The sequence below is a fragment of the Rhizobium sp. PP-CC-3G-465 genome, from assembly GCF_004343445.1.
Classification (GTDB): domain Bacteria; phylum Pseudomonadota; class Alphaproteobacteria; order Rhizobiales; family Rhizobiaceae; genus Ferranicluibacter; species Ferranicluibacter rubi.
Genome location: NZ_SLYH01000003.1, coordinates 1 through 115343, shown reverse-complemented (window position 1 = coordinate 115343; position 115343 = coordinate 1). Strand labels below are relative to the sequence as shown.

Sequence of the window (115343 nt, the reverse complement as noted above, 5' to 3'; positions counted from 1 at the left end):
GGCGCCATCATGGTCGGCAAGCGCACCGGCTTCGGCAAGGACATGATGGCCCCGCATTCGATGACGCTGACGATGGTCGGTGCATCCATGCTCTGGGTCGGCTGGTTCGGCTTCAACGCCGGTTCCAACCTCGAAGCGTCCGGCGGCGCGATGCTCGCAACGGTCAACACCTTCGTCGCGACGGCAGCTGCCATCGTTTCCTGGTCGATCGTGGAAACCTTCACCCGCGGCAAGGCCTCCATGCTCGGCGGCGCTTCGGGCATGGTTGCCGGCCTCGTTGCCGTCACCCCGGCTGCCGGCATCGTCGGCCCCATGGGCGCGATCGTTCTCGGCCTCGTGGTCTCGCCGCTTTGCTACTTCTTCGTCTCGGTCGTGAAGAACAAGTTCGGTTACGACGACACGGCTGACGTCTTTGGCGTCCATTGCGTCGGCGGCATCTTCGGCGCCATCGCAACCGGCGTCTTCGCCAGCGCATCGCTGGGCGGCATCGGCTATGCCGAAGGCGTCACGATGGGTGCTCAGGTCTTCACGCAGATCAAGGCCGTCGGCATCACCATCATCTGGTGCGGCATCGGTTCGGCGATCCTCTACAAGCTTGTGGACGTCATCGTCGGCCTGCGCGTACCGGTGGAAGCCGAGCGCGAAGGTCTCGACCTCGCAAGCCACGGCGAAGCTGCCTACCACTCGTAAGCGCTTCGCAGGGGATCGGCCGAAAGCCGATCTCCCGTCCGCCTCAGGCGCATGTTCGTCAAGCCCGGCAGTCATCTGCTGGGCTTTTCTCGTTCTAGCGGTTCCTTGGCGAGTCCTCTGTTCTCCGGCAGGCTTTCGGCGTCCGTGATTTTCCCCACGGCATGCGCGTTGCCGATTGACTTCGCGGGGAAATATTTTCAACTTCCGGTTTTTCTAAAAGAGGGCATCATGGCCACTGCGATCCGCCTGCAACATCCCGCCACCGGCATTACGAAAATCGGATATTACGGCTTCAGCTGGACCAGTCTCTTCTTCGGCGGCATTCCGGCGCTGCTGCGAGGCGATGTGGGGCTCGGGCTCGGCATGATCGTGGTGGGCATGATCGCCGGCTTCATCGGCGTCGGTCTCGGCTGGTTCATCGTCGGCATCATCTGGGCGTTCATCTACAACAAGATCCACACGACGCGGCTCGTGGAGGCCGGCTACAAGCTGGCGGATGCGCCGGAGCGGGTGCGGGATGCGCAGCGGGCGCTCGGCATCGGCGATCAGGCGGTCCTGTAGCGTCAGGACGGGTCACACGTCGATTTTGGCCGGCCCGTGCCATTCAGGCGGGCATGGTTAATGGACCTTTAACCCTCTCAGCCTACCCTGCGGGCTGGGGCGCCTTTTCTTTCAGACGATCGGGGCGTTTCGGACGATCGAGACGCTTCGGCGATCAGGACAGGCAGATTTTTCCATGGCAAGAAGCAATCAGGCGGCATTCGACACCCGGTCCGGCAGGTTCGTGCTGTCGGCATTCGTGTGGCGCCAGTCGGTGGCGCTTGCCGGTTACGCACTGTTTGCGCTGCTGATGGCGGCGGTTGCCGCCCTTTCCACGTGGAATGTCGCGGACCCCAGCTTCTCCTATGCCACGGCCAACCCGCCGACCAACATTCTCGGCACGGGCGGCGCGGCCTTTGCCGACGGGATGATGCAATTCTTCGGGATCGGCAGCGTCGTGGCGCTGTTGCCCGTGTTGGCCTGGGCGCTGGTTCTCATCGGCAACAAGCCGTTCGACAAGATCATCAAGCGCGGCGCCTGCTGGTTCGTCGGCTCGGTTCTCGCCGCTGCGGCGCTGTCTTGCGTGCCGGCACCCGTCACCTGGCCTTTGCCGAACGGTCTCGGCGGCGTGTTCGGCGACATGATCCTGCGCCTGCCGGCGCTGATTACCGGGGAGTATCCGACCGGCACCTTCGCCACCGTGCTCGGCTCGATCATCGCCATTCCCGCAACCGTCTTCCTCGTTTATGCCGCCGGCCTTTTCGGCGTTGCCGATCCCGACGAGGAGGAAGTGCCGGTCGTCACGCCCAGCAAGGCGAAGACCGTGCGCGAGGAGATCGAGGACGACGAGACGGGCGGCGGGTTCGTCATGTTCCTCGCCGGCGCCTTTACGCATATGCGCTATACGACGCAGGCCCGTTTCCGCCGCCTCTTCGGTCTTGCCCGCCGCGCGCCGGCAGCAGAGCGGGATTTCGATGAGCCCTATGATTTCAACGACGACGAGTTCGGCACGCTGAACGAGCCGGTGCGGCGCAAGTCCGCCGTGCGGGTCGAGCCTTCGCTCGATGGTCCTGCCACGCCGCGCCGCGATCCCGGCTTCGATATGGATGATTCCGATGACGAGGACGACGCGGACGACGCGGACATGCTGCCGTCGGGTCTTCTCTCCGGCGATGACGACATGCATTCGGCTCCCGCGCCCCGGCGCGCGCCCGTTCCTAGCCGCGTCGTTGCCGCACAGCCGCGGCCGCGCACTCCGGAAACGGCGTTCGAGCGGCGTGGCAATGGCGACGGCACCTTCACCCTGCCGCCGCTTGAGTTCCTGAGCGAGCCGAAGAACGTCGTGCGCGATGCGACGCTCTCGGCGGATGCGCTGGAGCAGAACGCCCGCATGCTGGAAGGCGTGCTCGAAGACTTCGGCGTCAAGGGCGAGATCATCCATGTCCGTCCGGGACCCGTCGTCACGCTCTACGAACTGGAGCCGGCACCGGGCATCAAGTCCTCCCGCGTCATCGGCCTTGCCGACGATATCGCCCGCTCGATGAGTGCGATCGCCGCCCGCGTCGCCGTCGTGCCCGGTCGCAATGCCATCGGCATCGAGCTGCCGAACCAGCGCCGCGAGACGGTCTACCTGCGCGAACTGATCGGCAGCCGCGATTTCGAAGGCAGCAAGGCGAAGCTCGCCATGGCGCTCGGCAAGACCATCGGCGGCGAGCCTGTTATCACCGATATCGCCAAGATGCCGCATCTGCTCGTCGCCGGTACCACCGGCTCGGGCAAGTCGGTCGCCATCAACACGATGATCCTGTCGATCCTCTACCGCATGACGCCGGACCAGTGCCGGCTGATCATGATCGACCCGAAGATGCTCGAACTCTCCGTCTATGACGGCATCCCGCACCTGCTCTCGCCCGTGGTAACCGATCCGAAGAAGGCCGTCGTGGCGCTGAAATGGACGGTGCGCGAGATGGAAGAGCGCTACAAGAAGATGTCGAAGATCGGTGTGCGCAATATCGACGGCTTCAACTCCCGCGTCGAGCAGGCGCTGGAGAAGGGCGAGGCGATCAGCCGCACGGTGCAGACCGGCTTCGATCGCCAGACCGGCGAGGCGACCTACGAGACGGAAGAGTTCGATCTGCAGCCGATGCCCTATATCGTCGTGATCATCGACGAGATGGCCGACCTCATGATGGTCGCTGGCAAGGACATCGAAGGCGCCGTGCAGCGGCTCGCCCAGATGGCACGTGCCGCCGGCATCCATGTCATCATGGCAACGCAGCGTCCGTCCGTCGATGTCATCACCGGCACGATCAAGGCAAACTTCCCCACCCGCATCTCCTTCCAGGTGACCTCGAAGATCGACAGCCGCACCATCCTCGGCGAGCAGGGCGCCGAACAGCTGCTGGGGCAGGGCGACATGCTCTACATGGCCGGCGGCGGGCGCATCCAGCGTGTTCATGGGCCCTTCGTTTCGGACAACGAGGTCGAGCAGATCGTCTCCTACCTGAAGACGCAAGGATCGCCGGACTATCTCGATGCGATCACCGAGGACGACGGCGAGGACGACGAGGGCGGCAGTGGCGGCGGGCCGGCCGGCACCGGCAACCTCGCGGAGTCCGACGATCCTTACGATCAGGCCGTGGCGATCGTCCTGCGGGACGGCAAGGCCTCGACCTCCTATGTCCAGCGCCGTCTCGGCATCGGCTACAACCGGGCGGCCTCGCTGATCGAGCGCATGGAGAAGGAAGGCATCATCGGCGCGGCCAATCATGCCGGCAAGCGCGAGATCCTCGTGCCGACGGAAGACGAGATCACCGGACGCTGACCCGGCGCCCGGTCTCGGGCCCGGCTCGTGCCTGCCGACCCGGTCTCGTCCAGTAACGGTCTTGTCCCGCGAGGTCTTGAAGGTGCCGCAGTTGCGCGCCACATCACGCAGTGATTCAACAGGAGTTTCCCATGACAGAGACACGAACGACCGACAAAACTGGACAGGCGGATCGGTCGCTCCTGTCGCGGCGCACCTTCGTGGCAGGCGTGGCGGTTTTCGGCGTGCTGGCGACCATCGGGCTTCCGCTCGACCCGGCCGCGGCGCAGTCGACCGGTACGGCGCAGAAGATCGCCGATCACTTCGCATCGGTAAAGACGATGAGCGGCGAGTTCGTCCAGTTCGGCCCGCGCGGCGAGCAGACGGGCGGCAAGTTTTTCATCAGCCGTCCGGGGCGCATTCGCTTCAATTATGAAGCCCCGTCGCCGATGCGCGTCATTGCCGACGGCAAGTCGGTCGTCATCGGCAACCAGAAGCTCAAGACCTGGGATCTCTATCCCTTGTCGAAGACGCCGCTGAACCTGCTTCTGTCCAATTCCATCGACCTCTCGGGCAAGACCGTGCGCGACGTGAAGGAAGAGACGGACCTGATCACGATCGTGCTCGGCGACCGCTCGATCTTCGGCGACAGCACCATCACCATGATGTTCGATCCGAAGACCTACGACCTTCGCCAGTGGACGATCACCGATCCGCAGAAGAAGGATACGTCGGTGATGATCTTCAACGTGAAGACCGGCATGCCGATGGACGATGCCGTCTTCCGGATCCCTTACGACGAGATCCGCAAGTAGGCCTCTGCCGTCGCGCTTGTCGCGCGCGCTCAAAATGGATTAAAGGTCCCGGATGGGACTGGTTGAAGGTCCTGTTCCCGCGGGACCTTTTTCGCATTCCGGAAGGCACATTATGACTTTGTCGATCGCAACCTGGAACATCAATTCCGTTCGCCTGCGCATGCCGCTGGTGTCGGATTTCCTCGTGCGGTTTCAGCCAGACATTCTCTGCCTGCAGGAGACCAAGTGCCCGAACGATCTCTTCCCGGTGAAGGCTTTCGAGGCGCTGGGCTATGGACACATGGCGATGCACGGGCAGAAGGGCTATCACGGCGTCGCTACGCTCTCGCGGCTGCCGCTGACGGAACTCGTGGACCGGCGGGACTATTGCGGCGTCGGCGATGCGCGGCATCTCTCTGTGGTCTTCACGCATGGGCTCAAGCGCATCCGCCTGCACAATTTCTATGTGCCGGCCGGGGGTGACGAGCCGGACCGGACCATCAACAAGAAGTTCGGCCACAAGCTCGATTTCCTCGAGGAGATGAAGCTGCTGCATGCGGAGGCGGACGCCGGCGTGTCCTCGATCCTCGTCGGCGATCTCAATGTCGCGCCGCTCGAACACGATGTCTGGTCCCACAAGCAGCTCCTGAAGATCGTCAGCCATACGCCGATCGAGACAGAAGGGCTGACGGCCATCATGACGGGCGGCGCCTGGGTGGACCTGATGCGCCAGCACACGCACTCGCCGGAAAAGCTCTATACTTGGTGGAGCTACCGCGCCAAGGACTGGGAGGCTGCCGACCGCGGCCGTCGTCTCGACCATATCTGGTCGTCCGCCGATCTCTCCGCGCATCTGCGGCAGGTTGATATCATCAAGGAAGCCCGCGGATGGGAGCGTCCGTCCGACCACGTGCCGGTGATTGCGACCTTCGACCTCTGAGGGAAACGGCGGATCAGAGAAAGCGCGGAGCGAGCTTGCCGACGCGGCGGATCATGGCCTCGAGGTTGTCGCGGATGCGCTTGTCGACGAGCGCGGCGACGTCGGGATACTCCTCCAGCATGCGGTGGAAGAGCGGCCGGGTGATGCGGATGACCTCGGTCTCGACCTCGGCCGTCGCGGTGAACTTGCGCTCCACCAGCGAGATCATGGCGAGTTCGGAGAGGAGCGTGCCGCGGCCGACATTGGCGATGGTCTCGGTACCGCCGCTGGCCGTCGCCCGGGTCAGTGCCAGGCGTCCAGCTGCGACCGCATAGGCGCAATCCGCCGGCGCACCTTCGCGAAACAGCTGCTGGCCACGCACCAGCCGGCGGCGCTCGGCGCCGAATGCGACGAGGCGAAGCTTTTCGTCGTCGATATCCGCAAACAGCGGCACGATCGAGAGAAGGGCGATATCGTCGTTCAGCGCCAAGGGGCTCTCCGATCCGTTGCCGTCCGCACGCGGACGGCCGATCGTCAGCCGGCCTTATGGGACGATCTTGTAGCCGCCATTTTCTGTCACCAAAATCTCGGCATTGGAAGGGTCGCGCTCGATTTTCTGGCGGAGACGATAGACATGGGTCTCGAGCGTGTGCGTGGTGACGCCGGAATTGTAGCCCCAGACTTCCTCCAGCAGCACGTCGCGCGTCACGACCTTCTGGTCGGCGCGGTAGAGATAGCGGATGATGGCCGCTTCCTTTTCCGTCAGGCGGATCTTCTGCCCGTTTTCGAGCGTCAGCAGCTTCTGGCTGGGCTTGAACGTATAGGGGCCAACGGTGAAGGTGGCGTCCTCGCTCTGCTCGTGCTGGCGCAGCTGGGCGCGGATGCGGGCCAGCAGCACGGCGAAGCGGAACGGCTTGGTAACATAGTCGTTGGCGCCGGCTTCCAGTCCGAGGATCGTGTCGGAATCGGTGTCGTGGCCGGTGAGCATGATGATCGGCGCCTTGAAGCCGCCCTTGCGCAGGAGCTTCACGGCCTCGCGGCCATCCATGTCCGGCAGGCCGACATCCATGATCAGCAGCGAAACCGTTGCGGTTCGGGCCGCCTGTACGCCCTTGCTGGCCGTCGCCTCCTGCAGAATGACGAACTCTTCGTAGAGCGAGAGCTGCTCGACCAGCGTCTGGCGCAACACGTCATCATCGTCGACGAGCAGAATGGTACGGGATGACATGTTGGACTTTCCTCCTGGGCGTCTGACGTAAATTAGCTCTCGCATCGGACTTAGCAAGCACTCGGGCAAGCCAAGCCGGCATTCTGCAGGCCGAGGAGGCTCGCTTCACGCCGGAAATCGGTCATCCCGGCGTTCCCTTCGCGAAAGGGCTATCAGCGAAAACCATATTCCATGGCAAGCATGGCGTCCCTTCGCTGACGAAACCTTGCTAACATGGCATGATGGCACTGCACCATCACGACCCATGCACTTTCCTGTGAGCCTCATGCGCAAGATTCCCCCGAAACCGCGTCCATCCCCTGGCACGATCACGGTGAGAGCGGCACCGGGGAACCGCTGCCGGGCGCTGGTATCGTTTGCCGGACGGACGGAGCAGGCGGCGATCGGGCGTGGTGGCACGACCGCGCGCAAGCGCGAGGGTGATGGTGCGACACCGATTGCGGCCATGCCGCTGATCGACGGCTATGTGAGGGCCGACCGCACCGTGCCGCCGGCCACACGCCTTTCCCTGAAGCGAACGCAGGGCGACATGCTCTGGTGCGATGCGCCGGATCACGCGTGCTACAACCGGCCGGTCTCTGCCCCCTTTGCCGGTCGTCACGAGACGATGATGCGGAGCGACGGGCTCTACGATGTCTGTCTGGTGATGGACTGGAACATGCGCGTTCGCCGCCGCAACGGGGGATCGGCGATCTTTTTCCATCTCATCCGCCCCGGCTACCAGCCGACGGAAGGCTGCATCGCAGTCAGCCTGCCCGCCATGCGGCGCATCCTTGCCTTCGCGCGCAAGGGTACCGTCGTGAAGGTGCTCGGTTGATCAGAAGGTTGCGGGCGTGTTGATCCAGATCAGCACGGTCTCGGCCTCATGGAGGTTGCGCCAGGCGTGGAAGCGGGTGCTCTCGAAGTAGAAGCTGTCGCCGGCCGTCAGATCGAAGAACTGGTCGCCGTCGAGTACGATCTGCATTCTCCCCTGGAGGACATGGAGAAATTCCTCGCCGTCATGCCGGTAGGCGCCCTCGCTGGAGGCGCCGGGGGCGAGAACGAAGCGGTGACACTCCATCTGGTGCCGGCCTTCGGCCAACGGTTGGATGGTGACGCCTGAGGCGGTCGCAGGCCAGGCGGTCCATTGACCGGCGCGCACGAGCGATTGCCGGTGATCGCCGCCTTCCTGACCGGAGAGGGCCGCCAGCGTCGTCCCGAAGCAGGCCGCCAGCGCGTGGAGCGCCGGCAAGGATAGTCCCTGGGAGATCCGCTCGAAGGAGGAGAGGAGGGACAGGGCAATGCCGGTCGCGTCCGCGACGCTCTGCAGCGTCCGCCCGGCCTGGCGGCGGAGGTGGCGGATCTTCGGGCCGATGGCGAGCGCTGCGTCTCCTTCGGCCAGTGCGGTCTGTGTCTCCACCGGTGCGGCGGTCTCGCCTTCATCCTTCAGAACCTCGCGGATGGCGGCCGGGTTGAGGCCCTTCTCCGTGCGCAGCCAGCCGATGGTCTTCAGCCGGTCCATGAGCGTCTGGTCGAAGAGGCGCTGGCCTGTCGCGGATCGCAGGGGCTCGATCAGCCCCTGACTTTCCCAGAGACGCAGCGTCGAGGCGGACACGCCGGCCATGCGGGCGGCTTCCGTGATCTTGAAGCGAATGTCGTCCATATCCGTCGGCCTAAAGTGCGCGTGAGGCCTCTCATAGCCCGTAGAAACAGGATTGCAAACTCTACAGAAAAAATATAGGTAATTTCTATAGGTGCGCGGGCGCCTGTTGCCAGAGGGGATGATGCCATGTTGAATCTCGAAGTCGCCGAACGTCGCGGCGCTGCCATATCGCGCGGCGTGGGTGTGACCACGCAGGTCTATGCCGAGCGGGCGGAGAATGCGGAGATCTGGGATATCGAGGGGAGGCGCTACATCGATTTCGCGGCCGGTATCGCCGTCGTCAACACCGGTCACCGGCACCCGCGCGTGATCGCCGCGGTCAAGGACCAGCTCGACCGTTTCACCCACACCTGCCATCAGGTGGTGCCCTACGAGAATTATGTGCGTCTCGCCGAACGGCTGAATGCGCTCGTGCCCGGCAATTTCGAAAAGAAGACCGTGTTCGTGACCACAGGTGCGGAAGCTGTCGAGAATGCCGTGAAGATCGCCCGGGCGGCGACGAAGCGCTCCGCCGTCATTGCCTTTTCCGGCGGCTTCCACGGCCGGACCTTCATGGGTATGGCGCTGACCGGCAAGGTGGCGCCCTACAAGGCGGGCTTCGGCGCCATGATGCCGGACGTGTTCCACGTTCCCTTTCCCGCCGAGCTGCATGGTATGACGGTGGAGGCGTCGCTGGCCGTGCTCGACCGGCTGTTCAAGGCGGATGTGGACCCGGCGCGGGTCGCGGCCTTCATCATCGAGCCGGTGCAGGGTGAGGGCGGCTTCTACGAGGTGCCGAAGGCACTGATGATCGCACTGCGCGAGATTGCCGACCGGCATGGTATCCTACTGATCGCCGACGAGGTGCAGACCGGCTTTGCCCGCACCGGGCGCATGTTCGCCATGGAGCATTATCCGGTCGTTGCCGATATCACGACCATGGCCAAGGGGCTGGGCGGCGGGTTTCCGATCGCGGCCGTCACCGGGCGCGCCGACATCATGGACGCACCGGGTCCGGGTGGCCTCGGCGGCACTTATGGCGGCAACCCGATCGGCATCGCGGCGGGCCTTGCCGTGCTCGATGTCATCGATGATGAGGATCTTTGCGCCCGCGCCGAGCAGTTGGGTGCGCGGCTGAAGCAGCGGCTTCAGTCGTTCAAGGATTTCGTGCCTCAGATTGTCGATATCAGGGGACCGGGCTTCATGAATGCGGTGGAGTTCAACGTGCCGGGCACCACGACGCCGGATGCCGATTTTACGAACAGGGTCCGGCTGCGGGCGCTGGAGAAGGGGCTGATCCTGCTCACCTGCGGTGTTTATGGAAATGTCATCCGTTTTCTCTCGCCGATCACCATCCAGGATCATATCTTCACCGAAGCGCTCGATATCCTCGAGGATACGCTGCGTGACTGCCTCAAGGGAGACTGACAATGAGCCTATCACCGGACCTTCTGGCCAAGCTGAAAGACCCGAGCCTTGCGACCGACAAGGCGCTGATCGGCGCCGACTGGGTGGCAGCATCCGCCGACGGCAAGACGTTCGACGTGCGCGACCCGGCAACCGGCGCCCATGTCGCCACGCTTCCCGACATGGGGCGCACCGAGACGGCGCAGGCCATTGCCGCCGCTCACAAGGCGCAGAAGGCCTGGGCCCGGAAGACCGGCAAGGACCGCGCGCAGATCCTTCGCCGGCTATACGATCTTCTGGTCGCCAATGCCGACGACCTCGCCATCATCCTCACGACCGAAATGGGCAAGCCGCTGGCTGAGGCGAAGGGCGAGGTGCTCTATGGCGCGTCCTATGTCGAGTGGTTCGGCGAGGAGGCCAAGCGCGTTTATGGCGATACGATTCCCGGACATCAGCCGGACAAGCGAATTATCGTCGTCAAGCAGCCGATCGGTGTCGTCGCGGCCATCACGCCGTGGAATTTCCCGAACGCGATGCTTGCCCGCAAAGTCGCGCCGGCGCTGGCCGCCGGCTGCGCCATCGTGTCGAAGCCTGCCGCCGAGACGCCGCTGTCGGCCTTAGCGCTCGCGATCCTCGCCGAGCGGGCCGGCCTTCCCTCAGGGCTCTTCAGCGTCGTCCTGTCGACCGATTCGGCATCCGTCGGGCTGGAGATGTGTGAGAGCGACAAGGTGCGCAAGCTGACCTTCACCGGATCGACGAATGTCGGCAAGATCCTGTTCCGGCAGTCGGCGGGGCAGGTGATGAAGCTCGGGCTGGAGCTGGGAGGCAACGCGCCCTTCATCGTGTTCGAGGATGCCGATCTCGATGCGGCGGTCGAAGGCGCGATGGTGTCGAAATACCGGAACAACGGTCAGACCTGCGTCTGCGCCAACCGTCTCTATGTACAGTCGAGGGTCTACGACGCCTTTGCCGAAAAGCTTGCCGCCAAGGTGCGCGCCATCAAGGTTGGCGGCGGGTTCGAGCCGGATGTCAGTGCCGGCCCGCTGATCTCGGAAAAGGCGCTGGCCAAGGTCGAGGATCACATCGCCGACGCCATCTCCAAGGGGGCCTCCATCGCCGTCGGCGGTGCGCGGGACACGGACAAGGGCGCCCTGTTCTTCCAGCCGACGATCCTGACCGGCGTCACGCCGGACATGAAACTCGCCCGCGAGGAGACCTTCGGACCCGTCGCGCCGCTCTTCCGGTTCGAGACGGAAGAGGACGTGATCGCCATGGCCAACGACACGGAATTCGGGCTGGCCGCTTACTTCTATGCCCGCGATATCTCCCGGATCTTCCGTGTGGCGGAAGAGCTCGAATACGGCATGGTCGGCATCAACACCGGCCTGATCTCCACCGAAGTCGCCCCCTTCGGCGGCATCAAGCAGTCTGGGCAGGGCCGGGAAGGCTCGAAATACGGGATCGAGGACTATATCGAGGTGAAGTATCTCTGCCTGAGCGTCTGAGCGTATCGGACCTTGAATGCAAAAAGCGGGCGCCTGATGACGCCCGCTTTTTGCATTTGGAAAGGACACTTCCGGCCGAGACCGGTCGCACATTCCTTACATGTGGATCGGCTTGAAGAAGGTCGCCAGCGCTGCTTCCTTGACGGCTTCCGACATGGTGGGGTGGGCGTGGCAGGTGCGGCCGAGGTCTTCGGAAGAGCCGCCGAATTCCATGAGAACGGCGATCTCGTGGATCATCTCGCCGGCGCCGAAGCCGATGATGTGGCCGCCGAGAACGCGGTCGGTTTCCTTGTCGGCGAGGATTTTCACGAAGCCGTCGACGGCCTGCATCGCGCGCGCGCGGCCATTGGCCGTGAAGGGGAACTTGCCGACCTTGTAGGCAATGCCCGCGCTCTTCAGCTCTTCCTCGGTCTTGCCGACGGAGGCGACCTCCGGCTGGGTGTAGACGACGCCGGGGATGACGTCGTAGTTCACGTGTCCGGCTTGGCCGGCGAGGATTTCGGCCAGCGCCACGCCTTCGTCTTCCGCCTTGTGGGCGAGCATCGGGCCACGCACGACGTCGCCGATGGCGTAGATGCCCTCGACATTGGTCTTGAAGTGGCCGTCGATTTCGACGCGGCCGCGATTGTCGAGCGCGACGCCCGCTTCCTCGAGGCCGAGACCGGCCGTGTAGGGCTTGCGGCCGGTTGCCACGAGAACCACGTCGGCCGAAATCGTCTGCGCCTCGCCGCCCTTGACGGGTTCGAAGGTCACAGTCGCGCCGTCGCCTTCGCGCGCGACGCCGGTCACCTTGGCGCCGAGGTTGAAGGCGATGCCCTGCTTGGCGAGGATGCGGTGGAACTGCTTGGAGATTTCGCCATCCATGCCGCCGAGGATGGTGTCGAGATATTCGACCACCGTGACCTGTGCGCCGAGGCGTGCCCAGACCGAGCCGAGCTCGAGCCCGATGACGCCGCCGCCGACCACGACCATGGTGCCGGGCACTTTTTCGAGCGCGATGCCGCCGGTGGAGGAGACGATGACGGTTTCGTCGATCTCGACGGGAACGCCGGGAATACCGGCGACGTCGGAGCCGGTGGCGATGACGATGTTCTTGGTCTCGATCGTCTGCTCTTCGCCGGCGTCATTGGTGACGACGACCTTGCCAGCACCGGCGATGCGGCCGGTGCCCTGGATGGCGTCGATCTTGTTCTTCTTGAACAGGAAGGCGACGCCCTCGACGTTCGACTTTACGGTCGCGTCCTTGTGCTCCATCATCTTCGGCAGGTTGAGGCGCGGGGCTTCGACCTCGATGCCGAGGCTATCCAGGTGGCCGGCGGCATGGAACATCTCGGAAGCGTGCAACAGCGCCTTGGAGGGGATGCAGCCGATGTTGAGGCAGGTGCCGCCATAGGTGGCGCGCTTTTCGACGACGGCGACCTTCAGGCCGAGCTGGGCTGCCTTGACGGCGGCGACGTAGCCGCCGGGGCCGGTTCCGATGATAACGACGTCATAAGCCATGGATACTGTCCTTCCGTGCGCAGCCTGTCCCGGCTGCCGATGTTGACCGTGGCGGCCGCTCAGCGGCTACCGGATGTACGTGTGGAGAGGAGCCGATGGGTTCAGGCTGCCTTCTCGGTTGCGAGTTTCAGGCCGAGCGCGATGAAAACCATGCCGCTGGCGCGGTCGATCCAGTGGCTGATGCGGGCGAAGCGGGCGCGCATGGCGGGTGTCGTCATGAACAGGCTGACGGCCACGAACCACAGGATGAGGCAACTCGCCATGACGAGGCCGTAACCGAACTTGACCGCGACCGGCGTCTGCGTGCTGACCACCGTCGAGAAGATCGACAGGAAAAAGAAGACGGGCTTCGGGTTCAGCGCATTGGCAGCAAAGCCGAGACCGAAGGCCTTGAAGGCGGATTGCGGGCCGCGGGCGACAGGCTCCGGGGCTGCCACATCAAGCGTTTCCGCTGGCTTTGCTTTCAGAGCCTTGATGCCGATGTAGAGCAGGTAGGCGACGCCGCACCATTTGACGATGTTGAACAGGGTGATCGACTGCGAGATGACGAGGCCGAGACCGAGGATCGTATAGGTGACGTGGACCATCAGCGATGTGCCGACGCCGAAGGAGGTGAGGATCGCCGAGCGGCGTCCGTGCAGGATGGATTGCCGCATGACCATGGCGAGATCGGCGCCGGGCGAGACGATCGCGAAGGCGAAAATCGCCATCAACGAGGCGAGTTCGAAGAGATAGGGATGCACGGACAGTTCCATCATGCGTCTCCGGTCGGTGCCTGTAGCTCCGGGCAGGGAAAAAGGTTCGGGCAACCCAGGCCGCCCGGAACGATAGCGTCCTCAGAAGACCAGAACGAGGCCCATCAGGCCGAGGCCGGAAAGAGCGCCGAGCCAGACGAGGGACCTGATATAGGGGATGCCCGCGAGGTAGAGCGGGATGTAGACGATGCGGCAGGCAAACCAGATCCAGGCGCCGATGAGACCCCAGCCCGAGGGGTCGCCGGCGATGGCGAGACCGAGAGCTAGGCCGACGAAGGCCGGATAGGTTTCCCGAAGGTTCCTTGACGCGCGCGCTGCCCGGCCCGCAAGCACGCCTTTCGGCTGCTCGTTGTCGTCGCGCGGGCCTGCATTCCAGCCGGACCCGAGTTCACGGGTCACCAGCGTGCTATGCAGGCAGATCTGGAAGACGAGCAGCACCGCGCTCCAGGCGACGAGCGCTGGAAAGGGCGAGGTGGCAATCACGGTCGGTTCCATGCAGGCATCTTTCGGTCAGGCGAAAGGCCCGCCCTTGCGGGCAGGCCTCATGATCCGAGTCTTAGAGATCGAGAACGAGGCGTTCCGGATCTTCGAGGCTTTCCTTGACGCGGACGAGGAAGGTCACGGCTTCCTTGCCATCGACAATGCGGTGATCGTAGGAGAGCGCGAGATACATCATCGGGCGGATGACGATCTGGCCGCCGACGACGACCGGGCGATCCTGGATCTTGTGCATGCCGAGAATGCCGGACTGCGGGGCATTGAGGATCGGCGAGGACATCAGCGAGCCGTAGACGCCGCCATTGGTGATGGTGAAGGTGCCGCCCTGCATGTCGGCCATCGACAGCGAGCCATCACGGGCAGCCTTGGCGAGGCGGCCGAGTTCCTTCTCGATCTGGGCGATCGACATCTGGTCCGCATCGCGGATGACGGGGACGACGAGGCCCTTGTCCGTGCCGACGGCCATGCCGACGTGGCAGAAGTTCTTGTAGACCAGATCCGTGCCGTCGATCTCGGCGTTGACGGCCGGCAGTTCCTTCAGCGCGTGCGTCACGGCCTTGGTGAAGAAGCCCATGAAGCCCAGCTTCACGCCGTGCTTCTTCTCGAAGACGTCCTTGTACTTGGTGCGCAGGTCCATGACAGCCTTCATGTCCACCTCGTTATAGGTGGTCAGCATGGCAGCCGTGTTCTGGGCGTCCTTGAGGCGCTTGGCGATGGTCTGGCGCAGACGCGTCATCTTCACACGCTCTTCGCGTGGTGCGTCGGCCGCGTTCGAGGGGCCGCGTGCCGGGGCCTTCGCCTGTTCGGCAGGCGCAGCCGGTGCCTGGAGGCCGCGGTTGACGGCCGCGATCACGTCGCCCTTCAGGACCTGGCCACGCTTGCCGGAGCCATCGACGTCGGCAGCAGAAACGTTGTTCTCGGCCAGCATCTTGGCGGCAGCTGGCGCGGGCGGCATGGAGGAAGGCGCCGACGACGCAGCCGGCGCTTCGGCGGCAGGCTTTTCCGCAGCCGGTGCAGGAGCCGCGGCTTCGGCAGGCTTGGCAGCGGGGGCAGCAGCGGCGCTCGCGCCCGCACCTTCAGCGATCTGGCCGAGGAGCGCGCCGAGGCCGACGGTTTCGCCTTCCTTGGCAACGATTTCCGACAGCGTGCCGGAGGACGGTGCCGGGACTTCGATGGTGACCTTGTCGGTCTCGAGTTCCAGCAGCGGCTCGTCGGCGTTCACAGTATCGCCGACCTTCTTAAACCAGGTGCCGATCGTGGCTTCGCTGACGGATTCACCCAGGGTGGGCACGCGGATTTCGGTTGCCATTGTTAAAACGTCCTGATGTTGCGGGCGTTGCTGCCGGACCGGTCAGTCGCGCCTGAAAAGGGAAGAAAGGGGGAAGCAGACCGCGGCGGAACGGCGTTCCGCCCACGGGACCGGCCATGAGGCAGACCGGTATCGGGCTGACAGTCCAGCCACGCCGCCAGACGGGTGAGAACCGCTGCCGATGCAGCGGTCCTTCCGATCCAGACTGACGTGGTGAAGAGGATGCCCATATCGACGCGTCAGCCTCCGAGCGCGTCTTCGAGGAAAGCGGCAAGCTGGGCCAGATGCTTCGACATCAGGCCCGTTGCCGGCGAGGCTGCGGCCGGGCGGCCGGTGTAGCGCACCCGCTGGTACTTGGCATCGATGTGCGCCAGAACCCATTCGAGATAGGGATCGATGAACGACCACGACCCCATGTTCTTGGGCTCTTCCTGGCACCAGACCATCTCCGCATTGCGGAAGCGGCTGAGCTCGTTGATCAGCGCCTTGGCCGGGAACGGATAGAGCTGTTCCAGGCGCAGAAGGTAAATGTCGTCGATGCCGCGCTTTTCGCGCTCTTCCAGCAGGTCGTAATAGACCTTGCCCGAGCAGAGCACGACACGGCGGATCTTCGCATCCTTCTGGAGCTTGATCGGGCCGTCCTTGATGACCTCCGCATCGTCCCACAGCAGGCGGTGGAACGAGGTCTCCCCGGCCATTTCCGACAGGCTGGAAATGGCGCGCTTGTGACGCAGAAGCGACTTCGGCGTCATGATGATCAGCGGCTTGCGGAAGTCGCGCTTCATCTGGCGGCGCAGCACGTGGAAGTAGTTTGCCGGCGTCGTGACGTTGACGACCTGCATGTTGTCTTCCGCGCACATCTGCAGCCAGCGCTCGAGGCGGGCGGAGGAGTGCTCCGGACCCTGGCCCTCATAGCCGTGCGGCAGCAGGCAGACGAGGCCCGACATGCGCAGCCACTTGCGTTCGCCCGAGGAGATGAACTGGTCGAAGACGACCTGCGCACCGTTGGCGAAGTCGCCGAACTGGGCTTCCCACAGCGTCAGCGCATTCGGACGGGCGAGCGAATAGCCGTATTCGAAGCCGAGGACGGCTTCTTCCGACAGCATCGAGTTGATGACCTCGTAGCGCGCCTGGGTAGGCGCAAGATTGGCGAGCGGGATATAGCGCTCTTCGGTCTGCTGATCGTAGAGCACAGTGTGGCGCTGCGAGAACGTGCCGCGCTCGCAATCCTGGCCCGACAGGCGGATCTTCGTGCCTTCGACGACGAGCGATCCGAAGGCCAGCGCCTCCGCCATCGCCCAGTCGATGCCTTCGCCCGTCTGGATCATGTTGCCGCGGTTGTCCATGAAGCGCTGGATCGTCTTGTGGACGTTGAAGCCTTCCGGAACTTCCGAGAGCTTGCGGCCGATTTCCTTCAGCGACTTCATCGGCACCGAGGTCTTGCCGCGGCGCTGTTCGTCCTGATTGTCGGCGGTGCGCAGGCCCGACCATGCACCATCCAGCCAGTCGGCCTTGTTGGGCTTATAGGACTGGCCGGCCTCGAACTCCTGTTCGAGACGGGCGCGCCAGTCGGCCTTCATCTTCTCCAGTTCGCCTTCGGTGATCAGGCCTTCGGCGATCAGACGTTCGCCATAGAGCTGCACGACCGTCTTGTGGCCGCGGATGACCTTGTACATCTTCGGCTGCGTGAATGACGGTTCGTCGCCTTCGTTATGGCCGAAGCGGCGGTAGCAGAACATGTCGATCACGACCGGCTTGTGGAACTTCATCCGGAATTCGATGGCGATCTTGGCGGCATAGGTCACCGCTTCCGGATCGTCGCCGTTGACGTGGAAGATCGGCGCTTCGATCATCTTGGCGACGTCGGACGGATAGGGCGACGAGCGCGAGAAGGCCGGATTGGTGGTGAAGCCGATCTGGTTGTTGATGATGAAGTGCAGCGTGCCGCCGACGCGGTGGCCGCGCAGGCCGGAGAGACCGAGGATTTCGGCGGTGACGCCCTGACCTGCAAAGGCCGCATCGCCATGCAGCAGCAGCGGCAGGACCTTGGAGCGTTCCTTCAGCGGGATCACGTCGCCTTCGAAGGTGGTCGCCATCTGGTCCTGCTTGGCGCGAGCCTTGCCCATGACCACGGGATTGACGATTTCGAGGTGCGAGGGGTTGGCTGTCAGCGACAGGTGAACCTTGTTGCCGTCGAACTCACGGTCTGACGACGCGCCGAGGTGGTACTTCACGTCGCCGGAGCCTTCCACGTCGTCAGGCGCGGCCGAGCCGCCCTTGAACTCGTGGAACACGGCGCGGTGCGGCTTGCCCATGACGTTGGTCAGAACGTTGAGGCGGCCACGGTGGGCCATGCCGAGGATGATTTCCTTCATCCCGTCCTGGCCGCCGCGCTTGATGATCTGTTCGAGCGCCGGAATGAGCGATTCGCCGCCGTCGAGGCCGAAGCGCTTGGTGCCCTTGTACTTCACGTCGATGAACTGCTCGAAGCCTTCGGCCTCGATCAGCTTGGAAAGGATCGCCTTCTTGCCTTCCGGCGTGAACTCCACGCCCTTGGCCGGGCCTTCGATGCGCTCCTGGATCCAGCCTTTGATCTCGGGATCGGAAATGTGCATGAACTCGACGCCGAGCGTCGAGCAGTAGGTCCGCTCCAGAATGTCGACGATTTCGCGCATCGAGGCATATTCGAGCCCCAGCACGTTATCGAGGAAGATCTTGCGGTCCATGTCGGCGGCTTCGAAGCCGTAATTGGACGGGGACAGTTCGTGATAGTCCTCGACCGGTGCTGCGATCTGCAGTGGGTCGAGCTTGGCATGCAGGTGGCCGCGCATGCGATAGGCGCGGATGAGCATGATGGCGCGGATGCTGTCGCGGGTCGCCTGGTGAATGTCGGCGGGGGTGGCGGCAACGCCGGTCGCTTCCGCCTTGGCTTCGGCCTTCGCCTGCACCTTCTTCTCGATGACCTTCTCGACCGTGCCCCAGTCGCCGTCGAGCGCCGACGTCAGGTCGTCGCGCGGCGTCAGCGGCCAGTTCGGCTTCTTCCACGAGGCGCCCTTGGCGGCCTTCACGACGTCTTCGGGATTGTCGGCCAGCGCCTTGAAGAAGGACTGCCACTCGCCCGAGACGGACGACGGGTCCGCCTCATAGCGCGCGTGGAGCTGCTCGATGTAGCTCGCATTGGCGCCGTCCAGAAAGGACGTCAGTTGAAATTGCTCGTTGGCCTCTTGCCTTGCCATGGTTTTATCGCGGACCTGTCCGTCCGCCTCCTGACTTGTTGGATGCGGCCTTGGGGACATGCGATGCGCCATCCCGGGCCGACTTTGCGACGGCCATCCAATACGGCCGTATGCGTGTCATTTGTTTGGCAGGACCACAGCGCGAGGCTTTGACTGCCTTTCATCTTAGATGGGGCAAGGGACGGCCGGCGCCAATGGCCGGCCGTCCCTTAAACGTTGCATCAGCCCTTGAGGACGTCCACCAGCGTCTTGCCGAGGCGGGCCGGGGAGGGCGAAACGCGGATGCCGGCCTGTTCCATGGCGGCGATCTTGTCTTCTGCGCCACCCTTGCCGCCGGAGATCACGGCGCCTGCATGGCCCATGGTGCGGCCGGGAGGTGCCGTGCGGCCGGCGATGAAGCCGACCATCGGCTTCTTGCGGCCACGCTTGGCTTCGTCCATCAGGAACTGCGCGGCTTCTTCTTCGGCGGAGCCGCCGATTTCACCGATCATGATGATCGACTTGGTCTCGTCGTCGGCCAGGAACATTTCGAGCACGTCGATGAATTCGGTGCCCTTGACCGGGTCGCCGCCGATGCCGACGGCCGTGGTCTGGCCGAGGCCTTCGTTGGTCGTCTGGAACACGGCTTCATAGGTGAGCGTGCCCGAACGCGAGAGGACGCCGACGGAGCCCTTCTTGAAGATGTTGCCCGGCATGATGCCGATCTTGCACTCGTTCGGCGTCATGACGCCGGGGCAGTTCGGGCCGATCAGACGGGACTTCGACGCATCGAGACGCGCCTTGACCTTGACCATGTCGGCAACCGGAATGCCTTCGGTGATGCAGACGATCAGCGGAATTTCCGCTTCGATCGCCTCGATGATGGCGGCAGCAGCGCCGGCCGGGGGAACGTAGATGACGGATGCGTCGGCCCCGGTCTGTTCCTTGCCTTCGGCAACCGTTGCGAAGATTGGCAGCTTTTCGCCCTTGGAGCCTTCCCAGGTCTCGCCACCCTTCTTCGGGTTGATGCCGCCGACCATCTGCGTACCGTGATAGGCGAGCGCCTGTTCGGTGTGGAACGTGCCGGTCTTGCCCGTCAGACCCTGGACGAGAATCTTGGTATCTTTATTGATGAGAATGGACATGGATCAGTTTTCCTCTTCCTCGAATTCGAGGGAATCAAATTCTTCGAAGGCGTCGTTGGACCAGCGGTAACCCTTGCCGGCTATCGACTTCTCACCAAGATGGCTGTTGAGGTTCTTCGACCAGTGGGTGTGGAACCAGTCGAACTGCTTGTCGGCCGCCGAAATGCCCAGTTCGCCCTTCCAGACGTACAGCGTATCGTCCTTCGACTTCAGCTTGAAGAACTCGACGGCATCTTCGTCATGCGTGAAATGCGCCCAGCGATCGGCAGCCTCGTCGTCAAGGTCCGGCGTGGTGTCCCAACAGACGAAGTAGCACAGGTTGATGTCGGTTTCGTTCGGTCCGAAGGACTGGCGATTGATCGTCTTTTTTGCATCACTCATCTGTTCAGGCACCCTTCACGGCAGCAACGATCTTCTGGGCGGCGTCGTCGAGATCGTCGGCCGAGATGACGTTGAGGCCGCTCTCGTTGATGATCTTCTTGCCGAGGTCGACGTTCGTGCCTTCGAGGCGCACGACGAGCGGCACGGTAAGGCCGACATCCTTCACGGCTGCGATCACGCCTTCGGCAATGACGTCGCACTTCATGATGCCGCCGAAGATGTTGACCAGGATCCCCTTCACGGCCGGATCGGCGGTGATGATCTTGAAGGCCGCCGTGACCTTTTCCTTGGTGGCGCCGCCACCGACGTCGAGGAAGTTCGCGGGCTCGGCGCCGTAGAGCTTGATGATGTCCATGGTGGCCATGGCAAGGCCGGCACCGTTGACCATGCAGCCAATGTTGCCGTCGAGGGCGACATAAGCGAGGTCGTACTTGGACGCCTCGATTTCCTTGGCGTCTTCCTCGGTCTTGTCACGCAGCGCGACGACGTCTTCGTGGCGGAACAGTGCGTTGCCGTCGAAGGACATCTTGGCGTCGAGGACGCGCAGGCGGCCGTTGGTCATGACGATCAGCGGGTTGACCTCGAGCAGGCTCATGTCCTTCTCGACGAAGGCCTTGTAGAGGATCGGGAAGAGACGCTCGCCGTCGGCCTTGGCTTCGCCTTCGAGCTTCAGCGCGGAGGTGAGGGCGTCGAGGTTCTCAGCCGTCACGCCGGCGACCGGGTCGATCGCGACGTTGATGATCTTTTCCGGCGTGTCGTGCGCGACGGTTTCGATGTCCATGCCGCCTTCCGTGGAGACCACGAAGGAGACCTGGCCGACGGCGCGGTCGACGAGGATGGAGAGGTAGAGTTCGCGGTCGATATCGGCGCCGTCCTCGATGTAGAGGCGGTTCACCTGCTTGCCGGCGTCGCCGGTCTGCTTGGTGACGAGCGTGTTGCCGAGCATTTCCTTCGAATGGGAAACGGCTTCCTCGATGGTCTTGGCCAGGCGCACGCCGCCCTTGGCGTCAGCGCCGAGTTCCTTGAATTTGCCCTTGCCGCGGCCGCCAGCGTGGATCTGGCTCTTGACGACGTAAAGCGGGCCCGGAAGCGACTTCGCCGCAGCTTCAGCCTCGTCGGCCGAGAAGATCGCGACACCTTCGGCAACCGGTGCGCCAAAGCTCTTCAGGAGAGCCTTGGCCTGGTATTCATGAATGTTCATGGGACATATTCCTGTCTGATGTCGGAAAAGATTACTTCAGGCTCGGGGCGATGCCGACGCAAGCTTCGCAAAGACCGGCAACGGCCGCCACGGACTTGTCGAAGGCTTCCTGTTCGGCCTTGGTAAACTCGACTTCGATGATGCGCTCGATGCCACCGGCACCGATGATGGTGGGAACGCCGACATACATGTCGTTGACGCCGTACTGGCCGGAAAGATAGGCCGCGCAGGGCAGGACGCGCTTCTTGTCCTTGAGGAAGGATTCGGCCATCTCGATGGCGGAGGCGGCCGGTGCGTAATAGGCCGAGCCGGTCTTGAGCAGGCCGACGATCTCGGCGCCGCCGTCACGGGTGCGCTGGATGATCTCTTCGAGACGCTCCTTGGTGACCCAGCCCATCTTGACGAGGTCCGTCAGCGGAATGCCGCCGACCGTAGAGTAGCGCGCGAGCGGAACCATCGTGTCGCCATGGCCGCCGAGAACGAAGGCGGTGACGTCCTGGACGGAGACGTTGAATTCCTGGCTGAGGAACAGGCGGAAGCGGGAGCTGTCGAGTACGCCGGCCATGCCGACGACCATGTTCCTGGGCAGGCCCGAGAACTTCTGCAGCGCCCAGACCATCGCGTCGAGCGGGTTGGTGATGCAGATGACGAAGGCGTTGGGGGCGTATTTCTTGATGCCGGCGCCGACCTGTTCCATAACCTTGAGGTTGATGCCGAGCAGATCGTCGCGGCTCATGCCGGGCTTGCGGGCAACGCCGGCGGTAACGATGCAGACGTCTGCGCCTTCGATCGCTGCATAGTCGCTGGCGCCGGTCAGGTTGGCATTGAAGCCTTCCACGGGCGAGGACTGCGCGATGTCGAGGCCCTTGCCCTGGGGCACGCCGTCGGCGATGTCGAAGAGAACGATGTCGCCCAGTTCCTTGAGGCCGGCCAAATGTGCCAGCGTGCCGCCAATCATTCCGGAACCGATAAGTGCGATCTTGTTGCGCGCCATGAAAGTGCTTCCTTTGAGATCAAATCTGGCAAGGTCTGCAGCGACACGTCTCCGCTTTTCCGGGCGGCACCCAACCTCACGGGCGAAAGCACTAGTCGTCTCCTCCAAAAATATCAACCGATACTTTTGGAGTGAGGTTTTTCAATCGTTTAGATCAATATTTTCTTACGTAAACGTAAGATATTCGGTCACGAATTCTTCGCATTTGCAGCATGCGCGCCGGCATATTCGCTGCTTTGCAGTTCGATCAGGCGGGAAACCGTCCGGTCGAACTCGAAGCCTTCCGTGCCGCGCTTGACGGTCAGGAGGTTCTCCGGGCGCGCTGCGGCCGATGCGAACAGGCGCGCGCCCTGGTCATAGATCGTATCCACCAGCATGATGAAACGCTTGGTTTCGTTTCGCCGCTCGGGGTCGAGCAACGGGATGTCGTCGATGAAGATGACACGGTAATGCGACAGGATGGTGAGATAGTCGGTCGCACCGAGCGGACGGGCGCAAAGATCCGCAAAGGAGAAGCGTGCGCAGTCACCGGCCGCGGATGGAACGTGGATCGTGCGGCCCTTGAAGGTGAGATCGGCGGGGGCGGGCGTGAGGCCCGCCGTTGCCTTCGCCCAAGAGGTGTCGATTGCCTGACGGGCTGCATCGTCGAGCGGAGAGGACCAGACGGGCAGGCCGCTGGTCTTCTCCAGGCGATAATCCGTCTGCGTGTCGAGTGGCACGACGTCGGCGTGAGCACGCAGGAGATCAACGAAGGGCAGGAAGAGCGAGCGGTTGAGGCCGTCGCGATAGAGATCGCCCGGCTCGACATTGGAGGTGGCGACGAGGACGCAGCCGCGCTTGAACAGTTCCCCGAACAGGCGCGACAGGATCATCGCATCGGCGATGTCGGTCACCGAAAACTCGTCGAAGCAGAGAAGGCGGGCTTCCGCATAGATATCGGCGGCGACGGGCGGCATCGGGTCCGCGTCCTTCGTCTCGCCGTTCTTCAGCTTCTGGCGGTGCTTGAAGATGCGGTCCTGCACCTCGGCCATGAATTCATGGAAATGCGCCCGCCGCTTGCGCTCGATCGGTACGGTCTCGAAGAAAAGATCCATGAGCATTGTCTTGCCGCGCCCGACGCCGCCATAGAGGTAGAGACCCTTGATCGGCGGGCGCTGGTCTCGCTTCGAGGCGAAGAGCCAGCCGAGCGCATTCGACTTGCGGTTGGCGCGGCTGGCGGCCAGGTCTGTGGACAGGCGGTCGAGGCGGGTGGCAATGGCAAGCTGGGCCGGATCGCGGCGCATGTCGCCGCTGGCGATGCGGACCTCGAGGCGTCTGGAGATGGTGTTCTCGGCGTTTGGCACGCGCAGCCTTCCTGGCCATCAGAAGAAGAAGCCCGGCAAGGGCCGGGCGCTGTAGATCTCGGCTTCGATCGCTCGGGGATCAGCGGCTCAGGCTGACGGGCTGGCCGCCATTGGTCTGGCCGTCGTAGCGGGAATCGGCCGTCTTGTAGAGACGGGCGAGCGCGTTGCCGCTGCGGTCCTTGAGGACGACCTGCTTGCCGGCCACTTCCCAGGAGCCCATCTGCGTCAGCTCACCGGCGCAACCGCGGGTTCCTCCGCGCGAGCCGGAGCCGAGATTGGTCAGCGTCAGGAACATATCGCAGGAGCTGCCGCCATTGGCGACGCGCCAGTTGCCGACCATGGATTCCTTGGTGACGTCCAGCGAGGCTGCGGGTGCTGCCGAAGCCCCGGGGGGAACCTGCGCGCCGCCGAGGGCCGCCGTCTGGTTGACGGGCGCTGCCGGAAATTGGGAGGTGTCGCCGCTCGTCGGAGGCGGCAGGGCGCCGCCGGAAACGGAGGGAACGGGCTGCGCCTGCAGGGGGGCAGGCCCACCCATGTCACGCTGGTCGAAAGCGCCCACCGACGTGCGCTGGCATCCCGAAAGGGCCAGCACCGCCACCAGACCCGCCGCAACATGATATGCCCGCATTTCGAACTCCCGGTCGTCTCGCATGAAAAATGAACGTTCGAGACAGATATAGGCCGGATTAAGGTTAATCGACCTTTAAGACTGCTGAAAAACGTCCTTTCCTACAGCCCTGTGGCGTACAGGAAACGCCGATCCGCGTTTCCTCTCGTAAAATGGCCCTCTAGACGCGGCGTTCGACCATCATCTTCTTGATCTCGCCGATCGCCTTTGCCGGGTTGAGGCCCTTGGGACAGGTCTGCGCGCAATTCATGATGGTGTGGCAGCGATAGAGGCGGAAGGGATCTTCCAGATTGTCCAGACGCTCGCCCTTGGCTTCGTCGCGGCTGTCGATCAGCCAGCGATAGGCCTGAAGCAGGACGGCCGGGCCGAGATAGCGATCGCCGTTCCACCAGTAGCTCGGGCAGGATGCCGAGCAGCAGGCGCAGAGAATGCACTCGTAGAGACCATCGAGCTTGGCGCGATCGTCATGGCTCTGCTTCCACTCCTTGGCGGGAGCCGGCGAAACCGTCTTCAGCCAGGGCTCGATCGAGCGGTGCTGGGCGTAGAAGTTGGTGAGGTCCGGCACGAGGTCTTTGACCACGGGCATATGCGGAAGGGGATAGACCTTTACCGTGCCCTTCACGTCGTCCATGCCCTTGGTGCAGGCTAGCGTGTTGGTGCCGTCGATGTTCATGGCGCAGGATCCGCAGATCCCCTCGCGACAGGAGCGGCGCAGCGTCAGCGTCGGGTCGATCTTGTTCTTGATGTAGAGCAGGGCATCGAGAACCATCGGGCCGCAATCGTCGACATCGATGAAGAAGGTGTCGATCGACGGGTTCTTGCCGTCGTCGGGGCTCCAGCGATAGACGCGGAATTCGCGGGTGTTCGTCGCGCCGGCGGGCTTCGGCCACACCTTGCCCTCGGTCATCTGCGAGTTCTTGGGAAGTGCAAGTTCAACCATATCTGTTTTCCTTGACCGGGCTTCCGTCAGTAGACACGCGCTTTGGGCTCGATCTTGTAGGGATCGATGCCTTCCGCGAGCAATTCGGTGTGAACCGGGCGATAGTCGAGCTTGACGTCGCCGGCCTCATTGACCCAGGCCAGCGTGTGCTTGCGCCAGTTGACGTCGTCGCGGCCGGCGAACGGACCGGAGGTGTAGTCCTCGCGTGCGTGGCTGCCGCGGCTTTCCTTGCGGGCTTCCGCGCCGACGACCGTAGTGATGGCGTTGGCCATCAGGTTTTCGAGTTCCAGTGTTTCCACAAGGTCCGAGTTCCAGATCATCGAGCGGTCGGTGACCTTGATGTCGGACATTTCCGACCAGATGGCGCTCATGCGCTTGCAGCCGTTTTCGAGCGATTCCTGCGTGCGGAACACGGCGGCGTCTTCCTGCATCGTGCGCTGCATCTTTTCGCGCAGAACCGACGTCGGTGTTCCCCCGCTGGCATAGCGCAGCGTGTCGAGACGGCCGACGATCTTGTCGCAGGCGGCCGTGTTCAGCGCCGGGATCGGGCTCGCGCGGTCGATGACCTCGCCGGCGCGAATGGCGGCGGCGCGGCCGAAGACCACGAGGTCGATCAGCGAGTTGGAGCCGAGGCGGTTCGCGCCGTGCACCGAGGCGCAGCCGGCTTCACCGACGGCCATCAGGCCGGGGATGATGCGTTCCGGATTTTCGCCGTCGGCATTCAGCACTTCACCCCAGTAATTGGTGGGGATGCCGCCCATGTTGTAGTGGACGGTCGGCAGAACCGGGATCGGTTCGCGCGTTACATCGACACCGGCGAAGATCTTGGCGCTCTCGGAAATGCCCGGCAGGCGCTCGTTGAGAACGGCGGGGTCGAGATGGTCGAGATGCAGGAAGATATGGTCCTTCGCCTTGCCGACGCCGCGGCCTTCGCGGATTTCCAGCGTCATGCAGCGCGAGACGACGTCGCGCGAGGCAAGGTCCTTGGCAGACGGTGCATAGCGCTCCATGAAGCGCTCGCCTTCGGAGTTGACGAGGTAACCGCCTTCGCCGCGTGCACCCTCGGTGATGAGGCAGCCCGCCCCATAGATACCGGTCGGGTGGAACTGAACGAACTCCATGTCCTGCAGCGGCAGGCCGGCGCGCGCGATCATGCCGCCGCCATCGCCCGTGCAGGTATGGGCCGAAGTGGCGGAGAAATAGGCGCGGCCATAGCCGCCGGTCGCCAGCACGACCATCTTGGCCGAGAAGCGGTGGATCGTGCCATCATCCAGGCACCAGGCGACGACGCCGGTGCAGCGGCTGCCGTCGTCCGACATGATCAGGTCGAGCGCGAAATACTCGATGAAGAATTCGGCATTGTGCTTCAGCGACTGGCCGTAGAGCGTGTGCAGAATGGCGTGGCCGGTCCGGTCGGCGGCAGCGCAGGTACGCTGCACCGGCGGGCCTTCGCCGTAATTCTGCATGTGGCCGCCGAATGGGCGCTGGTAGATCTTGCCTTCGGCATTGCGCGAGAAGGGCACGCCGTAATGCTCGAGCTCATAGACCGCCTTTGGCGCTTCCATGGCGAGATACTGCATGGCATCGACGTCGCCGAGCCAGTCGGAGCCCTTGACGGTGTCATACAGGTGCCACTGCCAGCTGTCCGGCGTCATGTTCTGCAGCGAGGCGGCGATGCCGCCCTGGGCTGCGACCGTATGGGAACGCGTCGGGAAGACCTTGGTGATGCAGGCCGTCTTGAAACCCTGCTCGGCCATGCCGAGCGTGGCGCGCAATCCGGCGCCGCCGGCACCTACGACGATAACGTCGTAGGAATGGTCGACATACTGGTAGGCCTTACCGTTGATGGAAGTCGGGCCGTTGACGGACGGTGCTTCGGTCGATGCCATGGTTTTATCCTGCAAAGGCGAGCTTCAGGATGGCGAAAAGACAGAGCCCGCCAACCGCGATCGCGAAGAATGTATTGAGCATGAGAAGGACGATCTTGATGCCTTCGGCGTGAACGTAATCTTCGACGATCACCTGCATGCCGATCCGCATGTGGGTCAGGGCGGAGATGACGACAAGGGCCATGACCACCGCGACGAAGGGATTGGCGAGCGCTGCGACCACGTCTGCATGCGGCGCGCCGGCATAGGTCATGATGAAGACGACGAAGAAGATCAGAAGGGGCACGTTGGCGACGGCCGTCAGGCGCTGGCGCCAGAAGTGGTCCGTGCCTTCCTTGGCCGAACCGAGACCGCGGACCTTGCCGAGTGGTGTGCGCATATCCATGATCGGAGCCCTCAGCGAACGATAAAGCCGACGATCCAAAGAAGGAGCGTCACGGTGATGGAGCCGATGGCACTGGCGATGGCGAGCTTGGTCGAGAATTCCTTCTCGTAACCATAGCCCATATCCCACATGAAATGGCGCAGACCGCCGAACATGTGGTGGATCAATGCCCAGGTGTAGCCGAACAGGATGACCTGGCCGATGATGGTGCCGAAGAACCAGCTGGCCCAGTCGTAATAGGCCGGGCCGCTGGCCGCTGCGATCAACCACCAGGCGACGAGCACCGTGCCGAAGTAGAGCGCCGCGCCGGTGATGCGGTGCACAATCGACATGAGCATGGTCGGAATGAGTTTGTAGATTTGAAGATGCGGCGAAAGCGGCCGGCTTTTGGTGACATTCGTCATCTGAACCTCACGGAACGACCGGTCAATCGTCCAAAAACTAGACTTTTTATATCCGGTTTGCGCAGGGATTGCGCAGCATTCAGTTGTGGCGAGCTTTAATCTTCGGCAGGGGTCTTCACAAGCCTGTTTGCGGTGCGAAAGAAAATTAATCGATTAGAGACGGAGGTTTATCGGAACGACCGTTAAACGGCATTTTAACGATTAAGCATATCCGGCGAAATCCGATGCAACCGCCTGACTTTCACGACGACCTGCTCCAGATTGCTCTTAACGTTTTGTTAAGATCCGTCGGAGGTTCATCATGGTTCGGGACATTTCCCTGCGATCGGTCGCTGTCGCGTTTGCCCTTGTCTTGTCGGCGTTCGGACATGCCGAAGCGAGGGACGAGGGATATCGCGGACTGTATGATCCCGCGCAGCAGGACCAGCGCGAACAGAGATCCGGCGTACGCCTTCAGGGCGATCGGCAAGCGGTGCCGGATTATCGCGTCGTGCGCGGCACTTTCGATGGCGAGCGCCGATATCGTGTGCGGGAGGATGCGACGGGATATCGCCGCGGTTGGCGCGCCCCGGCCGCCGTCATCGTCGGGTCCGGGCGATATTCCGGCAATGCGAATGGCTGGTATCGCAGCGGCGCCGGCAGTTATTTCAGCATCACGAACTACGACGAGGATATCGGCTACGGCGCCGTCGAACGGGATGTCGCGCCGGAAACACGGAGCCGGGTCATCACGGTCGATCGCGGTGCGGCTCGCCGCAACGACACCGCCTGCAGCTTCGAGGCGGGTGTCTGCGTCATTCGCGGGCGCTGAGGCGGCAATGCCGAGCCGGTTCGTGGCGATCTAGCGGAACCGCCAGACGGTGGTCTTCTTAACCTCGCTGTCTTCGAGTGCCCGCGTTACCGGAACTTCATAGGTCGCAAGCGGCTCCATGCGGTCGCGGGGACAATAGGCGCGGCCGGGATCACCGACGATGACCTCGATGCCGCTTGCAACCAGATCCTCGAACCAGGGTATCAACCTGTCGGTAAAGGCCTTGTCGTAGAAGACGTCACCGGCAAGGAAGACGTCGCAGACGATGGGCTGGCCGATCCGATCCGCGTTCTCGTGCATGATGACAACATCGTTCAGCTGCGCATTGAGCGCGATCGCGGTTCCCGTCCAAGGATCGGTATCCAATGCCAGGACCGATGCCGCGCCGGCCTTTATGGCGGCGATCGCCACCAGCCCGGAGCCGGAGGCGAAATCGACGATTGTGCGGCCCTCGACGATCTCCGGGTGATCGAGCACATAGCGGGCAAGGCCCTGTCCCCCGGCCCAGGCAAAGGCCCAGAAGGGCGGCGGCAGGCCGATGGCGTCGAGTTCGTCTTCCGTCTTCAGCCAGAGGTCGTGCGCCTCGCTCGCCAGAAACAGCCGCACCTCGGGAACATGCGGTGGAGCAACAACGCTCGTGTTCTCGCGGATGAAGCGTTCGGGGTCCGTCTTCACGCGGGGGGCGATTCCGGCGGATTGTCGAGGCCGCCCATGCGGCAGACTTCGCGCCATTCTTCTTCCGTTACGGCCTGCACGGACAGGCGCATGGAGGTGACGAGCTGCATGTCCTTCAGCCGCTCGCTGGCCTTCACGTCCTTCAGCGTAACGGGCTTCGGCATGTCGCAGACTGCGCGGATGTCGACGCAGTCCCAGCGGGCGTCGCCCTCTGCCGTCGAGTCCGGATGCGAGAGGGCGCAGACCTCGGCGATACCGACGATCTCAAGGCCTTCGTTGGAGTGGTAGAAGAAGCCCTTGTCGCCGATCTTCATGGCCCGCATGTTGTTGCGGGCGAGATAGTTGCGCACGCCGGTCCATTCGGTGCCGGCTTCGCCGGCATCCTTCTGCATGGCCCAGGACCATTTGAACGGTTCGGATTTCCAGAGCCAGTAGGCCATCGCACGTCACTCCGGCTTGTTGAAGACCCAGTTCCAGGCCTTGACCTCGACGGAGGCGAAGAGGCCGGCCTTGGCGTAGGGGTCTTCGGCGAAGATCGCGGTCGCCGCTTCCTTCGTTTCCGCCTCGATGATGACGAGGCTGCCGTTCGGCTTGCCGTCGTCGCCCAGGAACGGGCCAGCGACTTTCAGGATACCACGGGCATTCAGGTCGTCGAGATAGGCGACGTGGGTCGGCCGCGTGTCGAGGCGGATCTGGAGTGCGCCTTCATTGTCTGTGCAAAGGGCTGCAAAGAGCATGGTCGTGCCTTTCCGAAGCTATTCTTGAGTGATGGGGCGGGACATGAGCTGTTCGAGTGCCGTTTCCACGTCGATGGTCCCGTCGATCATGGCGGCGACGGCGAAGGTCAGCGGCATGTCGAGGCCGAGGCGCCGGGCTTCGATGGCCGCAACCGAGGCCGCGAGCGCGCCTTCAACGAGATCGACGGTCGGCTGGGCCGCGCGGCGCTCGCGACCGAGCGCGATGCCGTAGCGCAGGTTGCGCGATTGGTGGCTTGTGGCGGTGAGAACGAGATCGCCGAGCCCGGAGAGGCCGCGAACCGTGTCGCCCCGGCCGCCGCAGGCCGCGACGTAGCGCGAGAGTTCGGCAAGGCCGCGGGCGATCATAGCGGCCCGGGCGGATTCGCCAAGGCCTGCGCCCTCGACAATGCCACAGGCGATGGCCAGCACGTTTTTCAGCGCGCCGCCGAGCTGTACGCCCGTGCGGTCTGCGGAGGGGTAGAGGCGGAAGGTCGGCCCGGACAGGGCGGTTGCGAGCCGTGCGGCGCGCTCCGCAGAAGCGGATGCGATGACCATGGCGGTCGGCAGGCCGGTGGCGATATCGGCGGCAAAGCCGGGGCCGGAGAGGACGGAAACCTCGAGGTCGCGCAGTTCCTCGGCGACGACGTCCGTCAGTAGCCGGCCGGTGCCGCGTTCCAGCCCCTTGGCACAGATAACGATGTCGGCGCCGGGCGCGAGATACGGCCGGAGCGCTTGCGCGGCCTCGCGCTGCGCCTGCGACGGCATGGCGAAGAGAACGATGCCGGCGGTGGAAACAGAGGCCGGGTCTGCGGTGGCGAGAAGGCTTTCGGCCAGATCGATGCCGGGCAGTGCGTCCTCGTGCCGGCGGCGGGAGAGGATCGCGTCGGCGACGTCCCTTTTGCGGGCGATGAGGGTCACCTCTGATCGGCCGGTGCGGGCGATGACGGTAGCAAGCGCCGTCCCGAAGGCGCCGGCGCCGACGACGGCAACCTTGTCGGTCGCGGGAGTGTTCGCCTCGCTCATGCCTTGGCGCCCCGCTTGCCGAAGCCGAGCAGGGTTTCGGCGTTCCCGTCGAGTGGCCAGCGCGCGCGGGGCGAAACGGAGAGATCGTCGGCGGGCAGGCCTGCGGCGATGCGTTCGGCGCCTGCCCAAGCGATCATGGCGGCATTGTCGGTGCAGAGGTGGAGCGGCGGCGCGACGAAATCGAAGCCGTTCTTGTCGCAGAGGCTGTCGAGCGTCACGCGCAGGGCCTGGTTGGCGGCGACGCCGCCGGCAACGACGAGCGAGGGCCTGCCGACATCCGGGTAGGTTTCGCGGAAGCGCTGGAGGCCGCGGCCGATCCGGTCCTTCAGCGTGCGCGACACCGCATGCTGGAAGGAGGCGCAGATGTCGGCGATATCCTGCTCTCCCACCGGAGCGATCGCTTGCGCCGCTTGCCGCACCGCGGTCTTCAGGCCCGAAAAGGAGAAGTCCAGCCGGGCTTCGCCGACGAGCGGGCGGGGGAAGGTGAAGCGTTCCGGATTGCCGCGTTTCGCGGCCCGTTCCACGGCCGGGCCGCCGGGATAGGGGAGGCCCAGAAGCTTTGCCGTCTTGTCGAAGGCCTCGCCCAGCGCATCGTCGATGGTTGTGCCCCAGCGCTCGTAGTCGCCGGTGCCGCGCACCAGCACCAGCTGGGTATGGCCGCCGGACACCAGCAGCATGAGATAGGGGAAGGTGAGCCCGTGCGTCAGGCGTGCGGTCAGCGCATGGCCTTCGAGATGGTTGATCGCATAGAGCGGCTTGCCCGCGGCGCGCGCCATCGCCTTGCCGGTCATGAGGCCGACGATCAGCCCGCCGATCAGGCCCGGACCGCTTGTTGCGGCGATGGCATCGACCTGCGACAGCGACATTTGCGCGCGGGCGAGCGCTTCGGCAATCAGCGTATCCAGTGCCTCGACATGCGCGCGGGCCGCAATTTCCGGCACCACGCCGCCGTAGGCGCTGTGCTCTTCGAGTTGGCTCAGCACTACGTCTGAAAGGATTTCACCGCGTCCGTCCGTGTCGCGCAGCACGACGGAAGCGGCGGTTTCATCGCAGCTCGTCTCGATGCCGAGAATACGCAGGGGCCGGTTCATGGGCGGGTTACTCGAAGATTGCGGTCGGGAATAAAGGGGGATACACGGACCTCCGGTAACAACGGATCGTAGCGGATGCAAACGAAACCTTTCCGGATCGGCACGCGCGGCAGCCGGCTGGCGCTGGCTCAGGCCCATGAGACGCGCGACCGGCTGATGCTGGCGCATGGCCTGCCGGAGGAGATGTTCGAGATCGTGCCGCTGTCGACGGCGGGCGACCGGATCACCGATCGCGCACTGTCCGAAATCGGCGGCAAGGGCCTCTTCACCCAGGAACTGGAAGACCAGCTTCTGGCGGGCACCCTCGATTTTGCCGTTCATTCGGCAAAGGACATGGCGACGCGCCTGCCGGACGGTCTGTTCCTCTGCGCCTTCCTGCCGCGCGAGGATGCCCGCGACGCCTTCATCGGCGGCACCGCGCCGACTCTTCTCGCCCTGCCGGAAGGGGCGACGGTCGGCTCGGCCTCGCTGCGGCGGCAGGCGCTGATCCGCAGGCTGCGGCCGGATATTAACGTCATCGTCTATCGCGGTCTGGTGGAGACCCGGCTGCGCAAGTTGGCCGAGGGCCAGGTGGATGGTACGCTGCTCGCGCTTGCCGGGCTGAAGCGGCTGAATCTGGAAGGTGTCGCCACCGAGATCCTCGATCCCACCTATTTTCCGCCGGCACCCGCGCAGGGTGCCATTGCTGTCGAAAGCCGGATCGGCGATACTGTCATCAACGATCTCCTGTCAGCCATTGACGATCCACGAACGCATGAGGCCGTGACCTGCGAGCGGGCTTTTCTCAATACGCTCGACGGTTCCTGTCGCACGCCCATAGCCGGCTATGCGATTTCCGACGGGGAGCGGATCTCGTTCTCCGGCATGATCCTGACGCCGGACGGGACGCAACATCACCGGGTTTTCGCCGAGGGGCGGGCGGTCGATGCGGCGAAGATCGGCGCTCAGGCGGGCGAAGACATTCGGGCCGATGCAGCGCCCGGCTTCTTTTCAAGCTGGGTCTGAACGCGTGCGCGTCCTCGTCACGCGCCCGGAAACCACAGCGGACAACACGCTCCGACGGCTGGCGCTTGCCGGCCATGAAACGCTGCTTCTGCCGCTGAGTGAGGCGGAGCATCTGCCGATCCGGGCGACGGCGCTTGCCACATCGGGTGTTGTCGCCACCAGCGCCGAGGCGTTTCGGGCGCTGCGCCAATCTCCCGATGCGCTGTCGTCGCTGACGCCCTTTCCGGTCTACTGCGTGGGGACCGCAACGGCAGAAGCGGCGGTTGATCTGGGCTTTTCCCACGTGCGGGTCGGTCCCGGCGATGCGACGGGCCTCGCGGAATTGATCCTGCGTGATCGCGGCACGCAAACGGGCATTCTTCTCTATCTCGCAGGCACGCCGCGGTTGCCGGAGCTGGAAACGCGCATGACGGTTGCCGGCGTGCCGCTGCAGGTTCGTCTCGTCTATCGCATGCGGCCGGTCGTGCGGGCGCTGGGCGAGTTTTCCGCGCACGTAAAGGCTTTTCACCCGGAAGCGGTGCTGTTCTACTCGCGGGAAGCGGCCCGGCAGTTCTTTTCCGAGATCGCCCCGGCAATGTTGGCAGACAGCGTGCGAATCCTCTGTCTCGGCCCCCGGATTGCCGACGCTGTACCGCCCGGATGTCGCCATGTGGAGATCGCGGTGCGGCCGGACGAGGACGCATTGCTCGCTCTCATCGACGCTTGAATCGCGCAAATCGACCGGTGGGGCCTTTCCCTCGCCGGGGTCGGTGTCTAGGTTTATGCTGTTGACCTCACGCATAGAGAAGAGAGCATGGATCCGGAGAACCCGCCGCGCCGCACCAAGCCCGATCAGGAGCCGCTGACGATCGATCTGCATGCCACGCCGGATGCGTCGCGACCGGAGGACGTGGACGCTCGCCCAGATACGACAGAGCCGGTCTCGTCCGATGACGCGGTCGTGAGAGACGCAGAGATCGCCGCGGCCGCGCGTGATCCTGCCGAGAGCATTCCCTCCGATGGCGAGGCCCCGACCGAGACGTTTCACGAAAAGAGCCGGCAGACCGAAGCCGAAGATGAGGCGCGCGCCGAAGCGGCTGCTGCGGTTTTTGCCGAGGAGCCTGCATCCTCAGCGCGCCCTGATGCGGCCTCCGTTCCGCCGACACAGCCGGCACGTTCTTCGCAGTCTGCAAGCCCATCGCGCTCCGGTGCACTGGCGGCCGGCATTCTTGGTGGCCTGATAGCCCTCGCCGGTGCCGGCGTGCTGCAATATGCCGGGATCGTGCCCTCGATCGGCCCTTCATCGTCCGGGACTGCCGATTCGGGACGCGATCTCGGCGCCGAGGTCGAAGCATTGAAGGCACAGGTTTCGGCAGCAGGTTCGTCTGGTGGCGACGGGCTGGAGCAGCGGCTCGCCGCAGTCGAGCAGAGCGTCGGTGCGACCGGCGAGGCGTCCGGTGCCGACACTCTGAAGGTGCAGATCGAGAGCCTGACGCAAGAGCTTGCAACCGTGAAATCCGGTCTCGCCGACCAGAGCCGAGCGGCTGAGACGGCGACGTCTGAGCTTTCGACACGCATCGAGGAAGCGGAGAAGAAGCTTGAGGAGCCGGCAAGCGATGTCCAGCTTGCCCGCGCCATCGCCGTGACGGCGCTGAAGACGTCGATCGACCGCGGCGGGCCGTTTCTGGCCGAGCTCGACGCTCTGAAGAGCATTTCGCCGGATGATCCCGCCATCGCCGGTCTGGCCGATGTCGCGCCGCGCGGCGTCTCGTCGCGCGCAGACCTGACGCGCACCTTCCCCGATACGGCCGATGCGATGCTCGCGGCCATTCGTGGAGCCGATCCGAATCAGGGCATCTTCTCGCGCCTCGTGGACAGCGCCGCGTCCGCCGTGCGCGTTCGCCCCGTCGGCAGCGTCGAGGGCACGGGGCCGGAAGCCGTCGTCGCCCGGATCGAAGATCGTCTGACGAACGGCGACCTGAAGGGCGCGAGCCTCGAATGGGACGGCCTGCCGCAGCCTGCCAAGGATGCCGGAGCCGAATTCCGCACGAAGCTCGACGAACGCATCAAGGTCGAAGGCCTGATCGACGCCGCCGTGGCCGGAGCCGCAACCGGCTCCACACCCGCCAAACAGGGCTGAGGAGAGCCGATTTGATCCGTATTCTCATCTTCGTCCTGATCGTCCTTGCGCTCGGCGCAGGCTTCTCATGGCTTGCCGATCGGCCAGGCGAACTCTCGCTGATCTGGATGGGCCAGCGCATCGAGACCAGCCTGATGGTCGGCGCCACGCTTCTCGTCGCGCTCATCGCGGCCATTCTGTTCGTGGTCTGGCTTGTCCGCGTCATCTGGTTCTCGCCGCACTCGATCGCCCGGTATTTCCGTGTTCGCAAGCGCGACCGTGGCTATCAGGCGCTCTCGACCGGGCTTATCGCAGCCGGTGCCGGCGATGCGATCCTTGCGCGCAAGATGACGGCGCGCACACGCGGGCTGTTGTCGGCCGATCAGGAACCGCTGATCCATCTTCTCGAAGCGCAGACGGCGCTGATCGAGGGCAAGCATGACGATGCCCGGCGGAAGTTCGAGCGGATGGCCGAGGACCCGGAAACGCGCGAGCTCGGCCTGCGCGGGCTTTATCTCGAAGCCAAGCGTCTCGGTGCCAACGAAGCGGCCCGGCAATATGCCGAGCGCGCCGCCGACAAGGCGCCGCATCTCGCCTGGGCGACCTTAGCAACGCTCGACGAGCGCAGCCAGGCGGGCCGCTGGGACGAGGCCGTGCATCTGCTCGACCAGAGCCGTACCAGCCATGTCATCGACCGCAAGGAAGCCGACCGCAAGAAGGCGGTTCTTCTGACAGCCCGTGCGCGCGAAAAGCTCGATGCAGACCCGAAGGCGGCTCGCGACGATGCGTTGGCCGCGCTCAGACTTGACGGGACTCTGGTTCCGGCCGGCCTGATCGCCGCTAAAGCGCTGTTTCGCGAAGACAATCTGCGGAAAGCGGCCTCCGTTCTTGAAAAGCTGTGGAAGCAGGCGCCGCATCCCGAGGTCGCCAAGGCCTATGTTCGGGCGCGGAGTGGCGATTCGGCCGTTGATCGGCTGAAGCGTGCCCGCAAGCTGGAGGCGTGGAAGCCGAACAATGCCATCTCGCTGATGGCGGTTGCGGAAAGCGCGCTGGAGGCTCGCGAACTGGCGTTGGCTCGCTCCATGGCGGAAGCGGCTGCCCGTATTGCGCCGACCGAAAGCGTTTTCCTGCTGCTCGCCGATATCGAGGAAGCCGATACCGGCGACGACGGACGTATCCGTCACTGGATGAACCAGGCGCTGAAGAGCCCGCGCGATGCCGCCTGGATCGCCGACGGCGTCGTGTCGCAGGAGTGGCTGCCGGTTTCGCCGGTCAGCGGACGCCTGGATGCGTTTGAGTGGAAAATGCCCGTCAATACCATCGACGGACCACTTGAGGACGGTGGCGTCAGCCGTGGCGAAGCCGCCATTCGCAGCCTGCCGCCGGTTGCGACACCTGTCGTCGCCCCGGACCGGATCGAGCCGGAAGCTGTCGTGACCGTACCGGAAGTGCCCGTGGAGACGGTGGAGCGGACGGCGGCGATTGCCGTTCCCGTTCCGACCGAATCGGTCATCGTTCACGAGCCGATCGAGCCGGCGCGTTCCGTCGTTGTTACGCAACCTGAAGAGGCGACGCGCAAGGAGCCGGTGAAGAAGGACGAGGGTGCGGTTGCAGCCAAGGTTCCGGCTCAGCCGGTCTCCGGTGCCACCTCTGCGGAGAAGCCTGCGGAAGCGCCGGTCGAGCCGTTCTTCGGCCGGCCGCCGGATGATCCCGGCGTGCGCACGGATAGAGTTGCAGAAAAGACGACATTCAAACTTTTCTGATGGTTCGGGGGCCCTGCGGGGCCCCTTTCCGCGTTTGCGGCGTGAATAGGGCTGGACCCGGCATTCAGCCTCGTCTTTCCTGTCGGCATCAACGACCTCTTCCCGTGAGCGCCGCGCAACCCATGTTTGATCGTATCCGCACTTTCATCGACAGTCTCACCGGTGCCGAGCACCCGAACCCGATCGAGGCCGGCGATCCGCGTATCGCCATAGTCGCCCTCTGCATTCAGGTGATGGAGGCCGACGGGCACGCCGACGATATCGAACGTCGCAAGGTGCGCTCGATGATCAAGGAACACTACACGCTGGACGATGCGGCGCTCGATGCGCTGATCGCCGCTGGTGAGGATGCCGAGAGCGAGGCGATCGACTTCTTCCGCTTCACCTCCGATATCAAGCGGCACTTCAGCGAAGAGCAGCGGATTGATCTCGTCGGGATGCTGTGGGAGATCGTCTATGTCGACGGCGAGCGCAGCGAGATGGAAGATCACGTGATCTGGCGGATCGCCGACCTGCTCGGCGTTTCCGGCCGCGACCGCATCATGAAGCGGCAGGAAGCCGCAGCGAAATCCGACATCGTGGAGACGGCGGAGCACTGACGGGTTCGACCTCCGTCATCCGCAAAGCGTCTTATCGCTTCGTCTCGGGCGCATCCAGCGTGTCGATCCGGCGGAGCTGTGAGAAGCCCAAGGACCAGAGCACGGCGACCAGCAGCGTGCCGGCGCCGCCGATGACGACAGCCGGGACCGCGCCGAAGGCGGATGCCATCATGCCGGCCCGGAATTCTCCCAGCTCGTTCGAGGCGCCGACGAAGACCATGTTAACGGCGTTGACGCGGCCGCGCAGCTCGTCCGGCGTCCACAGCGTGATCAGCGTTTCCCGGACATAGACCGATATCATGTCGGAGGCGCCCATGATGACGAGCGCCACGATCGAGATCCACGGTGTGGCGGACAGGCCAAAGACGACGGTGGCGAGGCCGAAGAGCGCGACGCCTACGAACATCAGCACGCCGGCGCGATGGCGGATCGGATGGGCGGCCAGCCACATGGCCATGCCGACCGCGCCGACGCCCGGGGCCGCGCGCAGGAGGCCGAGACCCCAAGGCCCGAGATCGAGGATATCGCGGGCAAAGACCGGCATGAGTGCGATGGCGCCGCCGAGGAGAACGGCGAAGAGATCGAGCGAGATCGCGCCGAGCACGATTTTCTCCGCCTTGATATAGCGAAAACCGGCGGTGATGGCCTGCCAGCTTTGGGCTGTCTGGCTGTTTTTCTGCGCGGGCTTCGGGATGGCATAGACCATGACGACGCTGGCGGCGAAGAACAGCACGGCGACGCTGTAGGGAACGGCCGGCCCCAGCGCATAGATGAGGCCGCCGACGACGGGGCCGACGATCATCGCCGTCTGCCAGGAGGTGGAATTCCAGGCGATCGCGTTGGCCAAATCCCGCTCCGGCACGAGATTGGGCGCGAGCGACTGCGAGGCCGGCGCGAGGAAGGCCCGTTCGATGCCGAAGACGACGAGGATGGTGTAGACCGGCCAGAGGGTGAAGGTGCTGGTGAGGGTGAGGGCAAGGAGGGCCGCCGCGCAGAGTGTGCTCACGCCCATGCAGATGCCCATGATCATGCGCCTGTTGTAGCGGTCGGCGACCGAGCCGGTGACGAGGATCAGCACCAGTGACGGCAGGAACTGGAAAAGGCCGATGAGCCCGAGGTCGAACGGATCGCGCGTCAGGTCGTAGATCTGCCAGCCGACGGAGACGCTGACGATCTGGATGGCGAAATAGGCGAGGAACCGGGCGAAGAAGTAGCGGCGGTACCCGACATGCCGAAAGGCGGCGTAGCGGTCTCCGGTTTCGACGATGGACATGAACTGGTCTTTCCCGGCCTCTGGTGCATCGGCCCGTTCGCTGGGCGCGGCCGTTGCGCTGTCTTAAACATGTTGCCACACCGCGCGCGACGCAGGGTTGCCGCTTTCGCTGCCAGTGTCTACATGTCAGTCAACACCTGCACAATGCCGCGCTCCCGGAATCGGGTCGCGCGGAAAATGCTGTGCAGCCATGAATGTTGGAACGACGGTCGCCCATCGCCGATGGCGCACGGCGGTCCAGGAACCGGAGGCCCGGCATGCTCGCCGTCATCGCAACACTGAACTTCATCATCAATATCGCCTGGTTTCTGATCATCGCCTCGGCGATCTTTTCCTGGCTCTACGCCTTCAACATCATCAATACGAACAATCAGGCGATCAGCATGATCGGCCGCTCGCTCTACCAGCTGACGGAGCCGCTCTACCGCCCGATCCGCCGGATCCTGCCGAACATGGGCGGTGTCGACCTGTCGCCGCTGGTGGTGCTGGTCATCCTGTTCTTCCTGCAGCAGCTTTTGAACACGACGATCGCTCCAGCCCTGCTCGCACCGAGCTACTGATCGACATCTCGTCATTTCGGATATGAAAGCCCTTCGCGCGAACCCTCGCGAAGGGCTTTTCGCGTTCAGCCGAAGAGCGCGAGGCTCGCCTTCACTGTGACCCAGACGCCCCAGGCGAGGGGCAAGCCGACGCAGGCCCAGGCGAGGAGCGCCTTGGCATCCAGCCCGCCCCGGCCGATACCGAAGGAGCCGGATGGTCCGGCATTGACGGCGGCGGTCTTGGCTTGAAGCGCTGCGACCTCCGCATCCTTCATGAACCACTTGTCGGCCAGCGGTCGCACGAAGGCATTGGCGACGAGGCCGAGCGCCAGCATTCCGGCGAGAATGTACATGGTGGTGTTGTAGACCTGATCGCGCGGCAGGCCGGCGGCGATCTGCGCCTCGCGGATGTAGTTGACCACGACCGGGCCGATGATGCCGGCCGTCGCCCAGGCCGTCAGCAGCCGGCCGTGGATGGCGCCGACGAACTGCGTGCCGAAGATATCGGCGAGGTAGGCCGGAATGGTGGCGAAGCCGCCGCCATACATCGACAGGATGATGCAGAGCATGCCGACGAAGAACAGCTTGCTCTGGATACCGGCCGCCCAGGGGGCAAGCGCGTAGAGCACGATGCCGATCAGGAAGAAGCAATAGTAGGTGTTCTTGCGCCCGATCCTGTCGGAGAGAGAGGCCCAGAAGAAGCGCCCGCCGATGTTGAAGAGCGAGAGGAGCCCTGTGAAGCCGGCGGCAATCGCCGCAACGCCTGCCAGTTGCTCTCTCGACATGTCGGTGAAGGCGACACTCGGTGCGCCGATCAGCGAGCCGGCGAAGATCTCCTGCAGCATGGGCGAGGCCATGCCGATGACGCCGATGCCGGCGGAGACGTTGAGGCAGAGGACAGCCCAGATCAGCCAGAACTGCTTCGTCTTGTGCGCATCGCGCAGATGCACATGCCGCGTCGTGATCATCGTGCTCTTGGCGGCAGGTGGGCTCCACCCTTCCGGACGCCAGCCGGCGGGCGGGATGCGGTAGCCGAAGGCGCCGGCGAGCATGAAGACGAGATAGCCGAGCGCCATGACGACGAAGGTCTGCCAGACACCGACCGAGGTATCGGAGCGGAAATGCGTCATCAAGATATTGGCGAGCGGTGCGCCGATCATGGCGCCGCCGCCAAAGCCCATGATCGCCATGCCTGTCGCCATGCCGCGCCGGTCGGGAAACCATTTGATGAGGGTCGAGACGGGCGAGATATAGCCGAGGCCAAGCCCGATACCGCCGATGACGCCGGCGCCGAGCCACATCAGCCAGAGCTGGTGCGTCGCGACGCCGAGGGCGGCGATCAGAATGCCGCCGCTCCAGCAGAAGGCCGAAACGGTGGCGGCCTTGCGCGGGCCGACCTTTTCCAGCCAGCCGCCCCAGATTGCGGCGGACGAGCCGAGGAGCACGAAGAACAGCGTGTAGATCCAGCCGAGATCGCTGACGCGCCAGTCGCAGGTGCTGGTGAAGAGGGCGGAGCCGAGCGTGAGATCGGCGCAGGCCGCGGGAGCGGAGATGCCGATCGCCTTCGACAAGGGCAGCCAGAAGACGCTGAAGCCATAGGCCATGCCGATGCAGAGATGGATGGCAAGCGCTGCCGGCGGCACGAGCCAGCGATTGAAGCCGGGCTTGGCGATGATGCGCTCCCGGTCGAGCAGGCCCGCTGACACGGGAATGCCGAGTGGTTCCGTCGTTGCCGACATGGTCGTCCTCCTCCTCTTTGCCCCTCCTCGGGCGGTTGGTCTGCGTCGTCACGCGCGTGCCGAAAGACCTGCAGCCTCCACACTGCAAAGATCCCAAAGCGCGTGCGTGGTCTATGTCGTCTCGGGCATGTTGGGCTCGGGCATGCTTGGCTCGGACAGGGATTCGCCGGCCGCGGTGCCCTTGCCGCCGGGGGCGCCGCGTGCGGCATCCGCGCCAAGCCCGATGGCGTCCTCTTTGGAATGCGGACGCTTGATCAGCGGTGCGGCGGCCAGAACCAATGGATCGAAGCCCGCGCCTCCCTTTTCGATCAGCGCGAAGAACGCGCCGCGCATGCGCGGCTCCCAGAACTTGTTGATATGGATGGCGATGCCGGCCGGACCGTCTTCGTGCGGTTGCGAGTGGAAGAACGTGGCGATCTGGTTGGCCATGCGCACGAGCTTTGCGTTCGTGCCATGCGGCGGGCCGTCCTCATGCGACATGGCTCGTCCTCTCCTCGGCGCAGACGATGCGGTCGGCGTGCGTGAAGACCTCGAACTCGTCGCCGCGCACCAGCGCCACCAGCGTCATGCCCGCCTTCTCGGCGGTGCGGATGGCCAGCGCCGTCGGGGCCGATATGGCGATGATGAAGGGACTGCCAAGAATGGCCGTCTTCTGAACCATCTCGACGGAAACCCGGCTCGTCACCACCACCGCACCTTCGGCGCCTTTGTAGCCTTGCCGGGCGGCGGCACCGGCCAGTTTGTCGAGCGCATTGTGCCGGCCGACGTCTTCGCGCACGGCGACCAGCCCTTCACTGGGCGTGTAGAAACCGGCGCCGTGGACGGCGTGGGTGTCGGCATGCAGCGGCTGCCGGGTGTTGAGCATGGCGACGGCCTGCGCGATCTCGGTCGGCGTCAGGCTGAGACTGGAGGCGGAGACCGATGGCGTTTCGCGCACGGCCTGCTCCAGCGATTCGATGCCGCAGAGACCGCAGCCGACGGGGCCTGCCATGTGCCGGCGCCGGGTGACCAGCGCTTCGTGCTGTGCGTCGCGCAGGGTGATCTGCAGATCGTAGCCTTCCGGCGTCTCCACGGCCTCGATGCTTTCGATATCGGCGGGATTGGAGACGATGCCTTCCGTCAGGCTGAAGCCGGTGGCGAAATCCTCGAAATCGGCGGGCGTCGCCATCATCACCGCATGGGTGGAGCCGCCATAGCTGAAGGCGACGGGCGTCTCCTCGGGAACGATGCGGGTGGCCGGGCGGATGCGACCGTTGCGGCGGGAAAGCTGCGGTACGGTGCGGGCGAGAGGCGTGGCGGTGGATTGGGTCATGAGCATCATCTAAGCGCGATCCCCGCTCTGTCCACCGCCCTGCCGTTCGCCGCGGGTCTCATTCCGCAGCCTCCAGCTTGGCGGCGATGCGGCGCGACTGGCGGGCCTGATCCTCATATTCGGTCTGCCATTCCGACGGGCCGTTCGAGGGCGAGATCTGCACGGCCGTGACCTTGTATTCCGGGCAGTTGGTCGCCCAGTCGGAAAAGTCCGTGGTGATGACGTTCGCCTGCGTCGTCGGGTGGTGGAAGGTGGTGTAGACGACGCCGGTCGCGACACGGTCGGTGATCAGCGCGCGCAGCGTCGTGTCGCCAGAGCGGCTCGCCAGCCGCACCCAGTCGCCATCGCGAATGCCGCGCAGTTCGGCATCGTGCGGGTGGATTTCCAGCCGGTCCTCCTCGTGCCAGACGACGTTTTCGGTGCGCCGCGTCTGCGCGCCGACATTGTACTGGCTGAGAATGCGGCCGGTGGTCAAAAGCAGCGGGAAGCGCGGGCCGGTCTTCTCGTCGGTCGCCACATATTCGGTGCGGATGAACTTGCCCTTGCCGCGCACGAAGCCGTCGACATGCATGATCGGCGAGCCCTCGGGCGCCTTTTCGTTGCAGGGCCACTGCACCGAGCCCTTTTCCTCCAGATAGGCGTAGGAAACCTTGGCGAAGCTCGGCGTGGTCGCGGCGATTTCGTCCATGATCTGAGACGGGTGCGTGTAATCCCATGTCAGGCCCATGGCGCGGGCGAGATTCTGCGTCACCTCCCAGTCGGCATAGCCGTTGCGCGGGGTCATCACCTTGCGGACGCGATTGATGCGACGCTCGGCATTGGTGAAGGTGCCGTCCTTTTCGAGGAAGGTCGAGCCCGGCAGGAAGACGTGGGCGTAGTTGGCGGTTTCGTTCAGGAACAGGTCCTGCACGACGACGCATTCCATGGCGGCAAGGCCGGCCGCGACGTGCTTGGTATCCGGATCGGACTGGAGAATATCCTCGCCCTGGATGTAGAGCCCCTTGAAGGAGCCATCGACGGCGGCATCCAGCATGTTGGGAATGCGCAGGCCCGGCTCGTCGGAGAGCGTCACGCCCCAGAGCTTTTCGAAGATGTCGCGGGTGGCGTCGTCTGACACATGGCGATAGCCGGGAAGCTCGTGCGGGAAAGAGCCCATGTCGCAGGAGCCCTGCACGTTGTTCTGCCCGCGCAGCGGGTTCACGCCGACGCCGGGGCGGCCGATATTGCCGGTTGCCATGGCCAGATTGGCGATCGCCATGACGGTGGTGGAGCCCTGGCTGTGCTCGGTCACGCCGAGGCCGTAATAGATCGAGCCATTGCCGCCGGTGGCAAACAGGCGTGCCGCGCCGCGCAACGCTTCTGGGGGCACGCCGGTCAGCGTTTCGGTCGCTTCCGGGCTATGCCGCTCTTCCGAGACGAACCCGGCCCAGTCCTCGAACTCCGACCAGTCGCAACGGGTGCGGATGAAGTCTTCGTCGCAGAGGCCTTCGGTGACGATGACATGGGCGAGCGCCGTGACGACGGCGACATTGGTGCCCGGCCGCAGCGGCAGGTGATAGGCGGCCTCCACATGCGGCGAGCGGACAAGATCGATGCGGCGGGGGTCGATGACGATCAGCTTCGCGCCCTGCCGGAGCCGCTTCTTCAGCCGCGAGCCGAAGACGGGATGACCGTCGGTGGGGTTCGCGCCGATGACGATCACGACATCGGTCTTTTCGACCGAATCGAAATTCTGCGTGCCGGCCGAGGTGCCGAAGGCCTGGCCGAGGCCGTAGCCGGTCGGCGAATGGCAGACGCGGGCGCAGGTATCGACATTGTTGTTGCCGAAGCCGGCGCGGATCAGCTTCTGGACGAGGTAGGTCTCCTCGTTGGTGCAGCGCGAGGAGGTGATGCCGCCGATCGATTCGCGGCCGTACTGGTACTGGATGCGGCGGAACTCGGCGGCCGTGTGGGCGAACGCCTCTTCCCAGCTGACCTCCCGCCAGGGGTCTGTCACCTTCTCGCGGATCATCGGGTTGAGGATGCGTTCCTTGTGCGTCGAGTAGCCATAGGCGAAGCGGCCCTTGACGCAGGAATGGCCACGATTGGCCTGTCCGTCCTTCCAGGGGACCATGCGCACCAGTTCCTCGCCCCGCATCTCCGCCTTGAACGAACAGCCGACGCCGCAATAGGCGCAGGTGGTGACGACCGAATGCTCCGGCTGGCCGATGGCGATCACCGACTTCTCGGTCAGCGTCGCCGTGGGACAGGCCTGGACGCAGGCGCCGCAGGAGACGCATTCCGAGGAGAGAAAGTCCTCGTGCTGGCCGGGCGAGACGCGGCTGTCGAAGCCTCGACCCTCGATCGTCAGCGCGAACGTGCCCTGCACCTCCTCGCAGGCCCGTACGCAGCGCGAGCAGACGATGCATTTGGACGGGTCGTAGGTGAAGTAGGGGTTGGATTCGTCCTTCGGCATCCAGCGGGCGTTGGTGCCATCGCCGTCGCGGGCCTTCACATGGTTGTCGCCCTCGTAGCCGTAGCGCACGTCGCGCAGGCCGACGGCACCTGCCATGTCCTGCAACTCGCAATCGCCATTGGCCGCGCAGGTCAGGCAATCGAGCGGATGATCGGAGATATAGAGCTCCATCACGCCCTTGCGGATGTCCTTCAGCCGCGCCGTCTGTGTGTGGACCACTAGGCCCGGCGCTACTGGCGTGGTGCAAGATGCCGGCGTGCCGTTGCGCCCGTCGATCTCGATCAGACAGAGCCGGCAGGAGCCGAAGGCATCGACCATGTCGGTCGCACACAGCTTGGGTACCTGAATGCCGGCCTCCATGGAGGCGCGCATGATGGAGGTTCCCTCGGGCACGGTGATCTCGCGGCCGTCGATGGTGAGCGTGATCATCTTTTCAGCATGAGAGGCGGGGGTGCCAAAATCGGTTTCAGGAACGAGAAGCATGGGGGTCTCCTGAAAGGTGCGGGTGCGGTTTGATGGTGCTGTTGCGTTGCCCCTCATCCGGCTGCCGCCACCTTCTCCCCGTTTTGACGGGGAGAAGGGACGTGTGGTGAAGTGTTGCCCTGTTCGAAAACGATGAGCATGGCACGTCCCCTCTCCCCGCATGCGGGGAGAGGGTTAGGGTGAGGGGCCGCCGAGACGTCGTAACCTTGCTGATAAGCCGGCCCGTCATTCCGCAGCCTCCACAACCGGTGCCGCAACGAAATCGTCCGGGAAATGCGTGACCGCGCTCATGACCGGATAGGGCGTGAAGCCGCCCAGCGCGCAGAGGGAGCCGAACTTCATGGTGTTGCAAAGGTCGGTCAGCAGCGCGAGGTGCTTTTCCGGCTCGATGCCGCGGCCGATGCGGTCGACGACCTCCACGCCGCGGGTGGAGCCGATGCGGCAGGGGGTGCATTTGCCGCAGCTTTCCACGGCACAGAATTCCATGGCGAAACGGGCCTGCTTCAGCATGTCGGCCGTGTCGTCGAAGACGGTGATGCCTGCGTGGCCGATGAGGCCGCCCGCGGCCGCGAAGGCCTCGTAGTCGAAGGGCGTGTCGAACAAAGCGCGCGGGAAATAAGCGCCGAGCGGGCCACCCACCTGCACCGCCTTGACCGGCCGTCCTGTGGCGGTGCCGCCGGCCACGGTATCGACGATCTCGCCGAGGGTGAGGCCGAAGGCGACTTCGTAGAGGCCGGTATGCCGGGCGTTGCCCGCGATCTGGATCGGGATCGTGCCGCGGGAGCGGCCCATGCCGAAGTCGCGATAGTGTTCGGGGCCTTTGTCGAGGATGACCGGCACCGAGGCGAGCGAGATGACGTTGTTGATGACGGTCGGCTGGCCGAACAGGCCTTTGTGCGCCGGCAGCGGCGGCTTGGCGCGCACAACGCCGCGCTTGCCTTCGAGCGAATTCAGGAGCGCGGTTTCCTCGCCGCAGACATAGGCGCCGGCGCCTGTGCGGATCTCGATGTCGAAGCTGCTACCCTGCCCGAGAACAGAGGTGCCGAGCATGCCGGCGCGCCGGGCGATACCGACGGCTCTCGTCATCGTGTCGATGGCATGGGGATATTCCGAGCGGATGTAGACGAAGCCCTTGGTGGCACCCGTCGCGAGCCCCGCGATCGCCATGCCCTCGATGACGACGAAGGGGTCGCCTTCCATGATCATCCGGTCGGCAAAGGTGCCGCTGTCGCCTTCGTCGGCGTTGCAGACGATGTATTTCCGCGCGTCCGGACATTCGAGAACGGTCTTCCATTTGATGCCGGTCGGGAAGCCCGCGCCGCCGCGGCCGCGCAGGCCGGAGAGGGTGACGGCTTCGACGATCGCCGCAGGGGTCATCGCGACCGCTTTGGTGAGACCGGCAAGCCCACCATGGGCGCGGTAGTCGTCGAGCGAGAGGGGATCGATGACGCCGCAGCGCGCGAAGGTGAGGCGTGTCTGGTTCTTGAGGAATGGGATTTCCTCGGTCGGTCCGAGGAAAAGTGGATGGTTGACGGCTTCAGATGTCTCGATGAGCAAGCCGGAATCGAGCAGGGAAGCGATGTCGCCGGGTGTGACAGGGCCATAGGCTATGCGGCCTACTGACGTTTCGACCTCCACCAGCGGCTCCAGCCAGTGCAGACCGCGCGAGCCGGTACGGATGACGGTGATGTCGAGCCCGCGAACTGCGGCTTCCTGCGCGAGGCGGGCTGCAACGCGGTCGGCACCGACGGCAAGGGCTGCGGCATCACGAGGGATGAAGATGCGGGTCATGCGCCCACCTCTGCCAGAAGCGTGTCGAGCCCGTGTGCATCCAGCCGTCCGTGCACCGCGCCGTCCAGCATGGCGGCGGGTGCGGTGGAACAGAGCCCGAGACAGAAGACAGGCTCCAGCGTCACCTCGCCGTCCGCGGACGTCTGGTGGAAATCGATGCCGAGGCGCCTTTTCGCCCGGTCACACAGACGGTCGCCGCCCATGGCCTGGCACGCTTCGGCGCGACAGAGTTTGAGCACATGCCGGCCGGCAGGATGGCTGCGGTAGTCGTGATAGAAGGTAACGACGCCGTGAACTTCGGCGCGCGAGAGGTTGAGCCCCAAGGCGACCATCGGAACGGCTTCGTTCGGGATATGCCCGAATGCAGCCTGCACCGCATGCAGGATTGGCAGCAGCGGGCCTTCCAGATGTTTCAGATCGGAAACGATCTCGGCGACGCTCGTTGCGAGGTCGCTGCTGACAAGGTGTCGATCCACCGGGTTCCTCCGTACAGGTCTGTGACGCGCCGGTGTTTTGCCGGCCTCCTCCAAGCGGATTCATGTCAGAAACACAAAACCTGGCGTCGGACGGTAAAGGTCTCAGAGATGAACCATGCGAGCAATATGGAAGAACCGTGGAGCGATAGAGGATTTCTATCAAACGCCCTGCTGTTCTGCGAGCTTGCGGGCCTCGTGCAGGAGGGCCGAGACCAGCGGCGTATAGGGTTCGCGGTGGGTCGCCACAAGACCGACGAGGTGGCCGGCATCCGGCTCTTCGATCGGGATCACATGGATGTCATCGTGAAAGCCGAAGGATTTCGCGACGTTGTAAGGCATGATGCTCGCCCACTGGCCGGTGCGGATGTGGGAGAACAGCACGATCATCGAGTTGGATTCGAGCGTCGGGCGGGCCTGGACGCCTGCCGCGCTGAAGTGCTGGTTGATGATGCGGCGGTTTTGCATGTCGTTGGTCAATAGACAAAGCCGAATGCTGCTGGCTTCCGCCCAGGTTACCGATGCCCGGTCGGACAGCGGCGTGCCGGAGGCCGTGACGAGATGGTAGCGCTCCACCGACAGGGGCACGCTGGTCACACGTCCCACCGGCTCGTTGTCGAGATAGGTGAGGCCCGCGTCGATTTCGAGATTTTCCAGAAGACCCAGCATTTTCGAGGACGTGGTCGACAGGACGGAGAAGGTGACGTCGGGATGTTTTTCCTGGAAGGGCGCGGTCAGCCGCGGCACCATCGCGAGCGTGGTCGGAACGGCTGCGAGACGGATATGGCCGACGAGACCCTTCTTAGCCGCCCGCATCTCCTGTCGCATCGTGCGGGCATCGCCGACGATGCGGCGGGCCCATTCCAGCACGCGCTGGCCTTCCGGTGTCAGCCCCTGGAACCGGGAGCCGCGATTGACGAGCATGACGCCGAGGTTGTCTTCAAGCTGGCGGATGGCGGCGGACAGGGTGGGCTGAGTAATGCCGCATTGCTCGGCGGCGCGGCCGAAGTGCCGCTCCTGTGCGAGAGCTATGAAGAATTCGAGCTTGTCGATCATGCAAGCGGGATCATGCGCTTTCCCGGCCATCTGGGCAACTGATGGCCGGGTCGGCAGAGCAACTGACGGCCCGGTATCCAGTCCCCAGCCGTCCGGTCCGATGGGCAGGGCTCCGAGATCAGGAGCCCGTGCCGCCCCGGAGTTCGTTGATGATGGTGCGGACGAGGATGCGGATGTCGAGAAGGATGGAGAAGGTCCTGATGTATTCGACGTCGCTCAGAATGCGGCGAATGGCCGTGTCGCTATCCGTCGTCGGGCCGCGAAGGCCGCGGGACTGGGCAAGACCCGTCAATCCCGGACGAACCAGATGGCGGTTCTCATAGCCACGCACGAGGTCTGCATAGTTCATGCCACCGGCGACCATGTCGGGCACATGCGGGCGGGGTCCGACGAGCGACATATGCCCGACGACGACGTTCCAGAGCTGCGGGATCTCGTCGAGGCTGGTCTTGCGCAGGAACCGGCCCATGCGGGTCACGCGGGGGTCGCCATCGACCGTCAGCCTCACGCCGGCATGATCGCATTGCTCGACATACATCGAGCGGAATTTCAGGATCTCGAAAGGCACTTCGTTCCGGCCCGTGCGCAGCTGGCGGAAGAAGACGGGGCCCTTGCTCTCCAGGCGGATCATGATGGCGATCAGCAGAAGGATCGGGGCGAGAACGATCAGTCCGGCAAAAGCCCCCCCGACGTCCATCGTCCGCTTGAGGGCGAACTGGACCGGTGCATGAGGACGTGTGCGAGCGACAAGTGTCGGGACATTGTCGTTTGCCAGCACGGTATCGGCCAGCAGGGCTTCCAGCATGGGCGAACGCGTGCCGGCATTCTGTCCAGCGACGTCTGCCTCCGGACGGCCTATCATCTGTAGTATGGGATGGATGCTCATCGGCTATTTCCCCGCAACTAAAGCAATGTCGTCGATGTGACGTGATGAATGGGTAAGAAGCACACGGCCTGGATGAAACGACACAAATTTGTGCCGTATTGATACACCAATGTGCCCTTTAAACTCGGCGTCCTAGAAGTATTCGGCCGATCAATATTTGCATTTAACGATTTATTAAAGACGCGGGTTTTTGGCAACCAGGCATCTCAAAAGCCTTGTCTATTGGTTAATCCTAAAATTCTAATGTTATGCGCTGTGCCTGTCCCGCGTGTGCGGTCACTTGCCGGGAAATGGCGGGAGTTTGAAGCTGTGGAGCGCGCTTTTCGGCATCCAGAGCGAAAGACCGGCATCGCTCAGCGGCAACCAGGCAAAGGGATCGAAGAACGCGTCGCTGATCTTGCGACGGGGCTTGTCGCTCTGGCGGGCGAGGAAGTTGTATCGCGGCAGATCGCCCATTTCCCGCCTGAACAGGATGTGGCTGCCGAAGTCGTCCCTGTCGAACTCCTGCAACGCGGCGATCTGGCGGAGCATGTCGCCATCGTCCTGCCAGTGCACCTGTGCCAGGAAGGACTCCACCGCACGGCTGCCGGCCGCGATCACAGCCGCGCGGTCCGCCTCGATCTCGATATTGAATTTCACGCGGAAGGAGAGCACGCGACCCTTGAGATCGCCCTTCAGCAGCACGAAGACGGAGGACTGCTGTGGTGGCGGGGGCTCGTCCGGCGGGGCCTCGACCAGGGGCTCGTTGTCCGGATCGACGTCTTCGCCTGTCCGCAGTTCAAGGGTTTCGATCGGTGGAGCCGTGGCAGGTGTTGCGCCCGCCTTCACGCCTTTTCCGATCGACAGGAAGGACGAGCATTCGGACCCGCGCCCGTCCACCGCGCCGGCCGTCCAGGTGATCTCGGGGAAGCCATTCGTGCGCAGCGCGTCGCAAAGCCTGCGAGGATCCATGCGGATAGCCCGAACGAACGTGGTCGGGATTCCATCCAGATTGGCGCGGGCATAGCGGGGAACCTGAATGGTGGGTGCCGGCAGGCGGATACCCTTGACGATGCGCACGGCCGGTATGGCGAGACCGGGGGCGGGCTGCAGGGTCGTTGCGTCAGAGGGGAAGAGTTGCTCCAGCCTTACGGGCGGATAGCCGAAATGTACCAGGAACAGATTGAGGTTGCGCAGGTCGTTTGCCCCCAGAACCGTACCGACGATCGCCGTGAAGACGACAAGAACGGCAATGGCAAAGAATACGCGTCCCGAACGGCCTTTCTCCACTCTCGTCATGCCGGGTCATCGTCTCCGTCTGATCGTCGCTCGCCTGCCCTATGAGCCTGTCTCGACAGGGAGTCCAGTATGGCGATGGCGCGAAGCGTCGGATTCGAACCTCGGCGCCGGACGCGCAACCCGACAGCTCCGTTAGCGGGCGTGCCGGTCGCGATAGGCTAGAATGGTGACGTGCAGGACCATCAGCGGCCAGATCATACAATAGAGCAGGCCCGCGACCCGCAGGATGTCCCAGCCTTTGACCTGCGCCATCTCGCCTTCGCGAAACGTCGTCTCAAGAAAGAACAGCGCCACGAGCGTGTAGAGTGCCAGCAGGATCGTTTCCGTCATGAGTGTTTCCGCATATCGAAATGTAACAGGAGCCGGCATGCTTGCCTAGGACAAGTGTGTGCCAGATCGGCACAATGCGCCCGGGCGTCGCAAAGGTCTGCGACGCCCGGAAACATCCGGCCTCTATCAAGCCTGCCGATGCTTGTGCGGGTCTGGAGAGTGCTGGTCTTTTCGAGGCGATCAGAGGCCTTCGTCGGGAATATTCAGGATATGGCCGCAGGCCTTGCAGTGGACGGCGTCGGCATCGTGCCGGTTCAGGCCGCATTGCGGGCAGGAGAAGCGCACTTTGTTCGGCCGGACGATGGCCTGCGCCAGCCGCACGAACAGCGAAATGCCGAAGATCATCGTGACGATGGAGGTCAGCTTGCCGAGCGTGCCGGGCAAAGTGATGTCGCCGAAGCCTGTGGTGGTGATGGTCGCCACCGTGAAGTAGAGGGCATCGACGAAGCCGGTAATGCCGGATTCCGTTGCGAAGAACGCCGTGTAGACGAAGCCCGTGACGAGGAAGAGGAACGTCACGAAATTGATGCAGGCGCCGATGACCTCCTGATATTCGCGGCAACCGGCCCGGTGAACGAGAATGCCGAAGACGCGGCTCTGGCTGAAGGACCAGATGCGCAGGGCCCGGAGAAAGGCGAAGTTCGAGAACGTCTCGGGAAAAAGCAGCGTGGCGAGAATGACGATATCGACCAGCGTCATCGGCCGGACGAGAAAGCGCCATGCCTTGTTGGCGATCAGCGCCCGTGCCGTCAGCTCGAAGGCGATGAGTGCTGCGATCGCATAGTCGATGGCCAGATAGATGCCGTGGCGCGTGAGATAGGGGCCGGCCAGAAAGAACAGGATGACGGCGAGATCGACGATGCCGATCGTCACCTGAAAGCCGACGGCCTGACCATCCGTGCCATAGTAGAGCCGCCTTAGCGTGGCGCGCAGGCCCTGCGATTGGTCCGTCTCCTTTGCACCCTGGAGCCCGGCCGCGCCCGCAACGTCCTGAAGGCCATCTGTCTTCTCGGCCTTGCCGTCTGTGCCGTCGCTCGTGCTGTTCGTCATTCTGCCCGCCTGAACTGCGTCGAGAGATAGCCGGGTCCGGCTCCTCTTCAAGAGAGCTCGTATCCGCGTCTGCCCTCGTATTGCCGGAATTGCTGATGAAAGCCAGAGACGACCTTGACTTCGGCCTCTCCTCGCGCAGTTTGCAATCGGCCGAACGTTACAGGAAGTTCACTGTCAAGCAGCCCGGCTCGGCGATATAGAGCCTTTCCGGCATTCACCAGACGCATGTGGTTCCATGACCCTTCCCGATACGACGCCTTCGACCCCTGCTTCTGCCGACGCACCTGCGACAGGTGTGGAGCCTGACGTACCCCGCGACATCCTTGCCCGCTTCGGCGGCATCAGCCGGTTTGCGGCCGGCGGCGCCATTCTGCTCGTCGCGGCCATCGTCGTCATCGCCATCGTGCACCTGACGTCGGAAGTCCGCTACGAGGACGTGATGGGCGCGCTCGATAGCACAAGCTGGACAGCGATCGCGCTGGCGCTGGTGTTCACGGGCCTGAGCTTCTTCGCCCTGACGTTCTACGACGTCAGCGCGCTCTCCTACGTCAAGCATCGCCTGCCGTATAACGATGTCGCACTGACGGCCTTTGCGGCCTATGCGGTCGGCAATACCGCGGGTTTCGGGCCGTTGAGCGGCGGGGCGATCCGCTATCGCGCCTATTCGCGGCTCGGCCTGAAGCCGGAGGAGATCGGCGGGGTCATCGCCTTCGTTACGCTCGCCTTTGGCCTCGGCCTTGCCGCCGTTGGCTCGCTCAGCCTTCTCGCCATCGCGCCGGAAGTCGCGCCGCTCACCTGGCTGTCGGCCTCCGGCCTGCGGATCGTCGCCATCCTGGTGCTGACGGCCATCGTCGCGCTGATGGTGGCAGGCCGCGACGGGCAGCCGCTCGTCTTCAGCCGCATCTCTGTGCGCCTGCCGGATTCGCGGACGGCATCGCGCCAGTTCCTCGTCACCGTTCTCGATCTCGCGGCCTCCGCCTCGGTGCTCTACGTGCTCCTGCCGGAAGGGACGATAGGCTGGCCGGCGTTTCTGGCCATCTATTCGGTGGCGGTGGGTCTGGGCGTGCTCAGCCATGTTCCGGCGGGCCTCGGCGTGTTCGAGACAGTCATCGTCGCGGCTCTCGGGCAGACGGCGAGCGTCGATACGGTTCTCGGCGCGCTGGTTCTCTATCGCCTGATCTATCATGTCGTGCCGCTGATCCTTGCCGTGCTGTTCGTCGTCATCGCCGAGGTGCGCACGCTTGCGCGCAAGCCGGTCGGCTCCAGCCTGCGGCGGGTCGCCGGGCGGCTGACGCCGCTGCTGCTTTCGGCGCTCGCGCTTGTGCTCGCGGCCATGCTGGTCTTCTCGAGCGTGACCCCGACGCCGGATGAAAACCTTGCCTTCCTGTCGGATTACGTGCCGCTGCCGGTCATCGAGGGCGCGCATTTTCTTGCCAGCGTGCTCGGGCTTGCTCTGTTGATCGCGGCACGCAGCCTTGCGCGGCGGCTCGACGGGGCGTGGTGGGCAGCACTCGGGCTGGCGCTCGCAGCCCTTCTCCTCTCGCTGGTCAAGGCGGTCGCCCTGTTCGAGGCGGGGCTGCTCGCCTTCTTCATCATCAGCCTGCTCATCAGCCGCCGCGTGTTCACGCGGCCGGCGACCATGACCAGCACCGCGCTGACGGTGCCGTGGCTGACGGCCATGGGTGCGCTCTGCCTGTTTGCCGTGGCCGTGCTCCTGTTCGTCTATCGTGACGTCGAATATTCCAACCGGCTCTGGTGGGAGTTCGAGCTGTCGGCCGAAGCGCCGCGTGGCCTGCGCGCCGTGCTCGGTCTCGTGCTCTTTTCCGGCGCCGTCGCCTTCTGGAGCCTGATGCGGCCGGCGCGCGGGACGATCGAAACGCCGTCTCCCGACGATCTCGACAGGGCGATGGCGATCATCGCGCAGCAGGGCATGTCCGACGCCAACCTCGTGCTGATGGGCGACAAGTGCCTGATGTTCTCTCCCGATAACAGGGCCTTCATCATGTATGGCCGGCAGGCGCGCTCCTGGATCGCGCTGTTCGATCCGGTGGGGCCGCGCGACGCCTGGGCCGACCTGATCTGGCAGTTCGTTGAAAGCGCCCGGGCCGTCGGGTGCCGTCCGGTCTTCTATCAGGTCTCGCCGGCCGGCCTGTCTTACTATGCGGATGCCGGCCTGCGCGCCTTTCGCTTGGGCGAAATCGCCACGATGGACCTCACGAATTTCACCCTGAAGGGTGGAAAATGGGCGACGCTGCGCCAGACGGTGAGCCGCGGGCAGCGCGACGGGCTGGAGTTCGAACTGATCGACGCTGCCGATGTGCCCGCGATACTCGACGATCTCCAGGCGGTCTCGGATACATGGCTTGCGCATCACGAAGCCAAGGAGAAGGGCTTTTCGCTCGGCGCCTTTTCCCGCGACTATCTCAGCCGCCAGCCGGTCGCGGTTCTGAAAGTCGAGGGTAAGATCGTCGCCTTTGCCAACATTCTCGTCACCGATACGCTCGAGGAGGGCTCCGTGGACCTGATGCGGTTTTCGCCGGAGGCCCCCAAGGGCTCGATGGATTTCCTGTTCGTCTCGGTCATGGAACATCTGCGTGATCGCGGCTTCAAGCGTTTCAACCTCGGCATGGCGCCGCTCGCCGGTCTTTCGGAGCGACGGTCCTCGCCGGTCTGGGACAAGGTCGGGCGGACCGTTTTCGAGCACGGCGAGCGCTTCTACAACTTTAAGGGCCTCAAGGCCTTCAAGACGAAGTTCCATCCCCGATGGGAGCCTCGTTATATGGCAGCCGGTGGGGGGATCAGTCCGGTCCTCGCGCTGATGGACGCCACGTTCCTGATCGGTGGCGGCGTGAAAGGGCTCGTGAAGAAATGAGACTGTTGAAGACGTTGACGGTTCTGAGCCTGCTGGCGACCGTGCCTTGCGCTGCCTTTGCCCAAGATGCATCCGGCTTCGACACCGGCATGATCCCCGCACCGCGCATCCTGAAGCCCTCGGGCGAGGTGAAGGCCGCCGTGGTGCTGCTCTCGGATGCGGCCGGTTGGGGCGCCAGGGAAGACGACGTGGCATCGCGGATGACGGGCGAGGGCGCGCTGGTGATCGGGATCGACCTGCCGTCCTACCTTGCTTCGCTTGCCAAGGACGATGGCGACTGCGTCTATACGGTTTCCGATATCGAGGCACTCAGCCAGCAGGTCCAGCGTTCCCTCGACAATTCCGATTATAACCTGCCGATCGTCGCCGGTGTCGGCGCGGGCGGTGCCATGGCGCTGGCGATCGCGGCACAGACGCCGGCGGCGACCATCGGCCATACACTCGCCGCCGATCCGGACGCCGGTATCGCGCTGACCCGCGAGCTTTGCACGCCCGCCGACAAGCGCACCGTGGGCGACCGGATGGAATACGGACTGACCGATGGGCCGCTGCCCGATCCGGTGACGGTTCTCCTCGGCCCGGCGGCGCCCGCCGATGGCAAGACTCATGTCGAAACGCTGAAGGCCAAGCATGACGACATCGACGTTCAGAACAGCGATGGCGACATCTGGCAGGATTTTTCCGACGCGCTGTCCGGTCTGGTGGAAAACGGCGGCGGTGACGACAACCCGCTCGGCCTGCCGCTGACCGTGCTCGACGCCAAGCCGACGCGCGATACGATGGCCGTCGTGATCTCGGGCGATGGCGGCTGGCGCGATATCGACAAGGAGGTCGGCGATGTCCTGCAGCAACAGGGCATGCCGGTCGTGGGTATCGATTCGCTGCGCTATTTCTGGGCCGAGCGCGCGCCGCAGGAGGTCGCGAACGATCTGTCGCGCATCATCGGGCTCTATACCAAGCGCTGGAACGTCAAGCGCGTGCTGCTGATCGGCTATTCCTTCGGTGCCGACGTGCTGCCGCGGACCTACAACCTCCTGCCGGCGGCCGACCGCGCACGCGTCTCGCAGATCTCGCTTCTCGCCGTGTCGCATCAGGTGGACTACAAGATTTCCGTTCTCGGCTGGCTCGGAGCCGCCGCGTCCGATGGCAACGGCGATCCGGCCGACGACCTGAAGACCATCGATCCCGCTCTCGTCCAGTGCGTCTACGGCACCGACGAGGAGGACGATGTCTGCCCGACGCTGAAGAGCACCGGGGTCGAGGTGATCCCGATCGAGGGCGGCCATCATTTCGACGAGGACTACCCGGCCTTGGTCAAGCGCATTCTCGACGGCTACGACAAGCGTCTGGGCAAATCTGCGCCATAATCTCTCGGTGGGCCGGCCTATCCCGGCATGCCAAGCGCTGCCTCGAGGCTCTCCCAGCTTTCGTCCATGGCGAAAGCGGAGGAGAGGAACGGGATGGCGATGTGGCCGAAGGCGATGGACAGTTGCCGCTCGGCTGTCTGCTCGTCCCTGCCGGCGATCTGGCTAGAATAGATGACGCTGGCCAGGCCGGTGCGGTCGGCACCCGACTTGCAGTGGATCAGAATGGGCTTTGGGGCGTCGCGCAGGATCGCGATCAGCTTCCGGCTCTTCTCCGTCGTCAAAGCGCGGGAGGCGGACATGGGGAAATCGATATGCACGAGGCCTTCGCGCGCGGCCGCTTCGACCTCGTCGCGGTACCAGGCGCCGTCGCTCCGGCCCCGCAGGTTGATGACGGTGCGGATGCCGTAGCGGCTCTTATAGTCGGAGAGATCCGCGCCCGAAGGCTGGGCCGAGCGGTAGAGCTGGCCGGGAACGACTTCATGGAAATTGTCGGTGAGCAGCAGGCTGCCGAAATGCACGCCCGCCATCAGCGTGGCGGGCAGAAAGGCGGTCCATAGCAGGGCTGCCAGCGATGATTTCTTACGTGTCCACATACGCCAGGGTCTCCGGATCGGGTGGGCGCGAGGGTGTCTCGCGCCGCCGTCCGGTTTTTCCCAGAGGCGTGTAACAGCTTTATTTAATATTCCTGTCGGATGACCGTCAGGCTGCCATTTCCTCCCCCGGCAGCGTCAGGCTGCCATTTCCTCGACGTCGCGTTCCTTGAACATGCGGGCGAGGTTGAGGAAGCAGATCATGCCGTTTTCGTTGGCGATGATGCCTTCGGCATAGGCCTTGTCGAAGGACGTGGTGACTTCCGGAACCGGCTGGACCTGGCTGCCCTGGACGGTCAGGATGTCGGAGACGCGATCAACGACCAGGCCGACAACCATGGAATGCACTTCGGCAACCACGATGGCGCTGCGCTCGTTGGCGACGGTCGATTTCATGCCGAGCTTGTGGGCCAGATCGATGATCGGGATGACCGTGCCGCGCAGGTTCATCACGCCGATGACTTCCGGCGGAGAATGCGGGATCGGCGTCGAGGGTGCCCAGCCGCGGATTTCACGGATCGTGGTCGTCTTGACGCAGAATTCCTGGTCATGAAGCCGGAATGCAATGATTTCCAGCGTTTCGCCGCCAAAACCGGCCATTGTCAGTGCGTTGCTCATGTCTCTTGTCCCCGCATTCGAAATCACGACGGATTTTCAGACTGCAGGATACAGCATCAATGGTTAAAAGAGCTTTTCATGTTCACGAGACTGTTTCAGCCGCTGCGGGTCGGTCGATCGAGAATGCGGCGGCCGAAGAGGCTGGCGGCGAGCTCCACCATAACGCGGGCGCTCTTGCCCCGGTCGTCGAGGAAGGGATTGAGTTCCACGAGATCGAGCGAGGACACGCGGCCGCTGTCGCAGAGCATTTCCATGACCAGATGCGCCTCGCGGAAGGTCGCACCGCCGGGAACGGTGGTGCCGACGCCGGGCGCGATATCGGGCTCGAGAAAATCGACGTCGAGGCTGACATGCAGCAGTCCGTCCTCGCGCTCCACGGCCTGCAGGATCTCCTTGACGATGGCGGCGACGCCCATCTCGTCGAGCGCGCGCATGTCGTAGACGTTGACGCCATGCCGGTTGATCTCCTGTCGCTCGGTCTCGTCGACGGAGCGGATGCCGACCTGGTAGACGCGCTTCGGATCGACGAGCGGCCGTCCGGGCGGCAGGATCTCCGCAAACTCGGCATGACCGCAGAAGAAGGCGACGGGCATGCCGTGCATATTGCCCGAGGGCGAGGTTTCCGGCGTGTTGAAATCGGCATGGGCATCGAGCCACAGCACGAAGAGCGGGCGCTTGCTCTCGGCGGCATAGCGGGCCATGCCCGAAACGCTGCCCATGGAGAGCGCGTGGTCGCCGCCCAGAATGACCGGCACGGCGCCCTTCGACGCGGTGTCGTAGGTCGCCGCCTCCAGTGCGCGGGTGTATCCGGCGACGATCGGCAGGTGCTTGGCGCCGGGATGGCGTCCAAGGTCCTCCACAGGATCGGGGCGAAGGTCTCCGTGGTCGGTGACGTCGAAGCCGAGATCGGCCATGACGCGGTCGATGCCGGCGATTCTCAGCGCCGTCGGGCCCATGCTACAGCCTCGTCGGCCGGAGCCTTCCTCCAGCGGTACGCCAATCAACCCAATCGAAACCATATGCGTCTTCCCTCAGCCAAACGTCTCGGCGCGGACTGTGCACCGGCAGCGATCTCGCCGGAAGATGCAAGATGGGTAAATTTGCGTACCCGTTCCGGCAAATTGCAAAGGGTCATCCATCAGATTGCGCAGGGCGACCGACCGCAGCGCCGGGCACAGGCTGCGGACGCATCCATCTCGCTGCAGCGTCAGTATTCCTTCTCGTAGAAGACGCCGGCGCCGCCGCCCTCCGAGCCTGCTTCGCCGCGCAGCTTCACGCCGCGGCCGACATCGAGATTGATGACGGCCTTGGCGCCGTCCTCCGCACTCTGCTGCAGTTCCAGATAGGTGCGGTCGTTGATGTAGCGGCCGGCCCGGAACATGGCGCCGCCGCCATCGTCGGTGGACACGTCGAGGTCGTCGACGCCGAGCTTGTTGCGCAAGCCATCGAACAGCGAGCCGCCGGGACCGCCGGCCAGCTGCGCCACGGCGCTCGCCAGCTGTGCGATCTGCACGGCCGAAAGGTTGGAGAGCGACCGGTTGAAGATCAACTGGGCGAGGATTTCATCCTGCGGCAGGGCCGGGGAGGAGCTGAACGTCACGTTGGGGCTGTTGGCAAGGCCCGCGACATTGACGGTGACAGTGGTCGAGCCGGCCGTCGATGTCGCATCGAGGTCGAGCGCCGGGATGAGGTTGCCGCCGAAGGTGATGGTGCCGTCGGTGAAGGTGATCCGCTTGCCGAGGATCTCCAGCCGGCCGCGGCGCATCTGGAAGCCGCCGGTGACGGCCGGGTTCGCCGCGGTGCCGCGGATCACCAGATCGCCGCCAAGTTCGGCATCGACGCCGCGGCCGCGCACGAAGATGCGGGAGGCCGCGACCGTCATGTCGAAGCCGATGCCGCTGCTTTTCTCTCGGGTGCCGTCGCCTGCGTCTTTCTGGACCAGCGCCTGCATGCGGCGCACGTCGGCGGGGGCGTTCCGGTGCTTGATGTTGATCTCCGACAGCGATGCCGGGAGCTTTTCGGGGATGGTGATGGACGCCTTGGGAATGGCGACGCGCCCGCTGAGGATCGGGGTTCCTGTGAGGGGTCCGGTCAGCTTCAGCGTTCCGTCGAGGTTTGCGGTTAGAAGGCTGCCATCGACATAGGTCGCCTTTGCGAGGCGGATGTCGAGATTGGCCGGGAAGCCCGAGCTGGGCTCGATGCCGATCGTGCCGGTGACGGCGAGCGTGCCGCCGGTCGAGAGCGTGCCCGTCAGCCGCTCGATCCGCGCCTGCTGTCCGGCGAGAATCACATTTGCGGTCAGGCCGTTGATGGCGAGGTTGCGGCGGGCATCGAGCAGGCGGGCACCGGAGGTGGTGACCGAGCCGTTGACGATGGGGGCGGAGACGGCACCGGAAATCGCCGCATCGACCTTTGCGGTCCCGGTCAGGACGAAGCCGTTCTGCGCGAGGATCGGGCCGAGCAGGGAGAAGGGGAGGTCGCCGTTGAACCGCATGTCGATCGGTCGATCACCGGCAATGCCGAGCTTCCCGCCGCCGTTGAAGGAAAGCCCGCCGCCGCCACGAATGTCGGTGTCGAGCGTGACGGTGTTGTCGGCAAAGCCGCCCTTCGCCGTAATGGTCAGCGCGCCGACGCCGGCCGACTTGGCCTGCGCGACCGTGGCATTGGCCCAGCGCAGGTCGTAGGTGACATCGGGGGCGGCAGCAGTGCCCTTGGCGACGATCGAGCCATCGATCGTGCCGTCGGCGCCGAGCGTCGGGGCGACCGCATTGATCAGCCGGGCGGGCAGGCGGTCGAGGCGGACGCTGAGGTCGAGCGTATCGCCCGCCGTACCGGTGACGGCCAGCGTGCCGCCGGATGCACCGATGCGGAGGTCGGAGACGCGAACCGTGCCGTTCTCGATGATGATGGTGGAGGGTGCGGCGAGCTTCAGAGCGATCTGGCGCGGTGCGGCGGATAGCGTTGAAAGCCTGACGGTCGTGCGGGCCGCCGCCGTTTCGATGGCGCCGCGGAAGACGAGCGGCGCATTGTCGTAGACTGCATCGAGGCGGACATCGGTGAGACCGGCTTGTTTCTGCTCGAAGGCGAGGTCGAGGTTGGAAACGCGGTTTGCCCCTTGGGCGATCGTTTCCACCTTGGCCGTGCCGCGGATGGCGAGTGCCTTCAGATCTTCGACGGTGATATCGGCCTCAGGGCGGGTGATCACGAGATCGCCACGCTTGATACCCGAACCGGATGCCTTCAGCGCCAGCGAGGTCTTGCCGCCCGTGCTGGCAATGGTGGCCGAGCCTGCGATGTCGCCCGAGGCGCGCTCGCCGGCCATGGCGGCGATCAGGCCGACATCCGGCAGGTTGAAGGTGATGGTGCCGTTCGGCTCGTAGGCTTCGGTCAGGTCGATGCTGCCATCGAGCCGGTTGTCGCCGATCCGGGCGGCAAGTTCCGGAATGCGGATGCGGCCGTTCGTCGTCTCAAGCCGGGTGCGGATGTCGATGGCCTGGCCGCCGAGCGCGCCGGTGGCGGTGATCGCGGCCTGCGGGTTTGCGGGATCGGCCGTCACCGTGGCCGCGGCCACGAGGTCGCTCAGCGTTCTCCCGGCAAGCGTCGCGCCGCTGGAGCGGATCTCGGCCTTGACCAGTGGGCGCTCGATGGCGCCGGTGGCGTCCAGCGTGAAGCGTGCATTGCCCTTGGCGTCGGCGAGCACCTTGCCGAGATCGGGAAGCGTGCCGGCGGTCGCCGCCGTCAGCTGTCCGTCGATCAGCGACAGCGAGCCGTTGGCGGTGATGGTGCCGGAATCCACGGCGATGTTGGTGACGTTGAGGGCACCGGCGGTGTCCCGGGTGACGTTTGCCGACAGCGCGAGGTTGGTGTCGAACCTTGAAGCGAGAGCGGCGGGGAGAGAGGTCGGCGGCGCGCTGAGGCGAAGTGCGGCGCGCAGGCTGTTATCGCTCATCTGGAACCGGCCGTTGACCGCACCGTCGAGACCGGCGCTGTCGATGGTGACCGGGTCGAAGCCGACGGCATCCGGGGCAACGCTGATGGTCGCATCGAGCTTCAGCGGCGCGGGCAGGAGGCGGCCGAGATCGGCATTGACGAAGCGGGTCGCGCCGGCATCGACGGTGGCGCGGATCGCTCCCTGCCGGCCGGTGATGTCGAAGCTGTCACTGTGGGCGACGACGCCGACCGTTTCGAGCCGGCCCTGCGGCACGGCGACATAGGCCAGCTGGCCCTTTACGTCGATGACGGCGCCGGTCATGGGGCCACGGGCGACGATGTCGGCTGTCGTAATGGCCACGCGCGCTTCGCCGCCGTCGATCGGCTGGGCGTATTCGACGGCTGGGTTGCCGCGAACGGCAACGGTGACATCCAGTGTTTGTCCAACGAGGCCGGTGACGCTGGCCGTGCCGCCGGGAAGCTGGATGGCGAAATCGTCGAGGCGGACGCCGCCTCCGTCGAGCGCCAGTGTCTTCGGATCGGACAGTTCAAGCGGAATGCCGCGGGGTGCGGCGTTCAGCGACTGGATGGTGAAGGATGGCGTGCCACTCTCCGTGGTCACGGAGCCCTTCAGCGATAGCGGCGCATTGTCGAAGGTGCCGTCGAGCGCGATGTTTGTGTCCGCACCCAGCTTGTTCAGGGTGATCGTCGCGCCGGTGGCGCGATTGGTGCCCTGGCCGAGCGAATCCGCCGTGATCTTGCCTTCGACGGTGAGGTTCTTGAGGTCGGTGATGGTGACCTGCGCACGCGGCTGAACGATCGAGAGATCGCCGCGCGACAGGCCGCTGCCGGTCGCATCGATCGCCACGGACGTCTTGCCGTCGCGGCTGACGATATCTGCCTTGCCGGAGAGGTCGCCCGCGGCCGTCTGGCCAGCCAGGGATGCGAGCGCGCCGACATTTGGTAGTGCGAAGTTCAGCGTTCCGTTCGGCTGGAAATCGGGCGTGAAGGTGAGGGCGCCGGTGATCCGGTTCTCGGCGACCGTTGCCTCGAGCGCGGGTATGGCGAGTGCACCATTTTCGGAGGTCAGATCCGCCGTTGCTGTGACGTCCTGACCATCGACCGCGCCATTGGCGGTGAGCTTGCCGACCGGCAGGCCGCCGCGCAGCGTGGTGTCGGCAACGACCGTGAGGCCGGTGACGCTTTTCCCGGCGATGGTTGCCTGATCTGTCCTGGCTTCCGCCTTGATGCCGAGCGCGCTCAAGGGGCCGGAGATGTCGGCGGTGAGAGTGGCGCGGCCGCTCGCATTGGCGGCGAAGGCACCGATATCCGGGACTGCGGCCTCGATCCGTCCGGTCAGGCTTCCCGACTGGAGGGCGAGATTGCCGGTGGCGTCGAACGTCGGGGCTTTTAGCGACAGGCCGGAGAGCGACAGAGCACCATCGGCCCCCGTTTCGATGCGCCCATCGAGCGAGACGGGACCGCCGGTACGGCTGGCGACAGCCGGCGGCAATGCTTCTGCGGGCGCGGTCAGGCGAAGATCGGTCGCGAGCACGCCGGTGGTCAGGCCGTAGCTGCCGGTGAGCGTGCCGTCGATGGCTGCGGTGTCGATCGTCAGCGGGTTGAAGGCGATGGCGTCCGGGGTCACGTCGAGGCGGCCGTCGATCGTCAGGGGGCCGCGAATGAGCCGGTCGAGATCGGCATTGGCGAGCTTGGTCGCGCCTGTCGTCAGCGAGAGCGTAACGGCGCCGCTGCGATCCGTCATGTTGAAGGCATCGCTATGGGCCTTCAGGGCGGCATTCTCGATGGTGCCCTGCGGCAGCACCGCCCGGTCGAGCGCAGCATTCAGATCGAGCACGGCGGAGCGGGCATCGCCGACGAGGGAGAGATCCGCCGAGGTGACGGCGAACTCCGCCGTTCCGCCGGCGAGGGGCAGGCGCAGCGGAGCCGGACCATCGACGCCGGCGAGCGTCACTTTGAGGTCGTTGCTGCCGACCGTGCTGAGCGTACCGCTCGCGTTGACATCGATTGCGGCCGTGGAGATGCGACCGCGGTCGATGCGGATCGCGGTGCCGTCCTGCAGAGCCGCGGCAATGTCGATCGCGGTGGTGCCCTCGAACAGCGGACGCAGGGTTTCCGGCATCAGGGCGGCGAAGGTGCCGCCGCCGTTGAGCGACAGCGTCCGGTAGCCGTCCGGCGCCAGCGTGTGGGCACCGTCGAGCTTGAGGACTTCCTGGCCGTCGAGAGCCGCACTTGCGGTTCCGCTCCAGCGCGACAGCGGGCCATCGCCGGTCAGGCGGACGGTGATCGCGGGCTCTTGGGGCAAGCGCAGCGCACGGGCGAACATGCCACCTTTCGGCTCGTCCACGCTGGCTTCGAGCTTCAGTGCATTGGCGGCGGGATCGTAGACGATATCGGCAAGCGCTTTCGCCTCGGGCCTGTCGCGCTGGGCGACGGCCACCGTCGCGGCGATGCTGGAATTCGTGGCGTTAACAGTGCCGCCCGCGTTCAGAACCTGATCCTCGCCGGCGATCGCTTTGCCGATGACCACTTCCTCAAGATCGAAGCGATCGATCTTCACGTCGAGCGGCAGCGCGAAGCTGGAACGGACCTCTTCCGTCTGCTGGGAGGGAATGGGCAGGCGGTCGATGCGAATATAACCGGCCGAGAGGTTCGCGGCGTCGAATCGCTTGGAGAACAGCGCCGTCGGGGTCCAGTCGAGCTTCAGTTCGCGGATTTCGGCGTAGGCGCCCTTGCTGTCGTAAAGTGCGATGGAGCCGGCCTTGAAACTGCCGGTGAGAAGCGCGCTCGGATCGTTGATCTGGACGATCTGGTCGGGCGTCGAGGCATATTTCTCGATCAGGCTGGCAACCATGCGGGCGCCGGGCGCCGTGAAGCCTGCAAACAGCACGAAGGCCAGCGCAAGCACGACGACAAGGCCGAGGAGAATGGCGAAGCCGCGCAAGGCGATCGAGAAAATCCGTGTCATCGTCTGCTCCATGCCAGGCCGGCGTCTCGTCCTGACCCATAGGTCGTCATCATATTGGCAACCCGTAGGTTGCGATCATGTCATTGAAACGGCAGTTTGCCGTGGGACAGCCGCCACTGGCTGCTCAGAACGTCTGGCCGATCCCGGCATAGATGCCGTAGCGCGTTCCCCCGTCATAGGGGTTCAGCGGCACGGCAAAATCCACGCGTATGGGGCCGACCGCCGTCAGGTAGCGCACGCCGATGCCGGCGCCGATCTTGACGTCGGAGAAATCCGGGACGGTCTTTGCCGAGACGGTGGCTGCATCGATGAAGGGCACAACGCTGATCGTCTTCGTGACGCCGATGCGGGCCTCGACATTGGCATTGACGTAGGAGCGGCCGCCGAGAAGATCGTCATCCGCATTGCGCGGGCTGATTTCCTGGTAGGAGAAGCCGCGCACCGTGCCGCCGCCGCCGAGAAAGAAGCGTCGTGTCGCGGGAATATCGTCGAGCCCGCCATCGGCCGCGATGACGCCCGCGCCGAGGCGACCGGCCAGCACATATTTGTTGTCTTCGCCAAAGCCGAGATAGCCGGTGGCCGAGCCTTCGAACGTCGAGAAGAACGTCTCGCCGTAGATGTCGTAGCTCGGCTTGACGCTCAGCGTCGCGCGATAGCCTTCGGTCGGGTTGAGCTTGTCGTCGCGGGCATCGCGGACGTAGTCGAGCGGGATTGAGGGCGTGAGATAGCGGCGCTCGCCGAACGCGTCCTCGATGTTGTTCCAGGCGAGTTCCGCGCCGATCGACACCGTGTCGGCTTCCGTCAACTCGTAGGCGAGGCCGACCGCGCCGGTCACCACCTGCGCTTTGTAGGCATCCGGATCCATCATCGACGCTTTCACGCTGGCGGTCAGGGTTGAGTAGGGATCGAAGACGCCGGGCTTGGTGAAGAGGATACCGGCGGTATAGTCGAGATCGGTGATCTCCTTGGTCTCGCCCAGCCGGTCGATCGAGCCTTCGATACGCAGCGATTCCGCCTCGCCGAAAAGGTTGCGGTGGCCCCAATACCCCTGGACGCCGAAGCCGTCCGTCGAGGAGAACTTGGCGCCCGCGCCGAAGTAGCGGTGCTTGCCTTCGGATACCTCGATGGTCAGCGGCAGCGAGCCATCCGGCGCCAGTTGCTCGGCCTCGCGGATGGTGATGCTGGAGAAGACGCCGAGCTGGCGCAGGCGCTCGGAAGCCTTGCGCATTTCCTCCGGCGAATATTGCCGGCCGGTGTTGAGGCGGGAATAGTTGGCGACGAAATCGGGATTGACCGTGCGCGCGCCCTTGATGGCCACAGGACCGAAGGGCGCGACCGGGCCGCCTTCGGCACCGATCGTGACATCCACGGTGTTGGTCTTGTGATCGGCGACGGCGGTGCGTCCCTTCAGGGTAGCGAGCGGCCGGCCTTCTTTCTTCAAGTCTTCGACGATCTTCTCGCCCGCCTTGATGATCAGGGTCGAGTCGGCGCGGTTGCCCGGCTGGAGATCATAGGCCTTCGGGTCGCGCCCGCCCGCATCGCTTTCCAGAAGAATATTGCCGAAAGTGAAGACGGGACCGGGATCGACCGTGATGGTGACCGGCACAGGCGCTCCGGCCGGAAAGACCGGATCCGGCGGCAGGCTCTCGATCGGCTTGCCGGCGACCATGACCTGCACGGTGCCGCCATAGCGGGCCTTTTCGTACAGTGCTGCCAGCAGCCTGTCGCGGTCGTCGCGGGCCTTGATGGCGAGGCCGAGATTGCCGGAAACGGGCTTGTCCTTGTCCTGGACCAGTCGCGAACTGCCGGAAAGCGCGCTCTTCAGCTCGTCGTCATCCGTGCCCTCGTTCAGGGTCACGGTATAGGTGACGGGATCGATGACCTCAGCGGTCTCCTCGTCCTTGTCTTTGCCGAAAAAGTTGATGCCGAACAGCTTGAACGCTGCGGCATCCTGCACGGAGGCTGGGCCACACAGGGCGAGTGCGGCAACGCCAAGGGCAAGGCCGGCTTTACGATACGCGGGACTGACAGTCGGCAAACGCATTCGATTCCGCATCCCGTGTCGACCGACAGTCCTGTAGCGATCGCCCACGGAAAGCGATGCCGACTCTTTCAACGTTTGCACGTTTGCGATGTTCCGCGACACTACACATCCTCGTGAGACGTATGAAGTCTCCGGCGCCTCATGACGTCAGAAACAGTCGTTAGTGTGACGTTACAGAAACAGAAGCCCCGCCAAAGCGGGGCTTCCCGATGTCATGCCCTTCGGCAAAAGAGCCTTTCCGACGCAATCAGCGCGGGCAATCGTCGATATAACGGCTGCCGTTGCGATCGCGGTAGTAGCACTGGCCCGGCTGTTCCGAGACGTTGCCGATGACCGCGCCGGAGACGCCGCCGATGGCCGCACCCACGGCCGCGCCGCGAACATTGCCGGTGACGGCGCCGCCGATGACCGCGCCCGAGACGGCGCCGATGCCGGCACCCTTTTCCGTCTGGCTGCAGCTCGCAACCGTCATGGCGAGAACCGCCAGCACAATGGCTTTCTTCATAGTGATCTCTCCTGATGGGACCTGACGTCAGCCGTCACGCCCCTGCTGTGCCTTGAAACGGCAGACGCCTGCCTTTTCCCGAACCTTAATGCGAGAAGTTAAATGCGACCTTCCGAAAGTCCAATCCGGAGCCATAAAAAACGTCCCTAACGGAATGGACGACAGTTATGATGAACAAAAGCTGAAGACGACTTTGGGCCCTGCCGGCGTTTTCACGTTGGAGGGTCGCGATATCGTGTCACAGGTCTGTTTTCGGCCGCGGTCTTGACTTGATCCGGAGGAGGGTGGAATGAAATCTTCAGGATAATCTGGAACCATTCAAAACAATGGGCCTGATGCCGCGCAAGCCATGAGGGCGCGTGCCGGCCGGCCACCGGGATGGTTCACTTAAAAAGACGCCAAGGGTCTGGAGACACGCATGAACTTCGAGCAATTCTTCAGGTCGGAACTGGACGGTCTTCACGAGGAAGGCCGCTACCGCGTCTTCGCCGATCTGGAACGTCAGCGTGGACAGTTTCCCAAGGCCCGCCGGCATACGGCGGATGGCGTCAAGGACGTGACCGTCTGGTGCTCGAACGACTATCTGGGCATGGGCCAGCACCCCAAGGTGATCGACGCGATGAAGCAGGCGATCGACCACTGTGGCGCGGGTGCGGGAGGCACCCGGAACATCTCGGGCACGACGCACTATCATGTTCTTCTGGAGCAGGAGCTTGCCGATCTCCACGGCAAGGAATCCGCGCTGCTGTTTACCTCCGGCTACGTGTCCAACTGGGCAGCCCTGGGAACGCTCTGTTCGCGCATTCCCGGCATCATCGTCTTTTCCGACGCCGGGAACCATGCCTCCATGATCGAGGGCATCCGCCACGCCAAATGCGAGCGGGTGATCTTCAAGCACAATTCGGTGGCCGATCTCGAGGCGAAGCTGGCAGCGGCCGATCCGGCAGCGCCCAAGCTCGTCGCGTTCGAATCGGTCTATTCGATGGATGGCGATATCGCGCCGATCAAGGAGATCTGCGACGTGGCCGAGCGCTACGGCGCGATGACCTATCTCGATGAAGTGCATGCCGTCGGCATGTACGGCCCGCGCGGCGGCGGCATTGCCGAGCGCGAAGGCCTGATGCACCGGCTGACGGTGATCGAGGGAACGCTCGGCAAGGCTTTTGGCGTGATGGGCGGCTATATCGCGGCGTCTGCCGCGCTCTGCGACTATATCCGCTCGTTTGCCTCGGGCTTCATCTTCACCACTGCGCTGCCGCCGGCGCTGGCTGCAGGTGCGCTGGCCTCCATCCGTCACCTGAAGGAAAGCCAGGTCGAGCGCTTTGCCCATCAGGAGCGCGTGCGCCGCCTGCGGTCGCTTCTCGACCGCAACGGCATTCCGCACCTGCCCAATCCGAGCCATATCGTGCCGGTGATCGTGGGTGATGCGGCGAAGTGCAAGTGGATCTCGGATCTGCTGCTCGACAATTGCGGCATCTACGTCCAGCCGATCAACTACCCGACCGTGCCGAAGAAGACCGAGCGCCTGCGCATCACCCCGACGCCGCTGCATTCGGATGGCGATATCGACCATCTGGTCGGCGCGCTGCACCAGTTGTGGTCGCGCTGCGCGCTGGCCCGCGCCGTCGCCTGAGTCGGCGTCGGTTCTCCTGCGTTTTCGCCGCATATTCTGCTTCGCAGCCCTCGCATTCTGATCTAGAACACGGGAGATCGAGGGGAACGGCGAGGGGAACAAGCCTGATGATGATGGAACTGATCTGGCGCGGACTGGTAATCGGGGTGGGCGCGACGCTCGCCATGGATCTCTGGGCCATTCTGCTGGCTGTCGCTTTCGGCCAGCCGAAAGCCAACTGGGCGCCTGTCGGGCGGTGGTTCTACCATGCCGGCCGGGGCCAGCTGTTCCATGAATCCATCAGCGATGCCGCGCCCTTTGCCAATGAGAACGCGCTCGGCTGGATCGGCCATTATGCCGTCGGCATCGTCTACGGGATCATGCTTGCGTTTTTCGTCGGTCTCGACTGGTTTGCCGCGCCGACGCTGATCCCGGCGCTGGTCTGGGGCATCGTCACCGTGGCGGCAGGCTGGTTCCTGCTGCAGCCGGGGCTCGGCCTCGGCGTTGCCGCCTCGCGGCTGCCCAACCCGAACCGGGTGCGGGCGCTGAACCTTGCCGCCCACGTCGCCTTCGGCCTCGGGCTCTATGCAACGGCGCTGCTCCTCCGCTAAGTCAGGCCGCCGCGCGTGCGCCGATCGCCTCGATGGCGAAGCGGCGGGCCGCGGCATCGCCGGCAAAGACGTCGTCCATATCACTCGCTGCCGGCCAGTCGATCATCCGCTCCATCACCGTCTCGGCGATATCGGCCATGTCGAGAAAGCCGATGCGCCCGCCGATGAACGCCTCGAAGGCGGTTTCCTCAGCGGCGTTCATGGCGGCACCCTGCAGGCCGCCGCGCGTCAAGGCGGTGCGTGCGAGCCGCAGCGCGGGGAAGCGGACCTCGTCGGGCGCTTCGAAATCGAGCCGTGCGAGCTTTGCAAAATCCAGCCGTTCGACATTCAGCGCCGGGCGCGCAGGATAGGTCAGAGCGTAGCCGATCGCCGTGCGCATATCCGGCGCGCCGAGCTGCGCGAGCACAGAGCCGTCGGTATAACCGACCATGGAATGGACGATCGACTGCGGGTGGACGATCACCTCGATCTGCTCGGGCGCCACGTCGAAGAGGTGCTTGGCCTCGATCATCTCCAGCGCCTTGTTGAACATGGAGGCGCTGCCAATGGAGATCTTCAGGCCCATCGACCAGTTGGGATGCGCCCGGGCGATCTCGGCGGTGACGCCGGCCATCGCCTCGCGCGACCATGTGCGGAACGGCCCGCCGGACGCCGTCAGGATGATGCGCTCCAGCGCGTGGCGCTGGTCGTCCTCCAGCGCCTGGAAGATCGCGGAATGCTCGCTGTCGACCGGGATGAGCCGTCCGCCGCCTTCGGCCACCGCGCGCACGAAGAGCGCGCCGGCCGACACCAGGCATTCCTTGTTGGCGAGCGCGATATCGGCGCCGCGCCGGGCGGCGGTCAGCGTGGGGGCGAGGCCGGCCGTGCCGACGATTGCCGCCATGACCCATTCCGCCGCGCGCGCGGCGGCCTCCTGCAGCCCGCTCGGCCCCGCGGCCACCGCGATGCCCGTGCCGGCCAGCGCCGATTTCAGCTCCAGATACCGCCCCTCATCCGCCGTCACCGCCAGCCGCGCGCCGACGGCCTTCGCCTGCTCGCAGAGAAGCCCGATGTTCCCGTTCCCCGTCAAAGCCTCCACCACGAACCGCTCCCGCCCCCCAAGCTGCGCCACCACGTCGAGCGTGCTGCAGCCGATGGAACCGGTGGAACCGAGGATGGTGATGTGGTGGTGTTCTGACTTCGTCATTCGGCTTACGTCGACCTCAATGTTCAAGCGTCAACGTCGTACAAGCGGAAAAAATCTGGAACAAGGCTTAACCGTATATTGCGGCTCCAGAAGATTCGGAGACCGGAAAAATCAGTCGAAAGGCTGCACGGATCATGTTAGAGGCAGCAAAGAACATATAAGGTAATATTAGTCGTCACTTGGTCTGAAAAATGCATATGCCCTCTGGCAAGCGCGTTCGAAACAGTGTCCCATCAAGCGTGCCATCGGAGCAGTGTCATTCGTAATGGTTGAAGCCGTCGATATACGCAGCATGCATCACGTGCATTTGGGCGTGATTGAATCTCCTGCATTTCTTGCGCCGCCTCCGGTCGTCTCCGGTCTCGATCTCATCCCGAAGTCGATCCACGACGCCATGCGGCCTGGCTGGTACTCGAACCATCATGGCGCGCGGTCGATTTCGGTCGATAAGGTCTTCGATGTCCACGTGACGGCCGAAGGGCTCGTGTTCAACAGCGACGGCAAGGTGATCAGCCAGACGATCACGCAGCATGCGCCCGAGGAGCAGGAGCGGGCTCTTCGCGACATCGCGTCGGCCACCGATATTCCCGTGATCGATACGTCCTGTCTGCTTCTGAGAAAGCGGGGAGAGGCGAATTACGGGCACTGGATGGTGGAAATTTTGCCAAAGCTCGAATTGGCAAGAAAGCTGACCCATGTGTCGGGCGTCGCCATTCCGGATGTCGGCACCGGAATGAACACCGTCATCTCCGACTCTCTCGGCATCGTCGATACGATCAAATCGACGCCGCGCTTTCCACTGAAGGCCAACAGCGTGACCTTCTTCAAGGAGTTGATCGTCGTCAGCGGGATGACGTTGCACGGCTCCTACATGTCGCCGCTCGTTTTCGAGGCGCTCGACAGGATCCGGGATGCGGTAGACGGCGAGGCGCCTCGCAAGATCTTCGTCAGCCGCGCCGGCGCGCCGCGCAATATCGGCAATGAGGCCGACATTCACCGTCTCGTCACGGAACACGGGTTCGAAATCCTGCATCCCGGAAAGCTGAATCTTACGGAGCAGATCCGCAAGTTCAAGAATGCATCCTGCGTCATGGGCGTCATGGGTGCCGGCATGACCAATATCATGTTCGCCCCTTCCACAGCGCGCATCATCAATCTCGCACCTGCGACGATGCCGGATACCTTCTTCTACTTCATTGCGACCTTGAAGGGGCAATCCTACGAGGAAGTGCGTGGCGAGAACGTTAACGGAGGAACGTCATGGGACGAGGCATTTTTGGTCGATTTTGGAAACCTGAACGACCTCTTGGGACAGAGATCCAAGGTGTGACAGATCTGCCCGCGTCCACTCCTGTCGTGACAAGGGTCGGTCTAGGCTTCGACTACAATGACGGCGGCATCAGCAACCAGAAGCTTGCTCTTCTCGGCCTCGTCATCAATGCGTCCAGGATGCCGGATCCGGCGGATCGGTTCATCTATCTGCCGAGGATTTACAGCCGGGATCAGGACGAATCCAAATCGACGTTCTACGCATTCGGCGACGTGTTCTGGACAGAGATATTCGTTGAGTTTCTCAATCGCTGGGGTGTCGGTATCGTGCCGATCCCCGCGGTCGAATATGCGGATCGCATCGAGCGAGGCGGGTGGAACCATTTTCACCTCGGTGCGGCTCATCTCGGCTCGATCGCTGAGAAGGAAGAGACTGCGGCGACGGATATCATCTCGGATTTCTGTAGATCTCTTGTGCCTCGAATAAGAAGTTCAACACTGTTCCAAGCATTGTGCAGCGAGATATTCCACAAGAACAATCTCTCCGTTATGGCGCAGTTTCGGATCGAGGGTGATTGGGCATCCTATTGCCGATACAATCTGGATCCGGTTCTCGTCCGTCCAGAGCAGAATTACCTTACACCAGTCGAGATCTGCACGAAGATCAAGCGCTCTTTGCCGGATGTCAAACAGCTTTACGTGTTCTGCGACGAGCGGTATGCGCCGCAACCCAAGCACCTCATCAACCAAGCCGTCGAGGATGCAACGGGCATCCGATTGTTTTGGAAGACAGACTTCATGGACCCTGAAACTTACAGGAACATGTCGGCGATAGATGCGTCTCTTATCGATTTCGAAATCAGCAAGCTGGCATCGACATTCATCGGTTTAAGTCGATCGACGTTCTCAAACATGTCGGCGTTCGAGCGCTTTTCGGAAAACTTCGCCAGTCTGTCACACGATTACATCTACAATCTCCCTCAAGAGAATTTAGGTCTTCGTGTCGATAAAGGCACGCGTGTCGATCCTTGGGAAACATGCGGTCTTCCATGGCCGAACTGAATGGCTAGAGCATGCACTAAATCGGAAGTCTCAATTCTAAACTTAACGTCTTTTATCATGGTGCATAGGTTTGTCTCTTCCTCAGAAAGCTATTGATAGTCTTCCCAAAAAGATATGGTCGTTTAATCATCAATTCGATCACTATCAAAAATTATTGCTTCTCGATCATTCCGGAAAAATCCTCGGTTATAACGGAGCGAACGAGACGTCTTGGCTTGAGGAGGGCGGCGTCCTCTATTTTCTTGGGCCAACAGGACAAAGGTCCATTTGCTTTGCGCAAGCGGTGCGTCGACTGGGTCGTCTGGTTCTTGAAGGAGAGTTCCTCGATCCAAACCTGCATGGTGCAAAAGCGCAGTTAGAAGAGGCTTCAGGCGTGCAGCATCTGCTGCCCGTCTCCATTGAAGAAATTGCATCGCACCGCGAGGTTTTGAAACCTTCGACCGTTGTTCACTATCCGCCACATGTGTTCGGCGATATGTCTCTTGATGGGAATTCTTATCCTGCACCAGCTGTTCAACGTATGCAGTTGAACGACGCACGAGTCATTTCCCGATTTGGCGCTGTCCGGGTTGGTAGCCGTTTCGTAGAGAGTACGGCGTTTCAACATCCATTCTTCTTGACGCATAACCTTATTGAAGATCGAAGCGAGGGATACTTGCATGCCAGTGCAGGCGACGTTGTCTCGATCGATCGAGCATTCTACGTTTGCGGCGGGGTCTACGATAATTACTACCATTGGCTTTTGTTTCTTATCGCCAAAATCAATCCCGATTTCCTTCTCGGCATTGATACGATCGTTACGTCGCAGCCAAATACAGAGTTCCAACGCACCGGCTTGGAAACCCTCCTACAGAAATACGATCTGAAGGCCGTCTACCTGAGAGACAACGTCAGTCTTCATGTGGGAGAACTGACCGTCGCGCAGCAGTTCGGTACAGCGGGCCTTGATCCGCATCCGGTGTTCATGGAAACGTTCCGAGATCTGAAGAGTGCTCTTGTAGGTCCAGCGAGCCTGGCGTCAGAGCGGATCTACATTTCTCGGTCTGATGCCTCCGAACGCAAGCTCGTGAACGAGCATGAAGTGGAGGCCCTGGTTTCCGAACGCGGCTTTCAGGTCGTCTCGTTACAGGGGCGGAGCTTGCAGGAGCAAGCAGCTCTCTTGCACGGCGCTCGCGTGGTTATCTCTCCGCACGGTGCCGGGATGACGAATGTTGTTTTCTGCCAGCCTGACGCGAAAGTACTGGAATTTCAGAATCCAGCCCACATTAATTGGTGCATGAAGCGTTTGGCTGCCATTAACAATTTATATTATGGATTTATTATGGGCTCGTTGGTTGAGGAAAGTCGAAAAGAGTTTCATATTGATATTTTTCGTTTAAGAGAAGTACTGAATGAAATGGATCTCTGAATAAGGGGTGTCGGCAGCAGTAGTCGCTATCTCAAAGGGTGATCCAAACTGGGCTCGATCAATGCCCTACAATTAGGATTTACTCATTAACATTATCGAGCAATTTCCCGGCGAGAATGAGATCTCGATAGAACATGATGTGCTTAACGACTTTTCCGGAAATGTTGTTATAAATGGCACGGGAAACCGGGTCAGTCTGCAACGACCCTCCAGTTGCACGGACGTCTACATAGAGGTCAGCGGCGGCGGCACCGTCGAAATCGGCGCGCGGGCTCGGCTTTGCGGACAACACATTCGGTTATTTGCTCCTGGTAGGATCACCTTCGGCGAGGGGTGCGCTTTCAACGGTCTGAGCTATTTTCATATGCACGAGAGCGCGACAATCCGACTCGGAAACGACTGCCTGATCGCTGGCAACGCTTCCTTTAGCACCAGCCATGTCCATAAGATCATGGACCTCGATACAGGCGAACGTTTAAACCCTGCAGGAGATATCATCGTCGGGGATCACGTCTGGATTTCCGCTGATGCCTCGCTGTGGCCAGGTGCCGTGATCGGAAATGACAGCGTCGTCGGCAAGGGCTCTTACGTTTCGAAAGAGTTCCCAGCAAACTGCATCATCGTCGGAGCGCCTGCACGGGTTGTTCGCGAAAGGATTACTTGGGAAGGCTAGGCGGGTCCTTTTGCCTCGTGCATAGCCCTTTAGAACCTCAGAGCGGGAAGAAAACGCTTAGCTGAGGAGCGTGTTGGAAAGGCATGTTACTGAGCTTTTGACTAGTGGTGATCCCGACTGGACTCGAACCAGTGGCCTACAGATTAGGAATCTGTCGCTCATGTCAGGGTGGTGTGGATTCTACCGATAGTTACCGATACCGTCAGACAATCTTCCTTTCAAGAGAGAAGTATGCGGGCTTGCCCGCATTCCGCTTTGTCAAAGAGTCGGTGATCTGGCCATTGCTCCGGATAAGGCCAGAAGATCACCGACCTTCTTTGACCTAAAGAAGTCGGCCCTTGGGCCGTCCGTTTCGGCGTAGCCGCCCGGACCCAAGCTACGCTTGGGCTTACAGAGCGGCACCAGGCGTCAAAAGCTCGACCGTGCCAAATAGCGGGCCAGCAGTTTGTTGTGCTCAGCGCCGATGCCTGGCATCGCTTGGCTTCTCAGGGTCGGATGTTCGTTATCTTGAGTTTTTCACGCCGACGCCAAAATAGCAGTTGGTCGACGTGTCTCGCCATCCCGTGAAAATAATGCCGCGATCGTTGTAGAACTCCAGCATCCTGGTCACGGCTCCCGGGTCGGCTGAGGTGCCTTCCTCTATCATTCCGATCGTCTTAGGTTTCACACCAATCTCTTCGGCCAGAAACCTCTGGCTCAAACCGAGGAAGCTGCGCGCGGCGGTGAAAGCGAATTCGCATGTTGCGGCATGGAAATCGACGACATCCTCTGGCTTGCGGACGCTTGACCCGGGCTCGCGCCATCTCGCTCCCGTCTCAAAGGTCCGTCCTGAATCGATTTCCATCGTCCCGAGGAACTCGATACCCTTGCGTTCGTAGAAGTCGCGGAGTTTCTGGTTGGTGAAGCCCGCGAGGCCCGCTGGGGACTCCGCCGAGCGAAGAGAGCGGACCGTGACCGAAGCATCTCGGGCGACATCGACCTGCAACATGGACAGGAGTGCGCGAGCTGCTCTGAGTGGTTCCGGCGGGACGGGCGGCTTCATAAATCGGATGAGCCGGCCCGAAAAATCTTTGTCAAGATTTTTGAAAACAGGGTCTTTATTTGCCGCTCGAATGCTATAAAAGCATCCAAATGGGAAAATAGAATGCCTATTTGATTCGGGTCCAATCGATGGAAGGGGCTATGGTGCGAGTCGGGTTCTCGCCTTCAAGGTGGCGAGCGTGAGTTGGCTGGATGGCGGGTGTCCGTACAACGACGCTTGGACAACACACAGCTTCGGCACATGTTCATCATTGATGATGGCGTCTGACCCCCTTCCACATGTCGCGCTCCAATTCAGAGCGGGCCCGTTCAAAAGCGAGAAGAGGGGAGCAAGATTGTGGCTTGGCACGGAGAGCTAATACAAGACACCGCCGGCCGACTGGCAGAGCTCCAGGTTTTCTCGACCTTCGTAAAGGGACTGATCGTGAATGATGCCGTCTCGCTCTACCCGAAGCGGACGTTTGCCTGCGCGCAGGCGACATTCTAGATGGCGGTCCGCAGGAAGCGTGGATCGGTTTGGGCAGGACGTGGTGCCAGGCATGAAGGCCATGTCCGTGTCAGGCAACAACGAGGTCTATCGATCGCCGGATGGAGAGGGATTGGCAACAGGATGGGCCGCAGCCTGGCGGCATCGTCAGCTACGTCCGTCTGACGACGGCCGTTTCGATCTTTTGCTTCTATTGATATCGTAGAGACGGACAATGCTTGAAAATGCAGCCAGTAGACGGCACGTCGCGTGGGACGGTGCGGAAGCACCGGGAAAGCCGAAGGTCACAGTTCCAACGTTTCTCGCCTACATGGGCGTGGCCGCTGCGTTGCGACACTACGCAAGGAACGGCAGTGGTCTCGTTGCAATTCTACGCGTGGATGACACGGACGCACTCGATGTCTATGCCGACGCGGTACGGCTCTACTTCCATCAGCCCAATGCAGCCTACTCGACTCACGATCGGGTCGAGGTCACGATCTTGAAGGTCCCTCGAAAGGATCGCGCCTTCGAACGCCATGCTCTTCTAAACTCGCTGGAGGAGGAACGATCGGTTATCCTCTGCACGATCGAAACGGAGATCGATGAAGAGATAAGGTTGGAGGTCGATATCGAAACGACCATAGCGCGCCCGCGAGCGTCGCAAGTAGCCGCGATGTTCAAGCGGTTCAGGCACCCGGGATCGAAATCGGACATCGAGACGATTCTGTCGGCTGATTGGAAGATGTTGCGCGTTGCTTTCCGCTCTTCACGCCCGGTTGCAGCCGGACTGCGCCGCCTGCGGGCCAACCCGCGCGGCGCGGCTCCCGGCCTACATATGCCGAAATTGGCTTCCTCGGGTGCGACACTCGACGAGCTCCACGGTCTGGGTGACGCGGCGGCTTGGGGTAAAGGTCTCGCGCGCGATTTACGAGACCTGAAGGCGGGCAGGATCGCTTGGGAGGATGTCGACTCCGGTGTCCTTGTGTCGGGTCCTCCGGGAACCGGCAAGACCCTGTTCGCCGAAGCTTTAGCTCGAACCTGCGGTGTGCCAATCGTCGTCGCATCGGCTGCACGGTGGCAAGCGCAAGGCTATCTAAACGATTTTCTAAAGGCGATGCGTTCCTCGTTCGACGAGGCGAAGGCACTCGCTCCGGCGATACTGTTCGTGGATGAGGCTGACTCGTTCGGAGATCGAGGCGTCGCAGACCACAACGCGGATTACAAACGCCAGGCGATCAACGGCTTCCTCGAACTGCTCGACGGGTTCGAGCGACGTGAAGGGGTCGTAGTGGTTGGAGCGACAAATCATCCTGAGGCTATCGATCCAGCGATCAGACGGTCTGGGCGGCTTGACCGCAACGTGGAAATCGCGCTGCCTGACGCCTCCGCTCGTGTAGGAATTTTTCGGTACCATATCGGGATGGAGCTGGGTCGAGAACATGAAGATCGTCTCGCGCGTTCGACTGAAGGAATGTCAGGCGCTGATATCGCGAGGCTGGCCCGCGACGCCCGGAGGGTACTGCGGCGGAGGTCGACCCCGGTCGACATCGGCGACGTTCTGGACCAGCTTGTGCCTCTCGTCCCGCTGCCTGCGGATATTCTTAGAAACGCGAGTGTACACGAGGCCGGCCATGCCGTGGTCGGGCTGGAAGTCGGGATCGGAAAACTCGTGTCGGTCGGCATCGCCGGAGACGTCGTTGCAGGCACCCTGAATTCGCTGGGTCAGGCGGTATTCGAAGTGCCTGAGCTTCATGTGAGAAAGGCTCAACACTACCTCGACACCATTGCCATGCTGCTGGCGGGAATGGCGGCTGAAACCGTTGTATTCGGCACGTTCTCGAACGGCGCTACAGGAGGCGTAAGGTCCGACCTCGCACAGGCGACCGAAATCGCGACCCTTGTCGAAGGATGCTACGGGATGGGTGAGACTCTCGTCGTCGAGAACATCGCCGAAAAAGAGCTGGCGCGCTTACGTGAGCGGAATCCAAGATTACGAGCTGCGGTTGGCAGGTTGATGTCAAGTCAGCTCGAGCGTGCCGTTGCGATCGTGAAAAGCCATCAAGGGGCCCTGGAGGAAATTGCGCAGGAGCTGCTGGAAGTCCGGCACATGTCGGGTGCCGCGGTTGAGGCGGCGGTAGCCAGAAACCGCCGCGAACGGCGCGGGGTGAGTCTATTGAAGCGCCAGTGAAGCGAGGGCGTTTTCGGGCATGAACGATGTCGACGAGCGCCGCGGCGGCGTCTGTCGATCGTCATCTCTCCCGAGCAAACCGATCATAGGCGTCTTCGGGGTCATCTCCTTCCGACTGAAACGACGGGCCATTGCCTTCGAAGTGCAGCAAGGTGAGCTCGAACCCGTATCTATCGGTCTTCATGCACATCTCGTAAACGGCTTCGGGAAACCAGACTCCGGCGTTCTGCCTCACTCCGAGGAGGGCTTCCTTCGGCGATATGTCCCTGGCCGCAAGCGAAGCCGACGGCATCTCGTAGAGCTCGTTCCTGGTCCGCATGAAGCGGCCGGTCCGATACGCGGCTCGTGTCGGAACGGCCCAGTGAGCGAACCCGTCCGTGGAGGAAATGAGGATTGCCCGTGCGTTCGTATACCCGATCCAGCGCAATGCGGCAGCGGTGAGCGAGACGCCGTAGCGTGTCGCGGCCTCGCCGAGGCGTTCGATCGTGGCAAGTCTTTCAGAAGGCAAGTGTCGCCGGAAGTCATCCAATGGCATCAGAAGACTTGCCGCGAACTCGTCCGCTTCCTTTTCTATGTTGCGCCCCACGCCACGCTCGATCGCGTCTTTCGAACAATGGAATCCTCCGCTGAAATCCGCGTCTTCGTCGACCATCTGCCGGTGCAGCATGAAGTGACCGAACTCGTGGGCGACTGTGTATGCACGGCGGCCGGGGCTCTGCTTCGCGTCGTACATGATCGCCCACTTGCGAGGCCTGCTGTCCCCGGGCACGAGGACTCCCTCGCAGCCGTCGAGGTCCGTGCGGATGATGTCCTCTATAAACCCGTCAGGAGCGATCTGACGCGAGTACTCCCGTGCCACCGCCTCTACGTCTACGGGTCCCCGTGAGAACCGATCCTGCCCGAGGACGGCATTCAGTAAGAGCGTGATGTTGTTGGCTACGGCGGCAGGGGACTTCGCCATCGTGACTATTTTCCTCCGAGCACCTTCGCGACGTCTCTGATCTTCTGTCGCGTCTCGGCAGGCAGGCTGTTGTATTCCCGAAAGAAAGCCTTGTCTTCGGCATCCGCGAGGGTGACCTCTTCGCGTCCGATCAGGTAGTCCGTCGTCACGCCGAGCACTCTTGCGATTTCCGCCAGTTTTTCCGCCGACGGGCGCGGCGGATTTTTGTTCTCCAGTTCCCAAATGTAGCTTTTGGAAGACCCGGTCGCCGTGGCGAGCTGGTCGAGCGTCATCCCCCTGCCTGTCCTCAACTCCTTGATGCGTTTTCCAAATGTGGCCGTGGTCATGGGCTTGTACCCGCTTCTTGTCATTGTTCGGTGTAGGAGAACTTTATCCCCCTTGACAGAGGAAAACAAGAGATCCATCTTGTTCGGAGTAGCTACACTTTTAATAAAAGCTACGCGAACTAATCGACAAAGGGAAAACAATGTTCCGCCCATCCAACAGAGCCTCAGAGCCGCCTGACCCAAAGAGAGAACCTCAAAATGAATATGAACGCACCTATCGGAATTAATCCGTTCCTCGATCCGATTGACCGCATGTTCGCGGAGATCGCATTTTCCGTGCAGCTGCCGCCATCGCTTCACGCCGAGGCCGTCAGCCGCTACGAGGCCGTCCGCAAGCACCTCGAGAATACGGTCGCGTTCCAGGACGGAGTCGAACACTTCTATCCGCAGGGTAGCATGGCGATCGACGCCACCATTTCGACGCGCGGCACGGATGACGAGTACGACATCGACATCATCGCGCAGCTCGGCGGCAGGTTTCGTGACATGGAGCCCCTCGACGTGCTGGAAGAACTCGAAGAGGCGCTCTACGGCTACCGGGGCCTCAAGGTGTCGCGCCAGACACGATGTGTGACCCTGCACTACGCGGACAACATGCATCTCGATATCAGCCCGGTCATCCGGCAGAGCTACACCCCCGAGCGTCAGAGCTGGATCATGCATGCCAGCGGGCCGGACTATTCCGCCGATGACTGCCGCGTGCCGACGAACGCCTTCGCCTTTGTCGAGTGGTACAAGAGGAAGACGCCGAACGAGACGATCGTTCGCGACGCCTTCCGCAGCCGCTGGCTGGACGAGACGAGGTTCCGGGCGGACGCGGAAGTGGACGATGTGCCGGACCAGACGCATTTCGGCGTCAAGAGCATGGCCACCTTGGCCCTCCAGCTTATCAAGCGTTACCGCAATATCCGTTACTCGGACCCTCGTCGTAATGGGCGGATGCCGCCGTCCGTGATGCTGGCGTACTACGCGGCCAAGACTTCGCGTCCCGGACAGAAGCTGACCGAAGCCGTTGTCACGGTCTGCGGCGCGATCATCGCCGATATTCGCCTCGCCAGCTCCAGCGGTCGTCTTCTCCACGTCGAAAACCCCGAATACCGCGACGATGTCTTCACTGACCGGTGGCCCGCAAGCCTGACGCAGCAGAACCTGTTCGCCATGGACCTCGAGGAACTCGTCGAGGCGATCCAGAGCCTACGCAACAACAGGGTCAAGCTCACTGAGTTGCCGGATATCCTGAAGGAACTGTTCGGCGACCGCGTGGTCACGGCCGCGATCCATCGTGTCGCGGTGGAACACGGGAACGCCATCAAAGGCGCGACCCAGTCCTATACGAACAGGGGCGGACTGCTTTCCACTCCCGCCTTGCTTATCCCTGCCGCGCCCGCCGCGGCGAACTCGATCTCGTCGGTCAGGCCGTCGAGCCACACCTTCTATGGGGACGCTCCATGAGCGGGTGGCTTCCGCTGACTGTCCAGGACCAGCACGCCGATCTGACGAGGAACTGGCCGACGTTCCGGATGGTGACCTTTGACGCAGGTCGCGGCCTTGCCGTCTGGAGGGGCACGCTTCACCCGCGCTTCGACAGGTACGCTGTCGAAATCGCGTACTCGACGGACATGGTGGTCAGCGGGCCGAGGGTGCGTGTCCTGTCACCGGAACTCATCCGTCAGCCCGGGAACCCGGAAGGGAGTCTGCCCCATGTCTACCAGAGGGACACGGACCCGTACCTTTGCCTGTTCGATCCCCGCGCCGCTCAGTGGTCCGGCTGGATGTCCATCTCGGAAACAACCGTACCTTGGACGATCGACTGGCTGACCTGTTACGAGGACTGGCTCCTGACGGGCGAGTGGCACGGAGGCGGCAGGCACGTCACCGCGTCCGTGGGGTCGTTCTTCGATATGGAGCGTTTCGCATGAACTATACCCCGCCCAGGCGATCCGACGGAACCTACCGCGACTTCAGGCAGAAGCTTCATTGGCCGAAGGACAGGCCGTTTCGCATACTCTCGCTCGATGGTGGCGGTATACGAGGGCTGTTCGGTGCGTCTTACCTCGCGGAGATCGAGCGGCGCTATTTGAACGGAACGTCCATCGGTCGTTATTTCGACATGGTCGCGGGCACCTCGACGGGCGGCATCATCGCGCTCGGCCTCGCCACCGGAATGTCGGCGACCGAAGTCTCGAAAATCTACACCGAGAGGGGCGAGTTCATTTTCCCGCCACCGGGGAGGCTGACCGGATGGTTGCGCTTCCTGCGATCGATCCGCGCGCCGAAACATCGCTCCGATGACCTGAGGAACGAGCTGCTGCGTGTGTTCGGCCACAAAGTCCTTAACGATGCCACGTGTCGCGTCGTGGTTCCGTGTTATGAAGCGGAGCACGGCGAACCGTTCATCTACAAGACGCCCCACCACCCCATCTATCAACGTGATCGCCATGCTTCCGTCGTGGACATCGCGATGCATACGGCAGCAGCTCCGTCCTACCTGGCCGCCGTGGAGAACCATGGCTACAAGATGGTCGATGGAGGCATCTGGGCGAACAACCCCGTTATGCTCGCCGTCGTCGACGTCCTGGCGAACTATGACATCGCCGCCGAGAACATCCGCATCCTGTCCATCGGAACCGGGGACGAGACTGTGAAGCTTGCAGAGCGACATCTTGCAGGCGGTCTGTTTGACTGGGGGTTCTCGTTGAAGGCTCCGCTCTTGTTCCGGATGGCGGCGACCGCACAGTCGAAGAACGTGATCGGACAGGCGGGACTTGTCGTGGGACGGCCGAACCTTCTACGCGTCGATCTGGGCTCGAAGGGCAGGCAGATCGGCCTAGACGACGTTCGGATGGCGAAAGCCGAGTTGCCGAACGCCGCGGCCTCGTATGCCGAAGGCAACGGTGGTTTGGTGCGCGAGATGTTTCTCTGGGACAGAGCGCGCGCCTTCGAAAACGCCTTCGACCCGCGTCCGAGCGAGGTTTAGGGCCTCATCTCATGACTGGAACCGGGCTGCGCCATGGGATCGCGCTCGGCGGAGTTCTAAATGTGCGTCTCATGACGAATTCGCGTTGTCGGTGAGGCGGTCCATGCCACAAGGCGTATCGAAGCACTGGCTTAGACCCTGAGACCGCCGAGCGGCTTCGAGCGAGCAAATCGGTCGTGGCGGCGCTCTCGTCCGCCGGATGGTGGATCGTTGCCCAGAGTGCGCCGCAGCGGGATGCGGATACGGGCCGTCCTGGTCTCTTCAATTGCCGCAGGCGAGGTCTCTCATTAACGAACGGACGAGTCCATCAATCATGTACTTTGGAAAATTTAAGACCTCAGTACAGGACTCGCTATGCCGCGGTCAGTTCGCGGTCAGCCTGTAGCCGACGTTCTTGATGTGTTCGAAGTCGCCGCTACGGTTGAGCGCAGCCCTGAGGAGGCCCGCGGGATCGGGTGAGTTTATAACAAGACCACGCTCTTCGATGGCGCTCTTGATGTCGGCCCGCGACATGGTTCCGCCGCGCTCGGCGAGAATCTCCTTCGCGACAGCTCTTATCTGGTCAGTCAGACTGATCCTCTTGGACAATACGACGTCCTCGGTCTGCGGTGTCAAGGGACCGGAAACGGGCGGAGAGGGCGCCATCCTGGCACGCGCCACGATATCGTCCTTTATGAGCGATGCCATTGCCCTGTCTTTCTGGAGCTGCTCCTCCAGGTATTTCTCGTACGCGGCAGCCTTCTCCCTGAACGCCGCCAACTCTTCCTCTCGAGCCTGCACTACGCGCTCTGCCTGCTCGGCAAGTCTCTTCTGAGCACTGGACGGATCAGCCATTTATCGCACCTGAATGAAAAAAGTCCTTGATGTTAGAGGTGCCCGAGTACATAACGCGTCCACCTCAAACAGTTGCCCCCGGAAACGTTAGCGCGTTCCGGGGGCTGAATACGACACCTAGCCCGTTCAAATAAGAAAGGAGGTCGCATGTCCTAGTTAGCACCTTCCACAGCGTGATGCCACTGTTTTGACCGGCTTTTTTCCGAAAAGGCCGCAGCGAGCGATGACGTCTGCTAAAGTCCCAAAATCCCGAGAGAATTCCATGCAGTCCACCGTGTACGCCACCGTGGTCACGCTCGGATCGCGACTGCAGGCATGTCGGGCGTCGGCTCGCCGGACGCTCGGCTTCGTATGTCCAGCTGTCGGTAGAGTTTGGGGCGGCGCGCATCTCCGGCAAGGCAGTGGGCTCAGGCGAAGGACTCGGCGCAGTCGCGTGTCCATCACCCAGATCGTTACTTCGTGTCCAGATCCGCCTGTTCTCAGGCGGCGTCGATGGACATGCAACTGTACTAGGACATCATGAGAGCGAAATCGAAGGGCCGAGATTGGGCCCAGGCCTCCGGCAGCCTCCCCAGCAATACCGAACGAGGCATGAACTTTGTCGTTGTCGAGACGACAAGTTCGAGGGCTGGGCGTGTCGAGCGGTGGCCCGCTCTCTACTTCACGCCGGCCGTCGACGGATCGGACATGTCCGTCGTCCGCTGCGGGATGCTTGACGACTATTTCGACGACAACTCGGCTCAGTCGAACCGCACCCGCCGGGAAACATGTATGGCGCTCGGGCTCATGGTCGATTACGCGAGCGCGGCGGTAAAGAACTGGACCCAGGACGAGGTAACAGGACCGAAGGCGCTCCATCGCGTTGCGCGGGAGTTCGCCCGTGCTCTGGTCAACGGAACGATTCAGTATGAGGGATCTGTTCCCTACGATATGATGCGTCTCTACTGGAGACCGAAAGGATATCGCAGGTCGGAAGCGTTGATGCGCCATCTCATACGCCTCTTCAGACACCAACACGAGAATGGTGGGAACATCGCGCTGCGGGATGTCTTCGCTGCGAGTCCCGTGGAGGAGGGGTCTCCGCTGGCATTTCGCCTGGCCGTCGCTGCGGGGGTGAGGAGCCGGGCGTCGCTCCTTGCTCATCTTCCCAAGCGAAAGGGCGACGCGCCGCCTGCAAACCTGTTGGGCGTATTCAAGAAAAGAGCTCATCAGGGGAGGACGGTATTCGCATTCCCGGCCGAGCGCGTTTTTCCCTTTCTGCTGCAGGGCTTCACGAACGACGCGGGGGAGACGGACGAAACGGCTCAGCTTGTCGCCATTCTTCTCTTCATCGGTGGGCTGCGCACGAGCGAGCCGTTCCATCTGTTCGTTTCGGACGTCCAGTTCGAGGGCGAGAACCCTTGGGTTTTCCTGCACAATCCGGAGGACGGACGGGTCATCGACGAGAGCGGAGACAAGATCACACGCGCTAGGTACCTTGAAAGGTTCGGACTGCTGCCCAGAAACCGAACCGGTGGCCGATATCAGGCTGGCTGGAAGGGCGTGAGAGACGACGATGTCGGAACCCCGGTATACTGGCTGCCCATCGATGGCATCCAAGACCTCCTCTCCAAAACGTTCAGGCGTTATCTGCTGGTGACACGGCCCCGGATCATGTCGCGACGCTCCGCGCTAGACGGGGACCACCCGTATCTCCTTGTCGGTAGCGGACGAACGGCCGGGACGGGAGGTGGGAGACCGGGTGATCCATATACGATCTCCGCGTTTTCGGAGACCTGGAAAACCGCATTGAAACGAACGTCCGCGAGGCTCAATGACCCCAAGCTGGTGCTCGCCAGGTCACTCGGTACGACAAAGCATGGCGCGCGCCATTACTACGGGCGCTTTCTGGTGACCCTCGGCGTGAAAGGCGAAATCATTCAGACCTGTATGCACCACAGGAGCTACACCAGCCATTTCGTTTACACGCAGCTTACGGCCCGGGAGATCAACGCTGTCCTCCAAAAGACGGCGAACGGTTCCCAGTCTGCTCTATCGGTCCTGAAATCGGCGTTTGAGAGAAGTTTTCACGAGGTCCCACGTTTTCTGATGGGCAGTCGATGACCGCGGGATGCCTCTACCGGACCGCCGCGCAGACCGTCGACGCCGCGTGAACCACTGCGGCGGCACCGTGACGCAAGCGGATCGGCGCCGTCGCGTAACCAAGACAAATGGACAGAGAAATGTTGATATTTGAAGTCGATAATCAAGAAATACTGTTAAACGTATCTAGCGAACACATCCATCCTGACAGTGGAAAGAAACTTCCGTCCGGTGTCCGTGAAGCAAGTCGCGTACTGGGCGCCCACCCGAACAACGTCCGCCTGAACAGCCGCGTCATCGAGGCCATGGACGAGCTTATCGACTCTGGAGTGTGTTTCTCACCGCTTCTGCTGCTCGACCGTGAGACGAGACTTCATCCTGCAATCGGTCAGTATTTCGTAAACACAAATAGCTTCGCGGCAGCGTTATACGAAGAACTGGACGGAAAGGGGACATTCTCGTTTCTCGAGCGAATGGAGGCGCAGCCGCGTCGGACCGCCGAGAGTCACATCATGAGACTGCTGTCGCCGTTTGCGATGTCGGCGATTGGAAACGAGACCGTCACAGGTGTTCCTCCGGCGTTCATTCACGCTGTCGTGGATTGCTATCGCACTCCGGACGGAAGCGAGTGGAGAGAGGAGATTTTCGCGAAATCGGAGTTGATGCGGCAATGCGCGCGCAACATCGTGATCGGACTGGGACAGGTCTACGATGATCCGACGCTGACCGCGAAGGTGGTGGTCGGACCGCGCACGGGACGCGGTTCCCGGCAGTGGACGCGGCTAGCGGGTTCGGACGAGCCGCTCGTGCGGGATGTAATTCGCCTCAAGGACATTTTCATGGAAGAGAGCCGAATGGCGCCGAAGTCCGCCAAGCAAGGCGTCATGGATATCGTGAACTGGCTCGGCGACACCTATCCCGGACTCACGCTTCTTCAGATTTTCCAGGGGCGGCGCACAGGGACCACGTTGTCCAATTATCTGGAGGCGAAGGCAGGTGCGAGAAAGCCGGGCCATGTCCCGCAGGTCGTTGCCGCAAAACGCCTGTTAGACATGTTTCAGCAGCAACTCGAGCAGGAGCACCCCGATGTCGTTCTGACGCCCTTGATTGCCGCCAGGGAACTTGACCGTCTCAAGAACGCGAGCGGGATGCCTCAGCGGAAGCCGGACTCGGCACGGTCGCGACCGCTTCCCCAGAAGCTCTACGCCCTGGCCATCGCCATTCTCGATGAAGGCGAAGCCGGAGTGTTGGGCGAATACTTCAGAGTCAAAATCCGGATAGGAGGCAAGGTGAGGTCGGTGTATTGCCCGGTGATACCGACACTGCTCCGTAGCGCGTTCGACCTTCCGCTGCGGATGGCGCAGTGGAGGCGGCTGGATAGCGGCGAAGGCGACGTCTACCGATACGACCCTTCAAGCAAGAGTTGGGTAGTGAATGACGGGCCGTTGGCGGGGTACTGGGCAAGAATGGCGCGCAAGCGGCCTGACGACGTATCGACCCGTGGTTACGCCTACCGTTATATCGAAGAAGCGGGAGAAATCACGGGGTTCTGGATCAATACCAACAAAACGGGAAAACCCTACGCGATACCATGGCAGCACGACCCACTCCATCTCCGGCTGGCGGAGTTGGTGGAGTGGCAAAAAAAGTGGAACCCGATCGAGGAAGCGATCACACCAAAGCAATACCTGGACGATGAAAAAAACACGCCAAGGATAACGATGGAGGAGCTTCCTGACATCCTTCCGCTGTTCAGGCTGTTTCCGAGCAATGTATCTCCGTTCCCCGGGCGGATACCCTCGACCTCCGATATGGATCATGCTTGGCAATTCCTGATGGCGCAGCTCGAGACACGCTGGAACCTGGAAAACCCGGACGAGCCGATTTCGATCGTGAGCTATCAGAAGACGACCGGGCAACGGCAAAAGAGCATCTACGGACTTCACGGACTGCGCGTTCTCGGTCTAACGACCCTCTACAGGGCTGGCATACCGCTCGAGCTCCTCAGCAAGATGGTCGCGGGACATGCGACCCTGGTCATGACGCTCTACTACCTGAAATTCGATCCTCTGACAGTCGCCGCCATGCTGGACGGCGCTATGGTTGAGGCAAAAGCGCAGGCACAGAGAGACCTTATCAACGCCTGGAAGACGTTCGACCTGGAGCAGGCCCGGGCGCAGTCGGTAGCGCTGACTCCCGACGCGATCGAAGCGGCGGTGTCGTCGCCGTCGAAGGTCGAGTACTGCAACGTGGATATCGGATTTTGTCCATGGGATTGCACGCGATGCTGGGACGGCGGCCCCGTCTTGCGCAAGGATAAGGGTTCTGGAGGAAAAGCGAAGGACCTTCGCGCGGCGGTCGAACCGCGCAACTGCGTGATGTGCAGACACTTCGTAACCGGACCCGAGTGGATCGACGCCCTCCAGCTATATGGGAGCAAGCTCTGCGAGAAACGAAGATACCTCGCGGTGAAGATCAACCTGGTCAACGAGAAGGTTGAGCAGCTGAAGACGCAGCGCCGGGCCGATGCGATCTCACAGCAGCTGTATCGGCAGTCGTACGATGCCCTTCAGTCCGAAATCGTGCCCCTTATGGAGGCTCTCGAGCCGTTGGAGAATGCCATCTTCAACACCGAGACCCTTCTAGCGGCATGCGTCAGGCTCCTGGATGCAGATACGGAAAGCAAGGGCGGCAATTATGTCGCCGCGAGCCGCCAGTCTGTCGTCGAGTATCTGGAGACAACCGAATTCGACAGCGCTTCCATGCTCACGGCCGCCTCCCGGGTGTACCCTATACTGGGCGACGACCGCGTCGAGAGCTACCGTAACGAGCATCTGAACCGCATCATGTTCAATAGCGGGATGATACCGCCCGACCTGATCGTCAACGTAACGCTCGAGCAACGTAGAAAATCCCACGACCTTCTTGCCGATTTCCTCATGAAACGGGCTACCCTCACGGAAAGGAACCAGCTGATCGAAGGTACGGTGACGCTGGAGACGCTGGGTCACCGGGATAAGGTCTTGTCAATCGTCAGCGAGGCGATCGGCCGACAGGCGTTGATGCCGAATCTTTCCGGCGTTGCACTTATCGAGGGACACGGCTGATGTCTCGGAAAGGCTCGATCATAGCTCTTGCGGAGTCGAGGTCCCGGTTGGTTCTCGATTCCGTCCCCGCGAAGGGGCGGAAGCTGCAGAACCTCGAGCAGATGAGGAGCGTCTGCCGTGCGCTGGTGGAAAGGTCGAAGCCCCTTTCGCCGACGGCGGCTCTGGTCTCGCAGGAGGCGCGAAACAGGGTCGCCTCGTTTCCGTCTCCTCAGACAATCTACAACGACTATCGCGAGATGCTTGGTATCTGGCGAAAGGCATACGACGACATAATGCACATCGACGCGCTTGATCCGATCCCCGTGGACCAGCTCGAAGCGATAGACGTATCGGGCCTTGACACGGGAACGCGTTTTATCGTCGACGAGCTACGCCAGCACGTCCGGGAACTGACGCAGCGTTGCAACGCGCTCAAGCAGATCATCGCGGAAAACGTGCGCGTCCCCGCCGACGATCTGCCCGCCGAAGCTGACCGCACGATCAAGTTGCTCTCCGCATGGCTGGAGAGATGCGCCGCTGGTCCCTTCGAGCTCGACGACCTCGGCCTTCATGTGGGTCGTCGCATACTGCCTTCGACCACGATCATGGATGCCGAACTCTTCAACATGCTGCGGACGCTTGTCGCCGACTACCGGAGAGGGGCTCGTGCCCGCTCTGCCTAGCGTCTTGGGCGGATGCTCGCGGGGCCGTGCGGTGGTCGAGGTAAGCGCGGCGGCAGCGTGAGACGCACCCTACAGTCTGGTGGCAAAACAGGAATGGCACTTCGAATGGTATCCGAGACGATCACGGAAGTTAGAACTTGTGAGCCGCAGAACTGGTTTAACATCGGTTGTGCCGACGGCATGCGCGCGCGCGCGTGAACTTGATGTCGGCTGGCACCGAAACGAGTTGTCGACTGGACATTTTGTGCTTGGCGGCATCTATACGGTTCTCCATCGCCATCAGAGCGAATTTCTGTCGCCGGACGATGGTGGGACATGGAGGTCGGGAGTCTACGCAGGCGTCGCTGCGACAGGGGCTCGGGTCGGATTCGTGACCGGGGTCGATGACGCGTCTCCAAATGCTGAGAAGGGGAGAACGGTCTACATGCTTGTGACGATTGGCCAGTGAGCTTGTAGACGGGGCTGCCGTGATCGAGGTGCCTACCGTCCTGTGGGTGCTGCCGGAGGAGATCGGTGGCGCGCACCTCGGACTGTCGGTGACGCTCCCCGTCGGCTGGAAGAGGACCGAGGCCGATGTCACGCTCGCCGGACCGCTCGGAGGTTCGGCTCGGTGACCGACACGGTGTTCATCGTCGGCGATCCCATCCTCAGCGCGCTGCTCGGCTGGGAAAGCGGCAATCTTCACTGGCTCCGCAGAAAGTCTCGGTTAATCTGCTGTTGCTTTCGCGAAATCCCGGATGTCTCAGCTATCGTTGCTAATTGTAGATTTCTCGACGCAAAACTCATAATTACCCAGGGCTTGTTTCCACCGATTTCAGGCTGTGACGGTCTGAAGGATCGTCTTGAAGGTGTTGGCGCCGGGGCGCAGGCGCGCGGTATCGACGACGGTGCGGATGTCGGCCTCTCCCTTGGCGGCCCACATGGCGCGGTAGCCATTGGTGACTTTCCGCTGGATGACGGCGGGGCGCAGAGATCGCTCGCAGGCATTGTTCGTCGGCTCGACCATGCCGGGGTGGAGGGCGAAGGTCAGAAGCTGATCGCGGGCTCGCCGTAACTTGTTCTGGATGGTTCGAGCGACGTCGCAACCGGTCGATGTCGCGAGAATGGCCTGGAGACTTTTCGCAAGGGCTTTGCGCTTGGTGGCGATGGTCGATGCGGCGAGCGTGCCGATATCGTCGGCAAGGGCGAAGGCTCGTTTCAGCCAGAGCCGAAGCCGCGACGGGAGCGCGTCCTCGCCCGCCTGTTCGGCATAGGCGACATCGCGGGCGAGATGGGCGAGGCAAGTCTGATGCGCCGCGCCATGGCCCTGCTGGGCCGAATAGCGATCGGAACACCACACATCCGGGCGATGGCCGTCCATCAGGGTCTCGACCACGACGGCGCCGCGTGTCGGCGCGGCTTGATGGACGACGGCCTCGCTACAGCGGAACACCCATTGATAGGAATTGCTCCCCTCGATCCGCACACCGGTTTCATCCGACGCCACAACCTTGGCCCGGCGCAGGGAGGCGATGGCAGCATCGCGCTCGGCGACGAATGTCCCTTGCGCCCGGCGCAGCATATTAATCAGGCCACCCTGGCTGACGGTCAGTCCGAACAGGTCGGAGAGCGTACCTTGAAGCCGCTCGCAGGACAGTGCCTGGAAGGTCTTGAGATAGGTCGCCACAGCATGCAGCCGCGGTCCGAACGGCGTGCCCTTGGCCGCATCCGGACGGGCGCGGCGTTGAGCATGCCGCAGGACGGACAAGATACCGCTAGACGCCGGTGCCGCTCGACGAAGGGCTTGATCTCCGGCAACTCGACGGTCTCATGCTCGCTTACGACCGCGGGAAGATTGTGTCCCAGGGCCGTTCCGCAGCACGCGCATTGATCGGCACGATGATCGACGACGCGATCGAAATCAGCGGCCATCACCCGGCTGTGCCCTTCATGGCCAGGCCTGGCTCCGCCGGGCCTGGATCGCTCACGCTGCTCCTTGCGGTCCGTCGACGGCGGCTTCGAGGACGTGCGCGACGTCTTCTCCGGACGCTGAATCTTCAGCACCAGATCGATCAGCTCTTCCTTCGTCAGACGTTGCAAATCACCGCGTTCCATACCGACAGGGATCTAGTGTTTGCACGCTTTGGCAAGGGGGTGGGTAATTACCAAAACTCTTTGTTCCGATGATCAAATATTTGCCGCTGCGGCTTCAAGTGATCTCCGAAACACGGTATCGCACTTTCTCGATAAAAATGGGGGTGGGCGAAATGGCAGATATCTTTGTCAGTCACTGCGTTGCGGACAAAAAGTTGGCCGAAAGGTTCGTGTCGTTCTTGAAGGAGGCGATCGGCGTGCCTGCCAAATCCATCTTTTGTTCTAGCGTAGGGGGCCACGACATTCCCCTGACAGTGGACTTCAACGACTACATGAAGGAGAAAATCAGGAAACCCAAGCTTGTCATCACGTTGATGACTCCACGCTACATGGAGAGCTGGTTCTGCTTGATGGAGCTTGGCGCGGCTTGGTCGCTATCCCACAAGACTCTTGCAATTGTCGTTCCCCCCATAACATTTGACGTCGTCACCAGAACACTTGGTCTAAAGCAGGGCTTCAACATACAAAGTGCGGCTAAGCTGATCGATCTGAGGCAGACCATCCATGGCCTTGGGATCGCGCTCGAGATCAGAACTGAACAGGATTGGGAAAAGAAGAGGGCGGCGTGGAATGCCGGCTTGAAAAAGCTCCTGAGGGAATTGCCGCCCGCCTCGAGCGTGTCTTCCGCTGATCATAAAACTGTTCAGGACCAGCTCGTTGAAGTCGAGAAGGAGCGCGATTCCCTGCAGGACCTGTATTCCGAAGCGCTGGAGAAAATCGAAGACCTCATGGAGTTGAAGGACAAAGAGGACGTCAAGGCGGTATTGAAGAAGCATGGCGACACGGACCTCAACGCTGAGGTCGATGCCTTAATCGACGAGGTCGGGGCAAAGCAACCGAAATGGATGACAAAGACGTTCTTCATCGATCTCTTGATGGATTACTTTGATAAGCCAACTTCGATCGATTGGTCCAACTCAGATACGAGGCAGATCGGTGAAATCGCCATACAGAAAAACTGGTTATCTCAAGACCCACCGCACGAGCCGGAATGGAACGGCAAGATCAAATCCCTTGGAAAGGCGATCAAGGCCGTCAAGGTGTTCTTCGCTGAAGTCGATGTCGAAAAATTCGACGACGACGCGCCCACTGATTGCACCGATAGGGATTTCTGGGAGTACCATCTGTAGCCAGCTCCGTACGGGCCTCGTTGTGCCCGAGAAGAGCGCCGCGTTCCAACGGACTAGGCGCTTTGCTGTTCAGCGGCCCCGTTTAAGGGCGCGAGACCTTGCGGCCTTCTTCAATCCGAAGGTCATACTGAACGCACCGGACACAAAAGCGGTGCGCGCTACCGCGGCGATGGTCGCGGCCGAATACCGCGTCACCCAACCTGGACTGCAGCTTTTCGTCGGCGGGTCGCACGGCAAAGCGACCCAGCCTGTCGCGTTTTTCCGGAGTTAGGTAGCAAATGCCACAACGGCAGAGGCGTGGGAACTCCTCTCGCGATAGTTGCACTCTTGACGTTCTGTTAATGTTCCATTAACTCTCGTGTCACGGATCGATCGACAGCCTTCGGTCCGCCTGGTACGAGCACCCCATGTTCAAGTCGATACGCATAGCCCGCTGACCTGCGTCTCCGCCCAAGGGTGGATGTTAGAGCGTGTATTTGTATCGAGAGTAGAACATGACATCCAATTCCCGCCCGCTGATCCTGCCCAACGCCTACGACCCCTTCGAAGAAGAGGCCAGGAGGTTGGAAATACGAGCGTTGCCTCTGGCCTGATCCCAAGGACGAGTTCGGTCAGCGCTTCCTCCTGACCAAGAAAGCTCGCAACGTTGACCCTGCCTCCGTCTGGGGCCTGGGCGAGACGGAGGCCTACGGCCTGTTTTGCGGTTTCCGCTGGTCGGCCAACGGCGGCGAGCCGTTCTGCCCCAAGTGCGGAGACCTTTCCCCCTACAGCATCCGCCGCCGCCGCTTCCGTTGCTCGGAAGGCGAATGCATGAAGGAATTCTCGGTGACGTCGGGCACGGTCTTCCACTCCCGCAAGCTCTCCTTCAAGAAACTGCTGATGGTGATCTGGGAGGAAGTGACCGCCGTGAAGGGACTGGCGGCACTGCACCTGACCCGAAAGCTCTGCGTCGAGTACAAAACCGCGTGGGTTCTGTTGGCGAAGATCAGGGAGGCCATCGGCAAACGCCGGGCGAAGATGAAGCTCTGGGGCTCCGTCCAGATCGACGGAAAGTACATCGGTGGCCACATCAAGCCCGAGAACAAGGAGGAGGACCGCATCGACCGCCGTCGGAAGGAGAACCAGAACGGCAAACGACTGTGCGTTCTGTCTATCCGTGAACACAACCGCGACGCCCCCAACAGGACGATCACCCGCGTTGTCTCGGACGAGAATCCCAAGGCAGCCTGGGCGGCCGTGCGTGACCATGTCCAGCCGCAGGCGGTGCTGACAGCCGACGAACACAGCTCCTACGACGACCTCGTCGGGCTGGCGATCCTCAAACGTGTGAACCACAGCAAGGCCTACCAGACCGAGGACGGGACGGACACCAACAGGATCGAGAGCTTCTTCGCACGCGCCGAGCGCTCGTACGTCGGCATTCACCATCGGTTCTCGGTGAAATACCTAGACTGGTACATGGCCATGGTCGCGTGGAAGGAGGACACGCGCTACATGGGGCTTCGCTGGCAACTGGCGGACGTGTTGCGGACGGTGACGCACCGAACGACCTCGGAGAACTTCTGTGGCTACTGGCAGGGCGCGGCGGAGCGTATCGATGACCAAGTGTGGACTGAGGACACGACTGTCGAGAAACAGCTATACCTGAGGTGAACCCCAGCCACTAACGAAAATGTGGAATCACGACTAAGCGGCAAAACACGGAGACCGACTGCCTATCATTCAGGGCTTCCAGGTGCTTCCAATGGCTGCGGGTTCATCGACTCCGTCAGGGAGATCGGTGAACTTTCTGGCGTCCTCGGGTCTTCTGCCAGGTTTGGTGGGATGAAGCATTTCATCTATCACCTGGTCTGCCGATGCTATCACACCCACATCCTCCAATCCCCGGAGCAATCCGACGGTTGAGATCAGGTGCAGATTTGGTGGTCGGTTGAACACACTCAAGCCCGCGTCCTCAAACAAGATCGCGACAGGATCGCTGGCCCTAAGATAGCGTTCAAGGCCTCCTTCATCGGAGATGAAATCGACCATGGCGAGTTCTCCGGCGTTCTTTTTCAGCTTTTGTCCAAGTCGCCGCTTTTGCCGTTCGGCTTCACCTATGTCTGTGCGCTCAATCACGAAAGGTGGAGAGTTGCCATCGATGAAGTCTTTAACTTCGGCATCTTTGAGGTAGGAAAAATCGCTGGTGAGTTCGTCGTAGACAGCGTCAACGACAACAATCCGCATATCCAGTTCGAGTAGAAGATCGAGCCGATCAGCCACCCACAGACTATTGATCGGACCGGCGTCGGGCAGGATGATCGTGCACCTCTTCATCCCATCCTCCAAAGCCTTGCGAAGGTGGCAGCCTGATTCTCGATTTCGTGTGCCGGGGGAAGAGGCATGGGAAGATCGGCATCTCCGAGCGCGACGAGCAGGTCGGCGTAGTCCCTCAGACCAAGGCGACGAACTGCCTCCCGTCTTGACAGCATCCCTTTTGAGTACGCCAGAAGCGGGTCTTCGTCCGAAATTTCTCTCTCCGGTTCGGTGATCGCCTCAAAATGCTCGCGCACGATCGCAGTCATAGTTGTCCGATTTTGCGCGGCATACGCTCTAACCTTCGCAACCAGTTCATCTGGCAAATTCATGGTCGTGTTCTTCAACATGGAGCAACCCTCCGTTTCTTCACATATATATGTGAATTAGGCGCGATTCACAAGGATTGTGCGTAACTATGCCTGCGGAGATATCTCCAACACCATGGCATGCAGACCTTGCCCCCATCATAAGGTTAGGGTCTCGGGACCTCGGTATGGCTTCCACATTTTCGTTAGTGGCTGGGAGAGGAACCTGGATTTCTCGTGCGTATCGCGAGGCCGAAAGTGATCCTTTAGGAAAGGAGAGCCAATATGAAGATTTTCAGAAAAACCACCACGATCTGATCGTTGGTCGCCGCGTCTATCTTGCGATCTCCCAGAGACGGCGACTATTGCCGTCTTCGGATGGTTCGAAGCGAACAAGTCCCTGCTTTCGCAGACCATTCAGGACCGTGGCGAAGCGGCTGGTGATATGGCTGCTCAGTCCCGCCGCTCTGTCGGCCAGTTGTTCCTTGTCGACGAAACTCTGGGCGATTTCAGCGGCGGCGACAAGACGCTCTGCCCCTCTTAGAATCTCGAGCACGATATGGCGCGAGTTCCTGCCCTTCAGCAGCGCGGTGACCCGCTTGGTCGGAGTGAGGCCTCCAGTTGAAACAGGCCGTCTAAAACTAGCCGTACCGCTCGGACGAATGCTGGGATCGTAGCAGGCGATCACGGTCTCGAAGGCAATCACCTCTTCCTCAAGAGCCGCCTGTTCGACACGGATCGCTTCCAGTCGGTCTTTCTTTTCCGCCAGCTTGGCCTTCAGTTCCTCTACCACGTCCGACATTTCCGCACTCCGGTTTCACAACCAGAAGGTAGTGTTATCCGAGGGCATAATCTTGTGGCATTTGCTACCTAATTCAGCAATTCTCTTGTCAGGGACGAAGGGCTCGATGGTTTCGCAAAGCGGATCGAATAAAAAAGGCCCCAATATGGAGCCTTTTCAAAATGCGATCACAGATATCGGCTCATACAAGCTCACGTCGCGAGACACGGCCTAGCTCAATGCCTCGAGCAAGTGCCGCACGTGCCGACGTCGGGTTGGTTCGGCACCAGTTATCGAAAAGGGTCACGATCGCGTCAGACTTATATTTGGCGATCCATTTCCCAATTCTCTCGATGGAATAAGCTTCGAGCCAGTCTGCGCGCTCCCAAATACGGACAAATTCCTTCACCGCTTCGACCGCAATCTGCTGCCTAGCCATATCATCAAAATGACGATCAAGGACTGACCGATCACTTGGGCGGAACGTGCCCAGTCGGGAGATCAAAATCTGTACGTCTTCAGACATGGCTTACTCCACGAGCGTCTAGTGCTACCCACCATGCGGCAAGAACCTTGCGCATACATTAAGCGCGCTCCGTTACCAAACACGCTAGTCGTAGTCAACGACTACATCAACCCCTAGTTCCCTGAAGCGCGTTGCGATGCGATCGATTTGCGCCTTCTCGGGCGGTTTTTGTTTGCAGTACCGACCAGAGTTCGCATTGAGTACCCAACGGAGCTCGTCCTTATCGTCCTCATCGAATGCCAGCTCGCCAGCGATTCTGGCTGGTCCTTCGCCGATAAGAGTTGGATGGCCAAGCTTCTTATCTTCAGATGGATGCCTCAGGCCTCGTCTCCGGGGATACCCCGGATAAATCGTTTCAGGCTTTTCGATCGCCAACTCCTCGACTGCGAGGACTATCTTGCCATTCTCATCCATTGCCCAAATATAGCTTTTCGCCCTCAACGCATAGCGCATGAGCTTGGTCTGAGCCAACTTCCCCAACTCGCATAGGGTTGTTGCCAAACCATTGTTAAGGACTGAAAGAGACTCTGGTGTCCGCCCTCTTTCCCAGTCATCAACTTTTTCCGGAAGCCGCGGAGTGCCGAATAAAACGTTCAAGTCTTCAGACATGTGTGCGATTCTTATCTTTGTTCTGCGCATGCAGTTACCAAATCAAGTCAGTTCGGGGAAGAGGCAATACCCGTTTTACGCTAATTTCAGGTTGCGATGGCGGATGCTATCAGGTTGGTGCTGGCGGATGAATCACAGCTCAAAATGGCGCAACAACCGTACTTGTTCACGTCTGTCATCCTCGCCGACTTGCATCTTTTCACATGTTACCCGAGCGAAGCACCAAGCGACCTCTATAACTCCACTCGCACGCAACGCTCTACAGCGTTATTGACCCGATTTCGTCCCGTCCGCTGGCTCGAAACCTTTCAGGAAGGTCGGATAGGAATTGCCACGGCTCGGCGAGCCGTGTCGTCAACGCCAACGGCCGAAGTCCTCGTTTCAAGTGGTCGATGTCAAACGCTAGCGTAAGCCACCCCATCGAAGCCGACAGTTTCGCGAGACAAGGTAAATCCACCCTGTAATTTTGATCACGCGCTAACCGCCATTGGTCAAGATGCACCCGCTAGGCAGTGCGCCTTCTGGCTCATGAAGATGCCGCTTCAAACACGAATGACATCGGCAGCCCTAGATGACCAGCATACAAACAAACGCGTCTGCCGTGGCCGTCCTGAGCGTACTACGGGGTATCAACTCCTCTCTCGGCAGCGAACAGTCGAAGGTCTCGAGCGGGTTGCGGATCGCGACGGCGGCGGACAACGCGGCCTACTGGTCCATCGCCACCACGATGAGGTCAGAAGCCAAGGCCATGACCGCCGTTAGCGACGGCATCGGTCTGGCAAGAGGGATCGTGGATACCGCATACACCGCCATGCAGACCGTGCACGACAGCTTCGTCGAGATCAGAAACCTCGCCGTCATCGCAAGCCAGGAACCCGCGCCGAAGTTCGCCAGCGTCATCATCGGAGGTTTCTTCGCCGACCGCGAATACGCCAAATCCTCAATCGCCAAGCTCGACCAGCAGATGCAACAGTACCAGAACCAGGCGAGAGACGCGATCGAGTCCGCCTCGTTCGGCGGCATCAACCTCGTCCACCACACGAAGAACGAACCGAAGAAGGCCAGCGAGACCGTCCGTTCGTTCGTCGTCGGCTATGCCGAAGGCAAGGTGCAGACAATGGACGTGAAGGCCATGGACCTTCTGCTGATCAACGACGCGTCGGGCGAGGAACCCTATCCTTACGTTCTGGGATACAATCCCGAGGCCTCCCTGTTCGACAGCCTTGAGACCGTCCTCGCGCCTGGATCACTCCATCCCGCGGCCGTTACCTGGTTCAACGCCGATGGGACCGACCCGATCACGGGGGATTTCGACACCGTCGACATCTCGCCCTCGTGGGTCCTGATGGGGATCGAGAACAACATCGTCCGAAACGGGGGCGACCGCCAGGGTCTCTACTCGGTCTTCGTAGACTATATCGACAAGCATCTGGAAGCGCTGACGGACAGGATGGCATATCTCGGCAGCGTCCAGCAGGGTCTCGAGACGCACGACGAAGCGAACCGGGCGCGGATCGACGTGGTCACGAAAGGCATCGGCGAACTGGTCGATGCCGACATGGGCGAGGCGTCCGCGAGAGTGCGGGCGCTCGAGACCCAGCAGCAGCTCGCCGTGCAGGGTCTCAGCATCGCCAACGCGCAATCCGACATCATCCTGCCGCTGTTCCAGTGACCCGGGCAAGTCCGTCGAGCCGTCGTCTCAATGTCCTGCGATGTATCTTGTACCGGGTCGCGACTTCGGCCTCGCTGCATTCACCTCTCCGGATGGCGCGAAGGGCCTCTTCACATTGTTCGACGGTCATGGACGGCCTTCGCCCGTGAGGCTGGCCCCGCGCCCGCGCCGCCGCGATCCCCGCAGTGGTGCGCTCGCTGATCAGCGATCGTTCGAACTCCGCGATGGCCGCCATGATGTGGAAAACGAGGCGACCGCCGGCGGAGTTGGTGTCGATGCCTTCCGTCAGCGACTGGAATTCGACGCCGCGGCTATGCAGACTTGCGACGACCTGGATCAGGTGGGTGATCGAGCGTCCCAGCCTGTCGAGCCGCCACACGACCAGGGTATCGCCCCGGTTCAATGCGCGTAGCGCCTTGGCCAGTCCGGGACGCTTCACCTCCGCGCCGGACACGCCTTCGTCTTCGAAGACCCTGTCGCAGCTGGTGGCGCGGAGCGCGTCCCGTTGCAGATCGAGACACTGGTCCTGCGTCGAAACCCTGGCATACCCGATACGCGCCATCCGGCGATCCACTCCGACATCATGCATTCACCGCCACGCTTGACAGAAAGGAACGTTTTCGCGGGTCAGGCATGCGGGCGCGCGGTCACTTCATGAATCGAACGTTGGCAGGGGACTACGCAAAGGACGAGGTCTTCCATTCCGTCGTGACAAGAACGTTCGTTTCCATCCATCGGGGCTGTCGGCCGGTCCGATGACGCCGTGGCGTATGTCCCTTGAAACCGCATATTCCGTTCAACGATATCGCACGGCGGCTGACCGACGCCTGGCTGACGAACGCCGCAAAGACGGTGTCGGCCGAGGCGCTCTGCAGGTCGGTCGAGAGCCTGCTGAGGATCGACATGCTCCTTGCGATCGTGGACATCGGAAACGCCGCTCGGGACTGGCGCGTCACGTTCGTCCGACGCTACGGGATACCGACAACCTTGTTCGATGCACGGGCGCTTCAGGCGGATGGCAATCTGTGCTCATCGGCGGAGCGAACTCAGTTCGAATTGCATATCGTTGACGCCTGCGGCAAGGCGGTCTCTACGGGACGACCGGACTTCTGTCACGTCGATGAAAAATTCCAGAACGTCCATGTCGTCGGCGACCGACTGATCCTGCCCGATCCGTCCGGCGCAAAAAGCTGGTGCATCGTATTGGCCGAGGTTCACGCAATCTCTGATACCGGACGACCGACGCGTTTCGACGACGTGGATCGCTCGATCCTGCAGTTGCTGCGCGAGGGATTGTCGGCTCGTGACATCGGCGCCGCCATCGAACTGTCTCCGAGAACGATCGAACATCGGATTGAGAAGATGAAGGCGCGGACCGGGGTCAACGCCATCGTCAGATTGCTCCCGATCACAAGGTGAACGGGAACGGACTCCCGGCAGGTCATTCCGGAAGTACTGTCCTAGAGTTCGGGTGCAGGTGCGGCGGCACTCGTGCTTCTGGATTTGGCGGCATTGATCTTTTGCCGTACGTCCTGATTGTCGGCATCGAAGTCCCGGGGGAGATCGAGGTAGTTCATCATGCCCGTATCCAGTTCCTCGGCCAGACCTGTCGGGTCGCCGCTGACTGTGACCTCGATGAAGAGTCCGCATGTCTCGGCATTCAGCGACGCCTTCCGCGCGGTTTGGTCGTTGAGACCGACGGGGAAGTCGGTGCTGCCGATGCAAGCGGGATAGTTGTCGAGTTTTTCGGCGGCGCTCTCGAGGGACGAGAACTTCCATATCGCCCAGATGTCGCCATCGGCTTTGCTCATGTCCGACGGCTCCCCGTACTTCGCCACCGCGGCCGCGTAGACCGATTCCGTCGAAGGCCGTTGCGACGGCCTGAACGTCAGGCCTCGCTTCACCGCGAACAGCTTGTTGCCACTCCCGAGGCCCGTAAAGGCGAACTTCATGCGCTCGTGTTCCATGTCGTCCGGATGGCCCATGTCGTTGTAGAGCGTCCGGCCATTCGCCACCCATTCTGACCCTTCGGGCAGCTTCCATTTCGAGAAGCTGTACTGCCCTTCCGGCCGTAGTGCCTGGTATCTTGCGACGACTTCGTCGGCGTTCATGCCGATCGCCATGCCGTTGACGTCGAACTCCAAGGCGTGGGCTGCCGACGTCGCCGAGAAGGACGCCAGGCAGATCAGTACGGCCGACAAAATTCTGTTTCTCAGGTGATATTCCCCAAAACCAGTAATGCCTCGTCACTCGACCTTATCTACCAGCTCCACGCTGGACCTTGGTCGATCCGAGCTTTGCAGAGTCCGCCAATTCCATCAGGTTTTCGGGAATTATGGAGGGTGAGACTACCCTATGATTGCACTGTCCATGTCCGAGTTTTGGGGCGGGCGACGCTGGCGCTGAGAGGATATCCCGACGAGCCTCCCTACCCCCGAGTGTTAGCCGGCCAGACATCGTTCTTTCGTCAACAGAATCTTACAGTACCTGCAGTTGAAAACGGGACGCGGTTGACCTAGCGTCTGGCGAAGGCACAGGGGTACGGTAAGATTCATAGGATGCTCGTCGTTATCGCAATGACGCTGGTCGCATCGGTGTCGATGGCCGCGGACGCGGTCAGGGTTGTTGACGGAGACACCTTGGATATCGGGGGCGTTCGTTATCGCCTTCACGGCATCGACGCTCCGGAAAGTGGCCAGGAATGCCGATCGGAAAATGGTGGCTCGTGGCCATGTGGCCAGGGAGCCATCGAAAAGATCAAGCAGATTGTCAGTCGCGGAGAGGTGGCTTGCGAGCCAAAGGATCGCGACAGGTATGGCCGTATCGTCGCCGTCTGTCGGATCGACGGGCGAGACATCAACACCGAAATGGTGTCTTCGGGTTTTGCCTGGGCCTTTCGGAAGTACTCCGCCGACTACGTAGAGGTGGAAGCTGACGCGCAACGCCGACAGGTTGGCGTCTGGCAAGCCCCAACCGAAACGCCGTGGGATTTCCGCACGAAGAAGTGGGATACGGCAGAGGGAGCATCCTCAAGTCGGAAATGTCCCATTAAAGGAAACATCAGCCGTAAGGGCGAGAAAATCTATCATGTGCCATGGTCGAAGGACTACGCGAAAACAAAAATCAAGCCAGGCAGCGGAGAGCGGTGGTTCTGCTCGGAGGACGAGGCCATTGCAGCTGGATGGCGTCCGCCTAGCTCGGGCAAATAGCACGAACAGGTCTCCGGAGGACGCCAATGGCCCCGCGTTTTGATTCGCTGAACAAGCTTTTCGAAAGCGTACGAGAGTCGAACCATGACTTCCGCGTGACAACCGATCCGTTTCCGCCCCTGGACGTTGAAAAGCTGGAGCGGACCCTGGAGCTCGAGGAGAAAGGCACGCGCAACGGGGAAGGAAACCAGCCTCCTGACGGCTCCCGCGATCTCGACGATGTGGAGCGGTCGGTCGTCGAGCGTGTCGAAAGTCAGCGCGACGATGCCTATCAGATCCTGGAAGGGCATCTCAACACCTTCGGAGCACGCCTCCGGAACCTAGATTTCGACGGTCATTTCAACCAGATCAGCGTGGTTAACAACGCCAGTGTCGACGATTTCAAGGCTGACGTGGCCAAGGGCCGGGATGACCTTCATGGCCTGCGCAAGGATCTGCGGGAGGCGGATGTCGAACTCGCCGACTTCCGCAAGCGAAATGGCCTTGAGATGCGTGTCGCCCGCACGAAGAGCGGTATTGTCACGGTTCTGAAATGGCTGGTGATCGCAGCGCTTCTCGTTGTCGAGACGGTGGTGAACGGCATCTATCTCGCGGAGGGCAACAATCAGGGCTTGGTCGGGGGGCTTGGCTACGCTTTCGCTTTCGCTTTCGCCAACGTCGTAGCGACTGTGATACTCGGCTTGTTCGTCGTTCCGCGCATCGTGCACCGTTCTTTCGTCTGGAAGATAGTCGGCCTGATCGGGATAATCGGATGGCTGACCATCGCGCTCGGCCTCAATCTTGTCATGGCTCATTACCGGGAGGTTTCTACGACTGCCGTCGACGGTGTCGGAAAGATCGTCATGGAGAGGCTTTCGACCGCTCCGCTGACGATGAACGATATCGATTCCTGGGTGCTGTTTGCGAGCGGCGTGCTGTTTTCGACAATAGCCCTGATCGACGCGCTTCTTATGAAAGACCCGTATCCGGGCTATTCCGGAACCCATGCCCGTTACGTAGATGCCCGCGACAGTTACGTCGACCACCGGGCCGAACTGATCGACCAGTTGAAGGACATCCGGGACGACCACAACGAGAAAGTCGAAGCCATCATCCGGGCTCTGTCGGCCCGGCGGAAGGAATGCGCCGCCATCATCGACAGCCGTACCAGAACTATCAAGCAGTTCGCCGAATACCAGAACCACCTCGAGTCCGTTGGTCGCCGCCTGCTCGGGACATATCGGGAAGCAAACCGTTCAGCACGGACCGCTCCGGAGCCGAAGCGCTTCTCGACACAGTACAAGTTAGAGAAACGAAAACCCGACATCGACACGTCTGATGACTGGAGCGACCGTGAACTCGGCGAGCGTATCAAGGCCGCGCAAACGGAGATGTCCGAGCAAATGAAGCGTATAAGTATTGAGTTCGACAACGCGGTAACAGCCTACCATCAGCTCGACAACCTGTTTCCGGAGACGGTCAATGGCCCGACGCCGGCGTAGAAGCAAGGGAACTTCACCGTGGGCGGTCATCGCGATAGTGCTGCTCGTGGGATTTGTCGTGGCCGCTATGGGCGGCTTTTTGATGCTCAGGATGCGTGCAGGCGAGACGGTTGTCCTCGATGAGGACAATTGCCCCGTCACTGGCGCGCTTTCCGCGACGGTGGTTCTGCTCGACGTGACCGATCCGATTTCGGAAATCACCCGCGTGGACATGAAGCGGCAGTTCCAGCGCGCGGTGGCGGGGGTCGAGAAAGGCGGGCTCGTCGAAGTCTATACGCTCACCTCCGACGAGGGGAAACTGCGCCGCAGCTATCGCGGATGCAATCCCGGCGACAAGTCGAGTGCCGATGCCTGGACATCGAATCCGCGTAAGATTCAGCAGCGTTGGGACGAGGCATTCGACAAGCCGCTGCGCGAGATGTCCGATACGATCGGTACGGCTACGGAATCAAAGACGTCGCCGATCCTGGCGGGCATCCAGCGGATCGTCGTGGAGAGCCTGTCCGACATGAAGATCGAGAATCGTCCGAAGAAACTATATGTTGCGTCCGACATGATGGAAAACACGAACGCGTTCTCGATCTACAAATCCGGCGCCGATTACGAGGCGTTCCTCAAAAGCACCGCCCGAGACCGGTTCAGAACTTCGCTAGACGGGATCGACGTCAAGATATGGGCCTTTCAGCGGGAGGGGTCGTCGAAACACAAGAACCTCCCGGAGTTCTGGGCGAAGTGGGTCATGTCGAACGGCGGCAACTTCGACGCATATGAACGGCTTTCGGGGATCGAATGATGGCGAGCAGGGATTTGAGGACAACGGTCCGTATGTATGGCCCGATCGTCTTGTTCGTGTCGATGACGATCATTGGGGCGACGACGATCTGGGTGGGCAAGCTTTACGACGTCGACATCAGAATTGTCACCGCCGTACCGATCATATTGATGCTTGGTTATTTCCTGTTGAACATGCTCCCGGGGGTCAGAGTCCACAACGAGCAAGCAGGCGACAATCTCTACTACATGGGATTCATCTTCACTCTCGCGAGCCTGGGAATATCGCTCTACCGATTTACGGGGCAGGCTTCTATCGAGGATGTCGTTCGGAACTTCGGCATCGCCATTCTATCGACGATTACCGGGATCGCGCTGCGGATTTTCTTCAACCAGATGCGGCGAGACCCGGCCGATATGGAAACCGCGGTGCGGGTCGAGCTGTCGGAGATGACCCGTCGCGTCAGGAACGAGCTCGATACCTCCGCACTTGAGTTTTCGTCCTACCGGCGCACGAGCAACCAGATGCTGTCGGAGGGGTTCCAAGAGATAGCAAGGCAGGCAGAGAAAAACGGCGAAGCCGTACGCGCTTCGATCGAGGCCATGTCTTTGAATGCGACCCAGACAATCCAGACAACCTCCGAAAGACTGATGGCCACGCTGGATCAGGCGCATCGGCACGTTGCCGATCTTGCCGAGCGGAATGCCGTGTCAGTCGCGGAAATGACGTTGCGAATGGAGAAATCTCTCAACGACGTCGTCGCGAGGGCTGACGCGTTGTCGTCGACGATGGATACACTCGCCAGCAAGTATTCCACAGCTCGGTCCCCCGAAGAGGTTTTGCGCCTCGACGTGGCACCTGCGGTCGAGGCTCTGAAGAGCCTCGTTGACAACAACGTCTCCGCTATCGCGGCAAATACCACTGCCGCGAGGGACACCGCGAAAAAAGTCATCGCCGCACTAGGCCCGTTCAAGCAGGTTTCAGCGCAATTGACGTCGCTATCCGCCGATATCAAAGCGTCGACGGTAGCAAGCGGCACCTCAACGGACGCAGTCAACCTGGCATTGGTTCAAATCGGCGAGGTAGCGACCGCTGTCCGCTCAGTCGTTGAAATGGATCGTTTTTCAACGGGTCGTTCCGACACTGCATTTCACGCTTGGAGCGCAGACCACGCAATGAACCGCGAGCCACCGACTGAGTATGCTAGAACCGATCCATTCATGACACCCTCCGCGGACAGCTCTGCAACAACGCCTGCGTCGGAGGCATCCATCTCGGATGGCGAGAGGGACGGCAGTGCCTCGGTCCCGAATGATGCAGTGGACAATTCGGTTGCCGCGGAAGTTCGGCCCGATAGACCGCGGTGGAGTCTCTGGAACCGATGAGCAAGACTGCTGCCGGCGCCGAAGGACGCGGATATAATCGCGGCTTGATCCTGGGCTTTACCATGGCCGAGTCCCTTTTGTTGGTGGTTTTCTGCCTGCTGCTCGTGTCCGCTGCGTTGATCACGCGGGAGCGGGAGCGCGCCGCCGCCGCCGAGCGGCGGGCTGACGCAATTGCCCGGGAGGTGGCCATCAAGGATAACCAACTGGACGGCCTCAACAAACGTCTCGCCGAAATGAACATCTATCTCGCCGCTGCCGACGGACGGAAATCCGAGGACGAGTGGCGTGAACTGGTCCTTGCCAAGAAGACGATGGATGCACTTGCCGTCCAGCTGCCAGACAGCACTTCCGATACGATCGTCGAGGAAATCAAGGAGGCACTTGAAGAGACCCGCGAACTTCGCCTTGTGGACGCTCGCCGCCGGGAACTGGAAGACGAGCTTGCCGAAGCCAGGTCGCAAATTGAACGAATGCAGGTCGAACTCGATGAGAAATCTCGGCAACTGGCGGCTTTGGAAACATCCGGCAAGCCTCACGAATGGCCACCGATCATCACGCTTAGCGAGGCCAACAACAACTACTTCCGTTCGGGCAGCGCCGAACTGACAACCGCCTTTGCAGACAAGCTGGGTGGCTCGATATCGAACCAGATCGCGAACAACCTCAAAACATACGGGGCGGACATCGTCGAAGTCATCGGGCATACCGACGAACAGCCAGTCTCGCGCGGCACCTCAACTATGGACAGGGCTTCGATCGACGTCCTACGGTCGCGCAAGGCCGTCACCGCATTGGAACCTGCGGACAACGCAGGACTTGGGCTGGCCCGCGCCATATCTGTCGCCAACGTCCTCAAGGCCAACGGAGCTCTGGCGGGCGTGACCGTGTTGCCTCTGTCGGCTGCTCAGTTGATTCTGCCGGGAGATACACTGACGGTCGGGGAGGCAGGCAACGTCGAGACACGTCGCCGGATCGAAATAAGGATCAGACGGCGCGATGCCGCCGCGCAGTAGCAGACTCTGGAGTGTCTGCCGCACAGCCAAACGGGCTTGCACGAGTTAGGGGCTTTCAGAGGATATAGTCGAGTTCGCCATCCAGCCGTTTTTCGTGTCCTCAACCCTGACCCGGCTCCATCCGCCTCTAACCTCGACGACTACGACCGCTTTGCCCTTGGGGATAACTGATATAACGGAGTGCGTAGTGCCCGGCCCCGCTCTCAGGTTGACCGAAACCTTCGTGTACTGCTGTACCTCTCCTAATGTCTCCACTGACTGCGAGATTATCGTCGGACCCGAATCCTTCGCTCCACGTGGCTCCTGTGTCACCATGGCGCCCTGCGCTTTGTTCGACGTGGGCTCACCATTCCGAGGAGCATCAGTAATCGTATGTGAGGTCTCAGCACCTTCAGCGAACGGGCTTTGATCTAGGGGCGAGATACCCGAGTTCGGCGGGGACGATGACGCTGATGTAGCGGCTTTGTCTGCTGCCGGTACATCTACGAGCGCCGAGCTTGTCCGGGAGGTCGTGCGCGACCCGACAATGCCCGCGACGATCGGAATTCCCATGGCGATGCCGAGGACTATGAATGCAGCGGTTCGCAAAGGGTGGCGTTTGATTGTCGGCGCTGGTCGAAGTGGCGTGTCCGCCGCTTCGTTTCCAGCAGGAAGAGGGAGGGTGACACTCCGTTCTCGTGGCAGTCCCGCCAGAGATCGGCAGCCCTCGACGAACGACGCGGCCAAGCCGGTCCGCGAGAACTCGACAAGCTCGTTGATCCCCGTGTCGCTTTGGATATGCAACGCCTCGTACAAGCATATCGGTATCTGCCTGTTGTCCCTGAAACGGCGATCGGGACCCCCGCTCTTGTTAGGATGTTTCCAGGTGTGGTCTACGACCCGCGCATCGCTCGGAACCCGTTCCGTCTCGATGAATCGTGAATCCTGCCAACGTAGTCGGAGATCCTGATATCCGACAGCGCCGAACCGATTTCCGTCTTGGACCAGAACGACATCGGGCATGAAGTACATAACCTGCTTGCCAACATGCAAGGCAGGTGGGGTAATATTGCTCTTGATCACCGACGGCAGCCGATAGGCAAGGGTAGTCGGCTTGCGGTTCACGAGATGCGACGCTCCCGCGTTTCGTTTCCAGGCAGTCAGATTCTGGATGGCGCCGCCTGCTTCGATATGCCATTTGGCGGCACAATTGATAAATCCGTCAAATCCGTCTACCAAGCGTTTGTAGGCTGCTTCTCCATCGTCTTCGAGGTCATAAAAGAGGACGGAACTACGGCGGTAAGAATCAAACCATTTCCCGATCGCAAAGCCAGGAATCGCGAGAGCGCAAATTACAAACCCGGGTCCCGCGGATGCTAGACCAGCGATCACGCCGATCACGATCGTGATCCAGCAGATCGCCACAGACGTTCTGACCTGTCCGGCCTTCGCGTTGATCTCATCGAGAAGCGAGCCAAAGGATTCGTCATGCATTTGCATGACGTCGCCGGACTCGATTTCGATCATGGTGACGTCGCCATCTCCAGACTCAGAGGGAGACAGTCGTCGAAAGCTCTGCGCTTGAGGCTGGCGTCTGCCCGCTTTGCCAAGCGAGGCGCGGTAGTACAGGCCACCGCGACCTGCGTGTACGTAATGGCCACGGGGGCCGGTTCCGATACGAAGCCCCTTTATGCCGACCGAAACACCTACTCCGCCCTTCGAGAAGTTGAAGCGGAACGGACCGGCTGAAACTGACTTACGAATGTAGAAGGACAAATCCTGTTTCCAAATCAACTGCCATTGATGTCACACAGTCAATCGCACAACTTATGATGTCAATCGCCAGAGATGTCTATGCTATCGCTTCTGCGATCGATTGATCTAATCATGCACGTGAGCGGAAAATAAGAGCGTTTCGTCGTCGATTTCGAGCCGACGTAAGAATACTCGATTCTTTCGTAGGGGCCGATTCCCCCGACTTCCCATGTCAGCAAAGACCAGCACATATGCCTCAGCCAGCGACGAAGGAGGAAGCCATGGACGACGAACAAGCGCTCAGACAAGTCGAGTTGATCGTCCCAATGCTTAGACAGGACTTAGAAACGGCCCTCCTTTCCCACGAAGCATAGAAGCGCAAAACGCCGTTATCCCGCCCGGCTTGAGAGGACGTCACACGGAATTCGTGATCACGTACGGTGCAATACAGAACGCGCTGGCTCTGAAGCTGGCCATGGACGTGGCCCGAGTGTTCGACATTGGGGGCAGTCAAGGGAGACGGAGAATTGGCCGATGATAGTTTTCATGTCGCCCGACACACCAGTTACGCCCGTCGTTCCGTCGGCTATTTGCGTCTTGCTGCATACGACGGATCATTGGTTTTGGACGAACCGCACGCGCAAGCCCGCCATGGTTCTCTTAGACGGCAAGAGCGGGTTGTTGCGGTGGACGGAAACTCGGTCCGATCTTTCAAGCTGACGCGAGAGGACGACATGCAGCGGTTCTGGGTCAACATCGACGGAATCATCGAGGAACACAGCCTACCCGAAAGCAGAGCGGATGTGATGGCAGGGGTCTGCTGGGGCAGTCCTGACGAGCTTTTCACACCGGCGTTCTGGAAATATCAGTCGGAAGCTCAGGTACGGCGTAACCGCTACCGCGACCACCGCCTCGGCGAAACGCTGCTGGAAGAGATCGCGGTCTGCCTGCTTGGCGGTTATGGCATTCCCGCCGAGATGGGCATGGTCGCTTTCCGTCGGCTTCGGACGGAGGGACTCCTCGACGGCGAAGCCAGCGAGCATGAGATTCTCGAACGCTTGGTCGTTCCGTTTGAGATTGGCGGGAAGCCGCGGCGCTATCGCTTCGCGAGCCAGAAATCCAACTATCTCTCGCGCTCTCTTTCCATCGCGCGCGAGTTTTCAACGGACGTGCCTGAGCGCCAGCTCAGGCAGCAGCTGCTCGCTCTTCCAGGGATTGGACCCAAGACGGCGTCTTGGGTCGTTCGCAACCATCTGGGTTCGGACGAGGTGGCGATTATAGACGTTCACCTTCATCGTGCCTGCATAATAATGAAGGTATTCGAGCCGACCTCCAATCCCACAAGGGACTATTTCCGACTTGAGGACCTGTTTCTTCAGTTCGCCCAGGCGATTAAGGTCCGCGCCAGCGTTCTCGATGCCCTAATCTGGGACTTTATGAGGAGGATCGGGCCGACGGCGAGGCCAGCGAAGATCGCGACCCGTAGCGATCAGCTGCAATTGTCGCTTTGACATCCGATCATTCGCAAAGGTGTCGGCCGACCGCCGCGACCCCGACGCCGATGAACCGATGGCCATCCGGCAGTAGGGCGTCCGCCACTTCCTGACCGAGGATGCCAAGCGGGCAGAAGCCGAGGTTGAACACCTCGCTCACGAGAGCCAGAATCTGGAGCACGGCTCCAGCGTCGCGCCACATCAGTGACTGAGCATTCGAGTAGACCGTCGAAAGTGTCCCGGAGTCCGCCATTAGAGCCAGCACGTGACATTGCGCGAAGGGAAGAACATCGGCGCACTTCTTGTTAAAGGCCTTGAGACGATCGGCATCGCGAGGTTCGGCCGAGGAGAAGATGTCCAGGTCGTCGTCGTAGATGACCACGTTTCCGCTGGCCCCGATGATCGCGCATTTAACCGGATGGAGTGCTCCTGCGGAAATGATCCGCTTTTTCTTCCTTCCTCTGTGCTGTCCGGTGCCGATAAAGTCGGCCCTAAGCGCTTCGCGGACAACGGCGGCGATTTCCGGCAACTGGACAAATCCCAGACGACGGGTAGAACGTCTCGATCGGAGGAGGTCGGAAAAGTCACGCTGCGGAGGGGCGACGAAGGGGATGTCCAGCCTTCGGAGATCGAGCCATGCTGGCTCCGAGGGTTGCGGTTCGACACCAGTTGGAGAGGGATCAGTATGGGTCAATACCAATCGCCTTCATGGTCAGATAGTGCTTCTGGCAACCACGGCAGTAGCCGCAAGCGTAGTCACTCCTGTGACATGAATGCGACCAAGCGAGGACGTCCATCGGGACGCTGGAGACTTTCACGAGTTCCTCGGCCGTGTACTCGGCCGCCGGGGCCTCCAGTACAAGGCCACCTTCCTGCATCGCGAGGAGATCGCTGAGAGCGTCCACGAAGTCCTTTCGGCCATCGGCATGGAAGCCGTCCGTTCGCAATGCGCCGATCTCCAGGACATCGATCCCCTGCTTTATGCACTCCATGGCGGCGATCGTGACCAGCATCTGGTTTCGATATGGCCACCACTCACTGGCGGGCGCGTGAGGGTCGGCTTCCTTCCCTGCGAGATCACCGCTTCCGAGCGCCGAAAGGTCGCATCGAATGATTCTGTGCTCGATACCGAGGGTGTTGCAGACTGCGCTTGCGGCCCTGATCTCGCCTTCCGCGGCCTTGTGGCCATAGTCGATCGTGATGGCGAGGTCAGGCTTGCGCCAATACGCTATCGAAGTGGAGTCCATCCCGCCTGAGAGTAGGAGGGCCCGCCTCATGTGCGCCACGCTATCTGGAACAGGGCGCTGACATAGTCATCGTGAAGGCAGGCATCCGATCCGCGGGGCAGCTTGAGATCGACATCCCGCATATTCTGCGTCACGCAGAATACGGGCTTTCCGAGAGCTCTCGCGTAGCCCACCTCGAAAACGGTTCCGGGGCTGCTGCCGTTGAGGATGGCAAATACCGCGTCGCACTGCTCGATCGCCGCGAGGTCCTGCTTCACGACGACATCGGCCGTGCCCGGACCAATGTCGTGGATCGGGCTGAAGACGCTCATTCCCAGGCCGCGCAGCTGTTTGCGTGCATCATCGATCATCATGCGCTGTCCGAGCTCCCTGAACGGACCCGCAAGGTAGACGTTACCGCCCGCTTTGGCAGCGGGCCTTCGCTTCGCCGCGTTCAAGCTGTTTGATTGAAGGGGAAGCAGACGGCTTTCCACGTAGTCGGCAGTCGATCGACTGGCGAATTCCGCTGCCGATGAGGGTTTCAGACCGCGGATGGCCCACCCCAGTGCGAATGCCGCTACGAAAACGTCGCCCGAGCCGATGCTGAAGACGTTCTGCGTCACGTAAGCGGGGATGTGCGTGACTGCTTCGCGCTCGTAGACCGTCGCTCCGTCAAGGCCGTCCTTCAAGACGATCACCTCGGCTCTATCCGCGTCGAAGAGCATCCTGACCGCATTATCCACGGACGATGTCCGCGCAAGGCCAAGTATCTCGCTGCGGTTCGCGATGATAGCCAGATGATTTGCAGAAGAGCCTGAAGCGGAAAATCTGATCGGGTTAAACGAGGATTGCGGATCATAGATCACGTGGTCACCCGACACGTGCGGATCGGCTTCCAGCATGCCGAATTTCACCAGCACCTGTCCAGATATCGAAGGGAGCGTCGCTTGCGGGATCGGCTGATCCGGAGAGACTTTCGGCACCGACAGACTATGCAGATATTCGAAAGCGATAGGCTTTGCCCTTGCCGACACCCTCAGGTCGATCTCGGTGAAAACGGCTTTTGCTGTACGGACCTCACCTCCAGACAACGCGCTGTGGAGGCGGATCAAATCGACATGTCCCGTCAGAGCGGCGGCCGCACGTCCCGCCGAGCCGAAAAGCTGGTCCCAATACGGAAACGAGCACTTTTCCCGGTAGATGCCCCCGACGATATCGATTTCGGTCATAGTGGATAGACTTCCACCGTAATCGCGCCTCCGTTCATCTGCGTCACGCGGGCCATGTACTGCTGCCCCAAGTTGATGCATTCGATGATGTCGGCAAGTCGCGCGGATGTGATCGACCCTGCGATGGCGCCGCCATTCGACGCGACGACACGTGGACCGGATATCGCGACGGGCATAACACTGCCCACGACAAGAGTGTCCGTCACAGCCCTGTTCGGCGAGGCCAAGATGGTGACTTCGGTAAACATGCAGGGGTTCGGACCGCCGTCACCGCCGCCTCCGTCACCTTGTCCTTTCGATCTTCCCAGCTTGCCGACCGAAGAGGCGGGTCTCCATTGATTGTCGTCGTTGTTACCAGTTGAGTCTCCGCCTGGGCCGGACATGTTATCGCTCCTGTTTGATCCGCATCGTGCAATCCCGTTGCCGTGATCGCAGTCAGTTCCATCTTCTCGCCAAGCCGGATAGTTTTCCAGTGACGATACGGCAAACGTGCTAACCTTCTTCGCGGTTACAAAGATTCTGACCAGTTCCAGTCCGACTTGCGTCGGCCTTACCCTCTGCAGCGTAGCCGCACAGGTGTCCCGCCCTACGTTCTTCGCACCTTCGTCGACCCCACCGAAGGCCTCTGCGACGGGGTGGATTGCGTTAGTGACAATGGCTCTGCCCGGTCTTGCGGTTCATGTGACAGCACTGACCAGGCGGCGAGTCCTTCCGGCATCCTCCGCCATGGGCGTAGGCGGCCGGCGGAAGGAGTGTGCCTGCGAGGCAAGCGAGTGCGATAAGGAGTCTCATCTCACCCCCCTCCTGCGCGACGGTCAGCGGCCCGGTCGCCGCAGCGCCTGCCTCGTGCGTCCCGCTGCCATGCGTACTGGCAGTTGCCATCGTATGTCCGGTAGGAAGGTGCGGAGCAGTTGTTATTGGCGCAGACAGCTACGGCGGTCCCCACGAGCGCGACGGCGACGATCGCGGCGGCCGCCTGGTTCTGACGCTGCACCATCGCCGGACAGTTGTACGGGTTCAGCCCGCGGCGGGTCAGCTCACGCGAGATGCCCTGCCGGAAATGCTGATCGCCAGACTCTAAAAACGTCCGGCAGAGTGACGCTTGCCTGACAGCCTTCGGGTTTTTGGCGAACTCGGCCTGCGAGACGGTTGTGCATCCGGCGAGCGCAAGCAACGTCGCCCCCGCAACAGCGAGCGTCGTGAAGTCTTTGAATATCAATGTCATCCCTTCGTTTACGAGGGGATAATGGCACAACTTTTCGAAGAGTCGAGTCTGTCTTTTCCAGGGCGGTTGAAATTCATTCGCGCTTGCGGCTCGATAGCCCGTCCGCCTGCAATGTAGCGTCGTCGCAGTCGGATTCACATCGAACTATGTTGGAATATCCGACCCGGCCGACGCTGAATACGATCTCAGGCTCGCCTTCCTCCCCGACCACAGGGTCGCTCAGGCCCGCGACGCTGGTGCAGCTGAAAATGCCCGCGTGCATGGAAGCGGTCATCGACTCACTCTTCCACGCCCAAATCTCCAGATAGCTTGTATGTCGATATCAGCGCGTCTGATAGGTCTTCGTAGTGAAATAGCAAGCATCCGACCAAATACGCAGATTGATCTGAGGGACAGACCTATTGAAGCGTCAGGGACATATCAACGCTCGTAGGGACAAACCTTTTGAGCGATTCCAAGTGGCAGCGCGCCTTGAACGACGCTAGCCTCAAAGGAATGGCGTCCACGAGAGGATTCGAACCTCCGACCCCAGGATTCTTACCACTTCGACTTTCGCCGCCGCCCGAGGGCGTTCGTGGTCTGGACTGTCCCTTCGCCATGGACCGTAAGGTCTTTAGGCGCTGCCCATCCAGTCTCTACACCTTCACCAAGCTTTCGCTTGGAGCTTGGCTCGGGATCGGCATGCTGGAAGCCCAGCGAAGCGTTCCCCGAATTTGAGCAGATCGACTACATCCTTTCGGCGTGTAGCCCCCAATTTTCTAACCAGGAATCCTGTGCTCTATCCTACTGAGCTACGTGGACATTTCATATTCACAGACACCGTTGTGATACCCCGATAGCGGCGGATCGCCGACCAGTAACATTACTGGTCACCGAAAGCCATCATTACCAGCAGATCGAGACCAACCAGTAAGTTCTGCCCCCTAACAGTCGCTCTATCCACCTGAGCTACGGGACCATCGTCGGCATCCTTACAAAAGGTTGTCGGGGAAGCCAAGGGGGGTGGTGGGGATTGGTGGTTTCGGGAGGCATGCTTCGGTGTGTTCGGCGGGGCTTCAAACGGGATTGCCGGGGTGATATGCAGTGAGCGCGACGAACACGCCACGTTGTGGCAGAGGCCAGTTTGTGTTCCTGACTACTGGCGGACGGCGCGGGTGACAGCATAGAGCTGGGTGACG

At 62.0% G+C, this 115343-nt stretch carries 101 protein-coding genes and 2 pseudogenes (1 of these 103 running past the window's edge); 42 read left to right on the top strand and 61 right to left on the bottom strand.

The features are described 5' to 3' along the window. From C8J33_RS14765 to C8J33_RS14745, 5 genes are all read left to right on the top strand, one after another. Window positions 1-690 carry the 3' portion of an ammonium transporter gene (locus C8J33_RS14765; RefSeq protein WP_132664752.1) on the top strand. It extends 678 nt beyond the left edge of the window, so the window shows 690 of its 1368 coding nt (coding positions 679-1368); the start codon falls outside the window, past its left edge; the stop codon is at window positions 688-690. Window positions 691-918: 228 nt separating this feature from the next. Further along, the gene (locus C8J33_RS14760; RefSeq protein ID WP_110729889.1) at window positions 919-1251 is read left to right on the top strand and encodes a hypothetical protein; all 333 of its coding nucleotides are present in this window, start codon (window positions 919-921) and stop codon (window positions 1249-1251) included. A 175-nt stretch (window positions 1252-1426) separates the two neighbouring features. Next, window positions 1427-4054: an FtsK/SpoIIIE family DNA translocase gene (locus tag C8J33_RS14755; RefSeq protein ID WP_132664751.1), complete on the top strand. Its 2628-nt coding sequence runs from the start codon at window positions 1427-1429 to the stop codon at window positions 4052-4054. A gap of 131 nt (window positions 4055-4185) precedes the next feature. Continuing rightward, on the top strand, window positions 4186-4848 hold the full coding sequence (locus tag C8J33_RS14750; protein ID WP_132664750.1) for an outer membrane lipoprotein carrier protein LolA: 663 nt from the start codon (window positions 4186-4188) through the stop codon (window positions 4846-4848). A gap of 112 nt (window positions 4849-4960) precedes the next feature. Then, window positions 4961-5767, top strand: a complete 807-nt coding sequence (locus C8J33_RS14745) for an exodeoxyribonuclease III (RefSeq protein ID WP_132664749.1) — start codon at window positions 4961-4963, stop codon at window positions 5765-5767. Between the two features lie 13 nt (window positions 5768-5780). Here C8J33_RS14745 and C8J33_RS14740 read toward each other — a convergent pair whose 3' ends face one another. Then, on the bottom strand, window positions 5781-6236 hold the full coding sequence (locus tag C8J33_RS14740) for a cyclic nucleotide-binding domain-containing protein (RefSeq protein WP_132664748.1): 456 nt from the start codon (window positions 6234-6236) through the stop codon (window positions 5781-5783). A 54-nt stretch (window positions 6237-6290) separates the two neighbouring features. Next, a complete protein-coding gene (locus tag C8J33_RS14735) occupies window positions 6291-6974 on the bottom strand; it encodes a response regulator transcription factor (RefSeq protein WP_110729894.1) in 684 nt (227 codons plus the stop codon). Between the two features lie 265 nt (window positions 6975-7239). On the opposite strand from C8J33_RS14735, the gene C8J33_RS14730 reads away from it, so the two are divergent. After that, window positions 7240-7791, top strand: coding sequence for a L,D-transpeptidase family protein (locus C8J33_RS14730; RefSeq protein ID WP_132664747.1), 552 nt, complete (start codon window positions 7240-7242; stop codon window positions 7789-7791). Here the strand turns inward: C8J33_RS14730 and C8J33_RS14725 are convergent, their stop codons facing one another. Further along, the gene (locus C8J33_RS14725) at window positions 7792-8616 is read right to left on the bottom strand and encodes a MerR family transcriptional regulator (protein WP_132664746.1); all 825 of its coding nucleotides are present in this window, start codon (window positions 8614-8616) and stop codon (window positions 7792-7794) included. Between the two features lie 126 nt (window positions 8617-8742). On the opposite strand from C8J33_RS14725, the gene C8J33_RS14720 reads away from it, so the two are divergent. Together C8J33_RS14720 and C8J33_RS14715 are read left to right on the top strand one after the other, a co-directional pair. After that, window positions 8743-10023, top strand: a complete 1281-nt coding sequence (locus C8J33_RS14720) for a 4-aminobutyrate--2-oxoglutarate transaminase (RefSeq protein ID WP_132664745.1) — start codon at window positions 8743-8745, stop codon at window positions 10021-10023. 2 nt (window positions 10024-10025) lie between these two features. Further along, the gene (locus C8J33_RS14715) at window positions 10026-11507 is read left to right on the top strand and encodes an NAD-dependent succinate-semialdehyde dehydrogenase (RefSeq protein ID WP_132664744.1); all 1482 of its coding nucleotides are present in this window, start codon (window positions 10026-10028) and stop codon (window positions 11505-11507) included. A gap of 96 nt (window positions 11508-11603) precedes the next feature. Here C8J33_RS14715 and lpdA read toward each other — a convergent pair whose 3' ends face one another. The 15 genes from lpdA to sdhC form a co-directional block, all read right to left on the bottom strand. After that, window positions 11604-13007: a dihydrolipoyl dehydrogenase gene (gene lpdA / locus C8J33_RS14710; RefSeq protein WP_132664743.1), complete on the bottom strand. Its 1404-nt coding sequence runs from the start codon at window positions 13005-13007 to the stop codon at window positions 11604-11606. Window positions 13008-13108: 101 nt separating this feature from the next. Then, entirely contained in the window at window positions 13109-13750 is a 642-nt protein-coding gene (locus C8J33_RS14705; protein WP_110801188.1) for a LysE family translocator, read from the bottom strand. Window positions 13751-13843: 93 nt separating this feature from the next. Further along, window positions 13844-14257, bottom strand: a complete 414-nt coding sequence (locus C8J33_RS14700; protein WP_132664742.1) for an MAPEG family protein — start codon at window positions 14255-14257, stop codon at window positions 13844-13846. A 61-nt stretch (window positions 14258-14318) separates the two neighbouring features. Further along, the gene (odhB, locus tag C8J33_RS14695; protein ID WP_132664741.1) at window positions 14319-15569 is read right to left on the bottom strand and encodes a 2-oxoglutarate dehydrogenase complex dihydrolipoyllysine-residue succinyltransferase; all 1251 of its coding nucleotides are present in this window, start codon (window positions 15567-15569) and stop codon (window positions 14319-14321) included. A 239-nt stretch (window positions 15570-15808) separates the two neighbouring features. After that, the gene (locus C8J33_RS14690) at window positions 15809-18805 is read right to left on the bottom strand and encodes a 2-oxoglutarate dehydrogenase E1 component (protein ID WP_110729901.1); all 2997 of its coding nucleotides are present in this window, start codon (window positions 18803-18805) and stop codon (window positions 15809-15811) included. A gap of 221 nt (window positions 18806-19026) precedes the next feature. Then, entirely contained in the window at window positions 19027-19929 is a 903-nt protein-coding gene (gene sucD, locus C8J33_RS14685; RefSeq protein WP_132448682.1) for a succinate--CoA ligase subunit alpha, read from the bottom strand. Between the two features lie 3 nt (window positions 19930-19932). Next, window positions 19933-20310 (bottom strand): hypothetical protein, encoded by a 378-nt coding sequence (locus C8J33_RS14680; protein ID WP_132664740.1) that lies wholly within the window; start codon window positions 20308-20310, stop codon window positions 19933-19935. A 4-nt stretch (window positions 20311-20314) separates the two neighbouring features. Beyond that, window positions 20315-21511 (bottom strand): ADP-forming succinate--CoA ligase subunit beta, encoded by a 1197-nt coding sequence (gene sucC, locus C8J33_RS14675; RefSeq protein WP_110729904.1) that lies wholly within the window; start codon window positions 21509-21511, stop codon window positions 20315-20317. A 31-nt stretch (window positions 21512-21542) separates the two neighbouring features. Then, window positions 21543-22505, bottom strand: a complete 963-nt coding sequence (gene mdh, locus C8J33_RS14670) for a malate dehydrogenase (RefSeq protein ID WP_132664739.1) — start codon at window positions 22503-22505, stop codon at window positions 21543-21545. A gap of 188 nt (window positions 22506-22693) precedes the next feature. After that, the gene (gene zapE / locus C8J33_RS14665; protein WP_132664738.1) at window positions 22694-23848 is read right to left on the bottom strand and encodes a cell division protein ZapE; all 1155 of its coding nucleotides are present in this window, start codon (window positions 23846-23848) and stop codon (window positions 22694-22696) included. Between the two features lie 79 nt (window positions 23849-23927). Next, window positions 23928-24476: a protease inhibitor Inh/omp19 family protein gene (locus C8J33_RS14660; RefSeq protein ID WP_110801187.1), complete on the bottom strand. Its 549-nt coding sequence runs from the start codon at window positions 24474-24476 to the stop codon at window positions 23928-23930. Between the two features lie 160 nt (window positions 24477-24636). Then, window positions 24637-25416 carry a succinate dehydrogenase iron-sulfur subunit gene (locus C8J33_RS14655; protein WP_110729908.1) on the bottom strand — a complete coding sequence of 260 codons (780 nt, stop codon included), beginning with the start codon at window positions 25414-25416 and terminating at the stop codon, window positions 24637-24639. A 26-nt stretch (window positions 25417-25442) separates the two neighbouring features. Then, window positions 25443-27305, bottom strand: coding sequence for a succinate dehydrogenase flavoprotein subunit (gene sdhA, locus C8J33_RS14650; RefSeq protein ID WP_132664737.1), 1863 nt, complete (start codon window positions 27303-27305; stop codon window positions 25443-25445). 4 nt (window positions 27306-27309) lie between these two features. Continuing rightward, window positions 27310-27690: a succinate dehydrogenase, hydrophobic membrane anchor protein gene (gene sdhD, locus C8J33_RS14645; protein WP_110735417.1), complete on the bottom strand. Its 381-nt coding sequence runs from the start codon at window positions 27688-27690 to the stop codon at window positions 27310-27312. A gap of 11 nt (window positions 27691-27701) precedes the next feature. Next, the gene (gene sdhC / locus C8J33_RS14640; RefSeq protein WP_110800998.1) at window positions 27702-28094 is read right to left on the bottom strand and encodes a succinate dehydrogenase, cytochrome b556 subunit; all 393 of its coding nucleotides are present in this window, start codon (window positions 28092-28094) and stop codon (window positions 27702-27704) included. 301 nt (window positions 28095-28395) lie between these two features. Between sdhC and C8J33_RS14635 the strand changes: the two genes are divergently transcribed. Further along, window positions 28396-28905, top strand: a complete 510-nt coding sequence (locus C8J33_RS14635; RefSeq protein ID WP_132664736.1) for a hypothetical protein — start codon at window positions 28396-28398, stop codon at window positions 28903-28905. Between the two features lie 30 nt (window positions 28906-28935). Here the strand turns inward: C8J33_RS14635 and C8J33_RS14630 are convergent, their stop codons facing one another. From C8J33_RS14630 to tsaD, 5 genes are read right to left on the bottom strand one after another with little or no spacing between them, the layout of a single operon-like run. Further along, a complete protein-coding gene (locus C8J33_RS14630; protein WP_132664735.1) occupies window positions 28936-29637 on the bottom strand; it encodes a class I SAM-dependent methyltransferase in 702 nt (233 codons plus the stop codon). Further along, a complete protein-coding gene (locus tag C8J33_RS14625) occupies window positions 29577-30020 on the bottom strand; it encodes an EVE domain-containing protein (protein WP_132442067.1) in 444 nt (147 codons plus the stop codon). The genes C8J33_RS14630 and C8J33_RS14625 overlap by 61 nt, the downstream gene beginning before the upstream one ends. Before the next feature lie 6 nt (window positions 30021-30026). Then, the gene (locus C8J33_RS14620; RefSeq protein ID WP_110729916.1) at window positions 30027-30317 is read right to left on the bottom strand and encodes a YciI-like protein; all 291 of its coding nucleotides are present in this window, start codon (window positions 30315-30317) and stop codon (window positions 30027-30029) included. A gap of 18 nt (window positions 30318-30335) precedes the next feature. Next, complete coding sequence (locus C8J33_RS14615) at window positions 30336-31340, bottom strand: NAD(P)H-dependent glycerol-3-phosphate dehydrogenase (RefSeq protein WP_132664734.1); 1005 nt, start codon at window positions 31338-31340, stop codon at window positions 30336-30338. Continuing rightward, complete coding sequence (gene tsaD, locus C8J33_RS14610; protein ID WP_132664733.1) at window positions 31337-32431, bottom strand: tRNA (adenosine(37)-N6)-threonylcarbamoyltransferase complex transferase subunit TsaD; 1095 nt, start codon at window positions 32429-32431, stop codon at window positions 31337-31339. Before tsaD ends, C8J33_RS14615 begins: the two co-directional genes overlap by 4 nt. 75 nt (window positions 32432-32506) lie before the next feature. On the opposite strand from tsaD, the gene hemC reads away from it, so the two are divergent. From hemC to C8J33_RS14585, 5 genes are all read left to right on the top strand, one after another. Further along, window positions 32507-33436, top strand: a complete 930-nt coding sequence (gene hemC, locus C8J33_RS14605; RefSeq protein ID WP_132664732.1) for a hydroxymethylbilane synthase — start codon at window positions 32507-32509, stop codon at window positions 33434-33436. 4 nt (window positions 33437-33440) lie between these two features. After that, complete coding sequence (locus C8J33_RS14600; RefSeq protein WP_165929824.1) at window positions 33441-34142, top strand: uroporphyrinogen-III synthase; 702 nt, start codon at window positions 33441-33443, stop codon at window positions 34140-34142. An 87-nt stretch (window positions 34143-34229) separates the two neighbouring features. Next, the gene (locus C8J33_RS14595; RefSeq protein ID WP_132664730.1) at window positions 34230-35555 is read left to right on the top strand and encodes a COG4223 family protein; all 1326 of its coding nucleotides are present in this window, start codon (window positions 34230-34232) and stop codon (window positions 35553-35555) included. Window positions 35556-35566: 11 nt separating this feature from the next. After that, window positions 35567-37297 (top strand): heme biosynthesis protein HemY, encoded by a 1731-nt coding sequence (locus tag C8J33_RS14590; protein WP_132664729.1) that lies wholly within the window; start codon window positions 35567-35569, stop codon window positions 37295-37297. A 122-nt stretch (window positions 37298-37419) separates the two neighbouring features. Then, the gene (locus C8J33_RS14585; protein ID WP_092989507.1) at window positions 37420-37896 is read left to right on the top strand and encodes a TerB family tellurite resistance protein; all 477 of its coding nucleotides are present in this window, start codon (window positions 37420-37422) and stop codon (window positions 37894-37896) included. Between the two features lie 31 nt (window positions 37897-37927). On the opposite strand, the gene C8J33_RS14580 is transcribed toward C8J33_RS14585, so the two are convergent. Further along, a complete protein-coding gene (locus tag C8J33_RS14580; RefSeq protein WP_132664728.1) occupies window positions 37928-39169 on the bottom strand; it encodes an MFS transporter in 1242 nt (413 codons plus the stop codon). 257 nt (window positions 39170-39426) lie between these two features. Here C8J33_RS14580 and C8J33_RS14575 point away from each other — a divergent pair, with 257 nt between their 5' ends. Next, the gene (locus tag C8J33_RS14575) at window positions 39427-39729 is read left to right on the top strand and encodes a YggT family protein (protein WP_092930705.1); all 303 of its coding nucleotides are present in this window, start codon (window positions 39427-39429) and stop codon (window positions 39727-39729) included. Window positions 39730-39794: 65 nt separating this feature from the next. Here C8J33_RS14575 and C8J33_RS14570 read toward each other — a convergent pair whose 3' ends face one another. The 11 genes from C8J33_RS14570 to C8J33_RS14515 form a co-directional block, all read right to left on the bottom strand. Continuing rightward, on the bottom strand, window positions 39795-41447 hold the full coding sequence (locus C8J33_RS14570; protein WP_132664727.1) for an OFA family MFS transporter: 1653 nt from the start codon (window positions 41445-41447) through the stop codon (window positions 39795-39797). A 111-nt stretch (window positions 41448-41558) separates the two neighbouring features. Beyond that, window positions 41559-41927 (bottom strand): formate dehydrogenase subunit delta, encoded by a 369-nt coding sequence (locus C8J33_RS14565; RefSeq protein ID WP_132664726.1) that lies wholly within the window; start codon window positions 41925-41927, stop codon window positions 41559-41561. Continuing rightward, entirely contained in the window at window positions 41917-42759 is an 843-nt protein-coding gene (fdhD, locus tag C8J33_RS14560) for a formate dehydrogenase accessory sulfurtransferase FdhD (RefSeq protein ID WP_165929823.1), read from the bottom strand. Before fdhD ends, C8J33_RS14565 begins: the two co-directional genes overlap by 11 nt. Window positions 42760-42817: 58 nt before the next feature. After that, the gene (gene fdhF, locus C8J33_RS14555; protein WP_132664724.1) at window positions 42818-45697 is read right to left on the bottom strand and encodes a formate dehydrogenase subunit alpha; all 2880 of its coding nucleotides are present in this window, start codon (window positions 45695-45697) and stop codon (window positions 42818-42820) included. Window positions 45698-45922: 225 nt separating this feature from the next. After that, window positions 45923-47488: a formate dehydrogenase beta subunit gene (locus C8J33_RS14545; RefSeq protein WP_132664723.1), complete on the bottom strand. Its 1566-nt coding sequence runs from the start codon at window positions 47486-47488 to the stop codon at window positions 45923-45925. Continuing rightward, on the bottom strand, window positions 47485-47964 hold the full coding sequence (locus C8J33_RS14540) for a formate dehydrogenase subunit gamma (RefSeq protein ID WP_132664722.1): 480 nt from the start codon (window positions 47962-47964) through the stop codon (window positions 47485-47487). Before C8J33_RS14540 ends, C8J33_RS14545 begins: the two co-directional genes overlap by 4 nt. Before the next feature lie 159 nt (window positions 47965-48123). Beyond that, entirely contained in the window at window positions 48124-49017 is an 894-nt protein-coding gene (locus C8J33_RS14535) for a LysR family transcriptional regulator (RefSeq protein ID WP_110729930.1), read from the bottom strand. 118 nt (window positions 49018-49135) lie between these two features. After that, window positions 49136-49903, bottom strand: coding sequence for a sugar transferase (locus tag C8J33_RS14530; protein WP_245507186.1), 768 nt, complete (start codon window positions 49901-49903; stop codon window positions 49136-49138). A 276-nt stretch (window positions 49904-50179) separates the two neighbouring features. Next, window positions 50180-51181, bottom strand: a complete 1002-nt coding sequence (locus C8J33_RS14525; RefSeq protein ID WP_132664721.1) for a DUF6030 family protein — start codon at window positions 51179-51181, stop codon at window positions 50180-50182. A 132-nt stretch (window positions 51182-51313) separates the two neighbouring features. After that, window positions 51314-51511, bottom strand: coding sequence for a hypothetical protein (locus C8J33_RS14520; protein WP_110729932.1), 198 nt, complete (start codon window positions 51509-51511; stop codon window positions 51314-51316). Between the two features lie 180 nt (window positions 51512-51691). Further along, window positions 51692-52561 carry a potassium channel family protein gene (locus C8J33_RS14515; protein ID WP_132664720.1) on the bottom strand — a complete coding sequence of 290 codons (870 nt, stop codon included), beginning with the start codon at window positions 52559-52561 and terminating at the stop codon, window positions 51692-51694. A 235-nt stretch (window positions 52562-52796) separates the two neighbouring features. Between C8J33_RS14515 and mprF the strand changes: the two genes are divergently transcribed. Beyond that, window positions 52797-55433: a bifunctional lysylphosphatidylglycerol flippase/synthetase MprF gene (gene mprF / locus C8J33_RS14510; RefSeq protein WP_132664719.1), complete on the top strand. Its 2637-nt coding sequence runs from the start codon at window positions 52797-52799 to the stop codon at window positions 55431-55433. Then, complete coding sequence (locus C8J33_RS14505; protein ID WP_132664718.1) at window positions 55430-56800, top strand: virulence factor family protein; 1371 nt, start codon at window positions 55430-55432, stop codon at window positions 56798-56800. Before mprF ends, C8J33_RS14505 begins: the two co-directional genes overlap by 4 nt. A gap of 17 nt (window positions 56801-56817) precedes the next feature. Here the strand turns inward: C8J33_RS14505 and C8J33_RS14500 are convergent, their stop codons facing one another. The 6 genes from C8J33_RS14500 to C8J33_RS14475 all read right to left on the bottom strand — a co-directional run bounded on the left by C8J33_RS14500 (window position 56818) and on the right by C8J33_RS14475 (window position 67476). Beyond that, on the bottom strand, window positions 56818-57393 hold the full coding sequence (locus C8J33_RS14500) for a dual specificity protein phosphatase family protein (protein ID WP_132664717.1): 576 nt from the start codon (window positions 57391-57393) through the stop codon (window positions 56818-56820). A 135-nt stretch (window positions 57394-57528) separates the two neighbouring features. Beyond that, window positions 57529-58008 (bottom strand): chemotaxis protein CheW, encoded by a 480-nt coding sequence (locus tag C8J33_RS14495; protein ID WP_062477976.1) that lies wholly within the window; start codon window positions 58006-58008, stop codon window positions 57529-57531. Between the two features lie 95 nt (window positions 58009-58103). After that, window positions 58104-59027, bottom strand: a complete 924-nt coding sequence (rocF, locus tag C8J33_RS14490; protein WP_132664716.1) for an arginase — start codon at window positions 59025-59027, stop codon at window positions 58104-58106. A 188-nt stretch (window positions 59028-59215) separates the two neighbouring features. Beyond that, a complete protein-coding gene (locus C8J33_RS14485) occupies window positions 59216-64927 on the bottom strand; it encodes a translocation/assembly module TamB domain-containing protein (protein WP_165929822.1) in 5712 nt (1903 codons plus the stop codon). A 124-nt stretch (window positions 64928-65051) separates the two neighbouring features. After that, a complete protein-coding gene (locus tag C8J33_RS14480; RefSeq protein ID WP_132664714.1) occupies window positions 65052-66971 on the bottom strand; it encodes an autotransporter assembly complex protein TamA in 1920 nt (639 codons plus the stop codon). Between the two features lie 247 nt (window positions 66972-67218). Beyond that, window positions 67219-67476, bottom strand: coding sequence for a YMGG-like glycine zipper-containing protein (locus C8J33_RS14475; protein ID WP_110729940.1), 258 nt, complete (start codon window positions 67474-67476; stop codon window positions 67219-67221). Between the two features lie 418 nt (window positions 67477-67894). Between C8J33_RS14475 and hemA the strand changes: the two genes are divergently transcribed. Continuing rightward, on the top strand, window positions 67895-69109 hold the full coding sequence (gene hemA / locus C8J33_RS14470; RefSeq protein WP_132448658.1) for a 5-aminolevulinate synthase: 1215 nt from the start codon (window positions 67895-67897) through the stop codon (window positions 69107-69109). Window positions 69110-69219: 110 nt separating this feature from the next. Beyond that, window positions 69220-69699: a DUF2938 domain-containing protein gene (locus C8J33_RS14465; RefSeq protein WP_092935766.1), complete on the top strand. Its 480-nt coding sequence runs from the start codon at window positions 69220-69222 to the stop codon at window positions 69697-69699. Between the two features lies 1 nt (window position 69700). On the opposite strand, the gene dxr is transcribed toward C8J33_RS14465, so the two are convergent. Beyond that, the gene (gene dxr / locus C8J33_RS14460; RefSeq protein ID WP_132664713.1) at window positions 69701-70885 is read right to left on the bottom strand and encodes a 1-deoxy-D-xylulose-5-phosphate reductoisomerase; all 1185 of its coding nucleotides are present in this window, start codon (window positions 70883-70885) and stop codon (window positions 69701-69703) included. A gap of 313 nt (window positions 70886-71198) precedes the next feature. Here dxr and C8J33_RS14455 point away from each other — a divergent pair, with 313 nt between their 5' ends. The 4 genes from C8J33_RS14455 to C8J33_RS14440 all read left to right on the top strand — a co-directional run bounded on the left by C8J33_RS14455 (window position 71199) and on the right by C8J33_RS14440 (window position 75297). Then, window positions 71199-72215: a glycosyltransferase family 61 protein gene (locus C8J33_RS14455; RefSeq protein WP_165917003.1), complete on the top strand. Its 1017-nt coding sequence runs from the start codon at window positions 71199-71201 to the stop codon at window positions 72213-72215. Then, entirely contained in the window at window positions 72212-73216 is a 1005-nt protein-coding gene (locus tag C8J33_RS14450) for a hypothetical protein (RefSeq protein ID WP_132664712.1), read from the top strand. Before C8J33_RS14455 ends, C8J33_RS14450 begins: the two co-directional genes overlap by 4 nt. Before the next feature lie 70 nt (window positions 73217-73286). Then, window positions 73287-74624, top strand: coding sequence for a glycosyltransferase family 61 protein (locus C8J33_RS14445; protein ID WP_132664711.1), 1338 nt, complete (start codon window positions 73287-73289; stop codon window positions 74622-74624). A gap of 139 nt (window positions 74625-74763) precedes the next feature. Next, window positions 74764-75297, top strand: a complete 534-nt coding sequence (locus C8J33_RS14440; RefSeq protein WP_132664710.1) for an acyltransferase — start codon at window positions 74764-74766, stop codon at window positions 75295-75297. A gap of 502 nt (window positions 75298-75799) precedes the next feature. On the opposite strand, the gene C8J33_RS14430 is transcribed toward C8J33_RS14440, so the two are convergent. Beyond that, window positions 75800-76285 carry a helix-turn-helix domain-containing protein gene (locus C8J33_RS14430; RefSeq protein WP_165929821.1) on the bottom strand — a complete coding sequence of 162 codons (486 nt, stop codon included), beginning with the start codon at window positions 76283-76285 and terminating at the stop codon, window positions 75800-75802. Window positions 76286-77039: 754 nt separating this feature from the next. On the opposite strand from C8J33_RS14430, the gene C8J33_RS14425 reads away from it, so the two are divergent. Continuing rightward, on the top strand, window positions 77040-78995 hold the full coding sequence (locus tag C8J33_RS14425) for an AAA family ATPase (RefSeq protein WP_245507185.1): 1956 nt from the start codon (window positions 77040-77042) through the stop codon (window positions 78993-78995). A 61-nt stretch (window positions 78996-79056) separates the two neighbouring features. On the opposite strand, the gene C8J33_RS14420 is transcribed toward C8J33_RS14425, so the two are convergent. Beyond that, a complete protein-coding gene (locus C8J33_RS14420; RefSeq protein WP_132664708.1) occupies window positions 79057-79956 on the bottom strand; it encodes an ImmA/IrrE family metallo-endopeptidase in 900 nt (299 codons plus the stop codon). A 5-nt stretch (window positions 79957-79961) separates the two neighbouring features. After that, a complete protein-coding gene (locus C8J33_RS14415; RefSeq protein ID WP_132664707.1) occupies window positions 79962-80282 on the bottom strand; it encodes a helix-turn-helix domain-containing protein in 321 nt (106 codons plus the stop codon). A 252-nt stretch (window positions 80283-80534) separates the two neighbouring features. Between C8J33_RS14415 and C8J33_RS14410 the strand changes: the two genes are divergently transcribed. From C8J33_RS14410 to C8J33_RS14400, 3 genes are read left to right on the top strand one after another with little or no spacing between them, the layout of a single operon-like run. Beyond that, on the top strand, window positions 80535-81734 hold the full coding sequence (locus C8J33_RS14410) for a nucleotidyltransferase domain-containing protein (protein ID WP_245507184.1): 1200 nt from the start codon (window positions 80535-80537) through the stop codon (window positions 81732-81734). After that, on the top strand, window positions 81731-82201 hold the full coding sequence (locus C8J33_RS14405) for a hypothetical protein (protein WP_245507183.1): 471 nt from the start codon (window positions 81731-81733) through the stop codon (window positions 82199-82201). Before C8J33_RS14410 ends, C8J33_RS14405 begins: the two co-directional genes overlap by 4 nt. After that, window positions 82198-83259 (top strand): CBASS cGAMP-activated phospholipase, encoded by a 1062-nt coding sequence (locus C8J33_RS14400; protein WP_132664705.1) that lies wholly within the window; start codon window positions 82198-82200, stop codon window positions 83257-83259. The genes C8J33_RS14405 and C8J33_RS14400 overlap by 4 nt, the downstream gene beginning before the upstream one ends. A gap of 363 nt (window positions 83260-83622) precedes the next feature. Here the strand turns inward: C8J33_RS14400 and C8J33_RS14395 are convergent, their stop codons facing one another. Continuing rightward, window positions 83623-84093, bottom strand: coding sequence for a hypothetical protein (locus C8J33_RS14395; RefSeq protein ID WP_132664704.1), 471 nt, complete (start codon window positions 84091-84093; stop codon window positions 83623-83625). 591 nt (window positions 84094-84684) lie between these two features. Here C8J33_RS14395 and C8J33_RS14390 point away from each other — a divergent pair. The 4 genes from C8J33_RS14390 to C8J33_RS27935 all read left to right on the top strand — a co-directional run bounded on the left by C8J33_RS14390 (window position 84685) and on the right by C8J33_RS27935 (window position 90558). Then, window positions 84685-86196: a hypothetical protein gene (locus C8J33_RS14390; RefSeq protein WP_132664703.1), complete on the top strand. Its 1512-nt coding sequence runs from the start codon at window positions 84685-84687 to the stop codon at window positions 86194-86196. Window positions 86197-86315: 119 nt separating this feature from the next. After that, window positions 86316-89282: a VPA1269 family protein gene (locus C8J33_RS14385; RefSeq protein WP_165929820.1), complete on the top strand. Its 2967-nt coding sequence runs from the start codon at window positions 86316-86318 to the stop codon at window positions 89280-89282. Next, window positions 89282-89944: a hypothetical protein gene (locus C8J33_RS14380; protein ID WP_132664701.1), complete on the top strand. Its 663-nt coding sequence runs from the start codon at window positions 89282-89284 to the stop codon at window positions 89942-89944. The genes C8J33_RS14385 and C8J33_RS14380 overlap by 1 nt, the downstream gene beginning before the upstream one ends. Window positions 89945-90411: 467 nt before the next feature. Next, entirely contained in the window at window positions 90412-90558 is a 147-nt protein-coding gene (locus tag C8J33_RS27935) for a hypothetical protein (RefSeq protein WP_422038281.1), read from the top strand. A gap of 200 nt (window positions 90559-90758) precedes the next feature. Here the strand turns inward: C8J33_RS27935 and tnpC are convergent. Next, window positions 90759-92038: pseudogene (tnpC, locus tag C8J33_RS14370) on the bottom strand (IS66 family transposase). A gap of 152 nt (window positions 92039-92190) precedes the next feature. Here tnpC and C8J33_RS14365 point away from each other — a divergent pair. The 3 genes and pseudogenes from C8J33_RS14365 to C8J33_RS14355 all read left to right on the top strand — a co-directional run bounded on the left by C8J33_RS14365 (window position 92191) and on the right by C8J33_RS14355 (window position 94860). Then, window positions 92191-93207 (top strand): toll/interleukin-1 receptor domain-containing protein, encoded by a 1017-nt coding sequence (locus tag C8J33_RS14365; RefSeq protein WP_165929819.1) that lies wholly within the window; start codon window positions 92191-92193, stop codon window positions 93205-93207. A gap of 624 nt (window positions 93208-93831) precedes the next feature. Continuing rightward, window positions 93832-94011, top strand: a pseudogene (locus C8J33_RS27930) (transposase); the annotation flags it as partial. A gap of 6 nt (window positions 94012-94017) precedes the next feature. Continuing rightward, a complete protein-coding gene (locus C8J33_RS14355; protein ID WP_132664698.1) occupies window positions 94018-94860 on the top strand; it encodes an IS1595 family transposase in 843 nt (280 codons plus the stop codon). 69 nt (window positions 94861-94929) lie between these two features. Here the strand turns inward: C8J33_RS14355 and C8J33_RS14350 are convergent, their stop codons facing one another. The 5 genes from C8J33_RS14350 to C8J33_RS14330 form a co-directional block, all read right to left on the bottom strand. Then, complete coding sequence (locus C8J33_RS14350) at window positions 94930-95523, bottom strand: hypothetical protein (RefSeq protein ID WP_132664697.1); 594 nt, start codon at window positions 95521-95523, stop codon at window positions 94930-94932. Further along, the gene (locus C8J33_RS14345) at window positions 95520-95852 is read right to left on the bottom strand and encodes a hypothetical protein (RefSeq protein WP_132664696.1); all 333 of its coding nucleotides are present in this window, start codon (window positions 95850-95852) and stop codon (window positions 95520-95522) included. The genes C8J33_RS14350 and C8J33_RS14345 overlap by 4 nt, the downstream gene beginning before the upstream one ends. Before the next feature lie 292 nt (window positions 95853-96144). After that, complete coding sequence (locus C8J33_RS14340; RefSeq protein WP_132664695.1) at window positions 96145-96612, bottom strand: hypothetical protein; 468 nt, start codon at window positions 96610-96612, stop codon at window positions 96145-96147. Window positions 96613-96793: 181 nt separating this feature from the next. Further along, a complete protein-coding gene (locus tag C8J33_RS14335) occupies window positions 96794-97117 on the bottom strand; it encodes a hypothetical protein (RefSeq protein ID WP_132664694.1) in 324 nt (107 codons plus the stop codon). Between the two features lie 84 nt (window positions 97118-97201). Continuing rightward, a complete protein-coding gene (locus C8J33_RS14330; protein WP_132664693.1) occupies window positions 97202-97726 on the bottom strand; it encodes a hypothetical protein in 525 nt (174 codons plus the stop codon). A 571-nt stretch (window positions 97727-98297) separates the two neighbouring features. Here C8J33_RS14330 and C8J33_RS14325 point away from each other — a divergent pair. Continuing rightward, the gene (locus C8J33_RS14325; protein ID WP_245507182.1) at window positions 98298-99398 is read left to right on the top strand and encodes a flagellin; all 1101 of its coding nucleotides are present in this window, start codon (window positions 98298-98300) and stop codon (window positions 99396-99398) included. On the opposite strand, the gene C8J33_RS14320 is transcribed toward C8J33_RS14325, so the two are convergent. Continuing rightward, the gene (locus C8J33_RS14320) at window positions 99376-99960 is read right to left on the bottom strand and encodes a recombinase family protein (protein WP_132664692.1); all 585 of its coding nucleotides are present in this window, start codon (window positions 99958-99960) and stop codon (window positions 99376-99378) included. The two genes, C8J33_RS14325 and C8J33_RS14320, sit on opposite strands and share 23 nt — an antisense overlap. Window positions 99961-100301: 341 nt before the next feature. Here C8J33_RS14320 and C8J33_RS14315 point away from each other — a divergent pair, with 341 nt between their 5' ends. Then, window positions 100302-100817, top strand: a complete 516-nt coding sequence (locus C8J33_RS14315; RefSeq protein WP_132664691.1) for an AsnC family protein — start codon at window positions 100302-100304, stop codon at window positions 100815-100817. 41 nt (window positions 100818-100858) lie between these two features. Here C8J33_RS14315 and C8J33_RS14310 read toward each other — a convergent pair whose 3' ends face one another. Continuing rightward, window positions 100859-101599 carry a hypothetical protein gene (locus tag C8J33_RS14310; RefSeq protein ID WP_245507181.1) on the bottom strand — a complete coding sequence of 247 codons (741 nt, stop codon included), beginning with the start codon at window positions 101597-101599 and terminating at the stop codon, window positions 100859-100861. A gap of 357 nt (window positions 101600-101956) precedes the next feature. Here C8J33_RS14310 and C8J33_RS14305 point away from each other — a divergent pair, with 357 nt between their 5' ends. The 5 genes from C8J33_RS14305 to C8J33_RS14285 are packed head-to-tail and all read left to right on the top strand — an operon-like array spanning window position 101957 to window position 107258. Beyond that, on the top strand, window positions 101957-102607 hold the full coding sequence (locus tag C8J33_RS14305; RefSeq protein ID WP_245507180.1) for a thermonuclease family protein: 651 nt from the start codon (window positions 101957-101959) through the stop codon (window positions 102605-102607). A 26-nt stretch (window positions 102608-102633) separates the two neighbouring features. After that, window positions 102634-104088: a hypothetical protein gene (locus C8J33_RS14300; RefSeq protein WP_132664689.1), complete on the top strand. Its 1455-nt coding sequence runs from the start codon at window positions 102634-102636 to the stop codon at window positions 104086-104088. After that, a complete protein-coding gene (locus C8J33_RS14295; RefSeq protein WP_132664688.1) occupies window positions 104069-104881 on the top strand; it encodes a hypothetical protein in 813 nt (270 codons plus the stop codon). Before C8J33_RS14300 ends, C8J33_RS14295 begins: the two co-directional genes overlap by 20 nt. Window positions 104882-104913: 32 nt before the next feature. Next, window positions 104914-106245 carry a methyl-accepting chemotaxis protein gene (locus C8J33_RS14290; protein ID WP_132664687.1) on the top strand — a complete coding sequence of 444 codons (1332 nt, stop codon included), beginning with the start codon at window positions 104914-104916 and terminating at the stop codon, window positions 106243-106245. Next, window positions 106242-107258 (top strand): OmpA family protein, encoded by a 1017-nt coding sequence (locus C8J33_RS14285; RefSeq protein ID WP_132664686.1) that lies wholly within the window; start codon window positions 106242-106244, stop codon window positions 107256-107258. The genes C8J33_RS14290 and C8J33_RS14285 overlap by 4 nt, the downstream gene beginning before the upstream one ends. Before the next feature lie 45 nt (window positions 107259-107303). Here C8J33_RS14285 and C8J33_RS14280 read toward each other — a convergent pair whose 3' ends face one another. Next, window positions 107304-109013: a DUF4236 domain-containing protein gene (locus C8J33_RS14280; protein WP_132664685.1), complete on the bottom strand. Its 1710-nt coding sequence runs from the start codon at window positions 109011-109013 to the stop codon at window positions 107304-107306. Window positions 109014-109519: 506 nt separating this feature from the next. Here C8J33_RS14280 and C8J33_RS14275 point away from each other — a divergent pair. Then, window positions 109520-110503, top strand: a complete 984-nt coding sequence (locus C8J33_RS14275; RefSeq protein WP_132664684.1) for a hypothetical protein — start codon at window positions 109520-109522, stop codon at window positions 110501-110503. Between the two features lie 7 nt (window positions 110504-110510). On the opposite strand, the gene C8J33_RS14270 is transcribed toward C8J33_RS14275, so the two are convergent. The 6 genes from C8J33_RS14270 to C8J33_RS14250 form a co-directional block, all read right to left on the bottom strand. After that, the gene (locus C8J33_RS14270) at window positions 110511-111014 is read right to left on the bottom strand and encodes a hypothetical protein (protein ID WP_132664683.1); all 504 of its coding nucleotides are present in this window, start codon (window positions 111012-111014) and stop codon (window positions 110511-110513) included. 151 nt (window positions 111015-111165) lie between these two features. Then, window positions 111166-111762 carry a 7-cyano-7-deazaguanine synthase gene (locus C8J33_RS14265; protein WP_132664682.1) on the bottom strand — a complete coding sequence of 199 codons (597 nt, stop codon included), beginning with the start codon at window positions 111760-111762 and terminating at the stop codon, window positions 111166-111168. Further along, window positions 111759-112940, bottom strand: a complete 1182-nt coding sequence (locus C8J33_RS14260; protein WP_165929818.1) for a PfkB family carbohydrate kinase — start codon at window positions 112938-112940, stop codon at window positions 111759-111761. Before C8J33_RS14260 ends, C8J33_RS14265 begins: the two co-directional genes overlap by 4 nt. Next, window positions 112937-113323: a hypothetical protein gene (locus C8J33_RS27055; RefSeq protein ID WP_165929817.1), complete on the bottom strand. Its 387-nt coding sequence runs from the start codon at window positions 113321-113323 to the stop codon at window positions 112937-112939. The genes C8J33_RS14260 and C8J33_RS27055 overlap by 4 nt, the downstream gene beginning before the upstream one ends. Window positions 113324-113733: 410 nt before the next feature. Next, window positions 113734-114165, bottom strand: a complete 432-nt coding sequence (locus tag C8J33_RS14255) for a hypothetical protein (RefSeq protein ID WP_132664680.1) — start codon at window positions 114163-114165, stop codon at window positions 113734-113736. Window positions 114166-114238: 73 nt separating this feature from the next. Next, the gene (locus C8J33_RS14250; protein WP_132664679.1) at window positions 114239-114439 is read right to left on the bottom strand and encodes a hypothetical protein; all 201 of its coding nucleotides are present in this window, start codon (window positions 114437-114439) and stop codon (window positions 114239-114241) included. Between the last annotated feature and the right edge of the window lie 904 nt (window positions 114440-115343).

What these genes read in the sequence shown, in the direction of transcription:
- C8J33_RS14760 (WP_110729889.1), top strand. Translation starts at nt 919, where the DNA reads ATGGCCACTGCGATCCGCCTGCAACATCCCGCCACCGGCATTACGAAA.
- C8J33_RS14755 (WP_132664751.1), top strand. Translation starts at nt 1,427, where the DNA reads ATGGCAAGAAGCAATCAGGCGGCATTCGACACCCGGTCCGGCAGGTTC.
- C8J33_RS14750 (WP_132664750.1), top strand. Translation starts at nt 4,186, where the DNA reads ATGACAGAGACACGAACGACCGACAAAACTGGACAGGCGGATCGGTCG.
- C8J33_RS14745 (WP_132664749.1), top strand. Translation starts at nt 4,961, where the DNA reads ATGACTTTGTCGATCGCAACCTGGAACATCAATTCCGTTCGCCTGCGC.
- C8J33_RS14735 (WP_110729894.1), bottom strand. Translation starts at nt 6,974, where the DNA reads ATGTCATCCCGTACCATTCTGCTCGTCGACGATGATGACGTGTTGCGC.
- C8J33_RS14730 (WP_132664747.1), top strand. Translation starts at nt 7,240, where the DNA reads ATGCGCAAGATTCCCCCGAAACCGCGTCCATCCCCTGGCACGATCACG.
- C8J33_RS14725 (WP_132664746.1), bottom strand. Translation starts at nt 8,616, where the DNA reads ATGGACGACATTCGCTTCAAGATCACGGAAGCCGCCCGCATGGCCGGC.
- C8J33_RS14720 (WP_132664745.1), top strand. Translation starts at nt 8,743, where the DNA reads ATGTTGAATCTCGAAGTCGCCGAACGTCGCGGCGCTGCCATATCGCGC.
- C8J33_RS14715 (WP_132664744.1), top strand. Translation starts at nt 10,026, where the DNA reads ATGAGCCTATCACCGGACCTTCTGGCCAAGCTGAAAGACCCGAGCCTT.
- lpdA (WP_132664743.1), bottom strand. Translation starts at nt 13,007, where the DNA reads ATGGCTTATGACGTCGTTATCATCGGAACCGGCCCCGGCGGCTACGTC.
- C8J33_RS14700 (WP_132664742.1), bottom strand. Translation starts at nt 14,257, where the DNA reads ATGGAACCGACCGTGATTGCCACCTCGCCCTTTCCAGCGCTCGTCGCC.
- odhB (WP_132664741.1), bottom strand. Translation starts at nt 15,569, where the DNA reads ATGGCAACCGAAATCCGCGTGCCCACCCTGGGTGAATCCGTCAGCGAA.
- C8J33_RS14690 (WP_110729901.1), bottom strand. Translation starts at nt 18,805, where the DNA reads ATGGCAAGGCAAGAGGCCAACGAGCAATTTCAACTGACGTCCTTTCTG.
- sucD (WP_132448682.1), bottom strand. Translation starts at nt 19,929, where the DNA reads ATGTCCATTCTCATCAATAAAGATACCAAGATTCTCGTCCAGGGTCTG.
- C8J33_RS14680 (WP_132664740.1), bottom strand. Translation starts at nt 20,310, where the DNA reads ATGAGTGATGCAAAAAAGACGATCAATCGCCAGTCCTTCGGACCGAAC.
- sucC (WP_110729904.1), bottom strand. Translation starts at nt 21,511, where the DNA reads ATGAACATTCATGAATACCAGGCCAAGGCTCTCCTGAAGAGCTTTGGC.
- mdh (WP_132664739.1), bottom strand. Translation starts at nt 22,505, where the DNA reads ATGGCGCGCAACAAGATCGCACTTATCGGTTCCGGAATGATTGGCGGC.
- C8J33_RS14660 (WP_110801187.1), bottom strand. Translation starts at nt 24,476, where the DNA reads ATGCGGGCATATCATGTTGCGGCGGGTCTGGTGGCGGTGCTGGCCCTT.
- C8J33_RS14655 (WP_110729908.1), bottom strand. Translation starts at nt 25,416, where the DNA reads ATGGTTGAACTTGCACTTCCCAAGAACTCGCAGATGACCGAGGGCAAG.
- sdhA (WP_132664737.1), bottom strand. Translation starts at nt 27,305, where the DNA reads ATGGCATCGACCGAAGCACCGTCCGTCAACGGCCCGACTTCCATCAAC.
- sdhD (WP_110735417.1), bottom strand. Translation starts at nt 27,690, where the DNA reads ATGGATATGCGCACACCACTCGGCAAGGTCCGCGGTCTCGGTTCGGCC.
- sdhC (WP_110800998.1), bottom strand. Translation starts at nt 28,094, where the DNA reads ATGACGAATGTCACCAAAAGCCGGCCGCTTTCGCCGCATCTTCAAATC.
- C8J33_RS14635 (WP_132664736.1), top strand. Translation starts at nt 28,396, where the DNA reads ATGGTTCGGGACATTTCCCTGCGATCGGTCGCTGTCGCGTTTGCCCTT.
- C8J33_RS14630 (WP_132664735.1), bottom strand. Translation starts at nt 29,637, where the DNA reads ATGGCGCGAAGTCTGCCGCATGGGCGGCCTCGACAATCCGCCGGAATC.
- C8J33_RS14625 (WP_132442067.1), bottom strand. Translation starts at nt 30,020, where the DNA reads ATGGCCTACTGGCTCTGGAAATCCGAACCGTTCAAATGGTCCTGGGCC.
- C8J33_RS14620 (WP_110729916.1), bottom strand. Translation starts at nt 30,317, where the DNA reads ATGCTCTTTGCAGCCCTTTGCACAGACAATGAAGGCGCACTCCAGATC.
- C8J33_RS14615 (WP_132664734.1), bottom strand. Translation starts at nt 31,340, where the DNA reads ATGAGCGAGGCGAACACTCCCGCGACCGACAAGGTTGCCGTCGTCGGC.
- tsaD (WP_132664733.1), bottom strand. Translation starts at nt 32,431, where the DNA reads ATGAACCGGCCCCTGCGTATTCTCGGCATCGAGACGAGCTGCGATGAA.
- hemC (WP_132664732.1), top strand. Translation starts at nt 32,507, where the DNA reads ATGCAAACGAAACCTTTCCGGATCGGCACGCGCGGCAGCCGGCTGGCG.
- C8J33_RS14595 (WP_132664730.1), top strand. Translation starts at nt 34,230, where the DNA reads ATGGATCCGGAGAACCCGCCGCGCCGCACCAAGCCCGATCAGGAGCCG.
- C8J33_RS14585 (WP_092989507.1), top strand. Translation starts at nt 37,420, where the DNA reads ATGTTTGATCGTATCCGCACTTTCATCGACAGTCTCACCGGTGCCGAG.
- C8J33_RS14580 (WP_132664728.1), bottom strand. Translation starts at nt 39,169, where the DNA reads ATGTCCATCGTCGAAACCGGAGACCGCTACGCCGCCTTTCGGCATGTC.
- C8J33_RS14575 (WP_092930705.1), top strand. Translation starts at nt 39,427, where the DNA reads ATGCTCGCCGTCATCGCAACACTGAACTTCATCATCAATATCGCCTGG.
- C8J33_RS14570 (WP_132664727.1), bottom strand. Translation starts at nt 41,447, where the DNA reads ATGTCGGCAACGACGGAACCACTCGGCATTCCCGTGTCAGCGGGCCTG.
- C8J33_RS14565 (WP_132664726.1), bottom strand. Translation starts at nt 41,927, where the DNA reads ATGTCGCATGAGGACGGCCCGCCGCATGGCACGAACGCAAAGCTCGTG.
- fdhD (WP_165929823.1), bottom strand. Translation starts at nt 42,759, where the DNA reads ATGACCCAATCCACCGCCACGCCTCTCGCCCGCACCGTACCGCAGCTT.
- fdhF (WP_132664724.1), bottom strand. Translation starts at nt 45,697, where the DNA reads ATGCTTCTCGTTCCTGAAACCGATTTTGGCACCCCCGCCTCTCATGCT.
- C8J33_RS14545 (WP_132664723.1), bottom strand. Translation starts at nt 47,488, where the DNA reads ATGACCCGCATCTTCATCCCTCGTGATGCCGCAGCCCTTGCCGTCGGT.
- C8J33_RS14535 (WP_110729930.1), bottom strand. Translation starts at nt 49,017, where the DNA reads ATGATCGACAAGCTCGAATTCTTCATAGCTCTCGCACAGGAGCGGCAC.
- C8J33_RS14530 (WP_245507186.1), bottom strand. Translation starts at nt 49,903, where the DNA reads ATGAGCATCCATCCCATACTACAGATGATAGGCCGTCCGGAGGCAGAC.
- C8J33_RS14525 (WP_132664721.1), bottom strand. Translation starts at nt 51,181, where the DNA reads ATGACGAGAGTGGAGAAAGGCCGTTCGGGACGCGTATTCTTTGCCATT.
- C8J33_RS14520 (WP_110729932.1), bottom strand. Translation starts at nt 51,511, where the DNA reads ATGACGGAAACGATCCTGCTGGCACTCTACACGCTCGTGGCGCTGTTC.
- C8J33_RS14515 (WP_132664720.1), bottom strand. Translation starts at nt 52,561, where the DNA reads ATGACGAACAGCACGAGCGACGGCACAGACGGCAAGGCCGAGAAGACA.
- mprF (WP_132664719.1), top strand. Translation starts at nt 52,797, where the DNA reads ATGACCCTTCCCGATACGACGCCTTCGACCCCTGCTTCTGCCGACGCA.
- C8J33_RS14505 (WP_132664718.1), top strand. Translation starts at nt 55,430, where the DNA reads ATGAGACTGTTGAAGACGTTGACGGTTCTGAGCCTGCTGGCGACCGTG.
- C8J33_RS14500 (WP_132664717.1), bottom strand. Translation starts at nt 57,393, where the DNA reads ATGTGGACACGTAAGAAATCATCGCTGGCAGCCCTGCTATGGACCGCC.
- C8J33_RS14495 (WP_062477976.1), bottom strand. Translation starts at nt 58,008, where the DNA reads ATGAGCAACGCACTGACAATGGCCGGTTTTGGCGGCGAAACGCTGGAA.
- rocF (WP_132664716.1), bottom strand. Translation starts at nt 59,027, where the DNA reads ATGGTTTCGATTGGGTTGATTGGCGTACCGCTGGAGGAAGGCTCCGGC.
- C8J33_RS14485 (WP_165929822.1), bottom strand. Translation starts at nt 64,927, where the DNA reads ATGACACGGATTTTCTCGATCGCCTTGCGCGGCTTCGCCATTCTCCTC.
- C8J33_RS14480 (WP_132664714.1), bottom strand. Translation starts at nt 66,971, where the DNA reads ATGCGTTTGCCGACTGTCAGTCCCGCGTATCGTAAAGCCGGCCTTGCC.
- C8J33_RS14475 (WP_110729940.1), bottom strand. Translation starts at nt 67,476, where the DNA reads ATGAAGAAAGCCATTGTGCTGGCGGTTCTCGCCATGACGGTTGCGAGC.
- hemA (WP_132448658.1), top strand. Translation starts at nt 67,895, where the DNA reads ATGAACTTCGAGCAATTCTTCAGGTCGGAACTGGACGGTCTTCACGAG.
- C8J33_RS14465 (WP_092935766.1), top strand. Translation starts at nt 69,220, where the DNA reads ATGATGGAACTGATCTGGCGCGGACTGGTAATCGGGGTGGGCGCGACG.
- dxr (WP_132664713.1), bottom strand. Translation starts at nt 70,885, where the DNA reads ATGACGAAGTCAGAACACCACCACATCACCATCCTCGGTTCCACCGGT.
- C8J33_RS14430 (WP_165929821.1), bottom strand. Translation starts at nt 76,285, where the DNA reads ATGTTGCAGGTCGATGTCGCCCGAGATGCTTCGGTCACGGTCCGCTCT.
- C8J33_RS14425 (WP_245507185.1), top strand. Translation starts at nt 77,040, where the DNA reads ATGCTTGAAAATGCAGCCAGTAGACGGCACGTCGCGTGGGACGGTGCG.
- C8J33_RS14420 (WP_132664708.1), bottom strand. Translation starts at nt 79,956, where the DNA reads ATGGCGAAGTCCCCTGCCGCCGTAGCCAACAACATCACGCTCTTACTG.
- C8J33_RS14415 (WP_132664707.1), bottom strand. Translation starts at nt 80,282, where the DNA reads ATGACCACGGCCACATTTGGAAAACGCATCAAGGAGTTGAGGACAGGC.
- C8J33_RS14410 (WP_245507184.1), top strand. Translation starts at nt 80,535, where the DNA reads ATGTTCGCGGAGATCGCATTTTCCGTGCAGCTGCCGCCATCGCTTCAC.
- C8J33_RS14405 (WP_245507183.1), top strand. Translation starts at nt 81,731, where the DNA reads ATGAGCGGGTGGCTTCCGCTGACTGTCCAGGACCAGCACGCCGATCTG.
- C8J33_RS14400 (WP_132664705.1), top strand. Translation starts at nt 82,198, where the DNA reads ATGAACTATACCCCGCCCAGGCGATCCGACGGAACCTACCGCGACTTC.
- C8J33_RS14395 (WP_132664704.1), bottom strand. Translation starts at nt 84,093, where the DNA reads ATGGCTGATCCGTCCAGTGCTCAGAAGAGACTTGCCGAGCAGGCAGAG.
- C8J33_RS14390 (WP_132664703.1), top strand. Translation starts at nt 84,685, where the DNA reads ATGAACTTTGTCGTTGTCGAGACGACAAGTTCGAGGGCTGGGCGTGTC.
- C8J33_RS14385 (WP_165929820.1), top strand. Translation starts at nt 86,316, where the DNA reads ATGTTGATATTTGAAGTCGATAATCAAGAAATACTGTTAAACGTATCT.
- C8J33_RS14380 (WP_132664701.1), top strand. Translation starts at nt 89,282, where the DNA reads ATGTCTCGGAAAGGCTCGATCATAGCTCTTGCGGAGTCGAGGTCCCGG.
- C8J33_RS14365 (WP_165929819.1), top strand. Translation starts at nt 92,191, where the DNA reads ATGGCAGATATCTTTGTCAGTCACTGCGTTGCGGACAAAAAGTTGGCC.
- C8J33_RS14355 (WP_132664698.1), top strand. Translation starts at nt 94,018, where the DNA reads ATGAAGGAATTCTCGGTGACGTCGGGCACGGTCTTCCACTCCCGCAAG.
- C8J33_RS14350 (WP_132664697.1), bottom strand. Translation starts at nt 95,523, where the DNA reads ATGAAGAGGTGCACGATCATCCTGCCCGACGCCGGTCCGATCAATAGT.
- C8J33_RS14345 (WP_132664696.1), bottom strand. Translation starts at nt 95,852, where the DNA reads ATGTTGAAGAACACGACCATGAATTTGCCAGATGAACTGGTTGCGAAG.
- C8J33_RS14340 (WP_132664695.1), bottom strand. Translation starts at nt 96,612, where the DNA reads ATGTCGGACGTGGTAGAGGAACTGAAGGCCAAGCTGGCGGAAAAGAAA.
- C8J33_RS14335 (WP_132664694.1), bottom strand. Translation starts at nt 97,117, where the DNA reads ATGTCTGAAGACGTACAGATTTTGATCTCCCGACTGGGCACGTTCCGC.
- C8J33_RS14330 (WP_132664693.1), bottom strand. Translation starts at nt 97,726, where the DNA reads ATGTCTGAAGACTTGAACGTTTTATTCGGCACTCCGCGGCTTCCGGAA.
- C8J33_RS14325 (WP_245507182.1), top strand. Translation starts at nt 98,298, where the DNA reads ATGACCAGCATACAAACAAACGCGTCTGCCGTGGCCGTCCTGAGCGTA.
- C8J33_RS14320 (WP_132664692.1), bottom strand. Translation starts at nt 99,960, where the DNA reads ATGGCGCGTATCGGGTATGCCAGGGTTTCGACGCAGGACCAGTGTCTC.
- C8J33_RS14315 (WP_132664691.1), top strand. Translation starts at nt 100,302, where the DNA reads ATGCTCCTTGCGATCGTGGACATCGGAAACGCCGCTCGGGACTGGCGC.
- C8J33_RS14305 (WP_245507180.1), top strand. Translation starts at nt 101,957, where the DNA reads ATGCTCGTCGTTATCGCAATGACGCTGGTCGCATCGGTGTCGATGGCC.
- C8J33_RS14300 (WP_132664689.1), top strand. Translation starts at nt 102,634, where the DNA reads ATGGCCCCGCGTTTTGATTCGCTGAACAAGCTTTTCGAAAGCGTACGA.
- C8J33_RS14295 (WP_132664688.1), top strand. Translation starts at nt 104,069, where the DNA reads ATGGCCCGACGCCGGCGTAGAAGCAAGGGAACTTCACCGTGGGCGGTC.
- C8J33_RS14290 (WP_132664687.1), top strand. Translation starts at nt 104,914, where the DNA reads ATGTATGGCCCGATCGTCTTGTTCGTGTCGATGACGATCATTGGGGCG.
- C8J33_RS14285 (WP_132664686.1), top strand. Translation starts at nt 106,242, where the DNA reads ATGAGCAAGACTGCTGCCGGCGCCGAAGGACGCGGATATAATCGCGGC.
- C8J33_RS14265 (WP_132664682.1), bottom strand. Translation starts at nt 111,762, where the DNA reads ATGAGGCGGGCCCTCCTACTCTCAGGCGGGATGGACTCCACTTCGATA.
- C8J33_RS14260 (WP_165929818.1), bottom strand. Translation starts at nt 112,940, where the DNA reads ATGACCGAAATCGATATCGTCGGGGGCATCTACCGGGAAAAGTGCTCG.
- C8J33_RS27055 (WP_165929817.1), bottom strand. Translation starts at nt 113,323, where the DNA reads ATGTCCGGCCCAGGCGGAGACTCAACTGGTAACAACGACGACAATCAA.
- C8J33_RS14255 (WP_132664680.1), bottom strand. Translation starts at nt 114,165, where the DNA reads ATGACATTGATATTCAAAGACTTCACGACGCTCGCTGTTGCGGGGGCG.
- C8J33_RS14250 (WP_132664679.1), bottom strand. Translation starts at nt 114,439, where the DNA reads ATGACCGCTTCCATGCACGCGGGCATTTTCAGCTGCACCAGCGTCGCG.